The organism is Herbaspirillum chlorophenolicum, assembly GCF_001189955.1.
GTDB classification, from domain to species: domain Bacteria; phylum Pseudomonadota; class Gammaproteobacteria; order Burkholderiales; family Burkholderiaceae_D; genus Herbaspirillum; species Herbaspirillum chlorophenolicum.
On sequence record NZ_LFLT01000008.1, the window covers coordinates 56441 to 154209 of the forward strand.

Consider the following 97769-nt stretch of genomic DNA (forward strand, 5'->3'; position numbering starts at 1 on the left):
CTGGTGGCCGGCGTGGGCCGCGTGGTGGTGCTGATGGAACACGTGGCCAAGGCCAAGGACGGTTCTACCTCGAAGAAGATCCTCAACGAGTGCAACCTGCCGCTGACCGGCGTGGGCGTGGTCAACCGCATCATCACCGACCTCGGCGTGATCGACGTTACCCCGAACGGCCTGAAGCTGATCGAGCTGGCGACCGGCGTGACCAAGGAAGAAGTGATCGAACAGACCGAAGCGTCGCTGGATGTGAGCGCGGTCTGATCGTTTCAAATTGATGGACAAGACAAGGGCGCTGGATTCAGCGCCCTTGTTTTTTTGCTTGTCGCTCTCGCCAAAGCAGGGGCTGGTATCGGCAAGCGCCGTCAATTCCACGAACCCATCGGTTCCAGGAAAGGCGACAACCCCGCCTCGCTCCACCGCAGCGGCAACGCGTTCTCCAGCAGGCGCGCCGACTGCACCGCAAAGCGCAGCAGCCGCTGCGCACCCGCGAAGGATTCCACTTCCGGCCCTTCCCAGATCACTTGTGCCGTCACTCCGAGATAAAGCAGTGCGCCGCTGCTGAAATCCGCGAACAGCAATCCGGCGCGTGGCTGCACCAGCAGGTTGCCGATGGTGTTGAAGAACGAGTTGCCGATGAAGTCCGGCACGGTCAGCGTATCGTCGCCATCGATCCGGACGAAACCGGGTTTGCCGCCGCGGTGCGAAACATCGGCGCCGTGGCGCCGGCCTGTCCCCTGCACTTCTGCATCATTGTTCGCCAATGCAGTAGCAATGAAGAATGTATCGGCGCGGCGGATGATCTCCGTCATCCGAGCGGTGAGCGCGGAGGCGTCGGTGATCACGGGGGCGGGCAGGGCATGCGCATCGAGCAGTTCGGGTTGGCGTGCCTGGATGTACTTGGGGCAGTTGCCGAAGCTCTGCTCGATGGCGACGTCCATGCCATCCTCCAACAGCGCCTGCACCACGCCGTTGGCGCGGTTGCGCCGGCGGGTGTGCGGTTCGATGCCGAGCAAGCCCAGCTTGGCGCCTTGCCGCAGGTTGCCATGCAAGGGATCTCCCTGCGCAATATGCAGGTCGCGTACTTGCAGCGTGCGCTCATCGGACGAACGCACGAAGCCCGGCGCGCCGGTCATGATCGAAGCCCAGGGGCGTCCTTCGGCATCGACCGAACCCACCACCATGAAGGGCAGCTGTTCGAAGAATTCGCGGTGCTGGTCAGGCATGAAGTCACGGATGACGCGCGGGCCGACCGTTGCCATCTTCTCCAGCATGCCGGCGCGCTGCTGGGCGAACTGTTCCCCGCGATGGAAGGCTTGATGCGGCGCCTCGGGCGCTGGCGCCGCGATGGGGAGGTCGGATGGCATGGCAGGCTCCTTCGTGGCGACGATCAGGCGGCGATGGCGTGCGGTGATGGCTGCATGGGAATGAAGCCGGGCAACTGTCCGATGCGTGCGATCCAGTTGCGCACATTGGGGTAGGGCGCCAGATCCACGCCGCCTTCCGGTACGTGGGCAACATAGGTATAGCAAGCCAGGTCGGCGATGGTGGCATGGCCGGCGGCGAGGAAGTCGCGGCCGGAGAGATGGCGATCGAGCAATTCCAGCACGGCCAGGCTCTTCTGGTGCGCCAGCGCATAGTCGAGGTCGCGCTTGAACAGTTTCACCAGGCGCACGCGATTGGGGCCTTCGAATATCTCTCCCGACGCCAGCGACAGGAATTGCTGCACCTGCGCTGCGCCCAGCGGATCGGCCGGCAGCCACTGCCCATCATCGTAGCGTTTGGCAAGGTAGACCAGGATCGCGGTGGAGTCATACAGCGTAATGTCGCCGTCGACGATTACCGGGATCTGGCCGCGCGGGTTGAGCGCGAGGAACTCCGGCTGCTTGTGCTGGCCGTGCGGCAAGTCGACATCGACCACTTCGTGCGGCAGGTCCAGCATGGATAGCAGCAGGCGCACGCGGTGTGCGTGGCCGGACAGTGGAAAGCCATAAAGGCGGATAGGTTGCTGTTGCGGCATTTTTCTCTCCCGACGGATGGTGGACTGGCGGCAAACGTGCTTGCTGCACGTTGGAATCTTGTGAACTATAATGAACCGAACGATCGGTACAATAGGCGATCGAATTTCAACTGTCAATCATCGGCATGAAAAATATTTTTATTCTGAAGCGCGGGGGCCAAGCTCGTCCGGCGCGCCAAGCGGTCTTATAATCGGGCAGAATCCCGCGCTTCAGTTTCTATCGAACGCCCGTCATGCCCGCGCATGCAGGCGCAGCGTTGCGCACCAACAGAAAACCGCCATGCCCGCACCCAGCCTGTCGCGCGAGGAAGTCGCGCAGATCCTGCTTTCCGAATTCCGCCGCTCCGGTTATGAAGGCGCCAGCCTGTCCAGCCTGTCGGCTGCCACCGGCCTGGGCAAATCCAGCCTCTACCACTATTTTCCCAATGGCAAGGTTGATATGGGACGCGCCGCCATCGAGGTTGTCGGCCAGTGGATGCGCGAGAAGGTGATCCCCCTGCTGACATCGGACGCCGAGCCGGAAAAACGCCTCAAGCGCTATTTCGCCGCCATGAGCGATTTTTACGCCAAGGGGACGCTGCCTTGCCTGACCGACCTGTTCACCATCGGCGAGGCGGCCGGTTACTTCCAGCAGCAGTTCAAGCAGAACATCGGCAACATCGTGAAACTGATCGCCGCCGTGCTGGAAGACGCCGGCTTCGCCCCCGCTGAAGCCGTGCGCCGTGCCGAGGATGGGATGGTGATGCTGCACGGCGCGCTGGTGGTGTCGCGTGCCCAGGGAAGTACCGCCGTCTTCACGCGCGTGGTGCGCGGCATTCCCGACATGCTGCTGGCGCCGTAACGGTTTTCCACTGATTTTCTTCCGCTTTCGCAAGGGCCGCGCCGCAAGGTTGGCGGCCCTTGTTGCATTCTGCCTGCCCATTTCACCGTCCGGTGCCGGCGTTGTGAAAACGCCCGCTCGAAAAGGCAATGGCTTGACAGTCGCCAGGTTACTTTTATAATGATAGTAACTATCTTCATGAAAGTTAGTCGCGGCGCAACAGGAGATGCCAGGCATCAACATGCGCGCCGCACCGGACAACATTCCCCGAACGAAGCAGACAAGGAACCGAAATGAACACCAGCAAACGACAAGGCAAGGCCCTCATCACCGGCGCATCGACTGGCATCGGCGCAACTTACGCAGACCGTCTGGCGGCGCGCGGGTACGATCTGGTATTGGTTGCGCGCGACGCCGCCCGGCTGGAGCAGGTCGCGGCCACGCTGCGGGGCAAGCACGGTGTGCAGGTAGAGGTACTGCCTGCCGACCTGACCAGCAAGCCCGAACTGCTCAAGGTTGAGCAGCGCCTGCGCGGCGACGCCGATATCTCGCTCTTGCTCAACAATGCCGGCATGGCGGTGCAGGGCAAACTGATCGACGCCGACATCGACCGCTACGAGGCAATGATCCAGTTGAACGTGGTGTCGGTCACGCGACTGGCAGCGGCGGCTGCCGCCAACTTCGGCAAGCGCGGCAGTGGCGCGATCATCAATGTCGCCTCGGTGCTGGCGTTGGCGCCGGAAATGTTCAATGGCACCTACAGCGGCACCAAAGCCTACGTGCTGAACCTTACCCAGTCGATGCAGCAGGAACTCGGCCCGCTGGGCGTGAAAGTGCAAGCGGTGCTGCCCGGTGCCACGCGCACCGAGATATGGGAACGCTCAGGCGGCAGCGTCGATCAACTGCCGCCGGAAATGCTGATGGAAGCCGATGACATGGTGGATGCCGCGCTGGCCGGGTTCGACCAGGGAGAAGCCATCACCATCCCCTCGCTGCCGGATGTTGCCGACTGGAACGCGCTTACATCCGCACGCCATGCACTGGGCCCCAACCTCTCGCGCAACCGGCCCGCCGCGCGTTACCTGGACCATGCCGGCTGAGTCCCGCCCTTGCACCGCCGCCAGGCCGGATAACCCGGCCGGGCGGCCCGGCACGCGCCAGCAGGTGCGTGCCGCACAGGCGGCGCGCCAGCTGACGCAGCAGGGCCAGCCCTGTCCGGTTGCCTGCACGCTGCAACTGATCGGGGAATGGTGGACCGTGCTGATCGTGCGCGATGCCCTGCGCGGCATGACGCGCTTTGAAGAGTTCCGCCGCAACCTCGACATTTCCCCCGCCATCCTTTCGCGCCGTCTGCAGACGCTGGTCGATGTGGGCATCATGGAACGGCGCCGTTACCGTGAACACCCGCCGCGCGACGAATACGTGCTGACCGAGGCCGGCCGTGCATTGCAACCGGTGATCGCCGCCCTGCGCGGCTGGGGCCGCTTGTATCTTGAGCGGCACGACGATGCCAGCAAGGAAAGCTGAAAGCGGCCACAATGGCAAGGCCAAAGAAACAGCCTGCCGCCAGCACCAGCAGCGATGCAGGCACAGACCACAAGGAGAACAAGATGAAGATATTGATCGTGGGCGCTGGCGCCGTCGGCGGCTATTTCGGCGCGCGCCTGCATGTGGCTGGCCGCGACGTCAGCTTCCTGGTGCGACCGCAGCGCGCCGCGCTGCTGCGTGAACACGGCCTGCGCGTGAAGAGTCCGGCAGGCAACCTTGCGCTGCGCGATGCCCGCCTGCTCGATACCGCGGAGCTGGCCCCGCACTATGACCTGGTGATCTTGAGCTGCAAGGCATACGACCTGGAGAACGCAATCGAATCGCTGGCGCCGGCCATCGGCCAGCAGACGGCGATCCTGCCGCTCCTGAACGGCATGCAGCACCTCGATATCCTGGAGCAGCGTTTCGGCGCCGCCGCCGTGCTGGGCGGCCAGTGCGTGATCGCCGGCACGCTCGATGCCGACGGCGTCATCGTGCACCTGAACAATGTCGCCGGCCTGACCTTCGGCGAACGCAGCGGCGGCATCACGGCGCGCGCGCAGGCGATCTTCGATGCCCTGTCCGGCGCCGGATTCGATGTCAATCTGAGCGAGAACATCCTGCAATCGATGTGGGAAAAATGGACCATGCTGGCTACGCTGGCCAGTTCCACCTCGCTGATGCGCGCCTCGGTGGGCGATATCCTGCAGGGCCCGGGCGGCCTGGCCTTCATCGAGGGCATGCTGGCCGAATGTGCCGGCATCGCCGAGCTGCAGGGCTACAAGCCGGGCGAGACCTTCTACAACCGCACGCGCGGCGTGCTGACCGAGCATGGTTCGCTGCTGACGGCATCGATGTTCCGCGATATCAGCAACGGCAACCGGATCGAGGCCGACCACATCGTCGGCGACCTGATCCGCCGCGGCGACGCCAAGGGCGCCAAGACCACGCTGCTGCAGCTGGCCTACCTGCACCTGAAGACCTATGAGGCGTACCGGGCGCGCGTGTCGTCCTGAGAACCTGTTCCCGAGCGAGATCGGGAACAGGTTCTGACCCGGGGCGCATCGAGCGTCCCAGGCATCTCCCACTTCATTACCAACCGCCTCCCAGCGCCCGGAACACCGACACCGCCGCCCGCGCATTGTCGGCATGTACCTGCGCCATCTGATCCTGCGCCGCCAGCAGCAAGCGGTCTTCGGTCAGCACTTCGGCCAGGCTCAGCACACCGCCCTTGTAGGCTTCCTCGGCGTTGCCGCGCGCGCGTTGCTGGGCATCGACCTGCGCCGCCAGATCGCGTGACTGCTGTTCCAGTTGCACCAGCGCCATGATGGCGTTTTCCACATCCTCGACCGCCGTCAGCATGCTTTTGCGATACAGCGCCAATGCTTCCGCATTGGCGCCTTTGGCGCGCGCGATCTCGGCATCGATGCGGCCGAAGTCGAACAAGCGCCAGCGCAAGCCGAGCCCCCCTTGTGCCTGCAAGCTGTTGGCCGTCAGGAAGCCGGCCGCCCCCAGGCTTTGGAAGCCCACCAGCGCCGACAGCGAGAGGTCGGGATACCACGCCGCCATCGCCTGGCCGATGCGTTCATTGGAAGCGGCCAGCCTGCGCTCGGCCGCGATCACGTCGGGCCGGCGGCGCATCAGTTCCACACTGCTTTGCGACACTGCGATGGCCGGCACGCGGCTGGCGTCGGCGCCCTGGGAAAGTTGCTGCGCGTAAGTCCCGGGCGCGGCGCCCATCAACACATCGAGCCGATTCGTCTGGCGTTCCAGTTCGATGCGCAGCGGCGGCAGCGCCGCGCGCGATTGCGCCAGGCGGGCATCGGCCTGGGCGATCTCGGCTACGCTCGCCAGGCCATCCTTCAGGCGCAGCCGCACGATCTCGCCGAGGTCGGCGCTGGCCTTGACCTGATGTTCGGCCAGTGCAATGCGCGCCTGCGCGCCGCGGATGCGGAAATAGGCATCCGCCGCTTCCGCCGCCACCGATATGCGCACGCCAAGCTGCTGCGCCTCGGCCGCCTGCAGTTCGGCATCGGCAGCTTGCGCGCCGCGCTTCAAGGCGCCGGCCAGGTCCAGTTCCCAGCTCGCGCCGGCATCCAGTTCGAACAGGTTCTGCGTGCGCTGGTAACCGGGGAAGCCGCTGGCGATCTCGCCCAGCGGACTTTGCAGCGACTGTTTCGCGCGCGCTGCCTGGCCGCTGAGTTCGCCTTCGGGCGAGCGGCGGGCCCCGGCAATGCGTGCGGTCGCCCGTGCCTGTTCGACGCGCGCCAGCGCCGCCGACAGGTCCAGATTCTGCGCCAGCACGCGCTGGATGATGTCACTCAACGCGGGATCGCCGAAGCCGTCCCACCAATGGTCCAGCGCAGGCATCGGCGCTTGCGCGGAACGCTGTTGCAGCAAGGCGGCGTTGCGCAGCGGAGTGTCCTGGTATGTGGGGCGATGGTAGTCCGGGCCGGTTGTGCAGGCGCTCAATGCCAGCGCTGCGGCCAGTGCGCCGAGTACCGGCAGGTGGCCGGCGCCCGAGGGGAATATGGAGTTCATGCTTCTGGCCTTTTCATCTGTTTCCGATGCCGGAGACGGCAGCGGGAGAAGTGGTCGATCAGGTTTTCGATAGTTACTTGCAAAATGATAGCTTGAAGTTTAAACTCACTATCGTTTTGAAAGCAACTGCTATTTGAGGCCTGTCGCGGCAATGGAAAGGATGACGAGGCAGGCCGCATTCACATCCAACAGCCATCGAGGCCACCATGACCACCCAGAGCACCATCGGCGCCACTGCGCAACCCGCCGGAACGATCCCGGCGTCCAGGAAGAAATCCACCCTGCTGACATACGCGATCCTGGCCATCGCCGTTGCGGCGGCTGTTGCCTGGCTGGCGCATTGGCTGGCGGTGGGGCGCTACATCGAAAGCACCGATGACGCTTACGTCGGCGGCGACATCACCGTGATCGCACCCAAGGTGGCCGGCAATATCGAAACCGTGCTGGTCAAGGACAACCAGGCCGTGCATGCCGGCGAGCTGCTGGTGAAACTGGATGACCGCGATTACCGGGCCGCGCTGGCCAAGGCCAACGCCGCGGTAGCGGCGCAGGATGCGGCGCTGGCCAATCTCGACGCGGAGCGCCGCCTGCAGGAATCGGTCATCGACCAGGGCCGTGCGGGTGTCGCTGCTGCCGGGGCCGAGACGTCGCGCGCCCGCGACGATCAGACTCGCTACCAGAACCTGTCGGCCAAGGCGGCGGTGTCGCTGCAGGCAGCGCAGAAGGCCGATGCCGACTACAAGCAGGCGCAGGCCAACGGCCAGAAAGCACAGGCAACATTGAACGCCGCGCAGCGCCAGCTGGATGTGATCGCCACGCAGAAGCAGCGGGTGCAGGCGGCGTTGCAACAGGCCCAGGCGGAGAAGAGCCTGGCCGAGCTGAACCTGGCCTATACCGAATTGCGCGCGCCGGTCGATGGTGTGGTCGGCAACCGCCGCGCGCGCGTTGGCGCTTATGCCACCATCGGCGCGCAGTTGCTGTCGGTGGTGCCGGCGCAGGGCCTGTGGATCGATGCCAATTTCAAGGAAAGCCAGATCGCCCACATGAAGCAAGGGCAGGCCGTGACCATTAAGGCCGACGTGCTGCCGGGCGAATCTTTCAGCGGCCACGTGCTGAGCCTGGCGCCGGCCACCGGCGCGCAGTTCAGCGTACTGCCGGCGGAGAATGCCACCGGCAACTTCACCAAGATCGTCCAGCGCGTGCCGGTGCGCATCGCACTGGACGGCGAGGGCGCGCGTCTGGGCAAGCTGCGCCCAGGCTTGTCGGTGACCGCCGAAGTCGACCAGCGCGCCGGCCGGAGCTGACATGACGTCCGCCACCGCAGCCGTCCCCAGGCCGGTTCTGGTCCTCGTCCCGGCCATGGGGCTCACGCTCACTACCCGCCAGCGCGTGTTTGCCTTCGCCACCATGTGCGTGGGCATGTTCATCGCGCTGCTGGATATCCAGATCGTGTCGGCCTCGCTGGCCGACATCGGCGGCGGCCTCTCGGCGGGCGCCGACGAAACCGCCTGGGTGCAGACCAGTTACCTGATCGCCGAGATCATCGTCATCCCGCTGTCGGGCTGGCTCTCGCGCGTGATGTCCACGCGCTGGCTGTTCTCGGCATCGGCGGTGGGCTTCACCATCGCCAGCCTGCTGTGCGGCCTGGCCTGGGACATCAACAGCATGATCGCCTTCCGCGCGCTGCAGGGTTTCCTCGGCGGTTCGATGATCCCGATGGTGTTCACCTCGGCCTTCTTCTATTTCCAGGGCAACCAGCGCGTGCTGGCCGCCGCCACCGTCGGCGCGCTAGCCTCGCTGGCGCCCACGCTGGGGCCCACCATCGGCGGCTGGATCACCAGCAACTATTCCTGGCACTGGCTGTTCTTCATCAACCTGGTGCCGGGCATCTTCGTTGCCGTGGTGGTGCCGATGATGGTGAAAATCGACAAGCCAGACCTGTCGTTGCTGCGCGGCGCCGACTATCCCGGCATGGCGCTGCTGGCGGTGGCGCTCGGCTGCCTGGAGTACACGCTGGAAGAAGGGCCGCGCTATGGCTGGATGGGCGATGACTTGATCCGCACCACCGCCTGGGTGGCGGCGATCGCCGGCATTGCCTTCGTCTGGCGCAGCCTCACCTACGCCCACCCGGTGGTCGACCTGCGTGCGCTCAAGCAGCGCAACTTCGCGCTGGGCTGCTTTTTCTCCTTCGTCACCGGCATCGGCCTGTTCGCCACCATCTACCTGACACCGGTATTCCTGGCGCGCGTGCGCGGCTTCTCGGCGCTCGACATCGGGCTGGCGATCTTCTCCACCGGCCTGTTCCAGATCCTCGCCATCCCGTTCTACACCATGGTGGCGCGCAGGGTCGACTTGCGCTGGCTGATGATGTTCGGGCTGGCCTGCTTCACGCTGTCGATGTGGGACTTCACGCCCATCACGCACGACTGGGGCTGGCGCGAGCTGCTGCTGCCGCAGGCGCTGCGCGGCTTCTCGCAGCAGTTCGCCGTTGCTCCGGTAGTGACGCTGACCCTGGGCTCGCTGGCGCCGGAACGCCTGAAGCTGGCCTCCGGGTTGTTCAACCTGATGCGCAACCTGGGCGGCGCAATCGGCATCGCGGTATGCGGCACCATCTTGAACGACCGCACCAACCTGCATTTCCTGCGGCTGGCCGAACACCTCAACGCCGGTAACGAGGCGATGGCCGACATGCTGCGCGGCGGCGCGCACAACCTGCTGGCCGCGGGTGTGGAAGCCGGCGCGAACGAGGCTGGCGCACTGCGCAACCTGGCGCGCCTGGCCATGCGCGAGGCACAGACCCAGGCCTGTGCCGACGCCTTCTTCGTCATCATGCTATGCCTGCTGGTAGCCACGCTGATGGTGCCGCTGATGAGCAAGGTGGAACCGCCCAAGGCGCCGCCGCCGGATGCGCACTGACTGGCGGTCCGGAAAGAAAAACGGGATGGCCGGGACCACCCCGTTTTCATTGCACCGGCAGGTTCTTACACATAGCCGCCATTGGCGCGCAGCACCTGCGAGTTGACCCAGGCGCCATCCGGCCCGGCCAGGAAGGACACCACGCGCGCGATGTCATCCGGTTCGCCCAGGCGTTCCAGCGGCGCCAGCTTGCGCAGGTGTTCGACCTGCGCCTCGGTTTTGCCGTTGAAGAACAGTTCGGTGGCTACCGGCCCGGGCGCCACGGCATTGACCGTGACCCGGCGTCCGCGCAGCTCGGCCGCGGTGATGCGCACCAGCGCCTCGACCCCGGCCTTGGAGGCGACATAGGGGCCATAGGTCGGAAAGGCCATGCCCAGCACCGAGGTCGACAATGCAATGATGCGGCCGCCGTCCTCCACATTGGCGGCGGCCTGGGCCAGCACGTTGAAGCTGCCGCGCAGGTTGACCGCGATGGTCTTGTCGAAGGCTTCCAGCGACTGCGTCGCCACCGGCGCGTTGATCATCACGCCGGCGCTGTTGACCACTACATCGATGCGGCCGAAGGCTTTCCTGGCTTCGGCGAACAGGCGCGCCATGTCGTCGGCATCGGCCACATTGCCGCGGATCGCCTCTGCGGCCCCGCCGGCCTGGCGGATGTGCGCCACCACTTCTTCCGCTTCGGTGTGATTGCTGGCGTAATTGACAATAATGGCAAAGCCGTCCTCGGCCAGGCGTTGCGCGATGGCGCGGCCGATGCCGCGCGAGGCGCCTGTCACGATGGCGGTTTTTGGGATATCGTTCATGCTGGTTTCCTTTGGTCTTGTGGGTTGGCCCGCTGTTGATGAGTTGGGCGACAGGGAAATTATGGAAGACGGAAAGCCATGGCGGAAGACGGCGCCGCCCCACAACACTATTCAACCAAGCACAACAATCACATGGACAGACTGGAGTCGTACCGGCTATTCACGCTGATCGTGAACCTGGGCAATTTCACCAAGGCGGCCGGCGTCATGGGCATCCCGCGCGCATCCGCCACGCATCTGATGCAGGCATTGGAAGAGCGGCTCGGCACTCGGCTTCTGGAACGCACCACGCGCAATGTGCAGCCCACTCCCGACGGCCGCAAGTTCTACGAGCGCTGCTGCCGCATCCTGGCCGAAGTGGAAGATGCGGAGGCATCGATGGACAGCCGCGCCGCCGCGCTGGCCGGTTCGCTGCGCATCGGCCTGCATGGCACGCATGCGCGGCTGGTGATCCTGCCGCGGCTGGCCGAGTTCCACGCCCGCCATCCCAACATCGAGGTCAACATCAGCGCCGGCGACCGCCTGGTCGATCTGGTCGGCGAGGGCATCGACTGCGTGGTGCGCATCGGCGTGCCGCGCGACTCCTCGCTGGTGGCGCGTCCGCTGGCGGTGGTCAGCGACATCGTGTGCGCCAGCCCGGCTTACCTGGCGCGCTATGGCACGCCCAAGCGGCTGGAAGACTTGCCGCACCATCTGGCGGTCGGTTTCTTCTCGGCCAACCACAACATCCAGTATCCCTTCGTCTTCGTCGAGGAAGGCCGCACGCATGAGATCAAGGTGCCGTCGTGGGTCGCGGTGGACACGGCCGAATGCTATCTGCAGAGTGCCTTGCAGGGGTTCGGCCTGATCCAGGTGCCGCGCTTTGGCATGGTGCGGTATCTGGAAAGCGGCGAACTGGTGCAGGTGCTGCAGCAATTCACGGCGCCGCGGGTGCCGGTACTGGCGCTATATCCGCAGCACAGCCAGCAGCCGCCGCGCGTGCGGCTGTTCATCGAGTGGCTGGTGGAAATCTACAAGGATTATTTTGGCGCCCAGGGCGCCGCGTGATGATGCAAAGACACCTGATGGCGGGGACATCCGCCTTTCTTCTTTTCTTCGTATTGCCATTGCAACAGGCCTGTGCCGCTGGCGACCCGGTGGCTGGCCGCGCCGCCTTCGCCAAGTGCGCCAGTTGCCACCAGGTCGGGCCATCCGCGCGCGGCGGCTTCGGGCCGCAGTTGTACCAGGTGATCGGACGCCGCGCCGGCGCCACCACCGACTACAAATATTCGCCGGCAATGGCGAAAGCCGGTTTCGTCTGGACCGAGGACAAGCTGCGCGCGTTCATGAAGGCGCCCGGCGATGTGGTGCCGGGCAACAAGATGCGCTTCTGGGGCATCGGCAGCGACCGCCAGATCGACGACATCCTGGCTTACCTGCGCAGCGTCAAATAGGCGGAGAGCGTCAGCTTGCGCGCACGCGGCCGGATGCATCAGCCAAACGGCGCCAACCCCATGCGCCGGCGCGCCAGGTGGATGGAGCCGTTGCGTACCGCCCAGCGCACCGGCAGGGCGGCCACCGCCACCGAGCGGGTCAGCAGGGCGCTGCGCGCAGGCGAGCGTTGGGGCACACCCAGCATCTGCTGCGCCCAGTCCGGCAGCAGGTCGACGCCGGCGCGCATGATCAGCCGCATCCACGGCAGAGCCAGCGCATTGGGCGCCGGCGCGTTCAATACCAGTTCCAGCGTCTTGCGGGTGCGGTCGTCGCAACGCAGTTGCGGGCGCATTGTTTCGATGCAGGCGTCGATTGCCGCGCGTGAATGCGGCACATCCTGCGCGCCCAATGCCTCGGCCACGCGTGCAATCTCATCGAAGTAGCGCTCCTGTTCGGCGAGCGGGAAATCCGGGTTGCGGTAGCGCAGGTAGGCACGCAAAAAACAACTGACCTCAGCCGTGTGCACCCAGCTCAACAATGCCGGGTCGTTGGCGGAATACGGCGTGCCGTCGGGCCCGGTTCCGGTGACTTGCAGGTGGATCTGCCTGACGCGCGCAATCAGCCGTTCGGCATCGGCGCGGCTGCCGAAGGTGGTGCCGGCGATGAACTGGGCGGTGCGGCGCAGGCGGCCCAGCATGTCGTCCTGGAAATTGGAGTGGTCCCAGACGCCGGCCAGCGGCAGCGGGTGTAGCATCTGCAGCAGCAGCGCCGCCACGCCGCCGATCATCATGGAGGTGGCGTCGCTGTGCACCTGCCAGGCGGCCGAGCCGGGGCCGAACAGGCCGGGGTCGCCGGGCGGGTTGAGGAAATCGGCGCTGCCGGGCGGACGGCTGATGGCCAGCACGCTGGCTTCGATGCGCTTGCGCAGGAATTCCATGCTGTGAGAATTTGGGGTTGGTTGCGGGCAGGAGCAGCAGGCAGTTTGCCATAGCCTGCCTGCACCTGCCCGCATTTGCCAGACACAGCCGCCGTGGGCGTGCCTAACTGACATTTCTGTCAGAAAAAATTCCTGCCCGCCGGCCGGCACGCCTTGTTGTGCGCCGCTACAATAGCCGACGCTGAAGGCTGCTCACGAACAAGAATAGGTAGTGCACAGGCGAAAGCCAGTGGAAGGGGAAGCGGCCCCGGCAAGGCATCAGGACTTGGAATCAGGGAGCGGGGCCGCACAGGGGATACGCGCGGCCGCGCATGACAAAAAGCAGGCAAAAGAGGGCGTCTACGAAACGCCGCGACGCATCCGGCGATAGCCGGAAACAATCGACGCGCGCTCGCCCACACCTATTGATGAAATGAGTTCCACCCCATGAACATGGTTGCGCTGGCCTTGCGCCGCCCGTACACCTTCATCGTGATGGCGATGCTGATCGTCCTCGCCACGCCGTTGACCTTGCTCAACATGGCGACCGACATCTTCCCGGAAATCAATATCCCGGTGGTCAGCATCATCTGGAACTACAACGGCCTGTCGGCCCAGGAAATGGGCCTGCGCATCGCCGCCCAGAACGAGCGCGGGCTGACCACGGTGGTGAGCGACATCGAACACATCGAGTCGCAATCGCTGGCCGGCGTATCGGTGATCAAGGTGTTTTTCCAGCCCAAGGCCAACATCCAGCAGGCGATCTCGCAGGTGGTGGCCTCGGTGCAATCGCAATTGCGCCAGATGCCGCCTGGCATCACGCCGCCGCTGGTGATCAAGTATTCGGCCTCCAGTATCCCGGTGATGCAGCTGGCGCTGTCTTCGCCCACGCTGCCCGAGCAGGCGGTGTTCGACGCCGCCGTGCAGACGCTGCGCCCGCAACTGATCACCATCCCCGGCGTGGCCGTGCCCTATCCCTACGGCGGCAAGAGCCGCCTGATCTCGGTCGACCTCGACACCCAGGCCATGCAGGCGCGGGGGCTGGCGCCGATTGACGTGGTCAACGCGATCAACACGCAAAACCTGATCCTGCCGTCCGGCACCGCCAAGTTCGGCGCTACCGAATACACGGTCAAGATGAACGGCTCGCCCGAGGCGGTGGCCGGCCTGAACGAGCTGCCGGTGCGCACCGCCAACGGCGCCACCATCTACCTGAAAGACGTGGCCAACGTGCGCGACGGCTTCTCGCCGCAGACCAACGTGGTGCGCCAGGACGGCGCGCGCGGCGTGCTGCTGTCGATCCTCAAGAACGGCGGCGCCTCCACGCTGGATATCGTCGCCAACCTGCGCAAGATGCTGCCCGTCGCCGCGCAGACCATGCCGGAAGACGTCAAGATCACGCCGCTGTTCGACCAGTCGGTGTTCGTGAAAGCAGCCGTGGCGGGCGTGATCAGCGAAGCGCTGATCGCCGCCGGCCTGACCGCGGCGATGGTGCTGCTGTTCCTGGGCAACTGGCGCAGCACGCTGATCATCGGCCTGACCATCCCGCTGTCCATCATGGCCGCCATCCTGGCGCTGGCGGCACTGGGCGAGACGCTCAACCTGATGACGCTGGGCGGCCTGGCGCTCTCGGTCGGTATCCTGGTGGACCAGGCCATTGTCACCATCGAGAACATCGAACGCCACATGCACCTGGGCAAGCCGCTGCATGACTCCATCATCGTCGGCGCCGGCGAGATCGGCGTGCCGGCCTTCGTTTCCACGCTGTGCATCTGCATCGTGTTCGTGCCGATGTTCTTCCTCTCCGGCGTGGCGCGCTTCCTGTTCGTGCCGCTGGCCGAAGCGGTGGTGTTCGCGATGGTGGCCTCCTACATCCTCTCCCGCACGCTGGTGCCGACGCTGGTGATGCTGCTCATGGGCAGCCACGGCCAGGTCGACAGCGCCAAGAAGAGCCTGCTGCAACGCGTCTACCTCGCCTTCGACAACCGCTTCGAGCGCGTGCGGCGCGGCTACACGCTGGTGCTGTCTTCACTGCTGTCGCACCGGCGCCGTTTCGCGCTGGGCTTCCTCGGTTTCTGCATGCTGTCCTGCTTGTTGTATCCCTTCCTCGGCCGCGACTTTTTCCCCAGCGTCGATGCCGGCCAGTTGCGGCTGCACATGCGCGCACCCACCGGCACCCGTATCGAAGAAACCGCGCGCCTGGCCGACCAGGTCGAACGCGTGATCCGCGAGCTGATCCCCGAGAACGAGCTGGAAACCATCCTTGACAACCTCGGCGTGCCCAACTCCGGCATCAACCTTTCCTATAGCAATGCCGGCACCATCGGCACGCTGGACGGCGAAATGCTGATGGCGCTGAAGGAAGGCCACCGCCCCAGCGAAGAGCTGATGGCGCTGCTGCGCGCCGAGCTGCCCAAGCGTTTCCCGGGCGTGGAGTTCTTCTTCCAGCCGGCCGACATCGTTACCCAGATCCTCAACTTCGGTTTGCCCGCCGCCATCGACGTGCAGTTCACCGGGCCCAACATGGAGAGGAATGCCGAACTGGCAGCCGACCTGACCAAGAAGATCCGGCAGATCCCCGGCGCCGTCGACGCCCACGTGCATCAGCGCCTGGACGGCCCGGCGCTGGACCTGCGCATCGACCGCACGCGCTTGCAGCAGTTCGGCCTGTCGGCATCCAATGTCGGCCAGAACCTGCTGATCGCGCTGTCAGGCAGTTCGCAGACGCAGCCGGCCTTCTGGCTCAACCCCAACAACGGCGTGGTCTACAACATCGCGGTGCAGTCGCCGCAATACACGGTCGATTCGCTCGACGCGCTGCTCAACATCCCGGTCGGCGCCGGCGCCAACGCGGCAGCCAATGCCGCCCTGCCCAACGCCAATACGCAATTGCTGGGCAACCTGGTCGACGTGCGCGCCGGACGCCAGATGGCGATCGCCTCGCGCTACAACATCTCGCCGGCCATCGATGTCTTCGTCAGCGTGCAGGGCACCGACCTGGCCAACGTGGCAGGCAAGGTCAGCCAACTGGTGGAGGAACTCAAGCCCAAGCTGCCGCGCGGCAGCCAGGTGGTGATCCGCGGCCAGGTGGAAACCATGAAGTCGTCCTTCATCGGCCTGGGCGTCGGGCTGGCGATGGCCATCGTGCTGGTCTACCTGCTGGTGGTGGTCAACTTCCAGTCGTGGATCGACGCCGCCATCATCATCGCGGCCTTGCCGGCGGCGCTGGCGGGTATTGCCTGGATGCTGTTCATTACCGGCACCACATTGTCGGTGCCGGCGCTGACCGGGGCCATCATGACCATGGGGGTGGCCACCGCCAACAGTATCCTGATCGTGGCCTTCGCGCGCCAGCGCAGGGAAGAGGGCGCCACGCCGCTGGCCGCCGCGCTGGAGTCCGGCGCTACCCGTATCCGTCCGGTGCTGATGACGGCGCTGGCAATGATCATCGGCATGATCCCCATGGCGCTGGGCCTGGGCGAGGGCGCCGAGCAGAATGCGCCGCTGGGGCGCGCGGTGATCGGCGGCCTGCTGTTCGCCACCGTATCGACGCTGTTTTTCGTGCCGGTGGTATTCGCCGGCGTGCATCAGAGATTGGCCCGCCGGGCGGAGCGGCGCGGAGCGCCTATTCCGCCGGCCGGGCACGTACAGGAGAATTGAGTCATGTCGCAAGAACGCCATTCCGAACTGGGCATCCATGCCTTGCCTGATGAGGGCGAGCTGTTGAAGCGCCAGCAGATGACCAGGCGCGCCAAGCTGGTGCTGCTGGTCGTGCTGATTCTCTTGGCCGTGGGCGCCGCACGCACCATCATCAGCCGCGTGGTCAATGCGCGCGAACTGCAAGCCGGCACCGCCGAGCGCGCCAAGATATTCGTGCGCGTCACCGAAGCCAGGAGCAGCGCCGAAGGCCAGACCCTGGCGCTGCCGGGCACGCTGCAGGGCTTCGTGCAGTCGCCCATTGCCGCACGTTCCTCCGGCTACCTCAAGCGCTGGTACAAAGATATCGGCAGCGAGGTGAAAAAGGGCGATCTGCTGGCCGAGCTGGATACGCCGGAAATCGACCAGCAGCTGTCGCAAGCCGTGGCCGCCCGCCAGCAGGCTGTGTCCAGCATGGAGCTGGCCAAGAGCTCGATGGCGCGCTGGGAAGCCCTGCGCAAGAAGGACGCGGTCTCGCAACAGGAACTGGACGAACGCCGCAGCGCCTACGCGCAAGCCAACTCCAACCTGGCCGCTGCCGAGGCCAACGTCGAACGTTTGCGCCAGGTGGAAGGCTTCAAGCGCATCGTCGCGCCATTTTCCGGCATCATCACGCGCCGCAACGTCGATGTGGGCGACCTGATCGACCCGGGCGCCGGCCGCTCGCTGTTCGTGCTGTCGCAGACCGACCCGCTGCGGGTGTATGTGAACGTGCCGCAGTCTTACGCCAACCTGGTCAAGCCGGGCCAGAAGGTGATCGTCACCCAGTCCGAGCTGCGCGGCCGCAAGTTTGAAGGCAAGGTCGCACGCACTGCCGGCTCCATCGATCCGTCCACCCGTGCGATGCAGATCGAGGTCAGCCTGCCCAACGCCGACAACGCCTTGCTGCCCGGGGCCTTCGTCCAGGTTTCGCTGCCGTTGAAACCCAGCGGCACGCTGCTGGTGTCGGCAGATACCCTGATGTTCCGGCGCGATGGCGCAATGGTGGCCGTGGTGGATGCGCAGAACAAGGTGCACCTGAAGAAGGTGCAGGTCGGGCGCAATTTCGGTTTGACGGTCGAGGTGCTCGACGGCCTGGACGGCAATGAAAAGCTGATCCTCAATCCTTCCGATTCGCTGGCCGAAGGCGACCAGGTTGAACCGACCCTGGACAAGAAGGACGGCGGCAAGAAAGAGGCCGCTGCCGACGACGACAAGAAGAAGGCCGCATCGTGACCACCCACCGCACGCTGATCGCCCTGGCCTGCGCGCTGGCGCTGGCCGGCTGCGCCGTTGGGCCGGACTACAAGAAACCGCAAGTCGACATGCCTGCCGCCTGGGCGCCGGAAGCGCCGTGGCGCCCGATGCAGCCGCAGGACGCCGCCGCGCGCGGCGCATGGTGGGAGCGCTTCGGCGACGCCCAGCTGAACGCGCTGCAGGAGAAGGCGCTGGACGGCAACCAGACCCTGGCGATCGCTGCAGCACGCCTGTCGCAGGCGCGCGCGCAACTGAATGTGGCGTCGTCCGGGCAGTATCCGCAGGTCGGCATCAATGCGCGCGCGGCGCGCCAGCGCATTTCCGCCAACCGCCCGCTGACCAACTACAACTCGCCCAACTATGCGACGGTGCAGAACGACTTCGCGCTGGGATTGAACGTCAGCTATGAACTCGACCTGTTCGGTCGCGTGCAGCGTTCGGTGGAAGGCGCGGCGGCATCGGCACAGCAGTCGGCAGCCGACTTCGAAAACACCCGCCTGCTGCTCACGGCCGAACTGGCCAGCAATTATTTCAACCTGCGCGAACTGGACATCGAACTGGATGTGGTGGTGCGCGCCATTGCGCTGCAGCGCCGCGCACTGGAACTGGCGACTTCGCGGCACGATCTTGGCGCCACCTCGGGCCTCGATGTTGCACAACAGCAGGCGCTGCTCGACAGCACGCTGACCCAGGTCGACGTGCTCGGCAAGCAGCGCGCGCAGTACGAGCACGCCATCGCCACGCTGACCGGCACCCCGGCGCCCGCTTTCTCGATCGCGCCATCGACTGCGGCGATCGCTTTCCCTGAGATTCCGGTCGGCGTACCGTCCGACGTGCTGGAGCGCCGTCCCGATATCGCCTCCGCCGAACGCGCCATGGCCGCTGCCAACGCGCAGATCGGCGTGGCCAGCGCAGCGTTTTATCCGAGTTTCATGCTGCAGCCTGCATATGGGGTCGACAGCCGCAACTGGGGTGCGCTGTTCAACGCGCCCAGCGTATTGTGGTCGCTCGGCGTGTCGGCCACGCAAAGCCTGTTCGATGCCGGCCGCCTGCGTGCCGGGGTGGATTTCACCAAGGCCGGATACGAAGCCACGGTCGCTGCCTACCGCCGCACCGTATTGACCGCGATGCAGGAAGTGGAAGACGGCATCACCGGCATCGCCTCGCTGGACCGCGCCTACAACCAGTCGCAGGCAGCCATCGCCAGCGCACGCCGGGTGCTGGACCTGGCCAACAGCCGTTACGACGGTGGCGTCACGCCTTATCTGGATGTCATCACCGCGCAGCAGGCATTGTTGAACAGCGAACGGCAGGCGGCGCAGTTGATGGGGCAGCGGCTGCTGACCTCGGTCTTCCTGTTCAAGGCGCTGGGCGGCGACTGGCATGAACGGCGAGAGGGGCAGCCCGTGCCGCAAGCCCAGGCTGCGGCCGCGGTTGCCAGCGAATAATCTTGCCTCAATGATAAGGTGCTGTTAGCACGGCTGACACCTTGCTGACGGTGCCTTGTCATTCGACGGGAAACCATCCGTTCAAGGGCGTAATTGCTGGCTAAACCCATCTGTGCTTGCCGATATGGCACAGCGTACCCCTGCATAGAATGGCAGATGCAATCTTTGTATCAATCGCCAATTCGAGGGTGCCATGAGCTGGTTCTACAATCTGAAAATCGCCAGGAAACTGATTCTTTCCTTTGCCGCCGTGATCGTATTCACGGTGATTCTTGGGGGCGTTGCCATCTTCCAACTGGGCGCCGTGAATCAGGCTTCCACCAATATTGCGCGCAATTGGCTGCCAAGCATTAAGGCTGCGCAGACTATCCAGGCATCCTTGCCGCGGATGCGTATCTCCGAATTGCAGATGCTGACCGCCAACAAGGACGGTGACCGCGACGATGCCGACAAGGCCATCAAAGCACGCCTGGACACCCTCGCCAAGCAGCGCGCCACCTACGAAAGCCTGATCTCCGAGCCGGAAGAGAAAAACATCTACGGCCAATTCTCCAAGACCTTCGCGGCCTATATCGAGATCGATAAGCAGCTCAAGGCGCTGGCAACGGATGGCAAGGAAGAAGAGGCGCGGGCTTTGTTCAAGGGCGAGTCGAACAAGCTGTTCCGCACGATGAACGAGCAATTGGACGGCATCATCAAGGTCAACGATGCTGGCAGCGCGAATTCGGACCGTGCGGCCGACGACATGTACCAGGCAGCCAAGCTGTGGATCGGCGGCCTGCTGGCGGCGATCGTGGTGATCGCCTTCGGCCTGGCCATCAGCGTCGCGCGTATCGTGTCGCGGCCGTTGAACGACGCGGTCGAAGTCGCGCAGCGTGTGGCCCAGGGTGACCTGACGGTGGACATCCACGCCACCAGCACCGACGAAACCGGCCAGCTGATGCATTCGCTCAAGGCCATGAACGACAGCCTGCAAAAGATCGTCGGCGAAGTGCGTGCCGGCACCGACACCATTTCCAATGCTTCGCAGGAAATCGCCACCGGCAACCTCGACCTGTCCTCGCGTACCGAGCAGCAGGCCGGGTCGCTGGAAGAGACTGCCTCGGCCATGGAAGAACTGACCTCCACCGTCAAGCAGAACGCCGACAATGCGCGCCAGGCCAACCAGCTGGCGGTGTCCGCTTCCGAGATCGCCAGCCAGGGCGGCAGCGTGGTGGGCCAGGTGGTGGAGACCATGGGCTCGATCAACGAGTCGTCCAAGAAGATCGTGGACATCATCAGCGTGATCGACGGCATTGCCTTCCAGACCAACATCCTCGCACTGAATGCGGCAGTGGAAGCGGCGCGCGCCGGCGAACAGGGCCGCGGCTTCGCCGTGGTGGCATCCGAAGTGCGTTCGCTGGCGCAACGTTCGGCTGCGGCCGCCAAGGAGATCAAGCAACTGATCGACGACTCGGTAGGCAAGGTCGATGCCGGCAGTGCGCTGGTCGAACAGGCCGGCAACACCATGAGCGAGATCGTCAACAGCGTGCGGCGTGTGACCGATGTGGTCAGCGAAATCACTGCGGCCACGCATGAACAAAGCACCGGTATCGAAGAGATCAACCGCGCCATCACGCAGATGGACGAGGTCACGCAGCAAAACGCCGCACTGGTCGAAGAAGCCGCCGCCGCCGCGCAGTCGCTGCAAGACCAGGCAGGCCGCCTGCAACAGGTGGTCGGCGTGTTCAAGCTCAGGCGCTGAGCGCGCCATCGCTTAACCAGTGGCAAAAGCCCGCGCCTTCGATGGCGCGGGCTTTTTTTTTGCGCCAGTCTGGTGACTACTCTGGCAGTTCGAAGCTGTAGCCGACCCCATACACCGCCTGAATCGCGTTGTGGCCAGGGAAGAACGGCTCCAGCTTGCGCCGCAGGTTCTTGATATGGGTGTCGATGGCGCGGTCGGTGACCGAGCGGTATTCATCGTGCAGGTGGTTGAGCAGCTGTTCGCGCGAGAACACTTGCCCCGGCGCGCTGGCGAAGGTCTTGAGCAGGCGGAATTCCAATGGAGTGAGAGCCAGCACTTCGCCGCGTATGCTGGCCTGGAGGCGGGCTTCGTCGATGGCCAGCGGTGAGGCTGCCGGCGCATCGTTTGCCACGCGCTGCAGATGGCCGTTGCGGCGGAGCATGGATTTGACGCGCGCCACGATCTCGCGCGGGCTGAACGGGGTCTTGCAGATGTAATCGTCGGCGCCCAGCTCCAGGCCGCGCAGGCGGTCGTTTTCTTCCACGCGCGCGGTCAGCATCAGTACCGGCACATCGGTAAAGCTGCGCAGCTCGCTGCAAATGTCCCAGCCGCTGCGTCCGGGCAGCATGATGTCCAGCAGCACCAGGTCGGGCAATCTGGCGCGCACCGCCGGTACTGCGTCGTCGCCGTGGGCCACGTGGCGCGAACTGTAACCGGCGGCGGCCAGGTATTTTTGCAGCAGCTCGGCCAGCTTGGGCTCGTCTTCGATGATCAGGATCTCGGCGCTGGCAGGCGCTTCGAACTGGAAACTGTCGCTCATGCCGTTTCCCCCGGCGCCGGGAAGCCCGCGGGCAGCAATATGGTCACGCGCAGGCCGCCCAGCGGTGAGGCTGCGGCGTTGATCGTGCCTTGATGCGCTTCGACGATGCGGCGGCAGATCGCCAGGCCCAGGCCGGCGCCGCCGCTGGCGCGGTTGCGCGAAGCCTCGATCCGGAAGAAGCGCTCGAACAGGCGTGCCAGCGCGGGTGTCTCCACGCCCGGCGCGCTGTCGTCCAGGATCAATTGCCATTGATGCTGTTGCAGGCGGCAGTGCAGCTCCAGCTTGCCGCCCCGGTCGGTGTAGCGCAGGCTGTTTTCGAACAGGTTGTTCAATAGCTGCTGCAGGCGCGCGCCGTCGGCGTGCAGCGGTATCGATTCAGGCAGGTGCAGGACGATATCGAGCCCGCGTTTGCGGAAGCTCTCTTCATAGATGCGCACGGTGTCGCGCAGCAGCGGCGCCAGGTCGATGTCGGCTTTGCGGTAGGCGAGTGCGCCGGCGTCCGCCAGCGACAGGTCGTAGAGGTCGCCCACCAGTTTGTTGAGATGGTCGACTTCGCTCTTGAGCGAGCGCAGGGTCTGCTCATCGGGCTGCAGTACACCGTCTTCCAGCGCCTCCAATTGGCCGTTGAGGATGCCCAGCGGCGTGCGCAGTTCGTGCGAGACGTCGGCCATGAATTCGCGCCGCAGTTTCTCGTTGCGTTCCAGCGTCATGGCCAGTTGGTTGAAGTCCTGCGCCAGCCGGCCGACCTCATCGCCCGATTGGACTTCCACCCGGATCGCATAGTCGCCGCCGGCCAGCCGGTGCGTGGCGCGCGCCACGCGCGTCAGGGGCCGCAGCAGCACGCCGGAGATGCGTATCACCATGAAGGCCGCCAGCATGATGGCGACCACCGCGATGATGATCTGCGCCAGGAACTGGCTCTGCTGGAAGCGCAGGTCGACTGCGCCGATCACGTTTTCAAATGGCGTTTGCGCGATCCAGCCGACAATGGCGTCGTCTTGCATGAGGGGGCGCAGGCGCGCGTCGGGGCCGATGTTGGGATAGCCGATGACCAGCTTGCGGTTGGCGTCGAGCAGCGAAAACCGCAGCGTGGCGCCGGTCAAGTCGGAAGGCGTGAAGGTGGGGCCGGGGGCGGCGCCGTTGTGCTCGACGATGGCGGGCTTCATCATCTCGAACCAGGCGCGCGGATTGTTGCGGATGAAATCCCAGTTGCCGTTCTCGCGGTAGGCCTGCTCCACGCGCGGGATAAGGTCTTCCATGCGCTGCTGCGCCTGCTCGTTGAGATAGCCCAGGAAGTCGCGCGTGAAGATGTAATGCCCCGCGCCGTTGATCGCCACGATTAGCACCACGATCAGCGCCAGCATCGCGTAGAACAGTTTCAGGCGGATGTTGGCGCGGTAAAAGAAGCGGTCGGTCAGGTCCGCTATCGGATCGGGGATGAGCTTGGACACGGCTGGAAGTCGATGCTGTAAACGGATGTAAGGAGATGGCAAAGGGCATGCAACTGGTACCAGCTTAACAAGATAAGGCGCTTGGCGGGGACGATGTTGCAAATGAAGCTTTGCTCAATTTTCCCCCACATTTGGTTTTTATGATGCAAGGTCCGATAGCTCATTTCGCCCGGACCTTGCCAGAATTTCAAGCAAACGGACGGGCAGAAAGTCAACGACGATGCCCGACAAGAACACTTCATTCCGTTCCGTTTCCCTGCCCGGCTTGCCGGCGATGACCCGCCTGGCCGCAGCCCTGATGCTGGCCGCCGCGCTGGCCGCCTGCTCCAAGTCCGGCAGCCAGCCGCCCGCACAGGCCCAGGCCGAGATCGGCTACGTGGTGGTCAAGGCCCAGCGCCAGGCAGTCACCACCGAATTGCCGGGCCGTACCACCGCATACCTGGCGGCCGATATCCGCCCGCAGGTGGGCGGCATCATCCAGAAGCGCCTGTTCAAGGAGGGCGCGATGGTCAAGCAGGGCCAGCCGCTGTACCAGATCGACGCCGCCAGCTACCAGGCCGCCTATGACAGCGCCAAAGCCTCGCTGCTGAAGGCCGAAGCCACGCTGGCTTCCTCGAAACTGAAGGCCCAGCGCTATGCCGAACTCGACAAGATCGACGCCGTCGCCAAGCAGGACAACGACGACGCCCAAAGTACGCTGCGCCAGAACCAGGCCGACGTCGAAGTGCAGAAAGCGGCCGTGAAGACCGCCGCCATCAACCTCGAATACACGAAGATACTGTCGCCCATTTCCGGCCGCATCGAGAAGTCGAGCGTGACGCCGGGTGCGCTGGTGACGGCCAGCCAGACCACCGCGCTGACCACCGTGCAGCGGATCGACCCGATCTATGTGGATGTGACGCAATCGACGGTGGAGCTGCTGCGCTTGCGGCGTGAGCTGGCCAGCGGACAGATCAAGAAGAGCGGCGAGAATTCGGCGCCGGTCAAGATCTTGCTGGAAGACGGTTCCACTTATGACCGCCCGGGCAAGCTGGAATTCTCTGGCCTGTCGGTCGATACCGGCACCGGCATGATCACGCTGCGCGCGGTAGTGCCCAATCCGGACGGCATCCTGCTGCCGGGCGCCTATGTGCGTGCGGTACTGGAAGAAGGCGTGGACGAGCAGGCCCTGCTGGTGCCGCAAAAGGCCGTCACCCGCGACCAGACCGGTGTCGCGACCGCGCTGGTGATCGGCGAAGGCGGCAAGGTCGAACAGCGCCTGCTGACGGTGGCCCGCGCGGTGGGCAACAACTGGTGGGTGACCAAGGGCATCAAGCCCGGCGACAAGCTGATCGTCGACGGCCTGCAGAAGGTGCGCAACGGCGATGTGCCGCGCGCCATCGACATCACCGACACACTGCAGAAGGATCTTGCCAGGGAAGCCGCCGCCGCGGCTGCCGATCCGTCCCTCGGCGGCGACGCCGGCGCGAAGTAAGGGGAACACATGGCACGTTTCTTTATCGACCGGCCCATCTTCGCGTGGGTCATCGCCATCATCATCATGCTGGGCGGCCTGATGTCGATCCGCTCGCTGTCGCTGGAGCAGTATCCCGATATCGCCCCGCCCAAGGTCAACATCAAGGCAACCTACACCGGCGCTTCGGCCAAGACCCTGGAAGACTCGGTCACCCAGGTGATCGAGCAGCAGATGAAGGGTCTGGACAACCTGCAATACATGTCGGCCAGCTCCAGCTCGGCCGGCAGCGCCACCGTGGCGCTGACGTTCACCGCCGGCACCAATCCGGACGTGGCGCAGATGCAGGTGCAGAACAAGCTGCAGCAGGTCACCGCGCGCTTGCCGCAGGCGGTGCAGAACAACGGCGTGACGGTGACCAAGGCCTCCACCGATATCCTGATGGTGATGTCGCTGACCTCGGATGACCCGCGCATTACCGCCATCGACATCGGCGACTTCATCAGCAGCACGCTGACCGACCAGATCAGCCGCGTCGAAGGCGTGGGCGATGTCACCGCCTTCGGCACCAACTACGCCATGCGCATCTGGCTCGATCCGGCCAAGCTGCAGAAGTACGCGCTGATGCCCTCCGACATCACCAGCGCCCTGGAGGCGCAGAACACCGAAGTCTCGGCCGGCGAAATCGGCGCGCTGCCGGCCGTGCCCGGCCAGCAGATCAACGCCACCATCACCGCGCGCAGCAAGCTGACCACGGCCGATGAGTTCAAGCAGATCATCGTCAAGTCCTCCAGCGACGGTTCGGTGGTCAAGCTATCGGACGTGGCGCGCGTGGAACTGGGCGGCGAAAGCTACCAGGTCGCCTCGCAGCAGAACGGCAAGCCTTCCTCGGCGCTGGCGATCCAGCTGGCCACCGGCGCCAATGCGCTGGCCACGGCCGATGCGGTCAAGAAGAAGATGGCCGAACTCGAGCCCTACTTCCCGGCCTCGATGAAGCTCAAGACCAATATCGCCTATGACACTACCCCGTTCGTGCGGGTGTCGCTGGAAGAAGTGGTCAAGACCCTGATCGAAGCCATCGTGCTGGTGGTGCTGATCATGTACCTGTTCCTGCAGAACATCCGCGCCACCTTCATTCCGGCCATCACGGTGCCGGTGGTGCTGCTGGGCACGTTCGGCATCCTAGCCATGTTCGGCTACTCGATCAATACGCTCACCATGTTCGGCCTGGTGCTGGCCATCGGCTTGCTGGTGGATGACGCCATCGTGGTGGTGGAAAACGTCGAGCGCCTGATGACCGAGGAGAAGCTCAGCCCCAAGGAGGCCACGCGCAAGTCCATGCAGGAGATCACCGGTGCGCTGGTGGGTATCGCCATGGTGCTGTCGGCGGTGTTCATTCCGATGGCGTTCTTCGGCGGCTCGACCGGGGTGATCTATCGTCAGTTCTCGATCACCATCGTCTCGGCCATGGCGCTGTCGGTGATGGTGGCATTGACGCTGACCCCGGCGCTATGCGCCACGCTGCTCAAGCCGCATACCGGCAACCATGTGCAGCAGGGCCGTTTCTTCAACTGGTTCAACCGCACTTTCGACCGCAACGCGGGCCGCTACCGCGGCGGAGTGGGCGGCCTGCTGAAGCGCGGCAAGCGCGGCCTCCTGATGTATGGGCTGATCGTGGTGGCGATGGCGGTGATGTTCATGCGCCTGCCCACCTCCTTCCTGCCCGAGGAAGACCAGGGCGTGCTGATGGCGCAGATCCAGCTGCCGACCGGCGCTACCGCCGAGCAGACCACCGCGGTGGTGAAGACGGTGCAGGAATACTTCATGAACAAGCCGGAAGTGGTGGACTCGGTGCTGGCCATCGTCGGCGCGGGCATCGGCGGCAACAGCCAGAACGGCGCGCGCGCCTTCATCCGCTTGAAGGACTGGAGTGCACGTACCGGCGCCGGCCAGTCGGCTACCGAGCTGGTGCGCCGCGCCAATGCCGACCTGTCCAAGATCCGCGGCGCCCGCGTGTTCCTGATGAATCCGCCGGCAGTGCGCGGCCTGGGCCAGAGCTCCGGCTTCGACCTTGAGCTCAAGGATGTGGGCGGCGTCGGCCACGATGCGCTGGTGAAGGCGCGCGACCAGTTCCTGCTGCTGGCGCGCCAGAATCCGCGCCTGGCCAACGTGCGCACCACCGGCCTGGACGACACGCCGCAGCTGCGCGTGACTATCGACGACCGCAAGGCCGATGCGCTGTCGATCTCGACCGCCAACATCAACGACACCATGGCCACGGCCATGGGCGGCACCTATGTCAACGACTTCCTGTCCAACGGCCGCGTGAAGAAGGTCTACGTGCAGGGCGACGCCGCCTTCCGCATGCAGACCGAAGACCTGAACCGCTGGTATGTGCGCAATTCGGCCGACCAGATGGTGCCGTTCTCGGCCATCATGACCAGCAAGTGGTCTTTCGGCCCGTCGCTGCTGGAGCGCTATAACGGCGTGTCCTCGTTCGAGATCGTGGGCGAGCCGGCGGCCGGCGTGAGTTCGGGAGATGCCATGGCGGAAGTCCAGAACCTGGTGGCCAGGTTGCCCGCCGGCGTGGGCTTCGAATGGACCGGCGCCTCCTACCAGGAACGCTTGTCCGGCAACCAGGCGCCGATGCTGTATGCGATCTCGATCCTGTTCGTGTTCCTGTGCCTGGCCGCGCTGTATGAAAGCTGGTCGGTGCCGTTCGCGGTGATCCTGGCGGTGCCGCTGGGCATCATCGGCACGGTGCTGCTGACCGGTTTGTTCGGTATGACCAACGACGTCTACTTCCAGGTGGGCTTGCTGACCACGGTGGGCTTGTCGGCCAAGAACGCGATCCTGATCGTGGAATTCGCCAAGCAGCTGCACGAGTCCGGCAAGTCCTTGTGGGATGCCACGCTGGAAGCGGTGCAACTGCGGCTGCGCCCGATCCTGATGACCTCGCTGGCCTTCATGATGGGCGTGCTGCCGCTGGCCATCGCTTCCGGCGCCGGTTCGGCCAGCCGCCGTGCGATCGGCACGGGTGTCTTGGGCGGCATGGCATCGGCGACTATCCTCGGCCTCTTCTTCGTGCCGCTGTTCTACTTCGTGATCGGTTCCTGGCTGGACCGCAAGGGCAAGACCAAGGCCGATGGGGACCACGGCAACGACCAATTCATCCAGAAGGAGGGCGTGTGATGCAAGCGCGCACTGACAACAAGACGACTTTCCTGCCGCGTTCGGTGATGGCGCTGGCGTTGGCCACCGCGCTGGCCGGCTGCGCCAATCTGGCGCCGGACTATGTGCAGCCAGCTGCACCGGTACCCGCGAACTGGTCGCAACAGGTGGACGGCAAGCAAATCGTTGCCGCCGCCGGCGACAAGGCCGCAGCGAACAATGCCGATGCGGACAACATCGGCTGGCGCCAGTTCTTCCTCGATCCGCGTTTGCAGCAGGTGATCGCCATGTCGCTGGAGAATAACCGCGACCTGCGCGTGGCCGCACTCAATATCGAGAAGGCGCGTGCGCAGTACCGCATTACCGATGCGGACCGCTATCCGGCGATCTCCGCCACCGGCAGCGGCACCGCCAGCCGCACGCCGGCGCAGGTTTCTTCCAGCGGCCGCGCCACCGTATCGCACCAGCAGAGCGTGACGGCGGGAATCAGTTCGTATGAGCTGGACTTCTTCGGCCGCCTCAAGAACCTCTCGGATGCGGCGCTGGAAACTTACCAGTACCAGGTCGAGACCCGCCGCAGCACGCATATCAGCATGGTTGCAGAAGTGGCCACGGCCTGGCTGACGCTGGCCTCCGACCGCGAGTTGCTGAAGCTGGCGCAAGACACGCTGCAAAGCCAGTCGCGTACATATGAATTGAGCCGGCGCAGCCATGACATCGGCACCGTCTCCGGCGTCGACCTGGCCAGCCAGGAAGCGACCGTGGAGTCGGCGCGCGCCGATGTCGCGCAGTACACCGCGCAGGTGGCACAAGATATCAACGCGCTGCGCCTGCTGGTAGGCGCAGACCTGGATGAGGCGCTGCTTCCGCAAGGCTTGCCGCAGACCGCCAGCGTACTGTTGGCGATGCCGTCCGACTTGCCGTCCGAAGTACTGCTGCGCCGTCCCGATGTGCTGGCAGCGGAGCACACGCTGAAGTCGGCCAATGCCGACATCGGCGCCGCGCGCGCCGCCTTCTTCCCCAGCATCACGCTGACCGCCAACGGCGGTACGGCCAGCAGTACGCTGGGCGGGCTGTTCAAGCCGGGGAGTGCGTCGTGGAGTTTTGCGCCGTCGATCAACCTGCCTATCTTCAATGCCGGCAGCCTGCGCGCGAGCCTCGACTCGGCGAAGATCACCCGCGATATCGATGTGGCCAATTACGAGAAGGCGGTCCAGACCGCATTCCGTGAAGTGGCGGATGCGCTGGCGGTGCGCGCTACGCTGGACCAGCGCTTGCAGGCGCAATCCAGGGTGGCGGCAGCCAACGAGAAATCCTATCGCCTGTCGGAGGCGCGTTACCGCAATGGCATCGACAGTTACCTGACGACGCTGGTGTCGCAACGCTCGCTGTATAGCGCGCAACAGACGCTGATCTCGCTGCGGCTGACCGAGCAGAGCAATCGCATCACGCTGTACAAGGTGCTGGGCGGGGGATGGAATGAACAGAGCCAGCCGCCGCAGGCGGTTGTGGACGGCAAGAACGCGTCCTGATGGCTCCGCGATGAAAACACCCCGAAGGCTGGATTTTTTCCACCCTTCGGGGACGGTTTGCTGCGGTCTTGGCCTCGTCACATTTTTCGGCGATGATGGGTTTTTCCCATCCGGATTATTTTGCCGATGTCCCGTAACGTAGAAATCAAGGCCCGCCTATTGGGCATTCAAGACATCCTCCACAAGGTAGTGGGCATTGCCGACCAGGGGCCCATTGAAATTGCGCAGGACGATACCTTTTTTGGCTGCGATACGGGGCGATTGAAGCTCCGTCAGTTTTCCGCCGACAAGGGCGAATTGATTTTTTATCGCCGCACCAATCAGGCCGGCCCCAAGGAATCCTTTTTCGTCCGTTCTTCCACGGCCGAACCTGCGGCACTTCGCGAGGTACTGTCTTTCGCCTATGGCCAATCCGGCCGGGTCATCAAGCAGCGGACCCTGTTCCTTGCCGGGCGAACCCGCATCCATCTGGACCGGGTGCAAGGGCTGGGGGAATTCCTCGAACTTGAAGTAGTGTTATCGGAAGGCGACTCCATTGAGGACGGGATCCGCGAAGCGGAAGACATCATGCAAAAGCTGGGGATCGAACCTTCGCAGTTGATTGAATCGGCTTATGTGGATCTGCTCGGCATTGCGCCCGAGGGCAGTTGACCGAGAGGCCCGCTGTCCGCCGCTACCCGGCATCGGCCGGCCGTCAGGCCCCGTCGGGAATCTCCGGGTCCACCAGTTGCGCCAGCAACTGCAGCGATTCCTGCCATCCGGCATAACAGAACTCCAGCGGAATCATCGGCGGAATTCCTTCCTGTACAACGTTGAGCTCGCTGCCGGTCAGCACGGGCCGGATCGTTACCGTCACCTTCATTTCGCCCGGCAAGTTGGGATCGTCGAACTTGTCGGTGTAGACGATGCGCTCATTGGGCACCAGCTCGACATAGGTGCCGCCGAAGGAGTGCGAACTGCCGGTGCTGAAATTGGTGAACGACATCTTGTGCGAGCCGCCCACGCGCGCATCCATGTGGTGAACCTTGGCGGTGAAGCCATGCGGCGGCAGCCATTTCACCATGGCGTCGGGATCGAGGAAGGCGCGATAGACGCGTTCGGGTTTGGCGCGCAGGACGCGGTGCAGGCGGACGGTGTTGAGGGTGTTCATGGGTATTTCCTCCTTGGGAAAAACAACACGACTGATCAGCTCATGGTTGAGCTGATTCCATGGGGCGGTGACAAACCGCTTCCACATTATGCCCGTCCGGGTCCAGCGCGAACGCGCCGTAGTAATCAGGGTGAAAATGTGCCCGGATACCCGGCGCTCCATTGTCGCGCCCGCCTGCTTGCAGCGCGGCGGCATGGAAGGCATCGACGCGCCGGCGGTCGTCCACGCGGAAGGCCACATGCACCGGCGGCTGGTTGGGCGTGCCGCGGCTGATCCAGAAATCGGGCTTGCCGTTCTCGCCGAAGCCGGCGACGTCGGTGTGGCCGGTCACCTCGGCGGGAAATTCGTGGATCAGGGTATAGCCGATGGCGGCCAGCGCGGTTTGGTAGAACGCCTTGCTCTTTGCGAAATCGCTGACGATAACGCCGGTGTGGTCGATCATTCTTGGTCTCCTCGGATAGGGTGCGCTGATTTTAAAACCTGTTCGGCCTCTCGTCGAGGCCGTCCCAATCCCCTGTCGTGGCAGACTTCACATATCATTCCATTTTCTTCGCATTTACCTTCCCATCATGGCCGACTCCGAGTTTTCCTTTCCCCGCCACGCCGTCATCATCGGCGCCGGCGCCGTCGGCCTGATGAGCGCCATCCATGCGCTCGACCAGGGGCTGCAGGTGACGCTGCTGGATTTCAACGAAGCCGGCAGCGAAGAGGCGTCGAGCTACGGCAACGCCGGCTGGCTGTCGTCGCATTCGGTGATCCCGCCGGTGGAGCCGGGGATGTGGAAGAAAGTGCCGGGCTATCTGGCCGACCCGCTGGGGCCGCTGTCGATCCGCTGGCGTTATTTGCCGAGGCTGATGCCGTGGCTGCTGCGCAATCTGGCCAGTGCGCGGCGTGAGCGTATCCGCACCACGGCCCGCGCTTTGCGTTCGCTGGCGGTCGATGCGCGGCTGCTGCACCAGGAGGTGGCGCAGCGCGCCGGCGCCGGCCATCTGATCGATACCTCGGGGGTGCTGCATGTCTACCGTTCGCGCCGGCACTTTGAGGCCGATGCTTTCGGTTGGGGCGTGCGAAATGAGTTGGGTATCCAGTGGACGGAACTGGAAGGCGATGCGCTGCGTCGGCGCGAACCGGATCTCGATCCGGTGTTCGGGTTTGCCGTGCATGTGGATGAGGCCGGCCACTGCCGGAACCCCGGCGCTTACATGCAGGCGCTGGACGCCTATGCACGCGCACGCGGCGCGCGCCGCGTGCAGGGGCGCGCTACCGGTTTCCGTATCGAAGAGGGGCGATTGAAGGCGGTGCTGACCGAGGATGGCGAGCTTGCCTGCGACGCCGCCGTGATTTCAGCCGGCGCGCGTTCCAGGCAACTGGCCGCCGCTGCCGGCGACCGCGTGCAGCTGGAGAGCGAACGCGGCTACCACGCCAGCATCGCGGGCCATGCGCAGCAAGCCACCGCGCACACGCCGATGATGGTGTCCGAATTCAAGGTCATCGCCACCCAGATGGACGGCGGGCTGCGCATCGCCGGCCAGGTCGAGTTCGCCTCTTTCGAGGCAGCGCCGGACTGGCGGCGCGGCGAGATCATGCGCGACATCGCGCTCAAGCTGTTTCCGGGGCTGCCGCGCGAGCTGCCGGCGTCGGATGTGAAATTCTGGCTGGGCCGCCGCCCCAGCACGCCTGACGGCATGCCTTGCATCGGCTACGCCGCTGCCTGCCGCGACATCGTCCATGCCTATGGCCACGGCCATATCGGCCTGGGGTGTTCGGCGCGCACCGGGCGCATTGTCGCCCAACTGCTGGCGGGACAGGAACCGGAGATCGACCTGGCGCCGTTCAGTGCACAGCGTTTCTGAGACTTCAGAATGAAATGTCCTGCGAGGCCGTGACGGTCGCACGCACGCCGTATGCGCCGAGGCTGGACAAGGTCTTATTGTGGTGGGCCACGATTTGCGCAGGCGCCAGTACACCGTTGCCGGTGGTGGTGTGCCCATCGGCGGCCAGCGTCACCGGATAGCCCAGCGCCAATGCGCGGCGCACGGTGGATTCCACGCAGAACTCGGTCTGCATACCGCACACCACCAGATGGGAGATGTGCCGCATCTTCAGCATCGATTGTAGGTCGGTCTGGTGGAATGCATCCGAGCCGCGCTTGCGCAGCATCGCATCCTGCGGAACGGTCTCCAGTCCCTGCGCCAGTTGCCAGCCTTCGCTGCCATGTTCCAGGTCGCCGGTATTTTCATGCTGCACGACGATGACCGGCACGTGGGCGGCGCGTGCCTGCTGCGATAGCCGGTTGATGCTGGCGATCACGCGCTGGGGTTCGGCAACGGCCTGCGGGCCGGTGCACAGGGCGTGCTGGACGTCGATGATGAGCAAGGCGGTGGGCATGGGGCGGTATTGAAGTGTTGGTGGATCCGTACAGATAGTAACGGATCCGGCCCCGCCCCCGCTCTCACTGCGCCAGATGGTCGCGCAAATGCCTGCCGCGATATTCCTTGCGGAACAATCCCCGCCGCTGCAGTTCCGGCACCACCTTGGCTGCGAAGTCGTCAAAGCCGTAAGGCAAATGCGAGGGCGAGATGACGAAGCCATCGGCGCCTTTCTGCTCGACGATATGCTCCAGCCAGTCGGCGATATCGGCCGCAGTGCCGGCCACTTGCGGCGTCAGCACGCCTTGCGCGTAGAGGCGGCCGGCATCGGCCAGCGTGAGCCGGCGCTCGGCGGAGATTTCTTTCAACAGCTTGAACAGGCCCTGGATGCCGCTGACCTGCACGTCGCCGATGGGCGCATCCAGCGGGTAGGCGGAGAAGTCCACGTTCATGTGGCTGGACAAGGTCGACAATCCCACCAGCGGGTCGGCCAGGGCGTTGGCCTGTTCGCGCAATTGCTCGGCATGCGCGCACGACTCGCCGACGAAGGGCATGACGGCGGAGAGGATCTTGATGTCTTGCGGACGGCGGCCGAACTTGTCCGCACGGCTCTTGAGGTCGTCGTAAAAGCGCTGCATGCGCGCCAGGTCGGGCTGGATGTTGAACACCACTTCGGCCCAGCGCGCGGCGAAGTCCTGGCCGCGGTCGGAGGAGCCGGCCTGGATGATCACGGGGCTGTTCTGCGGCGACGAAGGGATGTTGAGCGGGCCGCGCACGCTGAAGTGCGTGCCGGCGTGGTCGATGGCGCCGACCTTGCCGGCGTCGGCATAGCGGCCATCGGCGGACAGTTGCAAGGCATCCGGTTGCCAGCTGCGCCACAGCTTGTGGGCGACGTCGAGGAATTCGTCGGCGCGGTCGTAGCGCACGTCGTGCGGCAGCGTTTCCTTCAGGCCGAAGTTGTCGGCCTCGCCCTGGTTGACCGAGGTCACCACGTTCCAGGCCGCGCGCCCGCCAGAAAGGTGGTCCAGCGTGGCGAATTCGCGCGCCAGGCTGTAGGGCTGCGAATAGGTGGTGGAGCGCGTGGCGCCCAGGCCGATGTGTTCGGTGACGGCGGCCAGCGCGCCGAGGATGGGCAGCGGGTCCAGCCGCGTGGCGTCCTGGTCGCCGACGGCGATGCCGTGGCGATGGCTCTCGCCATAGCGCGTCGATACCGCCAGCCGGTCGGCGAAGAACAGCAGGTCGAAGTTGGCGCGTTCCAGCGTCTGCGCGATGTGGCGGTAATAGTCCAACTGCAGGAAGCCGCCGGGCCGGCTTTGCGGATGCCGCCACAGCGCCTGGCTGTGGGCGGCATTGCCGGCGATCAGGAAGGCGGCCAGATGCATGGCTTACACGAGCACTTCAGGGTAGACCTTGTCCTGCACGCGTACTGCGCTCTTGAGCAGGCCGAGCTTGAGGAAGGCATCGGCAATCTGCTGCTGCTCTGCGACGATACCGGCGTCGACCGCCACCGTGGTGTAGTTGCGGCGTTCGGTGGCCAGCTTCAGCACCTTGGGGTCCACACCCAGTTGCGGCGCCAGCAGGTCGGCGGTTTCCTGCGGATGCGACTGGGTCCAGTTGTTGGCCTTCTTCAGCTCGGCGAACAGCGTGCGCACGATCTCCTTGTTCTGGTCGACGAACTTCGGCACGGCCAGGTGGAAAGTACGGTTGTTGGACAGCCCGGCGCCGTCGCGCAGGATGCGCGGACGGGTCGTGATCTCCTGGCCCGCCAGGAAGGGATCCCACAGCGTGGCGGCGTCGACGTTGCCGGACTGGAACGCCGCGCGCACATCGGCGGCGTTGGTGACGTAGACCGGTTCGATGTCGCTGTAGGTGAGGCCGACTTCTTCCAGCGCTTTGAGCAGCAGGAACTGCACATTCCAGCCGCGCCCGGTGGCGACCTTCTTGCCCTTGAGGTCCTTGACGGTGCGGATCGGCGAATCCTGGGCCACGAAGATGGCGATGCCCTTGGGATACGGTTGCTCCGCGCCGAGGTAGACCGCATTCACGCCCGAGGCGTTGGCGAACACCGACGGCGTATCGGCGGCGTGGCCGAAATCGATGGCGTTGGCATTGAGTGCTTCGGTCAGTTGCGGGCCGGCCGCGAACTCGAACCACTTGACCGACCAGCCGCGCGGTTGCAGCGCTTGCTCCAGCTGGCCGGTACCTTTGAGGATATTGAGCGTGTTGAACTTCTGGTAGCCGATGCGCAAGACCTTGTCCTGAGCGGCCAGCACCAGCGGCGCGCCACCGGCCAGCGCGCCGGCAGCCAGGCCTTGCAGCAGCAGGCGCCGCTTGAGATTGTGTTGTTCGCCGTTCATGCCCGTTCCCCTTTTTTCATCCAAAAGGCAACAGGGTAGGCAGGAGCAGGGCGCACGGGAAGGAAGAATTCCGCAGTTGCAAATGCGAAATTGTTTGTAGCCAGCCCGGCAATGCCTTTCCGGTCTATTGCTTTTATGCCACTGCGGCAATTTGTCCCATTGCGGGGCAGGTGCGGGATTTTATAGAATGGCGGTTCTCCGTCGAACCGGCAATTTTTCCTCTTCCCCATGACCGCACTTTTCGACCGCGTCGAAACATTCATGCGCAAGGCCTCAGGACTGCATATCGTGCTGGCCCTGTTGCTGGTGTGCGGCCTGTTGTGCTGGGCGGTCTGGGCATGGGCTACCGGCGAGGGCCGCGTGCCTTTTGCCATGTTCGACTTCTGTATCACGCCACCGGCTGCCTCCGGAAAATAAGCGGCACACTGCTGTACGGCGCCAGCCGTTAAAATGGGCGCTCGTTTTGCCGACGATGCCGCATGAGCTCCCAACCCGCCACTTCCCGTTATCCCATCCGTTTCCATCCGCGCCTGACGCTGCAAACGCTCACGCGCGGCGATGGCTTGCTCGGCATGCGCCCGCATGGGCTGTTCGGCCCGCGCGGCGGCATGGTGACGGTGGCGCAGATCGACTGGACCTATGGCGAAGGCGCAGAACGCTGGAGCATGCCGGCCCCGGTGCGTTTTGAAGACGAGGGTGACGTCGGCTATACGCCGGCGCATATCGTGCGCGATGTGCAAGCCGAAACAGCCGCCCTCGAACTGATCCGCGAGCAGGGTTTCCTGCCGCTGCGCGAAGACGCCTTGCAATGGCGTGCACACAATCCCCTGCACGATGCCGGCCCGTTATGGACGCTGGTGCAGGAAGCCTCATTCGGCGATTTCTGGGCCGACCAGGCGCCGCGCCTGCAGCAGCTCGGCTGGCAACTGGTGGTCAAGCCCGGTTTCGCGCACGAGAGCGTGCCGGTCGCCGCATGGCGTTTCATCGTCAGCAGCGAGACCGGCGAAGTACTGGGCAAGGAAGTAGCCGCCCCCCTGCAGCCGCGTGCATTTTCAAGCGAGGTATTCGACGGCCTCGACCCATCGGGACGCTGGCTGCTTTCCATCGGCATCGAGGTCGATGGCGAGACCATGGATGTCGGCCCGATGGTGGCCGACTTGCTGCGGCGCGACCCGCGCTGGGCCGATGCGCGGCAGGTCGAGAAGATGGACGACCATGCGCTGATCTCGCTGCGCGCGCCGGGCGGGCGCCGCATCGATGCCATGGCCGGGCCGCTCAAGGCCGTGGTGCTGGCGCTGCTCGACTTGCTGAGCGACCTCAAGCGCAAAGAGGGGCCGCTGACCCTGACGCCTTGGGACGCCCATCGGCTGGACGCCATCCATAGCGCGCTGCTGGGGCTGGACGGCGGTGCACCCTGGCACATGAGCGGAGAATCCGGCGTACTGAAGCTGGCGCAGCGTTTGCGCCAGGCCGGTGCGGTACGCGGCATCGAAGCACCCGAGGGGCTGGGCATCGTGCTGCGCAGCTACCAGCTGCAAGGCGTGGCCTGGCTGCAATATTTGCGCGAGCAAGGGCTGGCCGGCATCCTCGCCGACGACATGGGCCTGGGCAAGACCGCCCAGGTGCTGGCGCATATGCTCATCGAGAAGCAAGCCGGCAGGCTCGACCGGCCGGCGCTGGTGGTGGTGCCGACGTCGCTGCTGTTCAACTGGCAGCAAGAGGCACAGCGCATCGCACCCGCCTTGCGCGTGCTGGTGCTGCATGGCGAAGGGCGCGCAAGGCATATCGAGTCTATTGGCATGGGTGAGGCCGACCTGGTGCTGACGACTTATCCGCTGTTGTGGCGCGACCTTGGCGAACTGGCCCGCCTGCGTTTCCACCTGCTGGTGCTGGACGAAGCGCAGACGGTGAAGAACGCCACTTCGCGCAGCGCCACTGCCGCGCGCAAGCTGCACGCGCGCCATCGCATCTGCATGACCGGCACGCCGCTGGAAAACCACTTGGGCGAACTGTGGACACAGTTCCATTTCCTGATGCCGGGCTTTCTCGGTGATGCGCGCAGCTTCTCGCGCCTGTGGCGCAAGCCCATCGAAGAGCAGGGCCAGACCGTGCGCGCGCGTTTGCTGGCGCAGCGCGTGCGCCCCTTCATCCTGCGCCGGCGCAAGGAAGACGTGCTGCAAGAGCTGCCGCCGCGCACCGAGATCATCGAACGCCTGCAATTGCAGGGCCGCCAGCGCGAGCTGTATGAAAGCGTGCGCATCGCCGCTGACAAGCAAGTCAGGCGCGCGCTGCTGCGCCGCGGCTTGTCCGGTTCGCACGTCACGGTGATGGATGCGCTGCTGAAGCTGCGCCAGGTTTGCTGCGATCCTTACCTGCTCAAAGAGGGGCGCATGCCAAAAGGCATCGAGCGCGCCAAGATAGAACTGCTGCGCGACATGCTGCCGGCCCTGGTGGCGGAAGGGCGGCGCATCCTGGTGTTTTCGCAATTCACTGCGATGCTGGCCTTGATCGAAGCCGAACTGCGCGAACTGGGGCTGACGTGGCTCTCGCTCACCGGCGACACTGAACCCGCCATGCGCGGCGCCGTGATCGCGCAATTCCAGGCGCGGCAGGCGCCGCTGTTCCTCATCAGCCTCAAGGCCGGCGGCGTCGGCCTGAACCTGACCGCGGCCGATACGGTGGTGCTGGTCGACCCCTGGTGGAACCCGGCGGTGGAAGAACAGGCCATCGCCCGCGCGCACCGCCTGGGACAGACGCAGCAGGTGTTCGTCTACAAGCTGGTGGTGGAAGGCAGCATCGAAGAGCGGCTGCTGGAACTGCAGGTGCGCAAGTCGGCGCTGGCCGAAGGCGTGCTGGGGCGCGACGATGCGCAGGCGGTCAAGTTCGGGGAGGAGGAGTTGCAGGCTTTGCTGGCACCGCTGGGAGCGGGAATTGCGGAGAAGGTGGTAGGGATATCGTCCTGACGAGGGACGGGATCAAGCGGCACTCGACGAGCGAAAATATGTGGCAGAAATTCCATCATTGCCCGAACTTGGAAAAGCCAGACCCTGGATCGATCAAGGGCGGCTTAATCCATGCGCAAGGCACCATCATCAATATCGATATAACAGCGTAAAACCGACGGTCTGTGAACTCGTCTTGAAATTCTGTGGTTTGTACAAGGCCCAGGCGATGAACATATCGTAGCTCAGGCCACTGACGTTACCGCGCATGCCAAGTGCGGTACCGGCCAGTTTATCTCCCAGCAGATATTGCACATTCGGGCCATAGACCTTGCCGGTATCCAGACCGGCGTAGATCGAATGACGGCTTTTCCCTAATGGCATATCGACCTCGTTACGAACGAAGAAGCCACGCTCGGCGGCGAGATTCAGATCACCATCAAATCCTCTGACTGTATAGCGATTGCCGATCACGAACTGTTCCGTTGCATAGAGTGCCGACTGCGTGGTTTGTCCGCGTAGAGTGCCTATATAGGTGAACGGCTGGTTTGCGATCTTGAATGGCATCAATAGTGTCGCATCGATGGTTTGCAAGGTGTATCGGAATGTCGGCCCTCCGGATTGTCGCAGCGGTGAGTCGGCGTCGCCGTTGAACCAGCCAACGCCCCAACGGTTGGCGAGGACCAGGTCTAACTGTGCGTTGCCAAGGTGATGTCTGTGTAACCATGCCAGTTCGGCGAACGTCGTATTGCGCCGTTGGTTATTCAATTCGGTATTGTCGATGTAGGCACGGTTCCAACGTTTTCCTACTTTGAATTGGACGCTGTTTTTCTTCTGTTGGTCGCGTTGGAACAGATATGTGATCTTCGCTTCCAGGTTTTTTGATTGTCCGCTGGATGTGAAGGTCTGGAACAACCCCGCTATTTCCTGGTGATATTGATAGCTGCTGCCGGCTATGCCAAAGGTCCAGTAACCATAGGGTATCGCGTAGGAAATCTGGTTGCCGGTGGTGCCGCGCTGCCGCCCTTTGCGGTCGGCATCGGTATTGAGGCCGATATTGAAAGAATCGTTCAGCCCGAGCGGATTGTCGATTGCCAGATTTGTACCCGCTTGTAGCTGGCCGGTGCCTTTCGCTCCACTATCATCGAGCGTCACTGACAATCGCCACGGTTTGGTGCGAGTAAGGTTGATGACGATATCGCTCTCACCAGGATGCTCGCCAGGGATGATTTGCATATCGATATCCTGCGAGGAAATTCTCTTCATCTGCTCCAGGCCCTGCTCCAAATCACGTAGATTAAGAAGGTCGCCCGGTCTTGCCGGGAAGGCGGTCTTCCAGCTTCCGGAGATGTCGGCCGTTGCGAAACGGATGGAGCGGATGACACCTGGAATCAGAACCAGTGTGAGAGCACCGCCCGATAGTTTTTGTTCGGGGACACCGATGCGTGTGGTCGAATAGCCTTTGGCAAGAAGCATTGCCGATAAGCGCTGACTGATCAAATTGATGCCTTTGTATCCTATGCATCGACCGTGATACGTGTTTAGCGCCTGTTGCAAGAAAGCGAATGGATCTTGAGGGAACTTGCTGGCCCCTAGCCGCTGTTGATTCGGCGAGATTTGTGTCGGTAGGTCGAGATGAAGCTCGTTGATCGGAAAGCACGGCGCCTCTTGGGGCAAGAATCTGTCGTCCGGTGGCACGCTCTCCTGTGATTGCAAGTTCACTTCCGGTTGTTGTTGAAGACGCTGACGCTCTTCCGTTTGGCGTTGAAGTTGTTCGCGCTGTTGTAGCGCATCGGCCTCTTGCTGGACTCGGTGCTGTGCTTCGATGTCGGGTGTTTGTGCGTACAACGGATTGATTGCCAACAACATGGGGAAGGCGAGAAGAATAACGGACAAGACCTTTGGAGGAGGTTTGGCATGATGTTGGTTGGTTTCATTCATTGCATTCACTGCATATTCGTCCCAAAAGAAACCTGCGGCGCAAGTTGCTTTGTAAAAATGTAAAGCTCGCCAGATCAAGGTCTCAAGTGAAAGAAGCTGGAGGCAGGAATCGGCTGAGGGGATATTAGGGAATCGCTGGCGAACATCCCATCGGAAAAATCGGAGATGCGTTTCGAAGCACACAGAATTTGCTTAAAGGCTGTCGGACTCAAATTTGTGCTATATGCATGCGGCGGAAATTCACTGACTCTTCGACTTTCTCTCCCTATCCGGAGCTCGGAAGTGAAAAGGTCGAAAAGATTGAATACCCGTTTTTTGTGCCTGGCGGGCAGCATTGCCCTGGCATATAACCCTTTAATATTGGTTCGTGCCCAGACGTCGCCGATCAAGGCCGATTCCAATGCCGCCGGCGCGAACCGTCCTGTGATCGACAGCACTGCCAATGGCCGGCCCCTAGTACAGATAGTCGCTCCCAATGCAGCAGGCGTGTCGCACAATCAATATCAGCAATTCAACGTCGACAGGGCCGGTGCCATTCTCAACAACGCCACCGGCAATGCCTTGACTCAGCAAGGTGGCTGGATATCGGCCAATCCGAATCTGGGCAATGGCAATGCAGCGCGGTTGATTCTCAATGAAGTCACCAGTAACAATCCAAGCCAGTTGCGTGGGTACCTGGAAGTGGCTGGCCAGCGCGCCGATGTGGTGGTCTCCAATCCGAATGGAATTCTGGTGGATGGTTTTGGCTTCATTAACACCAGCCGCGGAGTATTAACTACCGGTGTGCCGGTGTTCGGCGGCAGTGGTTCTCTCGATGCGTTTCGTGTGACTCAGGGGGATATCTCGGTTGGCGGAACTGGCTTCAACGATCGCAGTACTCGCCAGGTCGACCTGATCGCGCGCAGTGTGCAAGTTAACGCTGGCATTTGGGCCGATCGTCTTAACATTATGGCCGGCGCCAATCGGGTTAATTATGTGGACCTAGGGGTGCAGGTCATTGACGGGGGCGGAGGTGCACCGACGGTGGCAGTGGACGTGTCGGCCATCGGTGGTATGTATGCCAACCACATCAGAATGGTTGGCACTGAAGCCGGCGTCGGTGTGAAGAGCTATGGAAAAATGGCTGCCATGGGTGGCGATTTCCAGATCGACAGTGCCGGAAAAATTACGCTGGGTGCCGACCTAAATGCGACTGGCAACATGCGAATCGTCAGCAGCGAAGCTATCGTGAATCAAGCCAAACTGTCTTCCGGTGGTGCGATGGACTTGCGCGCCACTGCCATCGGTAATCAGGGCAAAGAAATTCTGTCTGGCGGCAATCTTTTCATCAATGCGACTACGCTCAATAATGCCGACGGGAGCATCAAGAGCAATCATAACGTTAGCCTTGGATTACGCAGCGATTACACGCATGCCCGGGGAGAAACGATTTCCGCGGCAGGTGACCTCGCTATCAACACAAGCGGTGACTTCGTCAATCGGAATGACTTGTCTGCCGGCGGCAATCTGAGTGTGCATGCCGCTAACATCGACATCCGCAAGGATGGCCTGATAAGCGCGGGGAAAATCACCTTGTTGCGCGCGGACCAAGCCATCTCCAACACTGGCCGCATCTACGGCCAGGACATTGCTCTCGGCGCGCAAAGCATCATCAATGACCATGAAGGAATCTACGGTGACGGCATGCCGGCAGGTGTGATTGCTGCTCGCAATACGCTGAACATAGGGGCGAAGACACTTGTCAACCGTGAGCACGCATTGCTCAAAAGCGATGGCGATATGGCCATCGGTAGTGTGTTAGACGGCCGCAACAAGGCCAACGGCCGCGCCAACAGCATCATCAATAGCTCGGCTATCATCGATGCCGGCGGCCGACTTTCCATCGCCAGTGCCATATTGCGTAATACCAATGCCCATTTCGCCAGCGAAATTCGACTGGACCCCAGCAAGGCGCGCAGTTGGACGGAATATGAGATCGACGGTCATCCTCGGGTGTTTACAGCCGAGGAAGTGCGTTTGGTCCCTGAGGGCGGCGTGATGAAACTGATGGTTAATGCTGACCAGTCCCGTCATAACGATTACACCATTCGCCACATCAAAGAAACCACTCGCAGCTCCATCGTGACCCAAACAGATCCCGGCAAGATCGTTTCACGGGGAGACATGCTGCTCACTGGCGGCACGGTCACCAACGACAAGAGCGCGATCGTGGCTGGTGGAACACTGACGGGCCGTATCGACGGTGCTGACAATGGCGGTACCAATCCGCAAGGAGAAATATTCGTCCGCCGCGATATCGTTTCGATTCACCGTACGACCGAGAAATGCGGCTTTATGGGTAGCAAACGATGCAACAAGGACATTACCAGCTACCCAAACGTCGATTTTCCCGTCACCCACTTCGACCTCGGCATCTGGAAAGCCTCGGCCAATACTGCCCATGACAGCGTTCCCAATCCGGTTGGAGACAACAAGCCGCAGATCGTACCTTTGCCCACAAGCCAGCTCTATCGTCCTGTGACGGTGCCGGGGACGAACTATCTGATTGAGGCCGATCCTGCCTTTACCAATTACCGCAGCTTCCTCAGCAGTGATTATCTGCTGAACCGTATGGCGACGAATCCGGAATCCACGCAAAAGCGATTGGGCGACGGCTACTACGAACAACAGATCATCAACGACCAGATTTTGCGGTTGACCGGCCGCATGACCCTTGGCACCTACGCCAGCAATGAAGATCAATATCGGGCCCTGATGGATGCCGGCGTGGCCTTCGCACGATCCTTCGATATTGTTCCAGGGATGGCGTTGTCAGTGGGGCAGATGGCGCAATTGACTAGCGACATTGTCTGGTTGGTAGAGCAAAACATTCTCTTATCTGACGGCACCACGCAACAGGCACTGGTGCCTGTGGTCTACCTGTCACGCCTGCACGCGCAGGATGTCAGGCCTGGCGGTGCCTTGATCGCCGCTGAAAACATCGATCTCAAGATAAACGGCAACCTGGTGAACGCCGGCACTCTTCAAGCCAATGCCAATCTGTCTATCGATGCTGCGGGAGATATCGACAATAACCTGGGCACCATAGGTCGCCATGCCACCACCGGAACGACATTGCTAACGGCTGCCAATGACGTTAACAGCAAATCGGGGATGATCAACGGCCAGCGTGTGGCCATCCTGGCTGGACGCGATGCCAACATCGGCACCGTGGCCAATGCCAGCAATGGTGCCAACGGTATGCAGATCAGCCTGGACCGAACCGGTGGTATCGGTGCCGGTACGCTCGTCTTGCAGGCGCAACGCGACATCAACCTCAATGCCGCTGCGATTCATGCAAGCGGTGACGCTGCCTTGGCCGCAGGCAACAATCTGAATCTGAATGCAGTCAAGACGCAGGAAGAAATTAACGTCACCTACGATGACCGGAACCATCTCTATAAGAGGCAGGAACAAGCCAACGGTACCATCATTGCGACTGGCGGCAAGGCCACGTTCGTGGTCAACAACGACCTTAACAGCCGGGCCGCCTACGTCAATACTACCGGTGCACTCGCAGTGATGGCTGGCAATAGCATCAACATTGGTGCCGCCACCCAAGACAATCGTTACGACCAAGAGGTCTATACGGCGTCCTCCAGCGTACTCTCCTCGCACAGCACCCATAGTCGTGATCGGAAAAATGGTGCGCAAGCCATCGGCAGCACTTTATCTGGCGATAGCGTGACAGTGCAGGCGGGTAAGGACCTTAATGTGGTGGGCAGCAATATCGTCTCTACCAGCGGTACCAATTTGGCGGCGGCGAACAACGTCAATATCGTTACCAGCCGGAACACGGCCAGCCAGATCTACAGCAAGGAAGAAAAAACTTCGGGCGTCTTTAGTGGCGGTGGGATTGGCGTGACCATCGGCAGCCGCTCCCTGAAGAATGATCAAACCAGTCTGCAAGTGACTAATAGTGCCAGCATAGTTGGTTCTACGAGCGGTAACGTTGCTATTGCGGCTGGCAAGACTTATACGCAGACAGGGAGCAACGTCGTAGCTCCGGCAGGGGATATCAATATCATCGCCAAACGTGTCGATATCAATGCGGCAGCGGACACGATCGACACTACACAGGCTACGCGTTTCAAGCAAAGCGGCGTTTCCCTTCAGATTACCAGTCCGGTCTTGTCGGCCATTCAGACAGCACAGCAGATGAAGCAGGCGTCAAGCCAAACCAAGGATACGCGTTTGAAAATCTTGGCTGGCGCGACTGTGGGCATGTCCGTCGTGAATGCTGCCGATGCTATCGCACAGAATCCTGCAACGGCTGGTGGCATCAACGTTGCCATTTCTCTGGGGACCAGCAAAAGCAACAGCCATAGCGAGCAACATACCAGCACAGTGCGGGGCTCCAATGTAACTGGTGGCGGCAACGTTACTATCGCCGCTATCGGTGACGGCAATCATAGCGATCTCACCGTGGCCGGCAGCAAGATCAGCGCTGGGAGCAATATTGCCCTGGAAGCCGAGCACGATCTCAATTTCATTTCCGCTACCAACATTGCCCAACAGTACAGTACCAATAGTGGTTCTTCGGCTAGCATCGGTATTGGCTTTTCTGTCGGAGGCTCACAAAACGGTTTCTCCATCAATGCAGGTGTCTCCGGCACTCGTGGTAATGCCAACGGCAGTGATGTCAGCCATACAAACACCTTGATTGTCGCCGGCAATCAATTGAAAACTACCTCCGGCCACGACACCAATCTCAAGGGCGCCGTCGCTGGCGGAAAGCAAGTGACTGCTAAGGTCGGCAATGACCTCAACATCGAAAGCCTGCAAGATATCAGCACCTACAACAGCAAACAGCAGAGTATCGGCGTGGGTGTGAGCCTGTGTCTTCCACCTTTCTGCTATGGCGCCTCCAGTGTCAGCGCCAACGTCGGGCAGTCGAAGATCAACAGCAGCTACGCCAGCGTCAATGAACAATCCGGCATCAAGGCTGGCAATGATGGATTTAATGTCAAGGTTCAAGGCAACACCGATTTGAAAGGTGCCCTGATCGCCAGCACCAATCAGGCCGTGCAAGACGGTAAGAATAGTTTGAGTACTGGCACATTGATATATAGAGACATCCTGAATCGCGCCGACTATAAAGGTCAAAGTCTTAACTTGGGCGGTGGCTACAGTTTCGGCGGTGGCGGCGGTAATAATGGCGTTGGTACTGACCAGCAAGGCAAGGTCCAAAGCGGCCCAAGCCAGGTGCCGGGTACCAGATTGCCTGCCGACAAAAACGGATTGGCTATGGCGCCTCCGATACCGCTAAGTGCTAAAGGCAGTGCCTTCAGCACCACGCAATCGGGTATCAGTGGCGGCGATATTCGCATCACCAACGATCAGGCCCAGCAACAAAAGACCGGCCAGACCGCCCAGCAGGCGAGTGCGGCGATTAACCGCGACGTTACCAGCGATAAGGATGGCGCAAACGCGCTTAAGCCGATCTTTAACGAGAAGGAAATTCAGGCTGGTTTTACGATTGCCGGGGCGTTAGCACGTGAGGTCAATACCTATGTCCATAACCGCGCTCAAGAAGCCGACGCCAAGAAGAAAGCCGCAGACGATCAAGGCAGTTCCTTGACGCAAGACCAGCGTGAGCAACTGCGCAAGGAGGCCAATGAGTTGGAATCCAATTGGGGGCCGGGAGGCACCTATCGAAAAATCGCAACCGCATTGACTGCCGCAGCATCAGGCAATGTCATGGGTGGCGCAGGTCAGTTCGCACAGGCCGCCACGGTCAACTATCTGCAAAGCCTTGGCGCCGAACAAGTCAAACGTATTGCGGATAGTCTCGGTAGCGATGCGGCGAGAGCAGCATTACACGCCATTGTTGGCTGCGCTGGTGCGGCCATCCAAGGAGCCAATTGCGGTGCAGGTGCAATGGGTGCCAGTGCTTCCTCTGTTCTCGGTACATTGCTTGGCTCTAGCAACAATCTCGGCAACGAAGAAAAAGAAGCACGCAAGAATGCCGTCACCAGTTTGATTGCAGCTATTGCTGCGACGGGAAATAACGTCGCTACCGCCACCGCAGCAGGACAGATTGAGGCGGAAAACAATACTTTGTACGTTTGGCGCAATAACGCAATACGAACGGATAAGGTACCTAACGATAAGGTGGTCGTGCTAGGGAAGAAGGACGCGTGGCGAATCTTGAATCAGCCAATCAAAGATATTGGATATCCACAGGTATTGTCGCCATCGCAGCTTAATGAATTGGTTGATAGCCAGGTGTATGACTTGGCAAAACCAAGGGATTTTGAAGCTTTAAGGAAAGTCACAGATATGAGTTATTACGTCACTGAGAATGGAACTCGCGTGTTCTTCCAGAATGGTATGGATAACCACGTACCCGATGCTAAAGCAAGTGCGGCTCTGTTATCAGGGCTTCTCAAAGAACCGGTCGGAGCCATCATCAACGATAGTCATGGTGTACCCCGAGATGTGAAGGAATACCTTCCGAATATGTTCGCTACCAAGGATATTCTGAATGAATATACCTATCGCACGCTGAATGCAAAAGGAAATCCCACGCTGATCGTTATGCACAGTGCTGGTAATGAGGATGCCTATAAGGCGTTGAAAGCTGGGCAAGTGTATGGCTATACCTATCCCAATTTGAGCTTCTTGTCGGTGGGATCGCCAGTCGGTGCGGAAAAACTGCAATCTGTCATGCGGCAAAGCGGTTCTATATTTCTTGGGCAGGTAAATGACTGGAGGGATCCGGTCACCAATTCGAAAACGGCGGGTGCATTGGCTTTGAGCTTGACCGGCATAGGTATTGTGACTGGAGCGAAAGCTGCTGCGCCCATAGGAACTCCTGGTGGGTTGTTGGGAGTATTGGCTGCGGGTTTGCTTGGTGGAGGTATTGGAGCGACGTTTGGAGGAGGATCTATTGCCTATGGTTTGAAAAAATATCACCCATTCACACAATATTTCGAAACACAACAGTTTCAACAGGAAGCACTGAGTTGGCAAAAGAGTCAAGAGAAGTAATGTGTATTGCCATGGATTGTTACGTCACTGCGAATGGAACTCGCGTGTTCTTCCAGAATGGTATGGATAATCACGTACCCGATGCTAAAGCAAGTGCGGCTCTGTTATCGGGGCTTCTCAAGGAGCCGGTCGGGGCCATCATCAATGACAGTCATGGTGTGCCCAGCGACGTGAAGGAATATCTGCCGAATATGTTCGCTACCAAGGACATTCTGAACGAATATACCTATCGCGAGTTGAATGCGAAAGGAACCCCTACGCTGATCGTGATGCATAGCGCTGGTAATGAGGACGCTTATAAGGCGTTGAAAGCTGGGCAAGTGTATGGCTATACCTATCCCAATTTGAGCTTTTTGTCGGTGGGATCGCCGGTGAGTGCGGAAAAACTGCAATCCGTTATGCGGCAAAGCGGTTCTACGTTCTTGGGGCAGGTAAATGATTGGAAGGATCCTGTGACTTATTCAAAAACGGCCGTTGGTGTGGTTGGTGGCACTTTAATTGGAGGAGCAGCTTTAGGTGCTTGGTATGGTGGGGTTGTTGGAGCAGCGGCAGGCGCTCCTGCAGGATCACTTGGTATTTTCTTTTTGGGTGCGGCTGGTGCTGGCTTTGGAGCCAGTTTTGGAGCCAGTCTTGGTGTTACAGCATTCATGGGACTAAAGAACTATCATCCATTTTCCCAATATTTCCAGAATCAGCAATTGCAGCAGCAGGCGCTCAATTGGCAACAGCAGCAATCGAGCGATCTAAAGAAGTGAGCGATGCGCCATTACGTCATTGAGAATCGAACCCGCGTGTTCTTCCAGAATGGTATGGATAACCACGTACCAGATGCTAAAGAAAGTGCGGCTCTGTTATCGGGGCTTCTCAAGGAACCGGTCGGCACCATCATCAATGACAGTCATGGTGTGTCCGGCGACGTGAAGGAATATCTGCCGAATATGTTCGCTACCAAGGACATTCTGAACGAATATACCTACCGCGAGCTGAATGCGAAAGGAAACCCTACTCTGATCGTGATGTATAGCGCTGGTAATGAGGACGCTTATAAGGCGTTGAAAGCTGGGCAAGTGTATGGCTATACCTATCCCAATTTGAGCTTTTTGTCGGTGGGATCGCCGGTGAGTGCGGAAAAACTGCAATCCGTTATGCGGCAAAGCGGTTCTACGTTCTTGGGGCAGATCAATGACTGGCGTGATCCGGTGACTTATTCGAAGACTGCAGGTGCCTTGGCGCTGGGCGTGACGGGTGCCGGTGTATGGACCGGTGTTCAAACCGGGATATCCATTGGAGCGCCCATGGGGACACCGGCTGGACCATTGGGAGTGTTTGCTACGAGCTTGATCGGTGGTGCTGTAGGTGTAGCTGTAGGTGGAGCCGTGGGTGGTTCATCTATTCTTTACGGTATAAAGAATTACCATCCCTTCGCCCAATACTTCCAAAACCAGCAATTGCAACAGCAAGCCTTGGATTGGCAGAAACAGCAAGAATCGAACACCTCCAAGAAATAAAAGTGATGGGCTACTACGTCACCAGCGATAACACGCGTGTGTATTTTCAGAATGGCATGGACAATCATGCACCGGTCGCCAAGGCTAGTTCCGCCCTGTTGGCAGGGCTACTCAAGGAGTCGGTCGGGGCGATCATCAACGACAGTCATGGCATTACCGGCGATGTCAGGGAATACCTGCCAGATACCTTCAGCGCCAAGGATATTCTGAATGAATATACCTACCACACGTTGAATGCAAAAGGAAATCCCACATTGATCGTTATGCACAGTGCTGGTAATGAGGACGCTTATAAGGCGTTGAAAGCTGGGAAAGTGTATGGTTATACCTATCCTAATTTGAGTTTCTTGTCGGTGGGATCGCCGGTCGGTGCGGAAAAACTGCAATCCGTCATGCGGCAAAGCGGTTCTATACTTCTGGGGCAGGTAAATGACTGGAGGGATCCGGTCACCAATTCAAAAACGGCGGGCACATTGGCTTTGGGCTTGATTGGTGTAGGTATTGTGACTGGAGCGGAAGCTGCTGCTCCCATAGGAGTTCCTGGCGGGCTGTTAGGAGTATTTGCTGCAGGAGGTATAGGTGGAGTTGCAGGTGGAGCTGTAGGGTTTGGTTCTATTCTCTACGGTCTAACGGGTTACCATCCTTTCGCTCAATATTTCCAGAGTCAGAAATTGCAGCAACAGGCGCTGAATTGGCAACGGCAGCAATCGAGCGACTTAAAGAAGTAAGCGATAAGCTATGACGAAGTACGCCATATCTTTGGTTGTCAACGCCTGAGCCGTATCAGTGATAAGACTGTTTCGTCATGATTAAAACAGTCAATACATCAAACCGATTCAGATCGCTTCCAAAGAAAACGATGTTACCGATAAGAGCCTTATTTCTGCATAGACCGTTTGCCAATGAAGCAAATAATTAACACCATCGCCAGCAGTTCGACCAGCGCGATGCCGGCCAGGCCCTGGGTATAGCGGCCGGTAGTGGTCTTCAGGTAGCCCAGCAGTTGCGGCGAGAAATATCCGGAGAGATTGGCTACCGAATTGATCACGGCCAGTCCGATGGCGATGGCGCTGCCGGACAGGTACTGTCCCGGCAACTGCCAGAAGATCGGTATCGCCCCCATGGTGCCGGCCGATGACAGCGCCAGCGAAAAGATCAGGCCAGCCGCATTTTTCTCACCGACGAAATACGCGGCCAGCAGCAAACCGGCCGCGCCGATGGCCGCCGCTGCCGCGGTGTGCAGGCGCACTTCCTGGTGGCGGTCGGACAGCCAGCCGTTGAGCACCATCCCACCCCAGCCGCAGGCATAGATGCCGCTCATGACCCAGCCCAGCGCCTTGATGTCGGTGAAGCCGACCTCCTTGACCAGGCTGGGGCCGTAATACACCAGCGTCGCGTTGCCGGCGATGATGCAGAAGAACACGGCGATCAGCACCCAGATCTTGCCGTTCCTGAGCGAGGCGAAAAAGCTGTGTTCGCGCGGGCCGAGCTTGCGGTCTTCGTCGGCCAGCTCGGCGGCGATGTGTTCCTTTTCGCGTGCGGAGAGCCACTTGGCCTTGGACGGCAGGTCGGTCAGGATGAAGAAGGCGACGATGCCGATGACCACCGAAGGAATGCCTTCGACGATGAACAGCCATTGCCAGCCCTGCATGCCGAAGGCGCCCTGGCTCATTTCCATGATGTAGGCCGCCAGCGGGCTGCCCACCACCAGCGAGATCGCCGAGGCCGAGACGAACAGGCCCAGCGCCTTGCCGCGCCGGTGCGCCGGCAGCCAGTAGGTGAGGTAGAGGATCACGCCCGGTTGCAGGCCGGCTTCGAAGGCACCCATCAGGAAGCGCAACAGGTAGAACTGCCCGGGCGTCTGCACCCATGCCATTGCCATGCATACGACGCCCCAGCCGATGGTGATGCGCATGATGGTTTTGCGCGCGCCGATCTTTTGCAGCAGCATGTTGCTCGGCACCTCGAACAGGAAGTAGCCGATGAAGAAGATGCCGGCGCCGGCGCCGTAGATCGCATCCGACCATTGCAGGTCGCTCATCATCGTCAACTTGGCAAAGCCGACGTTGACGCGGTCGACCCAGGCCAGGAACCAGATCAGCGTGACGCAGGGGACGATGCGCCAGACCACGCGGCGGAAGGTGGCATCGTGTTCATTCAGCGCCGCGGAGGCGGGTAGCGGTGACGCGGTTTCTACGACGGACATGAGGCTCTCCCTGGAATGGACGATGGCTGCCACGGAATGCGCCTGGCCGGAAACAGGGTTTCCGCAGCCTTGTTGGGAGAGCATTTTTCATGCCATGACGTATGCGCCCTGCGACTGCGTTTGTGCGGGCGGAAGATATTCCCGTTTCTGATAACTAGAAATAAGCGAAGGATGGGTGTGCCGAGAGGGCCGTGTCGCCGCAAGAATGCGGCCATTGTTCCGTGAGGCTTGTCCAGCCTGGGTTTGCGGGATATTGGGGGAAGATTTCCCGATAGCTTTATTTCTATCCCCGCGATAGCTACCGGCGATTATTCCACTTTGCAGAACACTCAATTCTTGTTTCCCGCGTTTTTCTCCGTGCGGCGAATCCCTACACTGCAGTCATCGATGAACGACATCGCAACGCAAGAAACGATGCGGTTCCGAGAGAGGCACATGTCATCTCACATAACCGAAACATGTACCGCTGAATGTAATAGCGAATATCCGACTCAACACCCTAAGGAGAAATATCATGTCTGCAAAGTATATCGTCGCCGCCGCACTGGCCCTGTCCGCTTCTTCCCTGGCATTTGCCGAAGCACCGTATCCGGTCGAGAAGCCTTTCGTTTCGCATACCACCCGCGCCGCCGTCAAGGCTGAGCTGGCCAAGGCACAGCAGCAAGGCCTGGCCAATCAGGTCGACTCGGTTTATCCGGTTGTGACCTCGGCTCCGGCCAATAGCGGCCTGCAAACCGCCGGCAATGCTCAATCGTCGATTTATGCCGGCGCCTGATGGCCGGCCGGGCGGGGCGCGCGGTTGAACCATGCCGGCGCTTTCCGTCCACTGTGATTGCGTAGTTGAAGCAGGTAAAACAAGAAAAGAGGAAACCATCCATGTTGCACCAACTGTTCTCACGCGGCTTGTCCATCTATCCGAGGGTCTATATGCAGTTCGCCGCCCTGGTCGGGCTGCTGATCGCCGCCGAGTTCAGCATGGGAACGCTCAGCATGATGCTGACCCAGCGGGCGGTATACCGGGTTTCCCAACGCCTGAGGCGCGTGCAGCGCCGCCGTGACGCCTCGCGCAGGACGCGCGATGAACATATCGACGGGAATTGCTGCGCCTGAGCTTTCCTCTTTCCTGAGCAGTTGCCAAGAGCGGCCCGATGCGAATGATTTCGCATCGGGCTTTCGTTTTTTGGGGCGCCGTGTGTGGGCAGCGGCGGCAGGACCTTCGGGGTCAGGCATATCGTCATATCAGATGGATTTTTCATGCCAATGCCGCATCTGGCGCGCCTTATGCCAAAATGGCATGGGACACCGGCAGTGTGCATTTGTATAGTGGCTGCCGGGCTGGGAGGCTTGGGCCGGCCGCGTTGCGGTGCGCTCCGGGCGAATCGTTGGCGGCGCACCATGTGCGCCAGGTGGAGCGGGAAACAATGGAAATCAAATGGGTTGAGGACTTCCTCTCGGTGGTGGAGACGCTGAATTTCAGCCGCTCGGCCAAGCTGCGCAATGTGACGCAGCCGGCTTTCGGCCGCCGCATCCGCTCGCTCGAAACCTGGCTGGGCGCCGAGCTGTTCGACCGCTCTTCCTATCCTTGCACGCTGACCCCGGCCGGCGAATCCTTTGTGCCTATCGCCAGGGAAATGCTGAACCAGTCGATGCAGGCGCGGCTGGTCTTGCGCGGCCAGTTGGCCGGCGCGCAGACGGCGGTCAGGTTCGCCATGCCGCACACGCTGCTGCTGACGGTGTTTCCCAAGCTGCTGTCGGAGATCGAAAAGAAAGTCGGCGCCATCGCCACCATGGTCATGGCCGGTAATGTGCACGATGCCGTGATGGCCTTGGTCGAGCGCAACTGCGACTTGCTGATCTGCTATGACCACCGCCAGCAGGGAATCGCCCTCGACACCGAGCGTTATGACGTGCTGTCGCTGGGCAAGGAGCCGCTGCGTCCCTATGTGAAGACGCTGCCCAACGGCGCGCCCAAATACGTGTTGCCGGGCGCGCCTAACGATCCCTTGCCGTTCCTCAGCTATTCGCCGTATTCGTCGCTCTCCCGCATCGTCGAGAAGGCGCTGCATACCAGCCCGCGCCGCGTGCACCTGTTCCGCCGTTTCGAGACCGACCTGGCCGAAGGCTTGAAGAACATGGCGGTGGAAGGCCACGGCATTGCCTGGCTGCCGGCCAGCGCGGTTGCACGCGAAGTGGCGGAAGGCAAGCTGACGCTGGCGATCGCTCCCAACGACAGCGAAGCCCTGGAGCAGGGGCTGTGGTGCGATGAAATGGATATCCGCGTCTATCGCCGCCTGGACGGCGCCCATCCGGAAATCGACCGCATCTGGAATTACCTGAAGGCTGAACATGCGGGCGGATGATGCTCGCATATTCGGCCTGTATTTGAACCGTTTCAACATTTTTACCCGATTGAAGGAGTCCCCATGAAATTGCTCAGCAACCAGCAGATCAGCGAGCTGCTTACCACCGAAGACGCCATCGGCGCCATGCGCGAAGCGTTCGCGGCAGCCGGTGAAGGCGCCCACCAGGGCCGCGTGCGCACCAGCGCTTCCAATGGCGTGATGCTGTCGATGATGGGCGCGGTGATTCCCGGCGCGGGCATCGCGGGCGCCAAGGTCTACACCACCATCAAGGGGCAGTTCAAGTTCGTGATCGTGCTGTTCTCCAGCGAGACCGGCGCGCCGCTGGCCACCATCGAAGCCGACACCATGACCGGCCTGCGCACCGCTGCTGCGACCGCGGTAGCTTGCGACGCGCTGGCGCGTCCCGATGCGCAGGTCCTGTCGGTTATCGGTACCGGCGTGCAGGCGCGTTCGCATGTGCCGGCATTGATGCAGGTGCGCAAGTTCAAGGAAGTGCTGGTGGCCGGTATCAGCGGCCAGCAAGAACTGGCCGAGGAGATTACCCGCACGCTGGGCGTCCCGGCACGGGTGGTGACGGTCGACGAAGCGGCCGCTGCCGCCGACGTGCTGGTGACCGTGACCCGTTCGGCCACGCCGCTGTTCGACGGCAAGCTGCTGCGTCCGGGCGTCTTCGTGGCGGCGGTCGGCGCTTCCAAGGCCAATGTGCGCGAGCTGGACGACACCGCCATCGCACGCGCCGCCGCGCTGTTCGTCGAATGGAAGCCGCAGGCGCAGCAGGAAGCCGGCGACCTGGTGCAATGCGCACCGGGTACCTTCGACTGGAACAACGTCTTGGAACTGGCGCAGGCGGTGGACGGCAGCATGCCTTACCAGCGCCGCGCCGACGACATCGTGGTCTACAAGGCCATCGGCATCGGCCTGGAAGATGTGGCGCTGGCCGGCCTGGCGTACCGCAAGGCTTGCGCCAAATACGGCTGGTAAGCGTCGCCGCTGCAGCATAAGAAAACGCCGCATGGCCTTTGGGCCTGCGGCGTTTTTGTTTGCGCTGCGCGGACTGGCGTCAGGCCGATGCCTTGCCCGGTACGCGCGGCGCCGACGGTTTGGCGCGCAGCGCGGCAGCGGTGGCCGCCAGCACGATGGCGATGCCGGCCACGGTGCCGGTGGTGACCGGTTCATCCAGCAGCAGCCATGCCCACAGAGAGGCGAACACCGGGATCAGGAACGTGACCGTGATCGCGCGGGTGGCGCCTTCGGTTGAGATCAACTGGAAGAACAGGGCATAGGCCAGGCCGGTGCAGACCACGCCCAGTACCGATACCGCCAGCAGCGATGCCGGGGTGCCGGCCTGCAGCGCGTGCGGCAGGCTGGGCAGGGCCAGGGGCAACAGGCAGAGCGAGGCGGTGAACTGGCTGCCGGCGGCAATCGCGATGGGCGAGATGCCGCCGCCGCGCATGCGTGTGAAGGTGGCGGCAAAGCCATAGCTGAGCGCCGCGCCCATGCTGGCAAGCACGGCCAGGATCACCATCGCATCGACCCGCATCGGCCCGACGCCTACCAGCACGCCTACCCCGAACAGGCCCAGCACGAAAGACGCCATGCGTACCGCGGTCAGCCGTTCGCCCAGCAGCAGGAAGCCGAACAGCGCGGTGAATACCGGCGCCAGCGAATTCATGGTGGCCATGTAGGAAGATGGGATGTACAGCGCGGACCAGGCGAACAGGCTGAACGGCAATGCCGTGTTGGCGATGCCGATGACGAGGTAAGGCAGCCAGTTGCGCCGCCATTGCAGCGGCACCCCGCGCGAGCGCGCGAAAGCCAGCAGCGCCAGCGTAGCGAGAGAGGCGCGGCCGAAGGTGGTGAGCATGGGCCCCAGTACCGGCGCAGCGATGCGCATGAGCATGAAGCTGGTGCCCCAGATGGCGGCGAGCAGGAATAGCCGGGCAATATTCGATGAAGACATGGCGGCGATCGAATGCGGTGGAGCAGCGAGTGTAATGCGCGTCTTCACCTGCCGCATAGGTACAGTTGGGAAGATTTTCACCGGGCCACCTTGCACGCCATCCCAAACCAGGCTCGCCCGCCTTACGCCTGTTGATGAAATGCGTTCTAATATCCGCATGGTCAACGCAAAGGGAGAGGGATGTGCTCAAGATTTACGGCCGGGACAATTCCATTAATGTGCGCAAGGTACTGTGGGCCTGTGCCGAGTTGGGCATCGAATACCTGCACGAGGATTGGGGCATCGGTTTTCGCTCGACCAGGGAACCGGCGTTTCTTGGCATGAACCCGAACGCCATGGTGCCGGTGATCGATGACGATGGCTTTGTGCTGTGGGAGTCGAATTCCATCCTGCGCTACCTGGTCGGGCAATACGGTGGCGGTGCGCTTTATCCGGCAGCACCCCGCGAGCGGGCCCGCATCGACCAGTGGATCGACTGGCAGGCCAGCGATCTCAACCGTTCATGGAGCTATGCCTTCATGGCGCTGGTGCGCAAATCGCCGGTGCATGGCGATGCGCAGCAGTTGGTGGCTTCCATCGAAAACTGGAGCGGCTTCATGCGCGTGCTGGAGCAGAAATTGCAGCAGACCGGCGCCTATGTTGCCGGTGATGCCTTTTCGCTGGCGGACATCCCGGTCGGCCTGTCGGTCAACCGCTGGTTCGGCACGCCGCTGACGCGTCCGGATTTGCCGGCGCTGGCGGCCTACTATGAGCTGCTGACGGAGCGGCCAGGCTTTCGCGCGTTTGGACGCAACGGCATGGCCTGAGTTCGCACCCTTGATGGGCCGGGGAAATGGGGGCGCATGCGGCGGGGAGGGTACACTTCGGTCTTGCGCATTTTTATCGCGCTTTTTCTTCTTGCCAAACTGTCCATGAACCGAAAGAAAACCCTGCTGTTCCTCGCCGCTTTCCTGGGATGCCTGCTGCTGTCGAGCGTGCCGCTGATTACGCTGCTGTTTTATTGACGCAGCAGCGTAACCGCGGCGGGCCGGAATGGATCAGTAACGTTCCAGCCAGTGCGCGTAAGGCGCCGGCAATGTCCACGAGGGACGTTCCACGCCCAGTTCCTTGGCAGCAAAATATGTCCAGTGCGGATTGACCAGGTGCGCACGGCCTACCATCACCAGATCCAGTTGCTGCTCCTTGACGACGCGTTCGGCGATCTCCGGCGTGCCGAAACCCCAGGCCGACGATACCGGCACATCGGCTTCGCGGCGTACGCGTTCGGCGACCGGGCCGAGGAAGGCCGGTCCCCAGGGGATATTGGTTTCAGGAATGGTGAAGCCGATGGTGACGCTGATCATGTCCATGCCGGCAGCCTTGAAGTCCCGCACCAGGCCGATCGATTCCAGCAGCGTCTGTTCGTTGCGGCCGTCATATTCGATCACACCGAAACGCACCGTCAGCGGCAGGTTTTCCGGCCACACCTGGCGTACCGCGCGCAGGGTTTCCAGCAGGAAGCGTGCGCGGTTTTCCACGCTGCCGCCATAGATATCGTCGCGCTGGTTGGCGTGCGGCGAGAAGAAGCTTTGCGCCAGGTAGCCGTGGGCGAAGTGCAGTTCCAGCCATTCGAAACCGACATCGCGCGCACGGATGGCGGCATCGACGAAGTCCTGGCGCACGCGGGCGATATCGTCGATGGTCATGGCCTTGGGGACCTTGGGCAGGCCTTTGCCGTAGGCAATCGCCGAAGCGCCGATGGTTGCCCAGCCGCGGGGATCGCCTTCGGCGATATGGTCGTCGCCTTCCCAGGGGAGGTTGGCGCTGGCCTTGCGTCCTGCATGGCCGATCTGGATGCCCGGCACCGAGCCGGCCGCCTTGATCGCCTGCACCACCGGCACGAAGGCTTGGGCCAGGTCGTCCGACCAGATGCCGGTGCAAGCCGGCGTGATCCGGCCTTCAGGCGAGACAGCAGTGGCTTCGACGATCACCAGCCCGGCGCCGCCGCGCGCGATGCTGGCGTAGTGGGACAGGTGCCAATCGTTGGCGCGGCCGTCAATGGCCATGTATTGGCACATCGGCGGTACGGCGATGCGGTTGCGCAGGGTTACGTCTTTGAGTTTGAACGGCTGGAACAGGGCGGACATATTGGCCTTTTGATATGAAGCGGTTATTCGATAGATTATTCGGTAGTTCGAATATGTTCGAACTATGGAAGCAGTATAACCCAAGGTGTATCATGTTGCAGATGCGCCCCTACAAACACCCCGCCGCCAGCGAACTGGTCCTCGAACGAGTGCTTTACGCCTTGAGCGATTCCATTCGCCTGGACATCGTGCGCCACCTCGCGCATGTCGAATGCGCGACCTGCGGCGAGCTCGACGGCGGCCGCCCGAAATCCACCGTCTCGCACCATTTCAAGGTCCTGCGCGAAGCAGGCCTGGTGTTGACCGAGAGTACCGGCACCACCCATATGAATACATTGCGCCACGCCGATATCGAAAGCCGTTTCCCGGGTTTGCTGTCGGCGATCCTGTCGCAAGGTGCGCCGGCCAAGCGCAAGGCCGGCGCCAAAAAAGCCAAGGCGGCGTGACTGCCGTGCCGGGACCACAAAAGACAAGAAAACGGAGAGCGCCATGAACATCTTCATCACCGGTGCGACAGGCTATATTGGCGGATCGGTTGGCCGCCACCTGGCAGCGGCCGGGCACACCATCCGCGGACTGGCGCGCGACGCATCCAGGTCGGCCGCGTTGCGTGCGATCGGCATCGAACCGGTGATCGGCACGCTGGACGACAGCGCGCTGCTCAAGTCCGAAGCCGCCCGTGCGGATGCGGTCGTCAATTGCGCCAGCAGCGACCATCGCCCCGCTATCGAAGCGCTCATCGAAGGCCTGGGCAGCGAAGGGAAAATCCTGCTCCATACCAGCGGTTCCAGCCAGGTAGGCGACGCCGTGGCCGGCAATGTGCTGGCCGCGCAGGTATTCGACGAAGATACGCCGCTGGTGGTGGGCGCCGAGAAATGGGCGCGCTACGAACTGGACCAGCGCATCCTGGCCGCACCCGGCATGCGCGGCATCGTCGTCTGCAACACGCTGATCTATGGTCATGGCACCGGCCTGCAGCCTGATAGCGTGCAGATCCCGGCTTTGGTGGCGCAGGCCCGCGAGAGCGGCGTGCTGCGGCTGGTCGGGCGAGGCGTCAACCGTTGGGCGACGGTGCATATCGAGGATGTCTGCGCGCTCTACCAGCTGGTCCTGGAGCGGTCGGACACGCAAGGTTTCTATTTCGCTGAAAACGGCGAATCGTCGTATGCCGATATGGGCAAGGCCATCGCCCGGCGCATGGGCATCGCCCGCATCGAGCACTTGAGCGAAGAGGATGCGATCGCCTTGTGGGGCCTCAACAAGGCCCGCTATTCGCTGGGATCGAACAGCCGCGTGCAAGCGCTGCGCGCCCGGCGCGAGCTGGGATGGCAACCGCGGCACGCGTCGGCGGTGGACTGGATCGAACATGAGATGAGGCTGCCTTCGTCTACCGGCGCCGGGTAGGCCTGCATCAGGCGATACGGTTCCTCTCCCCTTCCTCGCTTTCTTCTTCAATTTGCATGCTGGCAACTCTTGTCGGCATGTCGTCATACCAGTTTCCAATGCCCGGATTCGCAATTTGCTTGCGTTTTTTGCAGCAGAGAGTCGTGTTTTTCCTGGTTTGTGCAAAATTCGGCCGAAATAAATTAAAGAAATCGGGAATTGCTACGTAACCTGTGATGTAAAGATTTGATAAGATCGACTGACATCGTGTCAGTCGTCCAAATGGCGACACCCAGCGTCTCGAGATTTTCGCAATCAGGATCAAGAAGCCTCATTGCAAAGCGAAGCGATATTCCTTTCTCGGGCAAGCCAAAAACAACTCACAGACCCAGGAGCATTCATGGCCACGTCCACCGGTTCCGTCTCCACAGCCGCAGGACCTCTCGACGTTGCGACTTTGGTGAAGCAGCTGATGGCGGCTGAATCCAAATCGCGGTTGACCAATCTGACGAACAAGGCGAGCGCTTTCAACACGCTCATCTCCGCCTATGGCAATTTCAAGGGCGCCCTGACCACCTACCAGAGCGCCATCAAGGGCCTGAACACGGCCAGCTTCAGCTCGCAAAAGCCGACCGTCAGCAATGCCGGCACCGGCAGCAACCTGACCACCGATCCCTTCACCGCCGACGTCAATACCGACGAAACGACCAAGAAGATGGCGCAGAAGCTGAAATCGGGCGGTTTCCCCACCGGGAAGATCTTCAGCGCGGGCGACTCGATCGCGATCAAGGTCGGCACCGAGCAACCGACTTTCGTCACGCTCAAGGCCAATGCGACCCTGGCCGGCGTGCGCGATGCCATCAACGCCTCGAAGGCGGGCGTGACGGCTTCGATCGTCACCGACGGCAGCGGCGACCACCTGGTGCTGGAGTCCAATGCCGGCGGCACCGCCAACACCATCAAGATCACCGCCAACGGCAGCCTGGCCGACCTGAACTACAACCCGTCGTCGAACCAGCCGAGCGCGGTCACGCAAATCCAGGCGCCGCGCGATGCGACCAAGGCCGCGTCCGGCAAATATACGGTCAGCGTGTCGCAGTTGGCGCAGGCGCAGAAGGTCAGTTCAACTGGCATCGCGCCGGGGACGACCTTCGAGAGCGGCGTGCTGGCGATCAAGACCGGCAACGGTTCGACCGCCATCATCAAGCCGCGCACCAACACCCTGGCCGGCGTGCGCGACGCCATCAACGCCAGCGATGCCGGCGTCAGCGCCGCCATTGTCAGCGACGGCAAGAACGACCACCTGGTCATCACTGCCAAGGACAGCGGCTCCGCCAACAACTTGCGCATCACCGGCACCGGGAATTTCGCGGCGTTTTCCTTCGACCCCAGCGGCAAGCTGACCTCGCCGGGCGTGCCGGCCAGCCAGGCCTTCAACGCCGGCAACCTGACCCTGCAGGTGGGCGGCAAGTCGATCGGCATCACCCCGACCGACCTCGATGGCAGCGGCTCTGTCGGCCTGAACGATGTCGCCGCCTCGATCAACGCCGCCAATGCCGGCGTCACGGCAAGCATCAGCAACGACGGCACGCAAGACCATCTGGTGCTCACGCCCACGGGCACCGACCCGGTGGCGCTCACCGGATCGCTGGATTATGCGTTGCTGACCGGCAGCTCGATGGGCCAGTTGGCCAAGGCCCAGGACGCCACGCTGTCCATCGACGGCGTTACCGTCACCAGCACCAGCAACAAGGTGACCGACGCCATCTCGGGCGTGACGTTGAACCTGTCCAAGGTGACCACCGCAGCCGACAATTTCACGCTGTCGATCACCAACGACACCAGCGGCGTGAGCAGCGCGGCCAACACCTTCGTGTCGGCATACAACGCCCTGGTCAAGGCAGTCAATTCGCTGACCAAGCAGACGCCGTCGACCACCAAGGGAGAGGTCAATAATTCGGCGCCGCTGGGCGCCGAATCTTCGGTCAAGAACGTCATGACGCAATTGCGCGGCGTGCTGATGACGTCCATGAGCGATGTCGCAGGTTCGATCTCGTTGTCCCAGGTGGGTATCTCCTTCCAGAAGGACGGCACCCTGGCGCTCGACGCCGGCAAGCTGTCCAAGGTCACTACCCAGAACTTCGAGGGCGTGAGCAAACTTTTCACCTCAACCGATGGCGTCGTTCCCAAGCTGCAGAAGCTGATGGAAAGCCTCCTCGGTGACAACGGCATTGTCGCGTCCAAGTCCAAAGGCTTGCAGGACAGCCTGAAGGTCAATACCGACCAGCAGGCAGCGGTCAATGCGCGGCTGCTGACGCTGAAGGACACATACACCAACCAGTTCAACCGCCTCAACCTCACACTGTCGAACATGCAGTCGCGGCAGACCTACCTTACGCAGCAGTTGGCGAAACTGAACGCCAAGTAAAAAACGGCGGCAATAAAAAAGGGACTCCGGCCAGCTTGGCCGGAGTCCCTTTTTTTATCGCTTGCCGTGGCTCAATTAGTCTTGGTCACCTTGTTGAGATGGCGCGGCTTATCCGCATCCATTCCCCGCGCCGCCGACAATTGCGCGGCCATCACATAGAACGCCTGGATGGCGACAATCGGATCGAGGTCGGGCGTGGTCGCCACCGGCAGCGTCAGGTCGCGCTGCGGGATATCGGCCGGGGCGGCCAGCAGTACCTTGGCGCCGCGATGGCGCATCTCGTCGGCCAACTGCACCATGCCGGCCTGGGTCGGTCCGCGGGTGGCGAACATGAGCAGCGGATATCCCTCATCGATCAGCGCCATCGGTCCGTGCTTGATCTCGGCGCCGCTGAAGGCTTCCGCCTGGATGGCGCAGGTTTCCTTGCATTTCAAGGCGGCTTCCAGCGCCAGCGGAAATCCGATGCCACGGCCCACCACCATGATGCGGTCGGTGGCGGCCAGCGCCCCGACGGCGGCTGACCAGTCGCTGTCCGCGGCCAGGCGCAGCGCGTCGGGCAGGCTGTCGATTCCGTGCAGAAACGCCGCATCGTCCTGCCAGTGGCCCGTCAGCAGTGCGCCGGCCACCAGGCTGGCGATGAAGCTCTTGGTGGCGGCCACGCTGGTTTCCACGCCGGCATGCAAGGGAATGCTCCATTCGGCTGCCGCCGCCAGCGGCGAGGTTGCATCGTTGACCAGCGCCAGCGTGGTGGCCCCGCCGGCGCGGAAATAGCGGATCGGTTCGACCACGTCGGGGCTTTGGCCGGACTGCGAGATGGCGATGGCCAGCGCGTTCTTCGTCATCAGCGGCGCGCGGTTCAAGGTCACCAGCGACATCGGCAGCGAGGCGACGATATGGCCCAGCCGCGCCATGGTGAGATAGGCGCAATAGCCGGCGGCATGATCGGAACTGCCGCGCGCCACGGTGACGATGCCCGAGGGCGGCGTTGCGCGCAGCTGCTTGCCGAGTTCGGCGTAGCGTTCGCGTTCGCGCGTGACTTGCACGGCGACATAGTCGGCGGCCGAACGGGCCTCTTTGAGCATTTGTGACTCATCAGGCATGAGCGAGGTCAATCTCTTCTCCTTCCACATAAACGGCCTTCAAGGCGAACTGGCGATCCAGCACCACGACATCGGCATGGCAGCCTGCGCTGAGCCGGCCGCGGTCATCCAGGCCGAGGTAATCGGCCGGATAGGTCGAGGTGCGCAGCGATGCTTCCGACACGTCCAGCCCCAGCGAGACCAGGTTGCGCAGCGCCTGGTCCATGGTCAGGATGCTGCCCGCCAGGGTGCCGTCGGCCAGCCGCACGCCGCCGGCGCATTTGTGCACCACCTGGCGGCCCAGCGTGTAGTCGCCGTCGGGCATGCCGGCGGCGGCGGTGGAGTCGGTCACGCAATACAGGCGCGGGATGGCGCGCAGCGCGGCGCGGATGGCGCCGGGGTGCACGTGCAGCAGGTCGGGAATCAGCTCGGCATATTTTGCGTGCGCCAGCGCCGCGCCGGCCATGCCGGGCTCGCGGTGGTGGAAGCCGCTCATGGCGTTGAACAGGTGGGTGAAGCCGGAGGCGCCATGTGCCAGCGCGGCGACACCGTCGTCGTAGCTGCCCAGCGTGTGGCCGATCTGTACCTTCAGGCCGCGGTTGGCCAGCTTGCAGACCAGCTTCAGGTGGCCGTCGACTTCGGGGGCGATGGTGATCAGCTTGAGCGGCGCCAGGCTGTTGAGGTAATCGACCTGCTCCAGCGACGCTTCGATGGCGAAGTCGGGCTGCGCACCCAGTTTTCCGGGGTTGATGTAGGGACCTTCCAGGTGCACGCCGAGGATGCGCGCACGGCCGCGGGCTCGTTCTGCGCAGGCCGCGCCGACTGCCTTGAGCGCGCTTTCCAGTTCGTTCAGCGGCGCCGTCATGGTGGTGGCCAGCAGGCTGGTGGTGCCGTGCCGCGCATGCAGGCGGGTGATGGCGGCTACCGCATCGCCGCCTTCCATCACATCGCGCCCGCCGCCGCCATGCACGTGCAGGTCGATGAAGCCCGGCAGGATGTAATCGCCTTCATCGATCAGGCGCGGTTCACGCCGCAGCGGCCGGCCTTCGATCGAGCGGATGCGCTCGTCGAAGACGATCTCGCCGCTGACCCAGCCCTGGGGTGTCAGCACATTGCCATGGATATTCTTGATGGTGTTCATGGTGTCACTCCCTGGAGGATTGCAAGGCTTGCAGGACCAGAAGCAAAGCGCCGTCTGCGGCATCGGCTGAAGCGGCGACGACGCGCTGCCGCAGCCCGGAAGAGAGATAGCCGTCCAGTGCACCGGCCAGTCCGCCGCATAGCGCCAGCGGCAGGCGCTGCTGCGGGTCGAGCGCGCCGGCCATCAGCTCGATTTCATCGGCCGCCGCTTGCATGATGGCACGGGCAGCACCGTCGTTGTCCGCATGCGCCACCACCAGCCGCGCCAGGCGGGCGAAGGCGGCCTGGTCGGCTTGCGACAGCCAGGCCAGCACGGTCTCGCGTTCGCTGCGTCCACTGGCGGTGGGCAATTCGCTTGCGCAGAACGCCAGCACCGCCTCGGCCAGCGGGCCGCGCACGGCACGGCCATCGATCGCGTGCTGCGTGTGGTGGATGGCGCGCATGCCCATCCAGGCGCCGCTGGCGTCGTCGCCGGAAGGGAAGCCCCAGCCGTCGACCATGCGCTGGCGGCCATCGATGTCAGCGGCGATGCCGATGGTGCCGGTGCCCACGGCGATCACCGCACCGGGCTTGCCCTGATGCGCGCCGAGCAGGGTGGTGATGCCGTCGGTGACGGCTTGCAGCATGCCGAAGGCCGGCGCCGTGGCGTGGAAATCGGCTGCCCATTGCGCCACGTTATAGCCGGCGATGCCGACGCCCACCGCCAGTTGCGATAGCGGCGGTATCGCATGGCCGGCATGGCCGAATGCCTGTTCGATGGCCGGCACGATGATGCGCCATGCCGCCTCGGCGCCATTGCGCAAGGCCGAGCCGGAGCCGGCCGCTTCGGCCAGCACGCGGCCATCGGCCGTGGCGATGCGCACCAGGGTCTTGGTGCCGCCGCCATCCACGCCGACCAGATAGGCAATGGCGGCGCTGGCGGAAGTGGCGGCGTGGGAGGAGGAGGTATTCATGGCGGCAGCAAGCACCTCAATGGCGTCGCGACGATTGCAGGTTGCCGGGCTTGAGGCGGCGCAGCGCCTGGCCCTGGGCGTCGAACACATGGAATGCATGGCTGTCGGCCGACAATTCCAGGCGCTCGCCGATGTCGAGGTCGCGGTTGCCGTCGCCGCGCACCACGATGTCCTGTCCGCCATCCAGCGTCAGGTAGATGAAATTGGCTTCGCCCAGGTGCTCCACCAGGTTGACCGTGCCGTTGAAGTGTTCCGATCCCTGCGCGTGTTCGCGGATCTGTTCGGCGCGCAGGCCCAGTGTCACCTTGTCGCCGGGTTTGGCCGCATCGGTGGCGACGTCGGCATGCAGTTGCGCGCCGCCCGCGATTTCCACCCTCAGGCCGTCCGGGGCGACATGGGTCACGGTACCCGGCAGCAGGTTCATCTTGGGCGAGCCGATGAAGCCGGCCACGAACAGGTTCTGCGGATGCTGGTACAGCTCCAGCGGCGTGCCGGCCTGCTGGATGCGGCCGTCGTGCATGACCACGATCTTGTCGCCCAGCGTCATCGCCTCGACCTGGTCGTGGGTGACGTAGACGATGGTCGCGGCCAGCTCCTTGTGCAGCTTGGCGATCTCCAGCCGGGTTTGCACGCGCAGCGCGGCGTCGAGGTTGGACAGCGGTTCGTCGAACAGGAACAGGCGCGGCTTGCGCACGATGGCGCGGCCGATCGCCACGCGCTGGCGCTGGCCGCCGGATAGTTCGCGCGGCAGGCGGTCGAGCAGGTGGTCGATCTTGAGGATGCCGGCGGCGTGGCGGATGCGTTCATCGATGTCGGCCTTGCTGCTGCCGGCTACCTTCAGGCCGAAGGCCATGTTCTTGTACACCGTCATGTGCGGATACAGCGCGTAGCTCTGGAACACCATGGCGATGCCGCGCTCGGCCGGCGGCAGGTGATTGACCACCTTGCCGCCGATGGCCAGCTGGCCGCCGCTGATGTCTTCCAGCCCGCACAGCATGCGCAGCAAGGTCGACTTGCCGCAGCCGGAAGGGCCGACCAGCACGCAGAATTCGCCGTCGCGGATGTCGAGGTTGAGGTCGGCCAGCACATTGGCGCGGCCGTCGTAGGATTTCCTCAGGTTTTCTATGCTTACGTTTGCCATGTTCAATCCAGTGTGGGTTTATTTGACGGCGCCGGCGGTCAGGCCGCGGATCAGCTGGCGCGAGAACGCGACGTACAGCAGCAGGATCGGTATTACTGCCATCGACAGCGCCGCCAGCACCGAATTCCAGTCGGTGGCGTACTGGCCGATGAATTGCTGCACGCCCAGCGTGACGGTGCGGGTCTCGTCGCCGGGCGCCAGGATCAGCGGGAACCACAGGTCGTTCCAGGCTGGGATCATGGTGAACACCGCCACCGTCGCGATGGCCGGGCGGAGCAGCGGCAGGATTACCTGGAAGAAGATGGCGATCTCGCCCACGCCGTCGCAGCGCGCGGCATCCTTCAGTTCGGACGGGATCTGGCGGATGAACTCGGACAGGATCATCACCGCCAGCGGCAGGCCTTGCGCGGTATAGACCAGGATCAGCGCGGTGCGCGTATTGATGAGGTCCAGCGCCACCACCAGTTGCAGGATAGAGACCGTGCCCAGGCGGATCGGGATCATGATGCCGATGGCCAGGAAGAAGTTGAGGAAGTGGTTGCCGGGGAATTTATATTCCGACAGCGCCCAGCCGGCCATGGCGCCGAACAGCACGATCAGCACCAGCGAGCCCAGGGTGACCGTCAGGCTGTTGCCGAAGTAAAGCAGGAAGTGGGTGCCGGAGAGCACCTTCTGGAAACCGACCAGGGTCAGCGTGTCGGCAGTGGGCAGCGCCATCGGGCCGTCGAAGATGGCGCTGCGGGTCTTGACCGAATTGATCAGGATCAGCGCGATCGGGAACAGCGCGATCACCGCGTAGATGCACAGCACCAGGTGCACCCACAGGTGGCCGATGGGGCCGAAGCTGCGCTGCATCAGTGTCGGTCCGGCCGGCGAGGCGGGCAAGACGGAGCCGGCGTAGGAAGCGGAAGAAGGGGAAGAGGGCATCGGGGTATCCTCGCGCTCACAGCGCATAGCGGGTCAGCCTGCGCTGTACCAGATAGAAGTACGTACCCACGCCGGCCAGGATGATCAGGAACATCAGCGTGGCCACTGCGGCGCCCATGGTCGGGCTGCCGATCTGCGCCTGGTAGCCGAAGAAGGTGCGGTAGAAATAGGTGCCCAGCAGGTCGGCCGAATAATTGGGCCCGGCCAGCGCGCCCTTGACCGAATAGATCAGGTCGAAGGCGTTGAAGTTGGCGACGAAGGTAAGGATGGTCACCAGCCCCAGCGTCGGATAGATCAGCGGCAGCTTGATCTGCCAGAAGATGCGCATGGAGGAGGCTCCCTCGGCATGTGCGGCTTCCAGCACTTCTTCAGGCACTGCCAGCAAGGCCGCGTAGATCAGCATCATGGGGATGCCGATGTATTGCCACACCGAGATCAGCGACAGCGTCACCAGTGCGGTCGATTCCTGGCCCAGCCAGGGGCCGAACCAGTCGGCCAGGCCAACCAGTCCCATCAGTTTTTCTCCCACGCCCCACAGCGGCGAGAGGATCAGTTGCCAGATGAAGCCGATGATCACCACCGACAGCAGCGTGGGCAGGAAGATCAGCGTGCGATAGGTGCGTGCGCCGCGCAGGCCCTTCAAGCTGAACAGTGTTGCCAGCAGCAGGCCGATCGGGTTTTGCAGCGCCATGTGCATGCCGAAGAACTTGATGTTGTTCCACATCGCATTCCAAAAGGCAGCCGACCAGTCGGGGTCGAACAGGATGGTGCGGTAGTTGTCGAGGCCGACGAAGCTGGTCACGCCCGCATCGTTGCTGGTGTAGAAGCCCAGGCGCAGCGTATCGGCCAGGGGCAGGGCGCTGAACATGGAATAAATGAGGACGGCAGGCGCGAGAAATACCACGAGCTGCCAGGCGCGGACTTTTTTCACTGCGTCTCCTGAGAGGGATATCGAGGGATGGAACCGGACTGGCGTCTTGGTGCGCCAATATCCGGCCTCCCTTTTGTTTTTGTATCAGGCCATACCGCTTCCAGAAGTGGCATGGGCCTCATGACATCCGCTTATTGTTGCGGCTTGTACCACTTGGCGAAGCCAGCCTGGATCTTGGCGGCGGCATCCTTGGGCGCCAGCTTGCCGTTGAGCACCTGGGCGTTGACGTTCCACATCTCGTTTTCCATGCTCGGCGTGCCGCGGTTGAGGATCTGCGAGTTGACGCGGATGGTCGATGCGCAGCCCTTGCGCCAGGACAGCATCTGCTTGGCGATCGGGTCTTTCACCGAGATCAGGTGGTTCGACAGCGAGAAGAAGCCGGTGACCTTGTTGGTGTAGAGGTCGGCGAACTCCTGCGAACCCAGCCACGCCAGGAACTTGTAGGCGTCTTCCTTGTTCTTGGATTTCTTGTTGATGCCCATGCCGATGTCGTTGTGGTCGGAGATGTAGCAGGCATCGCCGGCCTTGGGCACTGGCGGCGGGAAGGCGCCCATGTCCAGCTTGCCGTTGAAGTAGGCGATGTCCCAGGAGCCGGCCGGGTATACCGCGCCGCGGCCCAATGCAAACATGTTCTGGCTGTCGCTATAGGTTTGCGCCGATGCGCCCTTGGGCAGGTAATGGCCCAGCTTGGCCTCATACTCCCAGGCCGCCACGAATTGCGGGTCGGTGAACTTGGCTTTGCCGGAGATGAGCGCCTTGCGGCCTTCCTCGCCCTTCCAGTAATTGGGGCCGATGCCGGTGAACAGCACCTGGTGCGATTCCCACTGCTCGGAGGTGCCCATCACCAGCGGCGCGTACTTGCCATTGGCCTTGACGGTGTCGAGCAGCTTGAAGAACTCGGCCTCGGTCTTGGGCGGCTCCAGGTTCAGTTCCTTGAAGATCTTGGTGTTGTAGAAGAAGCCGTGGATCACCGAAGCGATCGGCATGCAGAAGGTGTCTTTGCCGTCATCGGTCTGCCAGGCGGTCTTGGCTGCCGGCGCGAAGAATTCCATGCCGGGCTTGCCGTCCAGCTTTTCCAGATGGCCCTTGTTGTACAGCGAGAGCGACACGTCGAACGGGCGGCAGGCCACCAGGTCGCCGGCAGTGCCGCCGGCCAGGCGTGCGGCCAGGCTGGAGTCGTATTCGGTAGGCGCGGTCGGCGAGAACTTCACGGTGATGCCGGGGTTCTGTTTCTGGAAGGCGGGGATCAGTACGGTTTCCCACAACTGCAGGTCATCCACGCGCCAGCTTTCGATGGTGAGTGTGCCTGCCTGCGCATGGCCGCCAATGGACAGCGCCAATGCGGCTGCCGTGGCCAGCGTGGCCGCAGCGCGTTTCATGAAGGGAATGACTGCGTCGGTCTGTTGCTTGGTTTGCATCGTGTGTCTCCTGGCTTTATTGGCTGTTAGTCGCTCTTGCCTATCGGGATAGTGCGGCCCGGCAACCGGCAATGAGGTGCGCGATGACAGTGGGCAGCGGCGCGACAGTAGCACTGCACCGCATGTGATGCGAGCTTGGTGCGGCAGGCGCCGGTAATGGCGTAAGATGCTGATTTAAATGGGAAAAATAAGAAACGGCACCAGCGTGCCAATTACATATCCTTACAGGCTGGGAAAGGGCTGCGGCGGCCTCTGCTCGCTATGCAAGCCCATCGGCGAATGTGAGCGTGGCGCGCACCGGTCAAGCTAAAGAAAGAAAACATTACATTTCTTAACAAGAGATGAATTGAATTAATGTTTTTATCTAGGGCCTGTTGATATTGAATTTGCGAGATGCGTTGCCCCCAGAAGGTGGGGTGGCAAGGCGCCCGGTCTGACTGGTGGTGGCCCCACCAGTCAGACCGGGCAACGCGGCCAGCGCGCCTTCTGGGGGCAACCCTCCGGGAACGGCCATCAGGCGTCGCCTGCCGTTGTTGTGGCTCCTTGCCGTAGCACCGCTACGACGCGTCGCCACGCCTAGGCAGACAACGCCTGATGACCGTTCGCACTCGCAAATTCAATATCAACAGGCCCTGGCCGCTGCAAATTGCAGCGCGGCAGTCGCCGGGCTATAGTCTTTCCCGGTTTGGAGGCACACGGACATAATGATAAAAATGAAACGCCCAGTCCGCGCGTTGCTTGCATCGGTCCCGTACCGTTGCGCGACGGCGGCGATGCTGGCGACCCTTCCCTTGCTGATGCTGGCAGCGCTGGTGGTATCTGCAGCGCTGCCGCCGCAGGCGCGCGCGGCCGCAGCGTCGGCGCCAGGGACATCCGCGGCGCCGGCCTCGCTGCAGGTGCTGCACTGGTGGACGTCGGCCGGCGAACGCCGTGCCCTCAACGTGGTGGTGAACCAGTTGGCCAAGCAGAACATTCAGTGGCGCGATGTCCCCATCCCGGGCGGCGCCGGCATGGGCGCGGGCAAGGTATTGAAGAGCATGGTGCTGGCCGGGCGCGCGCCCGAGGTCACGCAATTGAACGGCGTGATCTTCGGCGAATGGGCTGACCTCGGCTTGCTGCTGGAACTGGACAACGTCGCCGTGCAAGGCAACTGGGAAAAGCAGATGTTTCCCAGCGTCTGGGCGCTGCTGAACAACCGCGGGCATGTGGTGGCCGCGCCGCTGGGCATCCACCGCATCAACACGTTGTTCTACAACATTGCCATCTTCAACCGGCTGGGGCTGACGCCACCCAAGACCTGGGATGACTTCGACCGCATCGCGAAGATCTTGCGCGACGCCGGCATCACGCCGCTGGCGCAAAGCGCCGAAGCCTGGCAGGTCGCCACCCTGTTCGAAAACCTGGTGCTGGCCGAAAGCGGCCCGGCCTACTATCGCCGCCTGTTCGTGGACATGGACCAGGCCGCCTATGCCGATGGGCGCATGCTGCACATCCTCAAGCGCCTGCGCCGGCTCGGCCAGTCGATGGACCAGCCGGTGCGCGAGCGGGCATGGCCCGATGTCGCGCGCAGCATGGCCAACGGCGAGGCCGCCATGTTCATCATGGGCGACTGGGCCAAGGGCGAGTTCAATGCCTGGGGCCTGACGGTGGACCAGCAGTTCGGCTGCGCCCCGGTGCCGGGGACGGGCGAGTACCACCTCTACAGTACCGACACCCTGGCCATGTTCGCCGACGATTATTCGCACCAGGTCTCCCAGGAGACGCTGGCGCAGATCGTTACCTCACCGGCGGTGCAGTCGGAATACAATAAATTCAAGGGTTCGATTCCGGTCTGGCGCACCGCTGATCCGCACATGGACCGCTGCGCGCGCGACTCCTGGCGCGCGTTCAGCAAGGGCGCGGCTTACCAGGCGCCCAGCCTGGTGCACCGCATGGCCACCGATGAGACCACCAAGGACGCCATCATCGCCGAGGTGCAGCGCTTCTTCCTCGACCGCCAGGGCAGCGAGGAACAGGCGCAACGCAGGCTGGTGTCGATCGCGCGGGCACTATCGCGCAGCCGCGGCCAGTGATGGGCAAGGAACAGGACATGAGACGAGACAAGCCATTTAGGGAAGGCCAACAATGACACGCAAGATATTGATCGTCGACGACGACCAGAAGACCCGCACCCTGTTGAAGGCCTATCTGGAAAAGAACCAGTACGAGGTGCGGCTGGCGCACGACGGCGCCACCTTCCTCGGCGAGTTCCAGCGCTACGCCGATGAGCTGGCGCTGGTGATCCTGGACGTGATGCTGCCCGACACCGACGGCTTTGCGCTGTGCAAGACGGTACGGCGCAAGTCCAATGTGCCCATCATCATGCTCACCGCCAGTTCGGACGAGACCGACCGCGTGGTCGGGCTGGAGCTGGGCGCCGACGACTACATCGCCAAGCCCTACAGTCCGCGCGAACTACTGGCGCGCATCAAGGCCATCCACCGCCGCACCGGCATCGACAGCACGGCCGCGCCGCGCTATTACCGTTTCGTCGGTTTCACGCTCGACACCGTTGAGCGCACGCTGACCGATAGCGTCGGCCAGGTAGTGGCGCTGACCGGCATGGATTACCAACTGCTGAAATACTTCGTCGAACACCCGGGCGACGTGCTCGACCGCAACGTGCTGTGCGAAGAGACGCGCGGACGCGATGCCGGCCCGCTGGACCGTTCGCTGGACGTGCAGATCAGCAAGCTGCGCCTGCGCCTCAACGACGGCGGCCGCCAGCCGCACCTGATCAAGACCGTGCGCGGCGCCGGCTATGTGTTCTCGGCCGACGTCAGCGCGGCCGCCGCGTGAGAGCAATCCCGTGAACGAGAGCGCACCTGCGGCTGCGGCGGAGGCGACTCCGCAAACAGTCCGGCCGCGCTCGCTGCGCGCCCGGCTGGCAGCTTTCCTGGATTGGATCTTGCCCAACTCCCTGCTGGGCCGTTTGTCGGTGGTGATGATTTTCGGCGTGCTGGTCACGCAGGTGGCAGGCGGCCTGATCTGGGCGGCGCAATTGCGCACCAAGTCCGAAGCCGAGACCCGCATCGCCGCGCAGCACCTGGCGCACAGCGCGTCGGTGGCGATCCGCTACTTCATGAGCCTGCCTTCCAACTACCGGCCGCTGATGATCCAGCAGTTGCGCGAGATGGGCGGTACGCGCTTTTTCATCAACGCCAACAGCTCGGCAGTGCCGGTCACGCCGATCGCGCCCAACCCGCTGGCCGCCGTCGCCATCGACGTGGCCGCCCAGACCCTGCGCGAAGACTTGCCGTTCATGCCGGAAGCCAGGCTGGATTTCGCCTGGCCGGACGGCTTGCAGGTCTCCAGCGACGGCCTCAAGGTGGGCGACCTGCCAGACAGCTGGGTGCAGCATATCCTGCTGACCAAGCCCAACTCGGCGCCGGTGCTGGTGATACAGATGCAGGTCGAAAGCGGCAAGTGGCTGTACCTGGCCGCGCTCATGCCCAATCCATACTTCCTCGACAGCGGCAATCCGCTGTGGCTGGACCGGCTGGTGTTGCAGGGCTTGTCGCTGGCGGCGATCCTGTTGCTGACCATCCTCGTGGTGCGCTGGACGACCCGTCCGCTGGCAGCGCTGGCGGACGCCGCCGAAGCGTTCGGCAAGGGCGAGACGGTGCCGGAATTGCCGGGGACCGGCAGCCGCGAATACGTCAAGACTGCGTACGCCTTCTCCGGCATGCGCGAGCGCATCAAGCGCTACCTGGAAGACCGCGAGCGGCTGTTCGTCTCCATCTCGCATGACTTGCGCACGCCCATCACGCGCCTGAAACTGCGCACCGAACTGATGGACGACGACGACATGCGCACCGAATTCCACGACGACCTCGATGAGCTCGACATGATGGTCAAGGGCGCGCTGCAGTCGGTGAAGGACAGCGACATCCACGAGAACCGCACCGAGGTGCGGCTGGACGCGCTGGTGACGCGCATGATCCGCGACGCCAAGATGGCCGGCCACGAGATCGCCTTTACGCCCTCCGGCATCAACGTCATGGCCAAGCCGCTGGCCTTGAAACGCGCCATCGGCAACCTGTTCGACAATGCGCTGTATTACGGCCAGAAGGTCGAGGTCGCCATCCGCCCCTTGCAGGGCGCGGGCGGCGGCCTGGTTGAAATCGAGATCCGCGACCACGGCCCCGGCGTGCCGGAAGATGCCATGGGCACGCTGTTCCAGCCCTATGTGCGGCTGGAACACGGGCGCGCCCAGAACAGCGGCGGCATGGGACTGGGGCTGGGCATTTCGCGCAACATCGTGCAAGCCCACGGCGGCGAACTGCTGTTGCGCAACCATCCCGAGGGCGGGCTGATTGCCACCATCATCTTGCCGGCGCGCTGACCGGCGCGGCCGGGAAAAGCAATGTCTAACAAGCCAATCGGATCGCCATATCCAATGTGAAAAAGCAGGAGGGCGTACCTGCCATCTGGCTGGATGCCTTTCCCTAAAATCGATTCGTCGATTCAAACAAGAACCTGATAAGGATAGCCATGACCTATATCTCCAACCCTTCCCGCTACGATGGCCAGATGCCTTACCGGCGCGTGGGCAAGAGCGGTTTGCTGTTGCCTGCCGTTTCGCTCGGCCTGTGGCAGAACTTCGGCGGCGCCGACAATTTCGAGACCGGCCGCGCAGTGCTGCGGCGCGCCTTCGACCGCGGCGTCACCCATTTCGACCTGGCCAACAACTACGGCCCGCCGGCCGGTTCGGCGGAAGAGAATTTCGGCCGCTGGCTGGCCAAGGACTTCGCGCCTTACCGCGATGAACTGGTGATTTCCAGCAAGGCCGGCTGGCAGATGTGGCCCGGTCCCTATGGCGGCCCCAGCGGCGCGCGCAAGCACCTGATCGCCAGCTGCGAGCAGAGCCTGCGCCGCATGGGACTCGACTATGTCGACATCTTCTATTCGCACCGCGTCGATCCCGACACGCCACTGGAAGAAACCATGGGCGCGCTGGCGCACCTGCACCGCCAGGGCAAGGCGCTGTATGTCGGCATCTCCTCCTATTCGCCCGAGCTGACGCGCAAGGCGGCGGCCATCCTGAAGAGCGAAGGTGTGCCGCTGCTGATCCACCAGCCGAATTACTCGATGCTCAACCGCAGCATTGAAAACGGCTTGCTGCAGGCGCTGGAAGAACTGGGTGTGGGCTGCATCGGCTTTTCGCCGCTGGCGCAGGGCATGCTGACCTCCAAGTACCTCAATGGCGTGCCGGAAGGCGCGCGCGCCACGCGTGCGCCGTCGCTGCCGCAAAGGATGCTGTCGCCGGAAAACTTGGAGCGCATCCGCGCGCTGGACGAGATCGCCCAGCGCCGCGGCCAGACCCTGGCGCAGATGGCGATTGCCTGGGTGCTGCGCGATGCCCGCGTGACCTCGGCGCTGATCGGCGCGCGCAATGTCGAACAACTGGACGGTTCGCTGGATGCGCTGAAGAACCTGGGCTTCAGCGCCGCCGAGCTGGATCAGATCGACCAGCATGCCATCGATGGCGGCGTCGACCTGTGGCGCGTTTCTTCATCGATCACCTGAAAGTCGCCGGCATCTCCCGGCTGAAGTTCGATGCGAAAATGGCCTGCACCGGTAACGGTGCAGGCCATTTTTCATTGGGACACCAGGAAGTGAATTGCCTTACTTCGGTACATCGTCATCGGCGCTGCGGTCGACGATCTGTTCCGGCCGCGACCACATCCAGATCGCACCGGCAGTCATGCCTATCGCTGCAATGACGATGATCCAGCGGTGTTTGATCGTCAGCAGCATGATCACCAGGCACAGGCTCATCATGATGGATGCGCTCAGCTTGGCGCGCCGCGCGACGACCCGGCCGTGGCGCCAGTGATGGATCATCGCGCCGAACACCGGGTGGTTTTCCAGCCAGCGCTGCAGCCGCGGCGAACCCTTGCCGGCCGCCCATGCGGACAGCAGGATGAATTCGGTGGTCGGGATGCCGGGGATGAAGATCGCCAGGATGCCGATGCCCAGGCTGGCATAAGCCAGCGCCAGCCACAACCAGCGGGTGGCGGCCGGCGCCAGTTTGGCGGTGGCGCCGTCGCTGTCGGGGGGCATGCCATGCCCTTGTGCCGGATCGTCCATCGCGGTCGGTATGGCGTTCCCGCTCACACCAGTCCGAAGTAACGCTTGAGCAGGCTGCCGAAGCGGGCGTAGGCATCGGCGGCGCCGGCGACGACGGTATCGTGGTCTTCTTCCTTCAGCGAGGGCTGGTCGAGAAAGCCGACGAAGCGGCGCCATACGACGGCGCGCCCTTCCGGATACGCCGCCAGGTTGCGCGCGCCGAAGGTCTCGCTCAATCCCAGCGTGGCCTTGGCTTCCTTGAGCAGGAAGGCCGCGCCCAGCGTCGATCCTTCCGACACATAGAGCCAGCCCAGCGCACCCGGCATGGAGACGCCGGCGGTGGCGACCGCTTCTTGCCCGGCATCGAAGCCCAGGTCGGCCAGATCGGCCAGCGATGCCGTTTCGCGGCCGCGCACGTCGAGGTCGGGCACGGCGGCCTGGATGGCGGGATCGGAGAACAGGTGTTCGATGTCGCGCTGGAAGCGGTATTGCGCGGCGACAAAGCGCGCGTAGTTGTCGCGGTTGGCGAATGGCTGGCCCTTTTCCATCAGGGCATGCATCAGCTCGTGCAGGGAAGCTGTCTCGGTCTTGAGGCGGGAAGAGAGCAGGGCGGGGCGTTCGGTGACGGTATGCATGGGGAGGGCGGTTTGAGGGATTGGGGGGACATGGTTGGACATCATGGTTTGGCCGTGACCTTCAGTGTCGCCAGCTCGCTACCGGCACCTCCGTCTTGCCGGCCGGCGTCGGTTATGCCATCCGTGCCTTTCCAGGCAAACGGCACGTGCAGCACCGTGCGGCCGCCCTGTTCACGGGCCACTTCGACGGCCAGCAGGTATTTCCCTTCCGGCAAGGCGGCCAGCAGCTCCTGCCGGTCGGAGAAGCGCAGCAGGTACACCCCTGCCCCGCGCGTGGGGCCGCTCACGCCATCGGCCGGCAGCGCCAGCGTGCTGCCGGCCTTGCGCCACCAGGTGCGCAGCTCCTTGAGGAATATTTTCCCCAGGTTGTCGCGCAGCCGGGTGTCGTACCAGACTGCCAGCGTGCCGGCCACGGACTGCTTGTCGTCGGCCCGTTCTATCCATGCCGCCAGGTAGGGCGGGTGGTAGGCCGCGCTGGCGATGTCGGGCAACGTTACTTCCACTTCCAGCGCGGCCGAGCGTGCCTGGCCGGCAGCCAACCCCAGGCCGGCCAGCAGCAGGGGGATGGCCAACAGGCGTTCGCGGGTGAAGGCGGTCTTCATCGGAGGCACCTGCTACGCGATCAGTTGCGCGGCGGCGGCGGATCGTTGGCGTCGACCTTGCCGTCCTTGTTGGTGTCGGCCTGGGCCCAGGTCTTGTCCATGATCTCGCGTTCTTCATCCATCGAGATGAAGCCGTCGTGGTTGCGGTCCAGCAGGGCGAAGCGCACGTGAGCCTGCTTGATGGCGCGGGTATAGTTTTCGTCGGGTTCGCGGCCCTCCTGGAAGTATTGCGCCTTCAGGCGGCCTTCGAATTCGGCGACGTATTCATCTTCAGAGAGTTTGCCGTCGCCGTTCTTGTCGGCATTCTTGAAGCGCTGCAGGCGCACGGCTTCATATTCTGCGCGCGTGACCACGCCATCGCGGTTGACGTCGTAACTGCCGATAAAGGCTTCGCGGCCGTGGCCGCCGGCCGGACGCGCCGGGCCAGCCTTGGCGTTATCGGCCGGAGGATGGGCAGCGCAGGCGGCCAGAAACAGGCTGGCGGAGAGCGTGCAGAGCAGCAGGGAGCGGGATGTCATGTCGGTTCCTTATGAAATGAGGAGAAAGCGTTGGGGGTAAGGCCTCGGCGTGCGGACATCAGAAATCCACATTGACCGACGCGAAGAAACTGCGGCCGGTGCGGGTCTGCAACTGGATGTCCTGCGCGTCCTTGGCGTTGCTCGGTTCCAGGCTGTAGACGCTGGCGTAATCCCAATAGCGTTTGTCCAGCAGGTTGTTGATGCCGGCGTTGATGCGTACGTTCTTGGCCACGCGCCAGTAACCGGTCAGGTCGAATACTGCATAGCCGGGGACGTTGAAGTAGGTCACCGTCGAGTCGGTCAGCGCCGCACCGCTGTTCGCGTAGCTGTTGCGGTTGGTGGCCTTGGCCTGCTTGCCCTTGACCAGCGTGCCGGTGAGGTTGCTGCCCCAGACCTTCTCGGGGGCGTCGTAGCCCAGGCCGATGATCAGTTTGGCCGGTTGCACGGTGTCCAGGTCCTGGTAGCTGTCGCCGTTGTAGCGGCTCTTGGACTTGCCCTGGCTGTAGCCAAGCGCCCAGGTCGAGTACATGCCTTTCATGGCCGGCACGAACATGCCGTGGTCGATGCGCGTGCTCAGTTCCAGGCCGTAGATATAGGCGTTGTCGCGGTTCTCGGCCTGGTAGATGGTGGCCACGTTGCTCTGGACGTTGGTAAACATCTGCGGATTGGCCGTGCGCGTATAGCGCGTGTAGGCGATGAAATTCTTGTACTTGGTATAGAACAGCGAGCTGTTGAAGGTGATGCCTTCGGTCAGTTCGCCCTTCAAGCCGATGTCGAAGGCGTCGCTGGTTTCCTTTTTCAGGTTGGGGTTGCCCACCAGCGCATAGTTGCCGAAACCGGAATTCCAGTAACCGTACATTTCACTGGCCGACGGCGCCCGGCCGCCGCGCTTCCATTGCGCATAGGCGCTGATCCTGGGCACGATGTCGTAAACCAGGCTCAGGCTGGGGCTGACGATGGTGTTGGTCGTGCCGGAACCGTACAGGGCATTGAGCTGCGCCGCGCTGATCGCGCTGTTGGCGAAGCTGCTGGTGTCGTAGATGCTGCTGGAGACGCGGTCCACGCGCAGGCCGGGGATCAGCGCCAGGCGGTGGCCGTCGAGGTTGAAGGTGATCTCGTCTTCGGCGAACAGGCCATAGCGCGTGGTCTTGGTGTTGGGGTAGGGCTGCTTGGCCAGCGAGGTGCCGGTCAACTGGTGCTGGTTCTTGTTCTGGCTGGCGCTAAGGCCGAAACGCAGGTTGTTGTTGTCGATCTTCTTGCTGCCGGTGCTGGACAGGCTGAACTGCTTGTTGCTGTTGCGCGAGAAGTCGTTCTCCCGCGCGCCCGTGCTTAAGGTGGTGATGGCCGTCGCATCCTGCATGTCGGTGCTTTGGTAGGACAGCTTGGTTTCCAGCTTGTCCAGCAGTGCGTTGGCCGGCGTCCACAGGTGGCCCAGCTGGACGGTATTGCGCGCGGTGGTGCTGTGCTGGACCGACTTGCCGGTAATGGCCGTGCCGGTGTTGTTCCAGCCGTCATAGGAGAGGTCGTTGGTGCGGCGGTAGAGATCGGCCGAGATCGTGAACTTGTTTTCGGCATCGATCCGCATACCGCCCTTGAGCAGCAGTGCGTCCGAATGCCAGTCCGACGGATAGGCGTTCAGGATGTCGCTGTTGTTGTCGGCCTGGTGGCCGTCGCGGCGCGAATAGACGATCAGGCCGTCGAACATGCCGGAGGCGCCGGCGGCGGTGATGCCCTTGTTCCATGAACGGTCCGCCGAGTTGTAGCCGGCCTTGGCGCCGAAGTAGGCCGGCTTGGCGTCGTTGACGTATTCCTCGGCCGACTTGGTGCGGAAGCTGACCGCGCCGCCGATGCCGCCGGCCGGGCGCGCCGAGGTGGTGGTGCCGGAATCGACCTGCACCTCGGAATACATTTCCGGATCGATGAAGTCGCGCCCCTGGCCGAAGGTGCTGATGGAAGCGCGGCCGCTGCCGGAAGTGGCCGAGCGGTCCACCGCTTCCGGCATTTCGACATCGTCCACATCCACGCCGACGCGGTTGCCTTCGACGCCGCGGATATTGTAGTTGGTGCTGCCCGGATGGTCGTAGGCGCTGGTGGTGTTGGTAGTGCCTGCGGTGACGCCGGGCACCGAGATCAGCGGCTGGTATTTCAATACATCGGCAAAGCTGCCGGCGCCTTGCTTTTCGAGCTCTTCCTTGGTGACTTTGACCGAGGCGCCGGGTTTGTGCTGCTCTTCGCGTGCTTCTTTGACTTCGATGTCGGGCAGCTTCTTACCGGGGCGTTCGTTGCCGGCAACGGGGCTGGCAGAAACGTTTTCCTGGGCGCCGGCATTCGGAGCGGCCAGGCAGAGCAGGGCGCTGTTGATAGCGAACGCGAGGGTGAGCGGTTGCAGGGACGAACGTCGACGCCGGCGCATGACGCCGACGCCCGATGGTTGCTGAGCCATGTGGGCAAGCCTTATCAATAAGTGGAGAGGGATGAGGCTGGCGCAACACAACGGAATTAGACGGCACTCTTGCTAGAGCAGACGCTATTTTTCTTGTCGATGTCTAAGCTGACGTGGTTCGGATTTTATCACACAAATAATAATGATTTCTATTTGCAATAATAAATAGAGATGTTATGCCATGTCGAATTCCGCATGGCAGAGGATGGGCGCATTCCTGTCCGGCAAGCGCATGTTGAACCGTTGCTTCACGTGCTCGCCGTCGCGTGAGCAGAATTTCATGCATGTAACACGTAAGTAAAAATCGGCACGTATAGTGCCGCCTATGTTGAGGAGCCCAGCTCCTCTTCCGGCTCGCGCGCACCAGCATGCGCAGCCGATTCATGGGCCAAAGAGTCCTGTACACAGTGCGGCGCAATCGGGAACCGGCGCCGCCGAAAATCGCCATCTTAATTCGGCCCTGATGAAGGCGGATTCTTCCGCAGGGGCATTTGCGTCTCTTCATCTGGCCGGATACAGCAGGGTCCAAAGAATGGATCCGGGGCCAACTCGGCCTTAATTTTTAAATCTTTCAGGGGTATTCATGAAAAAAACAGCATTTGCATTGGCCGCTCTGGGGCTGGTCGCCTCGTCCGCGCAAGCGCAAAGCAGCGTTACCGTCTACGGCGTCATTGATGTGGGCCTGACCTACACCACTAACGCTACCCGTGGCACCACGCCAGGTTCCAATGGTTCCCGTTTCAGCATCGACTCGGGCGATCTGGCAACTTCGCGCATCGGTTTCCGCGGTGTTGAAGATCTGGGCGGCGGCCTCAAGGCCCTGTTCCAACTGGAAAACGGCTTCAACGCCGACACCGGCGGCATGGCGAGCGCCAACACCCTGTTCGACCGCAAGTCGGTGGTCGGCCTGTCGGGCTCCTTCGGTACGGTCACCCTCGGCCGCCAGGTGGACTTCCTGGATGACATCGGCTCCAAGTACACCTCGGTGCAGACCTTCGGCGGCAATGGCGTCAAGGGCGCCCACTTCGGCAACCTGGACCGCGTCGCCGGTTCGCGCGCCGACAACTCCGTGCGTTTCGACTCGGCCAACTACGGCGGCTTCACCGGCAACCTGTTCTATTCGTTCGGCGAAGTGGCGGGCAATACCTCGGCCGGCCAGGGCTTCGGCTTCGGCGCCAACTATGTCAGCGGCCCGTTCGGTATCGGCGGCGCGTACTACCAGACCAAGCTGTCCGCCGCATCCGGCACCGCGCAGCCGGGCGACACCAACCTGAAGACCTTCACCCTGGGCACGAGCTACCAGTTCGGCCCGGCCAAGCTGTACGGCGCCTGGTCGCAGACCAAGCGTCCGCTGCAAGGCGGCATTGCTCCCGGCCTGGTCAGCAGCATCACGACCCAGGCCACCAAGGGTAACGTGATCGACATCGGCGTCGACTATGCGCTCAAGGACAACCTGCACCTGCTGGGCAGCGTGATCCATGACCGTATCGATATCGCCCGTACCAGCACCGGCGCTACCCGTGCCCGTACCACCCAGTTCAACCTGGGCGTGGATTACTACCTGTCCAAGCGTACCGACGTGTACGCGATGTGGAGCAACCTGCGCGCGAGCGACGCACGCAACCCGGGCGTCATCAACAACGCCTACGATGTCGCCGCACCGTTTGACGCTTCGACCCAGAACGTCGTGCGCGTAGGCCTGCGCCACAAGTTCTAAGCGGTATGCAGGAATAGTCTTGAGAGGAATGTAGTCATTGATACGGCATCGCCCGCCAGGGCGATGCCGTTTTTTTATGCGTGGCGCATATTCGCATGCGCCATACGCATGTGAAGCGGCGCAAATCTCGTTTGATCGCGTTGCAGGCGAATGCTCCAATGCAGCTATCTCCCAACGTCCTGCATTTCCGGCGGAAGGGAACAGCCGATTGACCAGGAGCCTGCCATGCATATGCAACCCCGCCTCCCATCCCCGGGCATTGAAGCGGCCGGCGTCATCGCGCCGCTGAGTTATCTCGCCGCCGATGCCAGCCATCCCGTCAGTTATGCCTACACGCCGCCGCCCGGAATGCCGTGGGAAAGCGCCGCCTATGAGGCGCATGAAAGCTTCATCGCCGACGCCCGCCGGCAGCAAGGGCTGGCGCTGGACGGCAACGGTTTCCTGCTGGCCGACGCACCGAGCGCGGTACGCGACTTCAGCGACGAGGATGAGATCGTTTCCACCTATTACGCCGAAGCGATGGAGCTGGCGCTGATGGCTACAGGCGGCACGCATGCCTACGTATTCGACCATCTGGTACGCAGGCGCGAAGCCGACCGTGCGGCATTGAGTTTTGGCCGCAAATCGGTGCAAGGTCAGGCTGCCGCCAATGGCCGCATCCATAACGATTACACCGAAGAGTCGGGGCGCCGCCGCCTGGCGCTGGTGCTGCGCGACTCCGACCTGCTGCCTTTCGTGCAGCATTTTTCCATCATCAATATCTGGCGTTCCATCAAGGGGCCGGTGCAGGACACGCCGCTGGCGGTGTGCGACGCACGCAGCGTGCAGCCCACCGAACTGGTGCGCGGCGAGGTGCGTTATCCGAAGCGGACCGGCGAGATTTACCAGTTGCGCCACGCGGCGCATCATCGCTGGTCTTATTTCCCGCAAATGGACCGTCACGAAGCGCTGCTGTTCAAGCAATACGATTCGCGCACGCAGGGCGTGGCGCGCTTCACGCCGCATGCCGCGTTCGACTTGCCGCATATCCCGGCCGATGCGCCCCTGCGCGAGAGTATCGAGTTGCGTTGCCTGGTGGTGCACGCATGAATGCGCCGGCCATCGAGTTCTGGTTCGACTTCGGCAGCAACTATAGCTATATCAGCGTCATGCGCATCGAACAGGAAGCGGCAGCCGCGGGAGCGCGGGTGGTCTGGCGCCCGTTCTTGCTGGGGCCGGTGTTTCGCGCGCTGGGCTGGAGCACCTCGCCTTTCGTGCTGCAGAAGGAAAAAGGCGACTACACCTGGAAGGACATGCAGCGCCAATGCCGCAAGTACGGCTTGCCGTGGCAACGTCCCAGCAGCTTTCCACGGTCGGCGGTGCCGCCCACGCGCATCGCGCTGGCCAATGCGGAACAGCCGTGGATCGGAGAATTCTGCCGGCGCGTGATGCAGTTGAATTTCGTCGACGACCGCGACATCGATCATGCCGGGCTCGTGCACGAGGTATTGCAAGCGATGGGGCTGCCGGCACAGGCGTTATGGGAGCAGGCGCAATCGGAAGCGTGGCGCGAACGGCTGCGCACCCAAATCGGGATGGCGCACCAGCGCGGCATCTTCGGTGCGCCGACCTTTTTCGTCGGTGATGAAATGTTCTGGGGCAATGACCGGCTGGAGGATGCGCTGGCGTATTGCAAGGCGTTGGCCTCTGAACGCTAGCGCTTGTGAACAGGCCCTAGTCCTCGGCTTCGCTGCAGATCCAGTCGGCAACCAGGCGCACTTCGCGCCGTGGCTCGGCATCGGCCTGGATCAGCCAATAGGCGTGGCCATCCTCGGGCTGCGCGCGCGGCGGCGCCAGCATCACCAACTGGCCGCTCTCCAGCATCGGCCGGATCAGTTCCATGCGTCCCAGCGCCACGCCCTGGCCGGCCACGGCAGCCTGGATCACCATGTCGTACTGGTTGAAGCGCAGCATGCCGCGTTTTTTCCCTTTGCCTTTGCCCGCGCCCGAGTTGGCGAGGTCTTGCCATTGCTCCCACATGAGCCAGGCATTGGGCTGATCGAATTCCAGCAGCGGAACATCCGGCGGCAGTTGTCCGGCGCTGGCGCCGGCCAGCAGCAGCGGATGCGCTACCGGCGCTACCGATTCGCCGAACAGCCGCTGCGCGCCGGAAGGGGCCAGCGCCGGTGTGGTGTAGCGGATGGCCAGGTCGATGCCGTCGTGACGCAGGTCGGCCAGGCTGTCGCTGGCGGCCACGCGCACGTCGATGCCGGGCAGGCGCTGCTGCAATCGCGTCAGGCGCGGCAGCAGCCACAGGCCGGTGACGCCGATGCTGGCAGTCACCGTTACCGGCTTGGCGGCTTGCGCGGTGCGCAATTCTCCCAGCACATCCTGCAGTTGCTGCAAGACGGCGTCGGCGCTGCGAAACAGCCGTTCGCCTTCGGGCGTGAAGGCGATCGAACGGTGGCCGCGCACCAGCAGGCGCGTTCCCATGAATTCTTCCAGCGCATGGATCTGGCGGCTGACGGCCGACTGCGTGAGGCACAGGTCCTGCGCCGCCTGCGTAATGCTCATGCGGCGCCCGGCGGCAACGAAGCCGCGCAGGAGGTCCAGCGGAGGCAGTTTAAGGAGCGGGAGAGACATTCTGTTGGTGCATGCGAAAGATGAAAGCATCATTGAACCACAACACGCTTGCCGGCACATTGCCATGCCTGGGCGCGACCGGAAGTGCGGGGGAAAAGGCCTTCTTTTTCATGCCAAAGGCGAGACGAACCGGTTCACAATGGCACTTTGTGATCAACCCGACCAGCCGACGCCACGTCATTTCAGGAAGAGGAAAATGATCAGCTCAGTTACGCAAACCGGACAGCCCGCTACCGCCTACAGCGCTACAGCAGCCAATGGCGCATCGTCGGCATTCCAACAGGTCTTGCAGAACGTCTCGCAGGTACCGCAGGCGGAGGCCGTTTCCGGCGACACGCTGGCCGCCGATCTCAACTCTGCCCTGCAAGCCGCCGGTATGTCGGCGCCGCCGGCGCTACGCATCGTGGCCGGCGCTAACGGCCTGCAACTGGTGGATGACCCGCGTGACGCGCAGTTCCAGTCGGTGATGGCCGCCAACCCGGCGTTGGAGGCTCGCATCGGAGCCCGCTTGTCGACTGCAAAGAGCAATCGGGAAGCAGCCCTGGTCGGCGCCGTCACGCAATTTGCCGGCGATCGTCCTACCAAAGCGGTGGCCGACTTCCTGCTGCAGTTCGCCCGGCAGAATAAGCCCCAGGCCTACAGCCTGTCCTTTAACGGTACCTCGGCCGAGGTGCAGGAACTGGACCAGCATGGCTGGGCGCCGCTGAAGGATGGCGACGACATCAACAAGGATCTGCTGGCGGCCTATACCGGTTACATGGTGACCCATGCCGTCAGCGTCGAGAAGCGCAAGGATGGCGACGACGCCCCCGTCGTCGACTTCAAGCTCAAGCTGTCGCGCGTGCTGGACGGCCTGCAGGGCGCCTGAGCTTCGCATTCAGCCGGCGGGTTTGCCTGCCGGCAGGATGACGGTCACCGTCAGTCCGCCTTCGGCAGAGGTGTCCAGCGCGACGCTGCCGCCGTGTTCCCGCACCACTGTCTTGACGATCGCCAGTCCCAGGCCGCTGCCGCTCTGGATCTGGTCCGGATCGCGGAAGAAGCGGTCGAACACGCGTTCGCGCATGGCCGGCGCGATGCCCGGCCCGGCGTCCGACACGCTCAGTTGCACGCCCTGCTCAGCCATGTGCAGACCCACTTCGATCCGCGAGCGCGCCGGGCTGTACTTGATGGCGTTTTCCACCAGGTTGTCGATCAGCGACACCAGTCCTTCGCGTGCGCCGTCCACCCATACCTCGCCGCGCGCATCCAGCTCCAGTTCCACCTCGCGTTCGGTCGCCAGCGGCGACAGCGCCGCCAGCCGTTCCTGTACCAGCGCGGTGAATGCCACCGGTCGCAGCGGCGCTTCGGTGCGTGTTTCGCTGCGCATGAGCAGCAGCAACTGGCGCACCAGTCGCGTGGCGCGGTTGCCGCTGTTGAGGATGCCGCCCAGCAGTTCGCGCTGGTGCGCGTCGGCCACGTGCGACTGCAGCGCCTCGACGTTGATGCGCATGGCCGCCAGCGGGGTGCGCAGCTCGTGTGCGGCGTCGGCGATGAAGGCGCGTTCGCGCCCGGCGCTCTCTCGCACGCGGGCCAGCAGGTCGTTGATGCAGTCGACCATATTGCGCAGCTCTTCATGCTTGGGTACCGATTTCAGCGGCGTCAGGTCGTGCGGCCCGCGCTCGGCGACCTCGCGCGCCACCTTGCTCCACGGCCGCAGCGCCACGCGCACCGAGAGCCAGGCCGGCAGCAGCAGGAAGGGCAGGCTGATCAGCAGCGGCAGCACGTAGTAGCCGCGCGAATTGATGTGGATGAAGAAGGCCCATGCATCGCCCGGTATCACCAGCGAGGCCTCGGCATCCGAGCGCGGCGACTTGGCGGTGCGGCTGCGCCAGACGCGTCCGTCGACGGTAATGCGCTCATTCGTGTCGTAACGCGTGTTGCGCACCCCCAAGGGGGCTTCTGCGGACGCGTAGATGACCTTGCCGTGGCTGCGTACGATCAGGCTGGTCGAGATATCGGAATCGTCGCCGGCGCCGTAGTCCTCGCGCAGCGCCAGGTCGATTTCGCGCAGGACGCCGTAGCGTGCCTGTGGACGGTCTTCCAGCTGGTCCGCCACCGCCAGGACGGTGTCGAAAACCTTGGCGCCGCCCAGCAGCCCCGGGCTGCGCAGGCTTTCCCACAGCACGTAGGTGAGGAAGGCGCACCACAGCAGCGTGAGCAGCAGCAGTTGTGCGAGCATGATCCGCCGCACCAGGGAGGGTGCGGTCACACGGCGCCACCAATTGCGCATCATTCGCCTCCCTTGTACGGCGCCACGGTGTCGACCACATAGCCCACGCCGCGCACCGTGCGCACGAAGCCTTCGCCGATCTTGCGGCGCAGGTTGCCCATATGTACGTCCAGCGCATTGCTGGCGTTCTCATGGGCGCCGGGCAGCGCCTCATCTTCCAGCAGGCGCCGCGTGACCACACGGTCGGCGCGCACCATCAGCAGCTTGAGCAGGGCGTATTCGCTGGCCGTCAGTTCCACCGTCCGTTCGCCTACCATCACGCGCCGCGTCGGCACGTGCAGCGTCAGGCCGCGCACTTCCAGCATGTCGCCATCGAAGCCGTAGCTGCGCCGTGCCAGCGCCTTCACGCGCGACAGCAGTTCGGCCAGTACGAAGGGCTTGACCAGGTAATCGTCGGCGCCGCCGTCCAGGCCGCGCAGCCGGTCCTCCAGCGCGTCGCGTGCGCTCAGGATGATGACCGGCAGGTTTTGCCGCTCGTGCCGCAGGCGCACCAGGATGCGCATGCCGTCACCGTCGGGCAGGCCGAGGTCGAGCAGCACCAGTTCGCAGGCGCCGGTGTCGAGCTGGCGCAGCGCGTCTTCCTGCTGGCGCACCCACACCACGTCGAAGCCATGGTCGGCCAGCGCGATGCGCACGCCGTTGCCGAGATCGAGGTCGTCTTCTATCAGTAGGATTTTCATGTCGCGAGTGTATATGCGGCGCGTGAAGAATGGCTGAAGACACGCAGGTTCGCACGCCTGTTGCGTGCGCGACAACATCCCGGCGGCCCCGGGATGCTTCATTTTTCCTTCATGTCCGGTTCATCCGGACTTCATGCTCGGATTCCATACTGCATCGCAACGGGGCTTGACCTCGTCTTCGTCCTTCTTCGCAAACGAAAGGTGTTCCATGCAAAGTATCGAATCGTGCCGGCAGCCGCATTCACGGCGCGTCCCCTCCGTAGTATCCCGAATCCTGCAGCAACCTTGCCCGCCGATTGCGTTGCTGGCGGTTGCTGCGCTGGCGGTATTGGCCGCGCCCACCCAGGCCGCCGAAACGCCCAAGGGCGACGTGTTTACGCTGGGCGCGGGCGCGGCTATCGGTCCGCGCTATTCCGGTTCTGACCAGAACCGCGCCGGCATCGGACTGGCGCTGGATTACGCGACGTCCAACGGTTTCTTCATCGGCACCAAGCGCGGCATCGGTTATGGCAGTCACGCCGGCAAGGTCGACTACAGCATCGCCCTGGGCTATCGCGAAGGCCGCAAGGACAGCAACCAGAACGGCTTCATGGGGCGCTCCGGCAGCGATTACCTGCGCGGCATGGGCGAGATCAAGGGGTCGGTCACTACGCTGCTCAGCCTGGGCTATACCGTGACCGACTGGCTGCGCCTCGGGCTGCAAGCCGAGGTGCCGCTGTCCCAGCGCGATAACGGCAGCGCGCTGCATTTCGGCGCCAGCAGCCCGTTCTACACCAGCGGCGCTGACGAGTTGACGCTGGGCCTGACCGGTAGCTGGGGCAACCGCAAATACGTGCAGACCTACTACGGCGTGACGGCCGCCCAGTCGGCCGCGTCCGGTTTCCGCCAGCACGGCGCCAAGTCGGGAATCTACGCCTATACGCTGGAACTGGGCTGGAAGCACAAGTTCGATGCCAACTGGAGCCTGATGGCATCGGCCGGCGCCATGCAGCTTACCGGCGACGCCGGCGACAGCCCTATCGTCAAGCGCAAGACGGCGCCGGTGGGCAGCGTCTTCGTTACCTACAGCTATTGAGGGCGGCCCGGGCATCGCCGGTCCCGGCTTCGGCCTGCGTCCCCGGGCCAATCGAGAAAGGACTTTCATGATGAACGATCATGACGACCTGATCCTGCTGACCGGCGCTACCGGGTTTCTCGGCAGCGCGGTGGCGGCCGAACTGATACGGCAGCGCCAGGGCGCGCGCCTGCTGCTGATGGTGCGCGGTGCGGATGCGGCAAGCGCCCATGCCCGCGTCATCGCGCAGTTGCGCTGCTTGCAGGTGCCGGAAGAAGAGCTGCTGCGCTTGCGTCCTTCGCAGATCCTGCTGGCCAGCCTGGAGCGGGTGGAGGCCATCGCCGGCGACACGCGCCTGGCGCGGGTGGGTGTCGCGATCCATTGCGCGGCGCATGCCAGTTTTGCGAACCATCCTGCGGTGGGGGCGCTCAATGTCGATGCCAGCGTGATCCTGGCGCACCTGCTGCAGCGTTATGCGCGGCTGCGCCGCTTTATCTACATCGGCACTGCCATGGCGTGCGGCAGCCGGCAACCGGTCGGCAGCGACATCGCCGAGAACGCGGCGCTGCCGCTGGACGAGTGCGAGCACCTGGTGCCCTACACCCATTCCAAGGCGGTGTGCGAACTGTTGCTGGCGAAGATGGCGCCGGCCCTGCCGCTGGTGGTGCTGCGCCCATCCATCATCGTCGGTCACACCCGGTTGGGGTGCGCGCCATCGGCCAGCATCTACTGGGTGTTTCGCGCCTGGCGCGCCCTGGGCGCCAGCGTGGCGGAGCTGCGGCAGAAGATCGACGTGGTGCCGGTGGATTGGTGCGCGGCGGCCATCGCGGCGGCGGCGCTGAGGCCGCAATGGGAGCATGGACTGCTGCACCTGTCGGCCGGTGAGGAGCGCAGCTGCAGCTTCGCCGATATCGATAGCGAACTGGCATGCGCCGACGGCGAGCCGCCCGGCGCCTACGGCATCTTGCCGCTGGAGCGCTTGCCGGAACTGCTGCCGCGCATCCGCGAACGCCTGCCCGATTGCAGCCCGCGTCTGATGCTGCGTGCGCTTCGGCTGTATGGCGGCTTTGCGCGGCTGGGTTATACCTTCAGCAATCGCGCCATGCAGGAGGCCGATATCCCGCCACCGCCGCCGCTGACGCGCTACATCGGCCTGTGCGCGGCCAGCGTCGCACACCAGCCGGTATCGCAGCAGATGGCCTGGGATTTCAAGTGATCTTAGAGCCGCACCTCGATCACCCCGGGAAAGGCGACGCGCACCACCAGTCCAGCGCCTTGCGGCGAACGTTCCAGTACGATGTCCGCGCGATGCAGGGCGGCGATTTCGCGCACGATGGACAGACCGAGGCCGGTGCCGGAGGGGTTGATGTGCTGTGTCGCGCTGGCGCGGTAAAACGGTTCGAAAACGCGCTCGCGCTCGGCGTCCGCGATGCCGGGGCCGTTGTCTTCCACTTCCAGCAGTGCTCGCGTGGCGTGGCCGGGCTCGCTGGCGGCATACACGCGTAGCGTGATGCGCCCGCCTTCGGGCGTATAGCGGATGGCGTTGTCGAGCAGGTTGACCATCAGTTCATGCAGCAGCAGCGCGTTGCCGTCGATGCGGATGTCGCCTTCGCTGTCGAAGGACAATTCGATGCGGCGCATCACCGCCTGTTGCGACAACTCCAGCGCCACCTGGCGTACCGCATCGCTCAGCGAGACCGGGGCCGTGCCGCCTTCGGCGGCGCCGTGTTCGGCGCGCGCCAATGTCAGCAAGCGGTTGGCCAGGTGCACGGTGGCGTCGGTGGTGCGCGCCATGCCTTCGACCAGCTCCCGCAATTCGGCCGGATCGTGTTGCCCGCGCCTGAGTTCGCGCAAGCTCAGTTCGGCCTGGGTCTTCAAGACCGTCAGCGGCGTGCGTAGCTGGTGCGAGGCGTCGGCGATAAAACGGCGCTGTCCCGCGATCAGCGTTTGCAGCCTCTCCATGTAGCCGTTCATGGCCAGCACCAGCGGCCGCATTTCCTTATGCACCAATGCCGGGTCGAAGCCGGAAAGGTCGGTGGGAGCGCGCGATTCGACTTCGCCGCGCAACTGCATCATCGGACGCAGCACGAAGCGCACCGCAACCCACACCAGGAGCGCCGCCACGGTAACCAGGGTACCCTGGCGCCACAGCGTATCGAACAGGATCTTGCGCGTCATGCCGTTGCGCGCATCCATGGTTTCGCCGACCTGGATCAGCACGATGCCGCGCATGCTGTCGTCATACACCGGTTGCAGCAGTGCGGCGATGCGGATGGGCTGGTCGTGGTAGTCGGCCTGGTAAAAGCGCACCAGCGCCGGATAGGCTTCCGACCGTTTGACATCGGGAGGCACCGGCGGCAGGTCGCCGTAACCCGATACCAATTCGCCTTTCAGGCCGGTGACTTTGTAATAGATGCGGCCCAGGGTATCGGTTTCGAAACTGTCGAGCGCTACATAGGGGACATCGGCGATGACATGGTCGTCAACCACGGAAACGCGTTCGGCCAGCGCCCGGGTGGAAGCCAGCAGCGAGCGGTCGTAGGCCAGGTCGGCTACCTCAAGGGCGTTGTAGTAGACCGAGACGGCATCCACCGCCACCAGTAGTGTCAGCGGAATCAGCAGCCAGCGCAACAGCTGGCTGCGCAGGCTGCCCAGTTTCGCGTGTGCTGCCATCACACTGCCTGCAGCAGGTAGCCCAGGCCGCGCAGCGTGGTAATGGAGACGCGTCCGGGGCCGGCGTGTTCCAGTTTCTTGCGCAGGCGATGGATGTAGATTTCGATGGCGTCGACACTGGCGTTGTCGTCCAGCGAAAACACCTGCTGGAACAATTTCTCCTTGGGCACCGTATGCCCGTGGCGCGCCAGCAGCGCTTCCAGCACCGCATGTTCGCGCGGGGTCAGCGCCAGCAATTCGCCGCCGTAGCTGAACGTGCGCGAAACGGTGTCGAAGCAGAGCGCGCCGCAGTTGACGGTGACCGCTTCATTGTTCTGTGTGCGGCGCAGCAGCGCTTTGACGCGCGCTTCCAGTTCTTCCAGTTCAAAAGGTTTGGCGAGGTAATCGTCGGCGCCGAGGTTCAGGCCGTTGACGCGGTCGGCCAGCCCGCCGCGGGCGGTCAGGATCAATACCGGCGTGCGGCTGCCGCGCGCGCGCATGCGCTTCAATACTTCCAGGCCATCCATTTTGGGCAGCGTGAGGTCGAGGATCACCAGCGCGTATTCCTGCGTCAGCAACAGGCTGTCGGCATCGGCGCCATTGTGTGCGCATTCCACGCTGAGGCGGGCGTCCTGCAGGGCTTTGGAAAGCCAGCGGGAAAGTTCGACGTGATCTTCTACCAGCAAGATGCGCATGATGCTACCTTGTTCGAATAATGTTGATGCGGTGCCGGGATGTTGTCGATATGCTTCCGGCTCGTCTCCAGCGCGGATGCTAACAGATGCATGCGGCAGGTTGAAATGCATGGATGGCAACTGCGGAAATTGCGTACCGGATTTTTTTACATTGGGCGCATCACTGAAAGCCGACTGAAAGACTTTTCTTGTAGCATTCGCCAACACCAAAAAAGAATCAAGCCGGAGACAAGACCATGACGCATTCCCCCGATTCCCGATATTGCGCCGGCGCCTGAGCGGTGCAGCCGCGAAAGATGACAGCAAGCAGCCTGCGCATCCTGTTGATGGTGTGCCTGTTGGCCTGCGCGGCGCCGCGTGCGTTCGCGCTGGAATGCATCGTGCCGGCCAAGCCCGGCGGCGGCATGGATGTTACCTGCAAGATGCTGCGCAAGGTATTGCAATCGGATGCCGGGAGCGAGCCGGTGAAACTGAGCTACTTGCCCGGCGGCATTGGTGCGGTGGCGTGGAGTTCAGTCGTGTCGAAGCGACGCGGCGGGCCCGATACGCTGGTGGCGTTTTCCGGCGGTTCCCTGCTGAACCTGGCGCAGGGGAAATACGGCAAGGCCTCGGTGGATGACGTGCGCTGGGTGGCTGGCATAGGCATCGATTACGGCATGATCGCGGTACGCAGCGATGCTCCGTGGCACAACTTGCGCGAACTGCTGCAGGCGATCCGCAAGGATCCGGGCAAGACGACGGTAGGATTGTCTGGGACGGTGGGTAGCCAGGACTGGCTGAAGATGTCCATGATCGTCGGCCGCGCCGGCATCGATCCCCGGCAGTTCCGTTTTGTGGCGCTGGAGGGCGGAGGCGATTCTTTTGCTGCGCTGCAGGCCGGGCACGTGCAAGTGATTTCAGGCGACGCGTCGGAAGTGGCGCACTTCATCGCAGAGGGGCGGGTGAGGATATTGGCGGTGCTGTCCGAGCAACGCCTGCCGGGTCCGCTGCAGGTAGTGCCTACCGCGCGCGAACAGGGGTATGACGTGGTGTGGCCCATCATCCGCGGTTTTTACATGAGCCCGCATGTGCCGGAGGCGGAGTACCGGCGCTGGGTGGAATTTTTCGACAAGGCGATGGCCGACCCCGCTTTCGAGCGGCAACGCAGTGCCAGCGGCCTTTTCCCCTTTGCCATGACCGGCAAGCCGCTGACCGATTACATCGCGCAGACCGTTGCGCAGTACCGCAAGCAGTCCCAGGAGTTAGGGCTGGTTCGTTGATCAGGAATTGCCGATAACGCCGTCAGGCGTTTTCTTCAGCACTCCGCAACCAGCCTCATTTCAATATCAAGGAGAACACATGTTGCACAAACGTCGCCTGAGCGTCGCGCTCAGTCTCGCCCTCGCTTTGCCTGCCGCTTTTACCAACACCGCTTTTGCGCAAGCGCCGGCCGGCTATCCCGCCGACTACGCCAAGATCATCGACGGTGCGAAGAAAGAAGGCAAGGTCGTGATCTACAGCACCACCGATTCCAAGGCAGCCGAGTCGCTGATCAAGGATTTCGGCGCGCTCTATCCCGGTGTGAAGGTCGAGTACAACGACATGAACTCGACCGAGGCGTACAACCGTTTCATTTCGGAAGCGGCTGCCGGCGGCGCTACTGCCGACGTGATGTGGTCGTCTTCGATGGACCTGCAGCTCAAGCTGGCGTCGGACGGTTACGGCCTTACCTACAAGTCGCCTGAAGCCGCGGCCATCCCGGATTGGGCCAACTGGAAAGAAACCGCCTACGGCACCACATTCGAGCCGACTGCCATTGTCTACAACAAGCGCCTGGTGCCGGAAGCCGAAGTGCCGACTACCCACGCCGAATTTACCCAGCTCCTGATCTCCAAGCAGGAAAAGTTCAAGAACAAGGTCACCACCTACGACATCGAAAAGTCCGGCGTGGGTTTCAGCCTGATCACCTATGACCTGAAGCTGAATCCGCAATTCTGGGATTTCGCCCGAGCCATGGGTGGCGTCGCGGCGCGCGTGCAATCGTCTACCGGCACCATGCTGGAACGCATCTCTTCGGGTGAAAACCTGATCGGCTACAACATTCTCGGTCCCTATGCACTGATCCGCGCCAAGAAGGACCCGTCGATCGGCGTCGCGTTCACCAAGGACTACAACCTGGTGCTCTCGCGCGTGCTCTTCATCAACAAGTCGGCCAAGAACGTCAACGCCGCCAAGCTGTGGCTGGACTACATCCTGTCCAAGCGCGGCCAGACCATTATCGCCAATGACGCGCAATTGTTCGCCATCCGTGGCGATGTCACCGGCGCGACCACCTCGGCTGAACTGAGCAAGCAACTTGGCGCGGCCTTGAAGCCGATGCCGGTGTCGACCGAATTGCTGGAGTACCTGGACCAGACCAAGCGCCTGGCATTTCTGAAGCAATGGAAGGAAGCCACCAAGAAATAAGGCGGTCCGCCAGCCGCAACGGGTTCATCGTTGCGGCGATTTTCAACAAAGGAACCTGCATGGAGCGCGGCTGGCCGCAGCTCCGTTGCTGCCGCTTTGCCTGCCGTATGGCAACGCGGTGCGGGCAGATTCCGGTTTTTCGAGCTGAATCATGCAAACAACCACATCGCTGCCCCGTAGCGAAGACATGCCAATCAAGCGGCGCCTGCGTCTGAACTGGCCGCGCGGCCTGGTCGTCGTACTGGCTGCGCTGGCCATTTTCGTGCCGCTGGTGCTGATCTTCTACCAGAGCTTCCTGTCGGCGCCGTTTTTCGCGCCCGTCAAGCATCTGAGCTTCGATTCCTACCGTTTCATCTTCGATGATCCGGATTTCCACCAGGCGTTCATCAACGGTTTTACGCTGGCGGCCGGGCTGACCGTGATCGCCGTGCCGCTGGGCAGCATGCTGGCATTCCTGATGGTGCGCACCGACTTGCCGGGGCGCAACTGGATCGCGCCTGCGCTGATGGTGCCTATCTTCGTCTCGCCCATGGTGATCGGTTTCGGCTATGTGGTCTCGATGGGGCCGGTCGGCTTCTACACAGTGTGGTTCAAGCATCTGCTGTCTTTCTTCGGTATCGAAGGCGACCCGTGGAATATCTATGCCTTCCCCAGCATCGTCATCATTGCCGGCCTGACCCACGTGCCGCACGTCTACCTGTATGCCTCGGCCGCATTGAAGAGCCTGGGATCGGATGTGGAAGAAGCCGCCCGCGTGGCCGGCGCTTCGCCGCTGCAAGTGGCGCTGAATGTGTCGCTGCCGATGATCATGCCGGCACTGGCTTACTCCGGCGTGCTGGTGTTCTTCCTCGGCTTTGAAGTGTTCGGCCTGGTGCTGGTGCTGGGCGATCCGGAAGGCCACCTGGTGCTGCCGACCTATCTCTACAAATTGACCAACAAGCTGGGTACGCCGTCCTACCACCTGATGGCGGCAGTGGCCGTATGCCTGGTGGCGGTGACCATGCCGCTGGTGATGCTGCAGCGCTGGCTGCTGAAATCGGCCAGCAAATATGTCTCGATCAAGGGCAAGGGCGCGCGCCAGAAGGCATTGCCGCTGGGTAAATGGCGCTGGATCTCGTTCGCGCTGATTGCCGCCTGGCTGCTGTTCACGGTGGTGATTCCGCTGTCGGGCATTGCATTGCGCACGTTCGTGTCGCATTGGGGCGACGGCGTGAACCTGCTGGAAGTGCTGACGCTGCAGAATTTCCGCGATGTATGGGAGCAGCCCTCGCTGGTGCGCGGCATCGTCAACACCGTGCTGATCGGCGTGATCGGCGGCGCGCTGGCCGTGGCTTGCTACACCGCCATCGCGCTGGCCATGCACCGCAAGCAGGACGGCATCACCCGCTTCCTCGACTACAGCGTGCTGGTGCCGCGCGCGGTGCCGGGCCTGTTGGCCGGCTTGTCCTTCCTGTGGGTATTCCTGTTCGTGCCGTCGCTGCTGGAGTCCACCTTGAAGGGCTTCGACAACGTCGTCGCACTGTGGCTGGTGGACAGCTTCATTCCTACGCTGCGTTCGCTGCGCTCGACCATCTTCTCGGTGTGGCTGGCGTACTCGGTGGTGTGGCTGGCGTACGGCCTGCGCCTGATCAACACCGCACTGCTGCAGGTCGGCCCCGAACTGGAAGAGGCCGCCCGGGCGGTTGGCGCGTCGCGCTCCCAGGTCACCCGCGACGTCACGCTGCCGCTGGTGCGCTACGGCCTGATCGGCGCCTGGCTGATGGTGTTCCTGATCTTCGAGCGCGAGTACTCCACCGGCGTCTACCTGCTCTCTCCCGGTACCGAAGTGATCGGTTCCATGATCGTCTCGATGTGGGCCGCCGGCGCCGTCGACCTGGTGGCTGCGCTGTCCTTCATCAACATCACGCTGGTGGCCGTGGGCCTCGGCATTGCGCTGCGCTTCGGCGTCAAGCTGCACGACTAATTCGAACAGAAAGAGAAATCATCATGTCTGAACTTTCCGTCAACGACCTGCACCTGGACTACGGTACCGGTGCTCACGCCAACCCTATTCTCAAGGGCGTCTCGATGCAATTGAAGCGGGGCGAAGTGGTGGCGCTGCTGGGTCCTTCCGGCAGCGGCAAGACCACGCTGCTGCGCGCGGTGGCCGGGCTGGAGTCGCCCAAGGCCGGCACCATCGACATCGGTACGCGCCGCGTATTCGACGGCACGCGCAACTTCGAGATGCCGGCCGAGGAGCGCAACCTTGGCCTGGTGTTCCAGTCCTACGCGCTGTGGCCGCACAAGACCGTGTCCGAGAACGTCGCCTATGGCCTGAAGCTGCGCAAGGTCTCGTCCAGCGATATCGCGGCGCGGGTGCAGGAGGTGCTGGCGCAACTTGGCCTGGGCCATCTGGGCGAGCGCTATCCGCACCAGCTCTCCGGCGGCCAGCAGCAGCGTGTGGCGATCGCCCGCGCGCTGGTCTACAACCCGCAAGTGATCCTGCTCGACGAACCGCTCTCCAACCTCGACGCCAAGTTGCGTGAAGAAGCGCGGGCTTTCCTGCGCGAGCTGATCGTGCGCCTTGAACTTTCCGCGCTGATGGTCACCCACGACCAGGGCGAGGCGATGGCGATTTCGGATCGCATCCTGCTGTTGAACAACGGCCGTATCGAACAGCAGGGCACGCCGCAGAGCATGTACCAGACTCCCGACACCCTGTTCACCGCCGAATTCATGGGCAGCAACAACAAGCTGGCCGCACAGGTGGTCAGCCGAGAGGGCGACCGAGTCACGCTCAAGCTCGACGGCGGCACTGCCATGGCGACCCTGCGCGGCAACCCCGATGCCGCGCCTGGAAAGGATGTCACCGGCATCATCCGCGTCGAGCAGGTGCGTATCTCCGACCAGCCCACCGACAACGCCATCCGCCTGCCGCTCTCTACCTGCATGTACCTGGGCGACCGCTGGGAATGCCTGTTCAAGGCCGGCGGTCTGACCGGTTCCGGCAACGGTGCAGTCGGATTGCGCGCCTATGCGCCGCAACGGCTGGAGCAGGGCGAGTACTGGCTTTGCCTGCCGGAGCAGGCGCTATGGGCTTTCTGATTCATCCGCTGCCAAGAGGATGACGGCGGGCGCATGGCCACAAGCCGCTGCGCCCGCCACGGCAACATGCAAGGCCGGTAACACCAGCAGTGCAAATAACAACAAGCCGCAGCCGTCCCCACGGCATGCGATATGCGGCACAGACCATTACAACAGCTTTCAACCAAGGAGATTACAGTGCAGAAGAAACATCTGGCAGCCGCGGCAGCGGCTACCGCATTTGCCGCCGCCGGTGGCGCCGTTCAGGCCCAGAGCAGCGTGACCGTTTACGGTTTGCTCGATACCGGTGTGGAGTACGTCAACAATGCCAGCAGCAAAGGCGGCAGCGTTACCCGCCTGTCGTCGGGCAACATGAACACCTCGCGCATCGGTTTCCGCGGTAGCGAAGACCTGGGCGGTGGTCTGAAAGCCATCTTCCAGTTGGAAAACGGTTTCAAGCTGGATACCGGCAGCTTTGACGGCGATGCCAACCAACTGTTCAACCGCCAGTCCACCGTCGGCCTGGAAGGCGGCTTCGGCCGCGTGGTGATGGGCCGTTCATACACCACCACCTATGACTTCATCCTGCCGTTCGACCCGATGGGTTATTCGGCCAATTATTCGTGGGTTACCTCGGCCGGCGCCACTGGCGGCCGCAAGGACGGCATGCTGTCCAGCGCCTCCAACCTGGTCAAGTACCAGGGCGAATTCGGCGGCGTGAAGATTGGCGCAACATATGCTTTCGGTGAAGTGGCCGGCAGCCAGAACGAGGGCGCCAAATACGGCGTCGGCCTGGGATATGGCAGCGGCCCCTTCTCGCTGGCGGCGACCTATGACCGCAACAACAGCACGGCTGCGACAACCGGCGGCGCCTACGACAAGGCCACCTCGGCCCACCTGGCCGGCGGCTACCAGGCGTCTGATGCGTGGAAGCTGAACCTGGGCTACCGCTACTACAAGAAGACGCTGGCCTCGGGCGCAACCGACCTGCGCAGCGATTTCTTCTGGGGCGGCGGCAGCTACAAGATCACGCCGGCGATGACCTTGATCGGTACGGTCTATTACCAGAACATCAAGAACGTGGCCAAGGACGCCGATCCGATCATGTATTCCTTGCGCCTGAAGTACGCGATGTCCAAGCGTACCGACCTGTACGCCAGCACCGCGTATGCCAAGGCCAAGAACAACCAACTGGTCGGCCTGTCGCGCGATGAAGCAGGTTTCGGCAACAGCCAGTTCGGCATGACGCTGGGTATGCAGCACCGCTTCTGATGAGGCGCATGGCATAGAACCTGTTCACGGTCTCGCCGGGGTTGTCCCCATGCCCCTTCAGGCGGTCTGCGGCGTTGCAAAGCCTCGCCGGGCCAACCGGCCCGGCTGCGTTTTGCGCCTTGCATCCCATCCTGAAATGACATTGGCCCGACTCCCG

At 62.8% G+C, this 97769-nt stretch carries 81 protein-coding genes (1 of these 81 cut by a window edge); 47 read left to right on the plus strand and 34 right to left on the minus strand.

Annotated elements, in window-relative coordinates; translation table 11 throughout:
- Nucleotides 1-258: the final stretch of a 3-oxoacid CoA-transferase subunit B gene (locus AKL28_RS07385; protein WP_050467469.1), read on the plus strand. The gene continues 393 nt to the left of window position 1, outside the view; the window shows 258 of its 651 coding nt (coding positions 394-651); the start codon falls outside the window, past its left edge; the stop codon is at nucleotides 256-258.
- A gap of 101 nt (nucleotides 259-359) precedes the next feature.
- On the opposite strand, the gene AKL28_RS07390 is transcribed toward AKL28_RS07385, so the two are convergent.
- Entirely contained in the window at nucleotides 360-1361 is a 1002-nt protein-coding gene (locus AKL28_RS07390) for a pyridoxamine 5'-phosphate oxidase family protein (protein ID WP_050467470.1), read from the minus strand.
- A 23-nt stretch (nucleotides 1362-1384) separates the two neighbouring features.
- Nucleotides 1385-2014 (minus strand): glutathione S-transferase family protein, encoded by a 630-nt coding sequence (locus AKL28_RS07395; RefSeq protein WP_050467471.1) that lies wholly within the window; start codon nucleotides 2012-2014, stop codon nucleotides 1385-1387.
- A 280-nt stretch (nucleotides 2015-2294) separates the two neighbouring features.
- On the opposite strand from AKL28_RS07395, the gene AKL28_RS07400 reads away from it, so the two are divergent.
- The 4 genes from AKL28_RS07400 (at nucleotide 2295) to panE (ending at nucleotide 5377) form a co-directional block, all read left to right on the plus strand.
- The gene (locus AKL28_RS07400) at nucleotides 2295-2855 is read left to right on the plus strand and encodes a TetR/AcrR family transcriptional regulator (protein WP_050467473.1); all 561 of its coding nucleotides are present in this window, start codon (nucleotides 2295-2297) and stop codon (nucleotides 2853-2855) included.
- A 272-nt stretch (nucleotides 2856-3127) separates the two neighbouring features.
- Complete coding sequence (locus AKL28_RS07405; protein WP_050467474.1) at nucleotides 3128-3934, plus strand: SDR family NAD(P)-dependent oxidoreductase; 807 nt, start codon at nucleotides 3128-3130, stop codon at nucleotides 3932-3934.
- Entirely contained in the window at nucleotides 3924-4361 is a 438-nt protein-coding gene (locus AKL28_RS07410; RefSeq protein ID WP_050467475.1) for a winged helix-turn-helix transcriptional regulator, read from the plus strand. Before AKL28_RS07405 ends, AKL28_RS07410 begins: the two co-directional genes overlap by 11 nt.
- Before the next feature lie 83 nt (nucleotides 4362-4444).
- Nucleotides 4445-5377 carry a 2-dehydropantoate 2-reductase gene (gene panE, locus AKL28_RS07415; RefSeq protein ID WP_050467551.1) on the plus strand — a complete coding sequence of 311 codons (933 nt, stop codon included), beginning with the start codon at nucleotides 4445-4447 and terminating at the stop codon, nucleotides 5375-5377.
- 76 nt (nucleotides 5378-5453) lie between these two features.
- Here panE and AKL28_RS07420 read toward each other — a convergent pair whose 3' ends face one another.
- On the minus strand, nucleotides 5454-6902 hold the full coding sequence (locus AKL28_RS07420; protein ID WP_050467476.1) for an efflux transporter outer membrane subunit: 1449 nt from the start codon (nucleotides 6900-6902) through the stop codon (nucleotides 5454-5456).
- A 206-nt stretch (nucleotides 6903-7108) separates the two neighbouring features.
- Here AKL28_RS07420 and AKL28_RS07425 point away from each other — a divergent pair, with 206 nt between their 5' ends.
- Entirely contained in the window at nucleotides 7109-8206 is a 1098-nt protein-coding gene (locus AKL28_RS07425; protein ID WP_050467477.1) for an HlyD family secretion protein, read from the plus strand.
- 1 nt (nucleotide 8207) lies between these two features.
- Nucleotides 8208-9818 (plus strand): DHA2 family efflux MFS transporter permease subunit, encoded by a 1611-nt coding sequence (locus AKL28_RS07430; protein WP_050467478.1) that lies wholly within the window; start codon nucleotides 8208-8210, stop codon nucleotides 9816-9818.
- A gap of 65 nt (nucleotides 9819-9883) precedes the next feature.
- On the opposite strand, the gene AKL28_RS07435 is transcribed toward AKL28_RS07430, so the two are convergent.
- The gene (locus tag AKL28_RS07435) at nucleotides 9884-10621 is read right to left on the minus strand and encodes an SDR family oxidoreductase (RefSeq protein WP_050467479.1); all 738 of its coding nucleotides are present in this window, start codon (nucleotides 10619-10621) and stop codon (nucleotides 9884-9886) included.
- A gap of 132 nt (nucleotides 10622-10753) precedes the next feature.
- Between AKL28_RS07435 and AKL28_RS07440 the strand changes: the two genes are divergently transcribed.
- Nucleotides 10754-11668, plus strand: coding sequence for a LysR family transcriptional regulator (locus AKL28_RS07440; protein ID WP_050467552.1), 915 nt, complete (start codon nucleotides 10754-10756; stop codon nucleotides 11666-11668).
- Nucleotides 11669-11685: 17 nt separating this feature from the next.
- Nucleotides 11686-12054: a c-type cytochrome gene (locus AKL28_RS07445; RefSeq protein WP_050467480.1), complete on the plus strand. Its 369-nt coding sequence runs from the start codon at nucleotides 11686-11688 to the stop codon at nucleotides 12052-12054.
- Nucleotides 12055-12092: 38 nt separating this feature from the next.
- On the opposite strand, the gene AKL28_RS07450 is transcribed toward AKL28_RS07445, so the two are convergent.
- Nucleotides 12093-12971 (minus strand): oxygenase MpaB family protein, encoded by an 879-nt coding sequence (locus AKL28_RS07450; protein ID WP_050467481.1) that lies wholly within the window; start codon nucleotides 12969-12971, stop codon nucleotides 12093-12095.
- 426 nt (nucleotides 12972-13397) lie between these two features.
- Here AKL28_RS07450 and AKL28_RS07455 point away from each other — a divergent pair, with 426 nt between their 5' ends.
- The 4 genes from AKL28_RS07455 to AKL28_RS07470 all read left to right on the plus strand — a co-directional run bounded on the left by AKL28_RS07455 (nucleotide 13398) and on the right by AKL28_RS07470 (nucleotide 21074).
- The gene (locus AKL28_RS07455) at nucleotides 13398-16610 is read left to right on the plus strand and encodes an efflux RND transporter permease subunit (protein ID WP_050467482.1); all 3213 of its coding nucleotides are present in this window, start codon (nucleotides 13398-13400) and stop codon (nucleotides 16608-16610) included.
- 3 nt (nucleotides 16611-16613) lie between these two features.
- Entirely contained in the window at nucleotides 16614-17861 is a 1248-nt protein-coding gene (locus tag AKL28_RS07460) for an efflux RND transporter periplasmic adaptor subunit (RefSeq protein WP_050467483.1), read from the plus strand.
- Complete coding sequence (locus tag AKL28_RS07465; protein WP_050467484.1) at nucleotides 17858-19330, plus strand: efflux transporter outer membrane subunit; 1473 nt, start codon at nucleotides 17858-17860, stop codon at nucleotides 19328-19330. The genes AKL28_RS07460 and AKL28_RS07465 overlap by 4 nt, the downstream gene beginning before the upstream one ends.
- Nucleotides 19331-19523: 193 nt before the next feature.
- Nucleotides 19524-21074 (plus strand): methyl-accepting chemotaxis protein, encoded by a 1551-nt coding sequence (locus tag AKL28_RS07470; protein WP_050467485.1) that lies wholly within the window; start codon nucleotides 19524-19526, stop codon nucleotides 21072-21074.
- Nucleotides 21075-21150: 76 nt separating this feature from the next.
- On the opposite strand, the gene AKL28_RS07475 is transcribed toward AKL28_RS07470, so the two are convergent.
- Nucleotides 21151-21873 (minus strand): response regulator, encoded by a 723-nt coding sequence (locus tag AKL28_RS07475; RefSeq protein ID WP_050467486.1) that lies wholly within the window; start codon nucleotides 21871-21873, stop codon nucleotides 21151-21153.
- The gene (locus AKL28_RS07480; protein ID WP_231602361.1) at nucleotides 21870-23324 is read right to left on the minus strand and encodes an ATP-binding protein; all 1455 of its coding nucleotides are present in this window, start codon (nucleotides 23322-23324) and stop codon (nucleotides 21870-21872) included. Before AKL28_RS07480 ends, AKL28_RS07475 begins: the two co-directional genes overlap by 4 nt.
- 220 nt (nucleotides 23325-23544) lie before the next feature.
- Here AKL28_RS07480 and AKL28_RS07485 point away from each other — a divergent pair, with 220 nt between their 5' ends.
- The 4 genes from AKL28_RS07485 (at nucleotide 23545) to AKL28_RS07500 (ending at nucleotide 30131) form a co-directional block, all read left to right on the plus strand.
- Nucleotides 23545-24798 (plus strand): efflux RND transporter periplasmic adaptor subunit, encoded by a 1254-nt coding sequence (locus tag AKL28_RS07485; RefSeq protein ID WP_050467487.1) that lies wholly within the window; start codon nucleotides 23545-23547, stop codon nucleotides 24796-24798.
- A 9-nt stretch (nucleotides 24799-24807) separates the two neighbouring features.
- Nucleotides 24808-27969 carry an efflux RND transporter permease subunit gene (locus AKL28_RS07490; RefSeq protein WP_050467488.1) on the plus strand — a complete coding sequence of 1054 codons (3162 nt, stop codon included), beginning with the start codon at nucleotides 24808-24810 and terminating at the stop codon, nucleotides 27967-27969.
- Nucleotides 27969-29480, plus strand: a complete 1512-nt coding sequence (locus AKL28_RS07495; RefSeq protein WP_050467489.1) for an efflux transporter outer membrane subunit — start codon at nucleotides 27969-27971, stop codon at nucleotides 29478-29480. The genes AKL28_RS07490 and AKL28_RS07495 overlap by 1 nt, the downstream gene beginning before the upstream one ends.
- A 126-nt stretch (nucleotides 29481-29606) precedes the next feature.
- Entirely contained in the window at nucleotides 29607-30131 is a 525-nt protein-coding gene (locus AKL28_RS07500; RefSeq protein WP_050467490.1) for a class IV adenylate cyclase, read from the plus strand.
- Between the two features lie 43 nt (nucleotides 30132-30174).
- Here the strand turns inward: AKL28_RS07500 and AKL28_RS07505 are convergent, their stop codons facing one another.
- Both AKL28_RS07505 and AKL28_RS07510 read right to left on the minus strand, forming a co-directional pair.
- On the minus strand, nucleotides 30175-30630 hold the full coding sequence (locus tag AKL28_RS07505) for an SRPBCC family protein (protein WP_050467491.1): 456 nt from the start codon (nucleotides 30628-30630) through the stop codon (nucleotides 30175-30177).
- Between the two features lie 40 nt (nucleotides 30631-30670).
- Nucleotides 30671-31072, minus strand: a complete 402-nt coding sequence (locus AKL28_RS07510) for a VOC family protein (RefSeq protein ID WP_050467492.1) — start codon at nucleotides 31070-31072, stop codon at nucleotides 30671-30673.
- 127 nt (nucleotides 31073-31199) lie between these two features.
- Here AKL28_RS07510 and AKL28_RS07515 point away from each other — a divergent pair, with 127 nt between their 5' ends.
- Nucleotides 31200-32483 (plus strand): NAD(P)/FAD-dependent oxidoreductase, encoded by a 1284-nt coding sequence (locus AKL28_RS07515; protein WP_050467493.1) that lies wholly within the window; start codon nucleotides 31200-31202, stop codon nucleotides 32481-32483.
- Between the two features lie 4 nt (nucleotides 32484-32487).
- Here the strand turns inward: AKL28_RS07515 and AKL28_RS07520 are convergent, their stop codons facing one another.
- From AKL28_RS07520 to AKL28_RS07530, 3 genes are all read right to left on the minus strand, one after another.
- Complete coding sequence (locus tag AKL28_RS07520) at nucleotides 32488-33018, minus strand: cysteine hydrolase family protein (protein ID WP_050467494.1); 531 nt, start codon at nucleotides 33016-33018, stop codon at nucleotides 32488-32490.
- Nucleotides 33019-33082: 64 nt separating this feature from the next.
- The gene (locus AKL28_RS07525) at nucleotides 33083-34381 is read right to left on the minus strand and encodes an LLM class flavin-dependent oxidoreductase (protein ID WP_050467495.1); all 1299 of its coding nucleotides are present in this window, start codon (nucleotides 34379-34381) and stop codon (nucleotides 33083-33085) included.
- 3 nt (nucleotides 34382-34384) lie between these two features.
- Nucleotides 34385-35356 carry an aliphatic sulfonate ABC transporter substrate-binding protein gene (locus AKL28_RS07530; RefSeq protein WP_050467496.1) on the minus strand — a complete coding sequence of 324 codons (972 nt, stop codon included), beginning with the start codon at nucleotides 35354-35356 and terminating at the stop codon, nucleotides 34385-34387.
- A gap of 261 nt (nucleotides 35357-35617) precedes the next feature.
- Between AKL28_RS07530 and AKL28_RS07535 the strand changes: the two genes are divergently transcribed.
- Together AKL28_RS07535 and AKL28_RS07540 are read left to right on the plus strand one after the other, a co-directional pair.
- A complete protein-coding gene (locus tag AKL28_RS07535; protein WP_231602362.1) occupies nucleotides 35618-35773 on the plus strand; it encodes a metallothio multi-domain protein in 156 nt (51 codons plus the stop codon).
- Nucleotides 35774-35835: 62 nt separating this feature from the next.
- On the plus strand, nucleotides 35836-38319 hold the full coding sequence (locus tag AKL28_RS07540; protein ID WP_050467498.1) for a DEAD/DEAH box helicase: 2484 nt from the start codon (nucleotides 35836-35838) through the stop codon (nucleotides 38317-38319).
- 129 nt (nucleotides 38320-38448) lie between these two features.
- Here AKL28_RS07540 and AKL28_RS07545 read toward each other — a convergent pair whose 3' ends face one another.
- Nucleotides 38449-40239 (minus strand): ShlB/FhaC/HecB family hemolysin secretion/activation protein, encoded by a 1791-nt coding sequence (locus tag AKL28_RS07545; protein WP_231602363.1) that lies wholly within the window; start codon nucleotides 40237-40239, stop codon nucleotides 38449-38451.
- 300 nt (nucleotides 40240-40539) lie between these two features.
- On the opposite strand from AKL28_RS07545, the gene AKL28_RS07550 reads away from it, so the two are divergent.
- The 4 genes from AKL28_RS07550 to AKL28_RS07565 are packed head-to-tail and all read left to right on the plus strand — an operon-like array spanning nucleotide 40540 to nucleotide 49507.
- Entirely contained in the window at nucleotides 40540-47271 is a 6732-nt protein-coding gene (locus AKL28_RS07550; RefSeq protein ID WP_169801826.1) for a two-partner secretion domain-containing protein, read from the plus strand.
- Nucleotides 47271-48026, plus strand: a complete 756-nt coding sequence (locus tag AKL28_RS07555) for a hypothetical protein (RefSeq protein ID WP_050467501.1) — start codon at nucleotides 47271-47273, stop codon at nucleotides 48024-48026. The genes AKL28_RS07550 and AKL28_RS07555 overlap by 1 nt, the downstream gene beginning before the upstream one ends.
- Before the next feature lie 3 nt (nucleotides 48027-48029).
- Nucleotides 48030-48779, plus strand: a complete 750-nt coding sequence (locus AKL28_RS07560) for a hypothetical protein (RefSeq protein WP_050467503.1) — start codon at nucleotides 48030-48032, stop codon at nucleotides 48777-48779.
- Nucleotides 48740-49507, plus strand: coding sequence for a hypothetical protein (locus AKL28_RS07565; RefSeq protein WP_156226258.1), 768 nt, complete (start codon nucleotides 48740-48742; stop codon nucleotides 49505-49507). The genes AKL28_RS07560 and AKL28_RS07565 overlap by 40 nt, the downstream gene beginning before the upstream one ends.
- A 149-nt stretch (nucleotides 49508-49656) precedes the next feature.
- Here the strand turns inward: AKL28_RS07565 and AKL28_RS07570 are convergent, their stop codons facing one another.
- Nucleotides 49657-50985 (minus strand): MFS transporter, encoded by a 1329-nt coding sequence (locus AKL28_RS07570; RefSeq protein WP_050467555.1) that lies wholly within the window; start codon nucleotides 50983-50985, stop codon nucleotides 49657-49659.
- Between the two features lie 514 nt (nucleotides 50986-51499).
- Between AKL28_RS07570 and AKL28_RS07575 the strand changes: the two genes are divergently transcribed.
- The 4 genes from AKL28_RS07575 (at nucleotide 51500) to AKL28_RS07590 (ending at nucleotide 54329) form a co-directional block, all read left to right on the plus strand.
- A complete protein-coding gene (locus AKL28_RS07575) occupies nucleotides 51500-51760 on the plus strand; it encodes a DUF4148 domain-containing protein (RefSeq protein ID WP_050467505.1) in 261 nt (86 codons plus the stop codon).
- A 101-nt stretch (nucleotides 51761-51861) separates the two neighbouring features.
- Nucleotides 51862-52095 carry a hypothetical protein gene (locus AKL28_RS07580; protein WP_050467506.1) on the plus strand — a complete coding sequence of 78 codons (234 nt, stop codon included), beginning with the start codon at nucleotides 51862-51864 and terminating at the stop codon, nucleotides 52093-52095.
- 311 nt (nucleotides 52096-52406) lie between these two features.
- Nucleotides 52407-53345, plus strand: coding sequence for a LysR family transcriptional regulator (locus AKL28_RS07585; protein WP_050467507.1), 939 nt, complete (start codon nucleotides 52407-52409; stop codon nucleotides 53343-53345).
- 63 nt (nucleotides 53346-53408) lie between these two features.
- Nucleotides 53409-54329: an ornithine cyclodeaminase family protein gene (locus AKL28_RS07590; protein ID WP_050467508.1), complete on the plus strand. Its 921-nt coding sequence runs from the start codon at nucleotides 53409-53411 to the stop codon at nucleotides 54327-54329.
- Between the two features lie 79 nt (nucleotides 54330-54408).
- Here AKL28_RS07590 and AKL28_RS07595 read toward each other — a convergent pair whose 3' ends face one another.
- Complete coding sequence (locus AKL28_RS07595) at nucleotides 54409-55308, minus strand: DMT family transporter (protein WP_050467556.1); 900 nt, start codon at nucleotides 55306-55308, stop codon at nucleotides 54409-54411.
- Nucleotides 55309-55490: 182 nt separating this feature from the next.
- Here AKL28_RS07595 and AKL28_RS07600 point away from each other — a divergent pair, with 182 nt between their 5' ends.
- A complete protein-coding gene (locus AKL28_RS07600; RefSeq protein ID WP_050467509.1) occupies nucleotides 55491-56114 on the plus strand; it encodes a glutathione S-transferase family protein in 624 nt (207 codons plus the stop codon).
- 231 nt (nucleotides 56115-56345) lie between these two features.
- Here the strand turns inward: AKL28_RS07600 and AKL28_RS07605 are convergent, their stop codons facing one another.
- Nucleotides 56346-57434 (minus strand): NADH:flavin oxidoreductase/NADH oxidase, encoded by a 1089-nt coding sequence (locus tag AKL28_RS07605; RefSeq protein WP_050467510.1) that lies wholly within the window; start codon nucleotides 57432-57434, stop codon nucleotides 56346-56348.
- A gap of 101 nt (nucleotides 57435-57535) precedes the next feature.
- On the opposite strand from AKL28_RS07605, the gene AKL28_RS07610 reads away from it, so the two are divergent.
- Both AKL28_RS07610 and AKL28_RS07615 read left to right on the plus strand, forming a co-directional pair.
- Nucleotides 57536-57880: an ArsR/SmtB family transcription factor gene (locus tag AKL28_RS07610; protein ID WP_050467557.1), complete on the plus strand. Its 345-nt coding sequence runs from the start codon at nucleotides 57536-57538 to the stop codon at nucleotides 57878-57880.
- 43 nt (nucleotides 57881-57923) lie between these two features.
- Nucleotides 57924-58838, plus strand: a complete 915-nt coding sequence (locus AKL28_RS07615) for an NAD-dependent epimerase/dehydratase family protein (RefSeq protein ID WP_050467511.1) — start codon at nucleotides 57924-57926, stop codon at nucleotides 58836-58838.
- A gap of 7 nt (nucleotides 58839-58845) precedes the next feature.
- Here the strand turns inward: AKL28_RS07615 and AKL28_RS24365 are convergent, their stop codons facing one another.
- Nucleotides 58846-59142 carry a hypothetical protein gene (locus AKL28_RS24365; protein WP_156226259.1) on the minus strand — a complete coding sequence of 99 codons (297 nt, stop codon included), beginning with the start codon at nucleotides 59140-59142 and terminating at the stop codon, nucleotides 58846-58848.
- 75 nt (nucleotides 59143-59217) lie between these two features.
- On the opposite strand from AKL28_RS24365, the gene fliD reads away from it, so the two are divergent.
- Nucleotides 59218-61245, plus strand: coding sequence for a flagellar filament capping protein FliD (gene fliD / locus AKL28_RS07620; RefSeq protein WP_050467512.1), 2028 nt, complete (start codon nucleotides 59218-59220; stop codon nucleotides 61243-61245).
- A 71-nt stretch (nucleotides 61246-61316) separates the two neighbouring features.
- Here fliD and AKL28_RS07625 read toward each other — a convergent pair whose 3' ends face one another.
- The 7 genes from AKL28_RS07625 to AKL28_RS07655 form a co-directional block, all read right to left on the minus strand.
- On the minus strand, nucleotides 61317-62327 hold the full coding sequence (locus AKL28_RS07625) for an SIS domain-containing protein (protein ID WP_050467513.1): 1011 nt from the start codon (nucleotides 62325-62327) through the stop codon (nucleotides 61317-61319).
- Nucleotides 62328-62337: 10 nt separating this feature from the next.
- Complete coding sequence (nagA, locus tag AKL28_RS07630; protein WP_050467514.1) at nucleotides 62338-63465, minus strand: N-acetylglucosamine-6-phosphate deacetylase; 1128 nt, start codon at nucleotides 63463-63465, stop codon at nucleotides 62338-62340.
- A 4-nt stretch (nucleotides 63466-63469) separates the two neighbouring features.
- Complete coding sequence (locus AKL28_RS07635; RefSeq protein WP_050467515.1) at nucleotides 63470-64417, minus strand: glucosamine kinase nucleotide-binding domain-containing protein; 948 nt, start codon at nucleotides 64415-64417, stop codon at nucleotides 63470-63472.
- A gap of 16 nt (nucleotides 64418-64433) precedes the next feature.
- A complete protein-coding gene (locus AKL28_RS07640) occupies nucleotides 64434-65558 on the minus strand; it encodes an ABC transporter ATP-binding protein (protein WP_050467516.1) in 1125 nt (374 codons plus the stop codon).
- An 18-nt stretch (nucleotides 65559-65576) separates the two neighbouring features.
- Nucleotides 65577-66413: a carbohydrate ABC transporter permease gene (locus AKL28_RS07645; protein ID WP_050467558.1), complete on the minus strand. Its 837-nt coding sequence runs from the start codon at nucleotides 66411-66413 to the stop codon at nucleotides 65577-65579.
- Between the two features lie 88 nt (nucleotides 66414-66501).
- Entirely contained in the window at nucleotides 66502-67416 is a 915-nt protein-coding gene (locus AKL28_RS07650) for a carbohydrate ABC transporter permease (protein ID WP_050467517.1), read from the minus strand.
- Nucleotides 67417-67547: 131 nt separating this feature from the next.
- Nucleotides 67548-68795, minus strand: coding sequence for an ABC transporter substrate-binding protein (locus tag AKL28_RS07655; RefSeq protein ID WP_156226261.1), 1248 nt, complete (start codon nucleotides 68793-68795; stop codon nucleotides 67548-67550).
- Nucleotides 68796-69547: 752 nt separating this feature from the next.
- Here AKL28_RS07655 and AKL28_RS07660 point away from each other — a divergent pair.
- From AKL28_RS07660 to mgrA, 4 genes are all read left to right on the plus strand, one after another.
- The gene (locus AKL28_RS07660; RefSeq protein ID WP_414735692.1) at nucleotides 69548-70906 is read left to right on the plus strand and encodes an ABC transporter substrate-binding protein; all 1359 of its coding nucleotides are present in this window, start codon (nucleotides 69548-69550) and stop codon (nucleotides 70904-70906) included.
- Nucleotides 70907-70958: 52 nt separating this feature from the next.
- Nucleotides 70959-71672, plus strand: a complete 714-nt coding sequence (locus AKL28_RS07665; protein ID WP_050467520.1) for a response regulator — start codon at nucleotides 70959-70961, stop codon at nucleotides 71670-71672.
- 145 nt (nucleotides 71673-71817) lie between these two features.
- A complete protein-coding gene (locus AKL28_RS07670) occupies nucleotides 71818-73218 on the plus strand; it encodes an ATP-binding protein (protein ID WP_231602367.1) in 1401 nt (466 codons plus the stop codon).
- Nucleotides 73219-73367: 149 nt separating this feature from the next.
- The gene (gene mgrA / locus AKL28_RS07675) at nucleotides 73368-74402 is read left to right on the plus strand and encodes an L-glyceraldehyde 3-phosphate reductase (RefSeq protein ID WP_050467522.1); all 1035 of its coding nucleotides are present in this window, start codon (nucleotides 73368-73370) and stop codon (nucleotides 74400-74402) included.
- Between the two features lie 99 nt (nucleotides 74403-74501).
- On the opposite strand, the gene AKL28_RS07680 is transcribed toward mgrA, so the two are convergent.
- The 5 genes from AKL28_RS07680 to AKL28_RS07700 are packed head-to-tail and all read right to left on the minus strand — an operon-like array spanning nucleotide 74502 to nucleotide 79143.
- Nucleotides 74502-74993 (minus strand): YbaN family protein, encoded by a 492-nt coding sequence (locus tag AKL28_RS07680; protein ID WP_231602364.1) that lies wholly within the window; start codon nucleotides 74991-74993, stop codon nucleotides 74502-74504.
- Nucleotides 74990-75580 carry a biliverdin-producing heme oxygenase gene (locus AKL28_RS07685; protein ID WP_050467524.1) on the minus strand — a complete coding sequence of 197 codons (591 nt, stop codon included), beginning with the start codon at nucleotides 75578-75580 and terminating at the stop codon, nucleotides 74990-74992. The genes AKL28_RS07680 and AKL28_RS07685 overlap by 4 nt, the downstream gene beginning before the upstream one ends.
- A gap of 41 nt (nucleotides 75581-75621) precedes the next feature.
- Nucleotides 75622-76182: a DUF2271 domain-containing protein gene (locus AKL28_RS07690; protein WP_050467525.1), complete on the minus strand. Its 561-nt coding sequence runs from the start codon at nucleotides 76180-76182 to the stop codon at nucleotides 75622-75624.
- Between the two features lie 20 nt (nucleotides 76183-76202).
- The gene (locus AKL28_RS07695; protein ID WP_050467526.1) at nucleotides 76203-76700 is read right to left on the minus strand and encodes a CREC-EF hand family protein; all 498 of its coding nucleotides are present in this window, start codon (nucleotides 76698-76700) and stop codon (nucleotides 76203-76205) included.
- A 58-nt stretch (nucleotides 76701-76758) separates the two neighbouring features.
- Nucleotides 76759-79143: a TonB-dependent hemoglobin/transferrin/lactoferrin family receptor gene (locus AKL28_RS07700; protein ID WP_050467527.1), complete on the minus strand. Its 2385-nt coding sequence runs from the start codon at nucleotides 79141-79143 to the stop codon at nucleotides 76759-76761.
- Between the two features lie 583 nt (nucleotides 79144-79726).
- Between AKL28_RS07700 and AKL28_RS07705 the strand changes: the two genes are divergently transcribed.
- The 3 genes from AKL28_RS07705 to AKL28_RS07715 all read left to right on the plus strand — a co-directional run bounded on the left by AKL28_RS07705 (nucleotide 79727) and on the right by AKL28_RS07715 (nucleotide 82557).
- Nucleotides 79727-80860, plus strand: a complete 1134-nt coding sequence (locus AKL28_RS07705) for a porin (protein ID WP_050467528.1) — start codon at nucleotides 79727-79729, stop codon at nucleotides 80858-80860.
- A gap of 225 nt (nucleotides 80861-81085) precedes the next feature.
- The gene (locus tag AKL28_RS07710; protein ID WP_174525341.1) at nucleotides 81086-81949 is read left to right on the plus strand and encodes a CmcJ/NvfI family oxidoreductase; all 864 of its coding nucleotides are present in this window, start codon (nucleotides 81086-81088) and stop codon (nucleotides 81947-81949) included.
- Entirely contained in the window at nucleotides 81946-82557 is a 612-nt protein-coding gene (locus AKL28_RS07715; protein WP_050467529.1) for a 2-hydroxychromene-2-carboxylate isomerase, read from the plus strand. The genes AKL28_RS07710 and AKL28_RS07715 overlap by 4 nt, the downstream gene beginning before the upstream one ends.
- 16 nt (nucleotides 82558-82573) lie before the next feature.
- On the opposite strand, the gene AKL28_RS07720 is transcribed toward AKL28_RS07715, so the two are convergent.
- Nucleotides 82574-83482, minus strand: a complete 909-nt coding sequence (locus AKL28_RS07720; protein WP_050467530.1) for a LysR substrate-binding domain-containing protein — start codon at nucleotides 83480-83482, stop codon at nucleotides 82574-82576.
- Between the two features lie 196 nt (nucleotides 83483-83678).
- On the opposite strand from AKL28_RS07720, the gene AKL28_RS07725 reads away from it, so the two are divergent.
- Nucleotides 83679-84350, plus strand: a complete 672-nt coding sequence (locus AKL28_RS07725; protein ID WP_050467531.1) for a hypothetical protein — start codon at nucleotides 83679-83681, stop codon at nucleotides 84348-84350.
- Between the two features lie 9 nt (nucleotides 84351-84359).
- Here AKL28_RS07725 and AKL28_RS07730 read toward each other — a convergent pair whose 3' ends face one another.
- Together AKL28_RS07730 and AKL28_RS07735 are read right to left on the minus strand one after the other, a co-directional pair.
- Nucleotides 84360-85730, minus strand: a complete 1371-nt coding sequence (locus AKL28_RS07730; RefSeq protein WP_231602365.1) for a sensor histidine kinase — start codon at nucleotides 85728-85730, stop codon at nucleotides 84360-84362.
- A 20-nt stretch (nucleotides 85731-85750) separates the two neighbouring features.
- A complete protein-coding gene (locus AKL28_RS07735; RefSeq protein WP_050467534.1) occupies nucleotides 85751-86431 on the minus strand; it encodes a response regulator in 681 nt (226 codons plus the stop codon).
- Between the two features lie 301 nt (nucleotides 86432-86732).
- On the opposite strand from AKL28_RS07735, the gene AKL28_RS07740 reads away from it, so the two are divergent.
- Together AKL28_RS07740 and AKL28_RS07745 are read left to right on the plus strand one after the other, a co-directional pair.
- A complete protein-coding gene (locus AKL28_RS07740) occupies nucleotides 86733-87506 on the plus strand; it encodes a MipA/OmpV family protein (RefSeq protein ID WP_197091050.1) in 774 nt (257 codons plus the stop codon).
- A 67-nt stretch (nucleotides 87507-87573) separates the two neighbouring features.
- A complete protein-coding gene (locus AKL28_RS07745) occupies nucleotides 87574-88701 on the plus strand; it encodes an SDR family oxidoreductase (protein WP_050467536.1) in 1128 nt (375 codons plus the stop codon).
- Between the two features lie 2 nt (nucleotides 88702-88703).
- On the opposite strand, the gene AKL28_RS07750 is transcribed toward AKL28_RS07745, so the two are convergent.
- On the minus strand, nucleotides 88704-90158 hold the full coding sequence (locus AKL28_RS07750; protein ID WP_174525340.1) for a sensor histidine kinase: 1455 nt from the start codon (nucleotides 90156-90158) through the stop codon (nucleotides 88704-88706).
- Complete coding sequence (locus tag AKL28_RS07755; RefSeq protein ID WP_050467538.1) at nucleotides 90158-90832, minus strand: response regulator; 675 nt, start codon at nucleotides 90830-90832, stop codon at nucleotides 90158-90160. Before AKL28_RS07755 ends, AKL28_RS07750 begins: the two co-directional genes overlap by 1 nt.
- 296 nt (nucleotides 90833-91128) lie before the next feature.
- Here AKL28_RS07755 and AKL28_RS07760 point away from each other — a divergent pair, with 296 nt between their 5' ends.
- From AKL28_RS07760 to AKL28_RS07780, 5 genes are all read left to right on the plus strand, one after another.
- The gene (locus AKL28_RS07760) at nucleotides 91129-92091 is read left to right on the plus strand and encodes a Bug family tripartite tricarboxylate transporter substrate binding protein (RefSeq protein WP_050467539.1); all 963 of its coding nucleotides are present in this window, start codon (nucleotides 91129-91131) and stop codon (nucleotides 92089-92091) included.
- A gap of 79 nt (nucleotides 92092-92170) precedes the next feature.
- A complete protein-coding gene (locus AKL28_RS07765) occupies nucleotides 92171-93277 on the plus strand; it encodes an ABC transporter substrate-binding protein (RefSeq protein WP_050467540.1) in 1107 nt (368 codons plus the stop codon).
- A 151-nt stretch (nucleotides 93278-93428) separates the two neighbouring features.
- Nucleotides 93429-95240 carry an ABC transporter permease gene (locus AKL28_RS07770; protein ID WP_050467541.1) on the plus strand — a complete coding sequence of 604 codons (1812 nt, stop codon included), beginning with the start codon at nucleotides 93429-93431 and terminating at the stop codon, nucleotides 95238-95240.
- A gap of 23 nt (nucleotides 95241-95263) precedes the next feature.
- Entirely contained in the window at nucleotides 95264-96361 is a 1098-nt protein-coding gene (locus AKL28_RS07775; protein ID WP_050467542.1) for an ABC transporter ATP-binding protein, read from the plus strand.
- Nucleotides 96362-96538: 177 nt separating this feature from the next.
- On the plus strand, nucleotides 96539-97612 hold the full coding sequence (locus AKL28_RS07780) for a porin (protein ID WP_050467543.1): 1074 nt from the start codon (nucleotides 96539-96541) through the stop codon (nucleotides 97610-97612).
- The last annotated feature ends 157 nt before the right edge of the window (nucleotides 97613-97769 follow it).

What these genes read in the sequence shown, in the direction of transcription:
- AKL28_RS07390 (WP_050467470.1), bottom strand. Translation starts at nt 1,361, where the DNA reads ATGCCATCCGACCTCCCCATCGCGGCGCCAGCGCCCGAGGCGCCGCAT.
- AKL28_RS07395 (WP_050467471.1), bottom strand. Translation starts at nt 2,014, where the DNA reads ATGCCGCAACAGCAACCTATCCGCCTTTATGGCTTTCCACTGTCCGGC.
- AKL28_RS07400 (WP_050467473.1), top strand. Translation starts at nt 2,295, where the DNA reads ATGCCCGCACCCAGCCTGTCGCGCGAGGAAGTCGCGCAGATCCTGCTT.
- AKL28_RS07405 (WP_050467474.1), top strand. Translation starts at nt 3,128, where the DNA reads ATGAACACCAGCAAACGACAAGGCAAGGCCCTCATCACCGGCGCATCG.
- AKL28_RS07410 (WP_050467475.1), top strand. Translation starts at nt 3,924, where the DNA reads ATGCCGGCTGAGTCCCGCCCTTGCACCGCCGCCAGGCCGGATAACCCG.
- panE (WP_050467551.1), top strand. Translation starts at nt 4,445, where the DNA reads ATGAAGATATTGATCGTGGGCGCTGGCGCCGTCGGCGGCTATTTCGGC.
- AKL28_RS07420 (WP_050467476.1), bottom strand. Translation starts at nt 6,902, where the DNA reads ATGAACTCCATATTCCCCTCGGGCGCCGGCCACCTGCCGGTACTCGGC.
- AKL28_RS07425 (WP_050467477.1), top strand. Translation starts at nt 7,109, where the DNA reads ATGACCACCCAGAGCACCATCGGCGCCACTGCGCAACCCGCCGGAACG.
- AKL28_RS07430 (WP_050467478.1), top strand. Translation starts at nt 8,208, where the DNA reads ATGACGTCCGCCACCGCAGCCGTCCCCAGGCCGGTTCTGGTCCTCGTC.
- AKL28_RS07435 (WP_050467479.1), bottom strand. Translation starts at nt 10,621, where the DNA reads ATGAACGATATCCCAAAAACCGCCATCGTGACAGGCGCCTCGCGCGGC.
- AKL28_RS07440 (WP_050467552.1), top strand. Translation starts at nt 10,754, where the DNA reads ATGGACAGACTGGAGTCGTACCGGCTATTCACGCTGATCGTGAACCTG.
- AKL28_RS07445 (WP_050467480.1), top strand. Translation starts at nt 11,686, where the DNA reads ATGGCGGGGACATCCGCCTTTCTTCTTTTCTTCGTATTGCCATTGCAA.
- AKL28_RS07450 (WP_050467481.1), bottom strand. Translation starts at nt 12,971, where the DNA reads ATGGAATTCCTGCGCAAGCGCATCGAAGCCAGCGTGCTGGCCATCAGC.
- AKL28_RS07455 (WP_050467482.1), top strand. Translation starts at nt 13,398, where the DNA reads ATGAACATGGTTGCGCTGGCCTTGCGCCGCCCGTACACCTTCATCGTG.
- AKL28_RS07460 (WP_050467483.1), top strand. Translation starts at nt 16,614, where the DNA reads ATGTCGCAAGAACGCCATTCCGAACTGGGCATCCATGCCTTGCCTGAT.
- AKL28_RS07470 (WP_050467485.1), top strand. Translation starts at nt 19,524, where the DNA reads ATGAGCTGGTTCTACAATCTGAAAATCGCCAGGAAACTGATTCTTTCC.
- AKL28_RS07475 (WP_050467486.1), bottom strand. Translation starts at nt 21,873, where the DNA reads ATGAGCGACAGTTTCCAGTTCGAAGCGCCTGCCAGCGCCGAGATCCTG.
- AKL28_RS07485 (WP_050467487.1), top strand. Translation starts at nt 23,545, where the DNA reads ATGCCCGACAAGAACACTTCATTCCGTTCCGTTTCCCTGCCCGGCTTG.
- AKL28_RS07490 (WP_050467488.1), top strand. Translation starts at nt 24,808, where the DNA reads ATGGCACGTTTCTTTATCGACCGGCCCATCTTCGCGTGGGTCATCGCC.
- AKL28_RS07495 (WP_050467489.1), top strand. Translation starts at nt 27,969, where the DNA reads ATGCAAGCGCGCACTGACAACAAGACGACTTTCCTGCCGCGTTCGGTG.
- AKL28_RS07500 (WP_050467490.1), top strand. Translation starts at nt 29,607, where the DNA reads ATGTCCCGTAACGTAGAAATCAAGGCCCGCCTATTGGGCATTCAAGAC.
- AKL28_RS07505 (WP_050467491.1), bottom strand. Translation starts at nt 30,630, where the DNA reads ATGAACACCCTCAACACCGTCCGCCTGCACCGCGTCCTGCGCGCCAAA.
- AKL28_RS07510 (WP_050467492.1), bottom strand. Translation starts at nt 31,072, where the DNA reads ATGATCGACCACACCGGCGTTATCGTCAGCGATTTCGCAAAGAGCAAG.
- AKL28_RS07515 (WP_050467493.1), top strand. Translation starts at nt 31,200, where the DNA reads ATGGCCGACTCCGAGTTTTCCTTTCCCCGCCACGCCGTCATCATCGGC.
- AKL28_RS07520 (WP_050467494.1), bottom strand. Translation starts at nt 33,018, where the DNA reads ATGCCCACCGCCTTGCTCATCATCGACGTCCAGCACGCCCTGTGCACC.
- AKL28_RS07525 (WP_050467495.1), bottom strand. Translation starts at nt 34,381, where the DNA reads ATGCATCTGGCCGCCTTCCTGATCGCCGGCAATGCCGCCCACAGCCAG.
- AKL28_RS07530 (WP_050467496.1), bottom strand. Translation starts at nt 35,356, where the DNA reads ATGAACGGCGAACAACACAATCTCAAGCGGCGCCTGCTGCTGCAAGGC.
- AKL28_RS07535 (WP_231602362.1), top strand. Translation starts at nt 35,618, where the DNA reads ATGCGCAAGGCCTCAGGACTGCATATCGTGCTGGCCCTGTTGCTGGTG.
- AKL28_RS07540 (WP_050467498.1), top strand. Translation starts at nt 35,836, where the DNA reads ATGAGCTCCCAACCCGCCACTTCCCGTTATCCCATCCGTTTCCATCCG.
- AKL28_RS07545 (WP_231602363.1), bottom strand. Translation starts at nt 40,239, where the DNA reads ATGAATGAAACCAACCAACATCATGCCAAACCTCCTCCAAAGGTCTTG.
- AKL28_RS07555 (WP_050467501.1), top strand. Translation starts at nt 47,271, where the DNA reads ATGTGTATTGCCATGGATTGTTACGTCACTGCGAATGGAACTCGCGTG.
- AKL28_RS07560 (WP_050467503.1), top strand. Translation starts at nt 48,030, where the DNA reads ATGCGCCATTACGTCATTGAGAATCGAACCCGCGTGTTCTTCCAGAAT.
- AKL28_RS07570 (WP_050467555.1), bottom strand. Translation starts at nt 50,985, where the DNA reads ATGTCCGTCGTAGAAACCGCGTCACCGCTACCCGCCTCCGCGGCGCTG.
- AKL28_RS07575 (WP_050467505.1), top strand. Translation starts at nt 51,500, where the DNA reads ATGTCTGCAAAGTATATCGTCGCCGCCGCACTGGCCCTGTCCGCTTCT.
- AKL28_RS07580 (WP_050467506.1), top strand. Translation starts at nt 51,862, where the DNA reads ATGTTGCACCAACTGTTCTCACGCGGCTTGTCCATCTATCCGAGGGTC.
- AKL28_RS07585 (WP_050467507.1), top strand. Translation starts at nt 52,407, where the DNA reads ATGGAAATCAAATGGGTTGAGGACTTCCTCTCGGTGGTGGAGACGCTG.
- AKL28_RS07590 (WP_050467508.1), top strand. Translation starts at nt 53,409, where the DNA reads ATGAAATTGCTCAGCAACCAGCAGATCAGCGAGCTGCTTACCACCGAA.
- AKL28_RS07595 (WP_050467556.1), bottom strand. Translation starts at nt 55,308, where the DNA reads ATGTCTTCATCGAATATTGCCCGGCTATTCCTGCTCGCCGCCATCTGG.
- AKL28_RS07605 (WP_050467510.1), bottom strand. Translation starts at nt 57,434, where the DNA reads ATGTCCGCCCTGTTCCAGCCGTTCAAACTCAAAGACGTAACCCTGCGC.
- AKL28_RS07610 (WP_050467557.1), top strand. Translation starts at nt 57,536, where the DNA reads ATGCGCCCCTACAAACACCCCGCCGCCAGCGAACTGGTCCTCGAACGA.
- AKL28_RS07615 (WP_050467511.1), top strand. Translation starts at nt 57,924, where the DNA reads ATGAACATCTTCATCACCGGTGCGACAGGCTATATTGGCGGATCGGTT.
- fliD (WP_050467512.1), top strand. Translation starts at nt 59,218, where the DNA reads ATGGCCACGTCCACCGGTTCCGTCTCCACAGCCGCAGGACCTCTCGAC.
- AKL28_RS07625 (WP_050467513.1), bottom strand. Translation starts at nt 62,327, where the DNA reads ATGCTCAAAGAGGCCCGTTCGGCCGCCGACTATGTCGCCGTGCAAGTC.
- nagA (WP_050467514.1), bottom strand. Translation starts at nt 63,465, where the DNA reads ATGAACACCATCAAGAATATCCATGGCAATGTGCTGACACCCCAGGGC.
- AKL28_RS07635 (WP_050467515.1), bottom strand. Translation starts at nt 64,417, where the DNA reads ATGAATACCTCCTCCTCCCACGCCGCCACTTCCGCCAGCGCCGCCATT.
- AKL28_RS07640 (WP_050467516.1), bottom strand. Translation starts at nt 65,558, where the DNA reads ATGGCAAACGTAAGCATAGAAAACCTGAGGAAATCCTACGACGGCCGC.
- AKL28_RS07645 (WP_050467558.1), bottom strand. Translation starts at nt 66,413, where the DNA reads ATGCAGCGCAGCTTCGGCCCCATCGGCCACCTGTGGGTGCACCTGGTG.
- AKL28_RS07655 (WP_156226261.1), bottom strand. Translation starts at nt 68,795, where the DNA reads ATGAAACGCGCTGCGGCCACGCTGGCCACGGCAGCCGCATTGGCGCTG.
- AKL28_RS07660 (WP_414735692.1), top strand. Translation starts at nt 69,548, where the DNA reads ATGAAACGCCCAGTCCGCGCGTTGCTTGCATCGGTCCCGTACCGTTGC.
- AKL28_RS07665 (WP_050467520.1), top strand. Translation starts at nt 70,959, where the DNA reads ATGACACGCAAGATATTGATCGTCGACGACGACCAGAAGACCCGCACC.
- AKL28_RS07670 (WP_231602367.1), top strand. Translation starts at nt 71,818, where the DNA reads ATGATTTTCGGCGTGCTGGTCACGCAGGTGGCAGGCGGCCTGATCTGG.
- mgrA (WP_050467522.1), top strand. Translation starts at nt 73,368, where the DNA reads ATGACCTATATCTCCAACCCTTCCCGCTACGATGGCCAGATGCCTTAC.
- AKL28_RS07685 (WP_050467524.1), bottom strand. Translation starts at nt 75,580, where the DNA reads ATGCATACCGTCACCGAACGCCCCGCCCTGCTCTCTTCCCGCCTCAAG.
- AKL28_RS07690 (WP_050467525.1), bottom strand. Translation starts at nt 76,182, where the DNA reads ATGAAGACCGCCTTCACCCGCGAACGCCTGTTGGCCATCCCCCTGCTG.
- AKL28_RS07695 (WP_050467526.1), bottom strand. Translation starts at nt 76,700, where the DNA reads ATGACATCCCGCTCCCTGCTGCTCTGCACGCTCTCCGCCAGCCTGTTT.
- AKL28_RS07700 (WP_050467527.1), bottom strand. Translation starts at nt 79,143, where the DNA reads ATGGCTCAGCAACCATCGGGCGTCGGCGTCATGCGCCGGCGTCGACGT.
- AKL28_RS07705 (WP_050467528.1), top strand. Translation starts at nt 79,727, where the DNA reads ATGAAAAAAACAGCATTTGCATTGGCCGCTCTGGGGCTGGTCGCCTCG.
- AKL28_RS07710 (WP_174525341.1), top strand. Translation starts at nt 81,086, where the DNA reads ATGCATATGCAACCCCGCCTCCCATCCCCGGGCATTGAAGCGGCCGGC.
- AKL28_RS07715 (WP_050467529.1), top strand. Translation starts at nt 81,946, where the DNA reads ATGAATGCGCCGGCCATCGAGTTCTGGTTCGACTTCGGCAGCAACTAT.
- AKL28_RS07720 (WP_050467530.1), bottom strand. Translation starts at nt 83,482, where the DNA reads ATGTCTCTCCCGCTCCTTAAACTGCCTCCGCTGGACCTCCTGCGCGGC.
- AKL28_RS07725 (WP_050467531.1), top strand. Translation starts at nt 83,679, where the DNA reads ATGATCAGCTCAGTTACGCAAACCGGACAGCCCGCTACCGCCTACAGC.
- AKL28_RS07735 (WP_050467534.1), bottom strand. Translation starts at nt 86,431, where the DNA reads ATGAAAATCCTACTGATAGAAGACGACCTCGATCTCGGCAACGGCGTG.
- AKL28_RS07745 (WP_050467536.1), top strand. Translation starts at nt 87,574, where the DNA reads ATGATGAACGATCATGACGACCTGATCCTGCTGACCGGCGCTACCGGG.
- AKL28_RS07750 (WP_174525340.1), bottom strand. Translation starts at nt 90,158, where the DNA reads ATGGCAGCACACGCGAAACTGGGCAGCCTGCGCAGCCAGCTGTTGCGC.
- AKL28_RS07755 (WP_050467538.1), bottom strand. Translation starts at nt 90,832, where the DNA reads ATGCGCATCTTGCTGGTAGAAGATCACGTCGAACTTTCCCGCTGGCTT.
- AKL28_RS07760 (WP_050467539.1), top strand. Translation starts at nt 91,129, where the DNA reads ATGACAGCAAGCAGCCTGCGCATCCTGTTGATGGTGTGCCTGTTGGCC.
- AKL28_RS07765 (WP_050467540.1), top strand. Translation starts at nt 92,171, where the DNA reads ATGTTGCACAAACGTCGCCTGAGCGTCGCGCTCAGTCTCGCCCTCGCT.
- AKL28_RS07770 (WP_050467541.1), top strand. Translation starts at nt 93,429, where the DNA reads ATGCAAACAACCACATCGCTGCCCCGTAGCGAAGACATGCCAATCAAG.
- AKL28_RS07775 (WP_050467542.1), top strand. Translation starts at nt 95,264, where the DNA reads ATGTCTGAACTTTCCGTCAACGACCTGCACCTGGACTACGGTACCGGT.